This is a genomic window from Blastocatellia bacterium (genome assembly GCA_035275065.1).
Lineage (GTDB): Bacteria > Acidobacteriota > Blastocatellia > UBA7656 > UBA7656 > DATENM01.
Map to the genome: position 1 here is coordinate 1 of DATENM010000039.1, position 115343 is coordinate 115343.

Below are 115343 nucleotides of genomic sequence, written 5' to 3' on the forward strand. Positions count from 1 at the left end.
CATGTCGCGGCGGCGTTTTTCAACAGCGCTTTTTTAGCCATTTCAAGTGACCTCCAGAATCCGTTTTCTTATAGAATACTGTTCTGGATGTGCTTGCACTTACCTGTTTCGGATGTGCTTGCACTTGTCCGATTGCGCTACTTTTCCCGTAGCATTTTTCTACTTTCTACACCCAACAGTTTAAGGCCGCCCAAGAGCGTCCTGGTTTTTTAATCACTCTTATTGCTCACTCTTTCAAGCTCACCTGCGCCTGGTTTTATCTTCAATCTGTCGGCTGCTGTCACGCCTTTGCTCATCCCGCTTGGTCGCCATAAAAGTACTTCTTGATCTTCTCTCCGGGAGCTTTCTCCAATTGGTAGCCGGCCGACGAGGCTTGTAAGCGGCAGCCTTCGCTATAAGCTGATTCGGGCTATGCCCTGGCGGCGGGCTGCTGCGGCTGCCAGGCCGCCAACCGTGCCGCGAGTTGCCGCGCGTCGGGCCTCTCCTGCGGATCTTTCCTGAGGGTTTCGAGCACCAGCGCCTCGATCTCTGGCGGAACCTCCGGGTTCGAATCGCGCAGGCCGGGCGGCTCCTTCATCACGTGCATCAGCATCAGCGCCATTGCGCCCCCTTCACTCGCTTTAAAAGGCGCATGCCCCGCCAACATCTGGAACATAATGACGCCGAGGCTGTAGACGTCGGCTCGCCCGTCGTAACTGTCGCTCGTCATGCGCTCTGGTGCCATGTAAGCCGGCGTACAGACAATCCCTCCGGCGACGGTGTTCGAGGTGGCGGTATTCGCATCGTCGCCAAATATCTTCGCCAGACCGAAATCGACCACCTTCACGACTTCGCCATCTTTCGTGCGGTGCAGGAAGATGTTGTCTGGCTTGATATCTCGGTGGACAATGCCTTGCTCGTGGACCTCTGCGAGCACGCGACACACCGGCAATATAATCTCGATGACTCGCGCCGGCGGTAGCACACCCTGCTGCTTTAACTCATCGCTCAGGCTGTGCCCTTCGAGCAGTTCCATCACCAGATAAGCGATGCCCGAATCTGAAATACCGCAATCGAGAACCGCGACGGCGTTCGGATGATTGATGCGGCTCGCCGAGATGCCTTCGAGGCGAAAGCGCTCGAGCCCTTCAGGCGAATCGTTGCCGGGCATCGGGCGCAAGACCTTCACCGCGACGGCGCGATCCAGGCCGAGATGCGTGGCCCGGAAGACCGCACCGAAGCCACCGGAGCCAATCTTTTCCTCAATATGATATTTCCGATCAAGCACCGCGCCGGGGAGCACATCGGATAGCGCCGAAAAGGCGATGTCCGTGCGTTTTTGCTCAAGCTCGAGTTGAGTGTTCTTGCGCCGCAACTGCTGATTTTGCTCTTCCAATTGTCGTTGCAGTCGTCTGATCTTCAGTTGATTGTCGACGCGCGCCAGCACCTCTTCAGCCTGAAAGGGCTTGGTAATGTAATCGACCGCCCCGGACTGAAAGGCTTTGATCTTTTCGGAGAGATCATCAAAGGCACTGATAAAAATCACCGGCAGCCCGGCGAGCGCCGGATTGGCGGTCACCTGTTGTAGCACCTCGTAGCCGTCCATTTCCGGCATGAGGATATCGAGCAGCAGCAGATCGACCGATTGTGCCGCGACCGTTGCCAGCGCCTCGCGCCCGCTGCTCGCCATTGATACGCGGTGGCCGCGCCGCATGAGGATGCGCGACAGGATGTCGCGATTCATCTCGTTGTCATCAACGACCAGCACGGACCCTTGCTCGTGGGCCGCTCTGGCGCCAGCTTGACCGGGACGGTCGAACGAGGCGACGGTCGCCTCCGCCGCCAGGCTGCTGAATTGCGCATCGGGCCGGACGATTTCCTGAAGATACTGTTGCAGCCGTTTGCCGGCGACGTGAATCTTTTGCAGGTCGGAGGCCGAGTCGGCTTGACCACTGGCTGCCGTGTCGCGCGCCAGCCATTCGCTCGAATCAATAATCACACTCAGGGGGATGGCCAGCCGGTCGCGAATCTCGTGGGCAAGCGCCATCAGGTTTTCAGCCTGACGATTGGCGACGATCTTGGCCGGGTCAAGCACATCATTGGCGATTGCCAGCAGGTGCTTGCCCATCGCATGAACCTTTTGCAGGCGCCCGGTGAATTCACTCAAACCGGAGCTTTCGGGGTCTTCAAGCAGCATTTCGCTATAGCCAATGATGGCATTGAGCGGCGTGTTGACTTCATGGCGCAAGTGCGACAGCGAATCTAACTTCATGACTCAGCCTCCGTTTTGAGCAGGGCTTCGACCTTGGAAAGCAAGCGCGGAAACTCAATCGGTTTGGTGTCGTAATCATCGCACCCGGCCGCGATTGCCTGCTCGCGGTCGCCCGACATGGCGTGCGCCGTGAGCGCAATGATTGGTATCCCGGCGGTCTCCGAAGCGGCTTTGAGTCGCCGGGTCGCCTCCCACCCGTCGATCACCGGCAGACTCATGTCCATCAGGATCAAATCGGGCCGTTCGCTCTGCGCCATAGCGATGCCTTCCTCGCCCGTCTGCGCGATGGCCACCTGAAAGCCTCGCCGCTCAAGCCGGCGCGACAGCATATCGCGGTTCATCTCGTTGTCTTCAACCAGAAGAATCTTCGCCAAAGATTACTCACCCCTTTCCGCCCACCAGAGCGGCCCAGGCCATGTGGCCGGATTAAGATTCTGCCGCCGCGCCATTGCGCACACAAGTGGCCACCAGGTCGCGCACCTCGCGCATCAATTGCTCGCGGCTGTAGCTGCCCTTTTCGAGAATCTTCTCGACGTAGCCGTTCAATCGCAAGCGATCTTCCGCCGTGATGTCTTTTGCGGTAATGACAATGACCGGCGGGCGTTTAAGCCCTTCATGCGCCTGCATCCCGCGAATGAATTCGAAACCGTCCATCTCCGGCATGATCAGGTCCAGGAGGATGGCGGCAGGGCGGCGGCTGGCCAGGCGGTCAAGCGCGACACGGCCATTTTCAGCTTCGGTTACTGCCCACCCTTCGCCTTCAAGCAGCCGCCGTATCGCCGCGCGGGCCGCGTCATCATCATCAACCACGAGTACATGCTGGCCGTCGCCCTGGCGGTACTTGCCTAATACTTTAAGGAGCCGCTCGCGGTCCAGCGGCTTGCTGACGTATTCCGTGGCGCCAAGCGTGTAGCCCCTGTTCTGGTCATCGAGAATCGTCAGCATAATGACCGGGATGTCCGCCGTCGCCGGGCTGGCTTTCAAGGCCGCGAGGACCGCCCAGCCATCCATCCCCGGCATGATGACATCGAGCGTGATGGCATCGGGGCACAAGCGTTGGGCCTTTTCCAAGCCCTCCTCGCCATTCGCGGCGCAGATCACCTGAAAGCCTTCCTTTGCCAGGAACCGTTCGAGCAGGTCGCGTACGGTCGGATCGTCATCGATGACTAAGACCGTGCTGGCAGTGGCCGAGGCCGCTTCCGCCCGACTTTTTTTAGGTAATTCTCCTGGCGTCGCCATCTCCTGCAAGTCTGCGGGCAAATCGATGGTGAAGGCGCTGCCACGGCCTGCTTCACTGGTGACGTTAATCTCGCCGCCCATCATCTGGCAGAACTTGCGCGTGATCGTCAGGCCCAGGCCGGTGCCGCCAAATTGGCGTGTGGTCGAGGCGTCGGCCTGGGTGAACGGCTGAAAGAGCTTGGCCATCTGCGCCTCGGTCATGCCGATGCCTGTGTCGCTGACGCGAAAGCGGAGCCAGGCTGGGCCACCCGTCGAGCGGCTTGCCACACGCTCGACATCAAGCTTGATCGTGCCGTTGCGGGTGAATTTGCTGGCGTTGCTTAATAAATTGAACAGGGTCTGCCGGACTTTGAGCAGGTCGGAGCGCATGCTACCAGCCTGCGCATCCAGATTGACTTCGAGGCGGTTATCATTCTTTTCGACTAGCGGTCGGACGGTTGCCGCGACCTCGGCAATCAGGCTGCTGACCGCGAATGTTTCGACGTAAAGCTCGGTCTTGCCGGCCTCAATCTTTGACAGATCGAGAATCTCGTTGATCAACTGGAGCAGGTGCTTGCCGGCGGTGCTGATCTTCTTCAAGTCGGGAATGAAATCGTTTTGGCCGACATCTGCCGCCTCTTCTTCGAGCATCTCGCTGTAACCGATGATGGCGTTGAGCGGCGTGCGTAACTCATGGCTCATATTGGCGAGGAAAGCGCTCTTGGCCTGATTGGCGGCTTCGGCGGCTTCTTTGGCGCGCTGCAACTGGCTCTGCGTCTCATTCAACTCGGCGAGCGTCTCGGTTAATTCTCCGTTGGTCCGTTCAAGGTCTGCGAGCAATTGCGCCTGCCGTTGCTTGGCCAGCAAGCCCTCGGTAATGTCCGTGAAAAACACCGTCGTGCGCCGGCGAAACGGGAAGATGCGCGCTTCAAAAAAGCGCGACGCTTCACTCCGCAATTGCAAGTCTTGAACATCGCCGGGCCGGCCATCTTTGATTGATTCGGCAATGGCATTGGTCAGCGGCGTGACATTGCCCTCAGGGAAAACCGCCGCGACGCTGTGGCCGAGCGCCTCATGGCGCGGACGGTCGGTGATGCGCTCGGCGGCGCCATTCCATAATTCGATGGTCTGTTCGGGGCCGACGACCAGCATGCCCTCATTGATCGATTCGATGATCTCCTGCAAACGCGCTTCCGATTTTTGCAGCGCCTGAACCATCTTGCCCTTCTGCACGGCGCGCACCACGAATGGCGCGAGTATCTGCATGCCAATGAGGATCGCGATCAGTTGCCGGAACGAGCGATTGTACGAGCTCTCGACCTCTTCGAGGCGGCGGCCCGCGTCGCCCATGTAGAGCTGCTTGATCTCTGCGAGGTCGTTGCGAACGCGGTTGAAATGCGGGATGCCTTCTCGCAGGTCGAGGCCGGCGGCCTCCTGGAGATCGCCTTCGAGAATCAAGCCAATCAACTCGTTGCGGATGCGCAGGTAATCCGACCAGTCCTGTTCGAACTGCTTGCTTGAGTCAATGAGCGCCGGCGAGGTGGCGAGCGCCAGTTGCTTTTCGAGCATCACCGCCACCCGCGCGTCGGCGGCGCGCGAATCGCCGACATACTGTAGTTGCAGGTTGCTGTCGCGCGTCGTCAGCGCATATTGCATGCTGCGGCGGGCTTCCTGAGTCTGGTATTGCACATCGCCAATCAGATCGAGGCCGCTGACCGATTCGCCATACATCTGCTGTACTTGTTGATTGGCGCGGCGCAAATCTCTGACCACGAACACGCCGACGGCGATCACCGCGCCGCCGATCAAGACAAAGGCCAGCGTCGTGTTATAGCGGCGGAAAAGCCTGGCCAACAGGGCCCGCGTCCCACGATTTGCGCGCATCGCGACCATTCCTCTCTATGAGCGACAGGGGATGCCGTCAATCCTAAAATTTAATCCTGTATCCTGGCTCGCCGGGGGCGCGGCCATCAATACGCAGGACTTTCACCGAGCCGTCCAGGCTGCTGGCACGGACATAGCCGATGGCTCCCGGCGCGTTGAAGACGAAGCGCACCATATTCGTCGGTGACGCCAGCAGCTTGGGTTCTTCGGTGGTTTCGCCGGCGAAGCGGGCGCGCAGAAAGCTGCGGTTGAAGTCGGCCTCGCGCATGCGGTAGATCGTCCGCAGCACCGCATCGCGCTCCGGATTGCCGATGTCGAGCATGGTGATCGTCACCTTGCGGCCATTCGGCCAGCGGCTGCGCTCGGCCAGAAAGACGTCGCGCAACTCGGCCAGCGTCATCGCTTCGACGGGGTTCGCCTTATTGACAATGATGGCGAGGTCTTCTTGAAAGGCTGGCGACCAGGCCGCCGGGTAGCGGACGCTGTCGTGCGGCGCAGTCCGCACAGGCGGCGCCATCAGCGCCAACGTCAAGACGAGGGCAAGAAGCGGAAGCGAATAGCGCATAAGTAATCTCCGCCTCAAAAGGTGAATGCCAGTTGCAGCAAAAGCTCGTCCAGCGACTTCTGCCGGCGCCGTTGCGTGTGATTGTATTGCACCTTGAACGCCGCGAATTCCGTCAGGTCGTAACGCAGCCCGGCCAGCGGCCCGTTACGGCGTCCGATGATCGGGTAAATCGGATCATCATCGGGAACGTTCAGATACTCATAGCGAAAATATGGCCATGCATCGCCAAAGCGCCGCGCAAATTGCGTGTAGAAAGCCGGCGAGTTGTAGGTGCGCGGGCTGCCTGACGGCGCATGGTGCAGCAGCAGCACCTCGTTCAGCCATTCATAGTTCGAGTTACGAAAGATGACATGCGCCGCACTAATCGTCTGATCGACAGCGGCTCGGCCTGCGGGCGTCAAACGGTCCCGGTAAACCGAAACCCCGGCCTGCAAGCCCCGCGCCCAATCGGGCCGCATCAGCAAGCCGAAGTTGACGGCTTTGCCCTGGTTTTCATCATTGGTGGTTTGCACACTCCGGTCGGCAGGCGAATTGACCGAGCGGCCATTGCCCATCTCTGCGAGGTAGCGCAGTCCGAGCGACCCGGAAGGGATGCGGCCGCTTACCGAGACGCCGACATTGTGCAGCGGCAGGATGCCCCCCTGTCCCTCGAACGCATAAATGAAGGGCCGGGTGGCGGCGGTCTGAAACCATTGGCCATGATGGTAAGCGCTGTTGTAATAGCCGATGCCCGTGTGGTAGCGCCCGACGCTGAGGTTGAAATAATCGTTCGGGTAGTATTGCAGCAGCAGACGGTGTATCTCGAAGCTGAAGGCGTTATCATGGCCGGCCTGGATGATCAGTTCGCTGAGCACGTTGAACTTATCAGATAGGCGCGATGTGATGAACAGATCGAGCTGGCCAAGAGCAAAGGCGTTGTTCACGCCGTGTTCGTTAGTGGACCGGTAATCGATGTCGGCAAACCCTTGCAGTTGCAATGAGGGTTTGCCGCCCGGCCGGTCATGATTGCTGTGCGCGTCAAGGTTATCGTGGCTTTCCGATTGCGGCGGGTTGGTGGCCGCCGCGACGTCTTCCGTCGCTGGCGCGGCTGATGGGATCGCTGCTGCGGGCACTTTCGCTTCGAGCTCGCGGACCCGCGCTTCGAGTTCCTCGACATGGCGCAGGAGCCGGTTCACGGTCGCGCGATCCTCGGCGTTATTGTCGCTGCCTGGTCTCTGCTCGGCAGCCGCGCCGGCGGGTGTGGGGACCACCGGGGCCGCCGTTGGGGATTTCTCCGCGTTCGTCCTTACGGCCGCCGTCACAGGCTTAGTCGCAGCCGCCGCCGCCCCTGGGTTGGCGGCAGATGGCGCGGGGTTGAAATGGCCGACGCTGATGAGTAGATGATCGCCTTCAATGTCTATGCGATAGGGCATCTGAGCCGGCGTGTCGAGGACCACGCGCACGAGATTCGCGTCGGGCTGACCAATGCGGATGCGCTCGACGACGGCGCTGGTGACCGGGATCGTCGAGCTGCCGACGGCACTGCGAACCCCTGTGATGTCAACCACAATTCTCCAGGGGGCGGACAGCGTGAACGGCTTGAATAGCATGGCCCCGTCGGCTTTGATCACCAGCCGCACGCCATGATTTGCGGGTTCGGCCCACACCGCGAGCACGCGCTTTGCGAGCGGCAATCCGCCGGGCTGGCCAGCGCCATTGCCGGCGGTCGCGGGGCGCGGGGCGCGACTATGATTCAGGCTCGGGTCAGAGGCGACGGCGGGCGCGGGATGCCCCGTCAGCAGCATCAGAAGGATCAATCCTATCAGCCATCGCGCCCTTATCGGCAAGAGAGGGTGAGGATAGCCAGAGGCTCGCGGGTGAGCGGGGCAGTGCATAGATAGCGTCCTTTGTTACGACAGAATGAATGACCTGCCGCCAAAAGTGGCTCAACCATTCTGCCGAATCCGGCGGCAATCTCAATCACTATCCGAACAACCCCGTCCCGTCCTCACTCGTCGGCGAGAGTCAGCAGAGCCGATTCCAGAGGCGATGAGCCGTGTCCGCGGCGAAGCCGTATGGATTGTATCTTATAGGAACGAACGAGCGAACCTTGAACATTGCGAGTCTACACGAATACGGACGATTTCACCAGCACCCTCCTTGCTGTATCACGTCGCGGCAAGGCAAGAAAAGCGAGGCCGCCCCGGACGTCTTTCGCGGCGGCGTTTGCGTGAGCCGCTTCGATGCTAGACGGTATGTTCTTCTGGCTCGATCTTCGTTCGATAGTAAGGAGATGAATCAATAACCAGGAACAGATAAACCATCAGCGCGACAATTAAATCAAGCAGGACGGTGAACAGCATCACGCGCGGCCCGAGGGGCTCAAACATCTGCCCAATCAGTAAAGGAACAACCATCCCGCCGGAGCTTCCGCCGACTACCAGGAACCCGGTCACTTGTCCCGTGATCTTCATCCGTCGTTCGGCAAATGTCAGCGCCGTCGGATAGATCGAAGCCATGGAAAGCCCTATGCAGACCGACGCGACGGTGATCGCCGCCAGCGACGTTGACCATAAGAGGGCGATCCCTATGCTGATGAAACAGCCCATCAAATCTGCCAGCAAGATTGTGCGCGGTCTAAGTCGCGCCGCGATGGGGACACCAATGAGCCGACCGGCAGTGAGCGATCCCCAGAAGATCGATGTCAGATAGGCCCCCATGTGTTCATCGCCCAGATTCATCTTAAGCACGTAGCTATAAATCCAGCTGCCATAGCTCACCTCGGCGCCGATGTACAGGCAGAGTAACAGGGCAATCAACACGACGAGCTTATAGTTGATGCCACTGGCGGTCGAAGACTCAGCCGAAGCTTGTTGATTCCGCGGGCTCGGCAAGCGCAGCAGCAACGCCGCGGCGGGCAGGATGAGAAACGCCAGCACGACGTAAGGCGCTGCTGTCGTATTCTGAATAGAAAAAGTTCGCGCGATGATCAGCGGAGAGATGAAGCCACCCACCCCATAGAAGAAATGCAGGGCATTCATGAAGGGCGCGACGCGACTCTGATGAACCCAGACGAGCAGGGCATTGCCGCCGACGCCGACCGCGCCTTCTGCCGTGCCCAAAACCAACATGACAACCAACAAAACACCGAGCGTCGTGATAACCGGCATCAGCGCCATAGTCGCCGACATGACGATGATCATTGCCGCCATGACGTGGTGCCCGCGCATGCGATCAAAGAGCCTGCCGCCGAAGAGGGAGCCGAGCAGAAAGCCAAACGAGCGGACGGTGAAGAGGTAGCTGATTCCGCCGACACTGGCCCGCGTCTGTCCGGCCAGCGCGGGAAGCGTCGGGCCTAGCGAAGCCATCGCCAGGCCGAGAGCGACGAAGGCAATAAAGTAGGAAACGGTTTGCGCAGTTTTAATATTTTTCAGGATGCTGAAATCCTTCCCGGCATTGAGCAGTGCGACGTTCCGATGAAGCGGCAATCGTGTCAGAGCAGTTTGCAATCGGGTGTAGCGCAAGCTAACCGCCTTGCGCTACACGGCAAGCGCAATCGAAAACCGCTCTAGCGCGAAGTCTCTAGTTGTACGAGACCCGTGACCGGCAGCGGCTTGCCTTCTTTTTCCAATCGCCAGAAACAATCGCTGACGCCAAGCGGTCCCGGCTGACTGCCGTCGTAATCGCGGCACATCTGCGGGCGGGTTTCGTAGACGCCGCAGGTGTAGCGCATCAACCCGTCATCGCCGCGTGTCTCTTGCAACGCATTGCAGCGTTGCGGGATGGTGAAATAGTAATCCGTCGCGTCGTCTGTCTTGACGTAATCGATCTTGAAGCCGTGCAGCCCCATCCAGTGAATCTCGTCGCGCGATTCGTCATCCACCTCGCCGCCGTAAAACGTCATCGCCATGCAGCACTTGCCGCAGAGGACGCAGAGCTCGGACTTGCGCTTCGCCGTCAGTCGCTTTCGTTTCATTGCTTCAACCTTCTGCCTGATGGTGTGACCGAGGGAGTATACCTGAAGCTGGCCGTTCAGCGCATGAACTTACGGCGGATGGCCAGGGCGAGCAGCGCCGCCTGCAACGGGCCGAGGATGGTTTCGAGTGTGATGAGGGTTTGCGCCGTGCCGGTGAGCGCCTTCGGCTCAGGCCGCTGCAAGCTCATCACGCCGAGGTGTAGTACCAGACTTCTCCGCAGGGCAATTCATGGCGCGAGTGGCGCTTCTGACCCGAACCTTTTTACGTTCCTACGGATGATTCGTCACGTGATCTTCCACGACGCGGATCAAGGCGTTGATGTGTTCTCGCTGATCCCGCAAGCCTTCCCGGAGTTCTTTAATCGCTTCAGAGTTTTCTCTGATCTGCTGGCTGTTGCGGTCAATCTGCTCGTCGTGCATGCGCGCCACCTGAATGAGACCAGCGATGGCCTCTTGCATTGCCGCCATCTTCTCATCGAAGCGCGCCTGGTTTTCCTCAAAGCGCGCCTGGTTTTCTTCAAAGCGCGCCTGGTTTTCGGCGATGGTAGCCAGCGCATTGTTAATGCGGCGTATCACATCAGAATCTTCATTCATTACTGCACCACCTTAATAAGATTTGATCGAGATTATCTGCCCTGTCATGCGGCGTGTCAATAAAACGGGTGACCAGGAAAGGTATAGCAAATTCTTCCCTCACAAGAGAGCGGGCCATTATACCAATTTGCTCTGGGCATCCCTAACGCTTGCCAGATGAGTAATCGTTTCACAGAAGGTGGTTGAAAAAAACAGGATTCTTTCAGACAGTTGTTTTTCGCCAGAAATCCAACGCGAAAGAATCCTGTTATGCTGCGCTACATTATTCCCACTCTCGAACAACACCCGCAAGTCGAGCGGGCTTGCCCTTTTTGTCAGCAGCCCGCCGCCGTCATCCATCAACAGCGTCGGCTTGCCGTCACCGATACCCGCCTCGCAGAAGTCCGCAAACTGCGCATGCGCTGCCGCCGCTGTCAGCGCACCTTCACGCTTCAACCTGGTGGTCTCACGCCCCACTTCCAGCGCTCGCAACGCGTCCGCGCCTTGAATCTGCTGCTGTATGCCCTGGGCTTGAGCTACCAAGCCACTGCCCAACTGATGACCGCGTTGGGTGCCAAAGAATCCGACACCTCTGTCTACCGCGATGTCGTCTCGGCCTTCGCCTCGGTCAAGCGCCTGCACCAGCGCGGCCATCGCCGAGTGCGCCTGGCCGGCATTGACGCCACCTACCAGCGCCTAGCCGAGCCGCACGGCGCGCGCCACGAGAGTGTCGTGATGGTGGTTGACTTCGCAGACGGCACGCTGCTGGAAGTCGAATTGCTCGACGAACGGGATGAAGCGGCGATGGCGGCTCTGGTCAAGGATTTACAGGCGACCTACGGGATTGAGGACTGGGTCAGCGATGAGCACCTCACCTACGATGCGGTCATCGCCCAACCGCATCATTACCTCTGCACGACGCATTTCAAGAAGAACAAGCTGCGGCGGGTGCGTGAACTGCAAAGGCAAACCCAGTCGGCGCGCTTGCAGCGCGACTTGCAGGAGTTGGAAGCCTTGTTGCGCGAGGTGCCCGCCGATGGGCAACAACGGGCTAAGCAGCTTTATCAACGGCAGCGGCGGGTCAAGCGCCCGCAGAAAGGCCGGCGCGCGAGTCCGGCGGCGCGCTTCAAGCAGTTGGCGCGGGAAGTCTATGAGAAGTGGGCGAGGGTCTGGCCCTACACCAACAACCCGACGGAGCGGGTGATCGGCTTGAGTTTGAAGATCCGTGCGAAACTGATGCGGGGCTTCAAGGTGAAGGAACACATCAGCGGGTTCGCGCGGCTGAAGGGCTGGATGATGCGACAAGGCGAGCGCGTCGAACTGAGCCGCTTGCTATGAACCAAGGGCAAGTCGTCGCCGCTCATCTGTCCGCCTCGCCATCCTTGATTCGCTCGTTATCATCCACCCTCTTTGAAACGGTTACCCAGATGAAGGGCAGAACAGCCAGTCGAATCGTCAGTAAGAAATGGGTTGATTCGGTTAAAACAAGTTCTAGGAATAAATCGCAAGGTAATGATATATTTCGCCTGTTCTCGGGTGGCATTCGTTACCTTCTTTTATTTGTAGGCAGAGAATTCGAGCACAATTGAGTCTGGGAAAGTTGGGGTGAGCAATGGATATTCCAAGAACATTGGATGAACGCCTTCGTGAAGGTAAAGTCATTCCCTTTGTTGGAGCGGGCGTTTCTATGGCCGTGAAGGATAAGAATGGCGAGCGTCTTTTCCCCAGTTGGAAGAATTTGTTAGAGGCAGCGGCCAACCGGCTTGATGAAGAAAAGAAATCGCCCTACGCAAATACAGTGCGGGGATTACTGGAGATTGAACCTTCTGATTACCTCGATGCAGCAAGGCGGGCGCGGCAAGGATTAGGCCCGGTTTGGTTTCAGTTCATTAAGGAGCACATAGATCGCAGAAACGCGGACGCTGATGATGATAGTCTCAATCTAGCAAGAGCGGTTTGGCAATTAGGGAGCAAGCTTGTTATTACAACCAATTATGATCGGGTGCTGCACTGGGCCTGTCCTCAGCCTAACGATCTGGTTTTTTGGGACGTTGAAGCACAGGCCGAGCAGAGTGGGCTATTGCGCGGAGAGATCAAGCATCCAACCGTGTGGCATCTTCACGGCCACATTAATAACGCCACGAATTTGATTCTTACTCCCGACGGCTACAGCCGGCTTTATCCTGAAGCGGGAGAAGCTGAACATCGCTATCGAGCGGCTCTGGCAACGCTGCATCAATTGATGACCTCGCACACCCTGTTGTTTATCGGGTTCAGCCTGGATGACGCCTATTTCGGAATGCAATTGCGTGGAATTAGCGACATCTTTAATGGCACGACTGGACCGCATTACGTTCTCACTCGCGCCGCCGAGCGCGAGAACCTACAAAGACTGAACCTGCCGGTAGAGATCATTACAGTTGAGGATCATGGCGCCCCCTTGCTTGAGGGGATGCACGAATTGGCAAAGATTGCTGCTGAAACACATTCAGCCCCAATAAAACCCGATTCGCAGCCAAACGAACTGCCTCGCCCACAGATGATTGCGTCTTACGATCCACGCAATCGGGTGTTCTACGTTCCGTTCCGACCCAAGGGCGATCAGGTCATCGGGCGTGAAGAAACAATGCAGGCCGTGCGTGAGCAACTCACAAGCGGACGCCGCACAGCTATTGGCCAAACCGCTGCATTTGGAGGTCTGGGCGGACTAGGCAAGACACAGCTTGCCGTTGAGTATGCTTACCGCTTTCAGGACGATTATCCAAACGGCGTCGTATGGCTGAATGCAGACCAGGACATTGATTCACAATTGATCCATATTGCTGAGAAAGCGCGATGGGTCGCGCCGGAATCCGAGCACAAGTACAAGCTTGAAATTGCTCAACAGCGCATACGGACGTACTCAGATTGTCTGCTCATCTTCGATAACGTTGAATCCATCAGCGCAATTGAGCCCTTTTTGCCTGAGCCGCAAGCCAATCCGCATATTCTGATCACAAGCCGCTTTGAGCACCCCGAATTCAAGCGTGTCCCACTTGAGCTATTGAATCAAGAACTCTCACTCAAATTGCTGTTGCAAGAAGCAGGGCGGCACCAGTCGCCTACCGGAGAAGATAAAGAGCGAGCTGCAAGAGAAATTGCTGAGACTTTAGACGGCTTGCCTCTGGCGATTGAATTAGCTGGGGCTTATATCCGCCATCGGCAATTGCCTTGGCAGCAGTATCTTGAACTTCTACAACAGAACCTCAGAGCAGCCTTGCCGGGCAGATTTCTGAGCGGCAGTTTCACGAAGCATGAGAAAGATATTTACTCCACGCTAAAAATCAACGAGGGAATCTTTCAGGATGAGCCGCTACTGCGCGATATTCTGAATTTATTGACATGGAGCGGCTCCGCACCGATGGGATTATCTTTGATGTGCGCACTACTTGATATTTCGAATCAGGCTGAATTGACCGGAGCATTGAGTCTCGGCATAGCCCTCCGCTTATTGCAAAAGCCCCCTGCCGCAGAAAGCTATGCCATTCACCGGCTCGTGCGCGAAGTTCGGCGTGAAGATGTTCCACTAACGGGTCGAGAGGGTTGGAGCGATATCATCTGTCAGCGAATGGCGAAATGGTTTGAAGATAAGAGAGAAGAATTCAATCAATTGCCGCTTTTTGAGAGCGAGATCGATCACCTGCAAGCATGGGAGCAACATGCTTCAGCATATGCGCCAAAGTATGCGAGTCAACTGATCTGGCTACAAGCATATCCATCATATCATCACGGGCGGTATCATGATGTTCGTGCGCAGCTCGAAAAAGCATGGGCAGCCTTCGAGCAGAGTAACTCCGGCGATTTAGCTCTGAAAGCACATATCCTAAATGATCTAGGATTTAGTTATTTCCAATTGGGAGATTACAAGCGAGCATTGGAACTCTATCAGAAGGCACTGGAGATTCGACAGGAGTTGTTCGGCAACAAGCACCCCGACACAGCTACCTCGTTCAACAACGTCGGCATCACCTATGACAACCTCGGCGACTACAAACGGGCGCTGGAATTCGAGCAGAAGGCGCTGGAGATCCGACAGGAGCTGTCCAGCGATAAGCACCCTGACACAGCCACCTCATTCGATAACGTCGGCAGCATCTATGGCTACCTTGGCGACCCTAAGCGGGCGCTAGAGCTTAAACAGAAGGCGCTGGAGATCCGACAGGAGTTGTTCGGCGACAAGCACCCTGACACAGCTACCTCGTTCAACAATATCGGCAGCACCTATGACAGCCTCGGCGACTACAAACGGGCGCTGGAATTCGAGCAGAAGGCGCTGGAGATCCAGAAGGAGTTGTTCAGCGATAAGCACCCTGACACAGCCACCTCATTCAACAATATTGGCAGCACCTATGCCAACCTCAGCGATCATAAGCGAGCACTAGAGTTTAAACAGAAGGCGCTGGAAATTCGCAGGGATTTATTAGGAGAGCATCATCCTAATACTATTTCCTCAGCAGTAGGTGTGGCGTACTCTCTTTTTAAATTAAGTCGTCGCCTTGAAGCGAGGGACTTCATTGAGGACTATTTCCGGGGCCTTCCCCATGACCATCCCAGCTATGAGATGGTAAAAGAGCAGAGGCGGCAGCTCCTTGCGCAGATGACGGGCTTTCGAGTCCCTCCTGCCAGTAAACAAAGAAAAAGCAAGCATAAGAAGAAAAAGCGGTGAGCTAATAAGCGAATGCCCATAGACCCACCGCTGTCAGATTTAATATTCTTAAACGCTGCTCACGCGGTGCGCGAGACGCTCTTTTCGCTGCCGAGCGCCGCCTGCGCCGCCGCCAGTCGCGCAATCGGCACGCGATAAGGCGAGCAGCTCACATAAGACAAACCGACACGGTGGCAGAAGCCGACCGATGACGGCTCGCCGCCGTGCTCGCCGCAGATGCCGACCTTCAAATCCTTTCGCGTCTGCCGTCCGCGCTCCGTGCCCATCTCGACGAGCTGGCCGACGCCTTCCTGATCGAGCACCTGGAACGGGTCGTACTCAAGGATGCGGTGATCAACATAGTAAGGCAGGAACTTGCCCGAATCGTCGCGCGAGATGCCGAAGGCCGTCTGCGTCAGGTCGTTCGTGCCGAACGAGAAAAACTCTGCCACCTCGGCGATCTTATCGGCCACGAGCGCCGCGCGCGGCAGCTCGATCATCGTGCCGACCAGATACTCGATCTGCTGCCCCGTCGCCTGCATCACTTCACCGGCGACGCGGCGCACGACCTCGGCTTGCAGCTTCAATTCATTGACGTGGCTGACCAGCGGAATCATGATCTCCGGCAAGACCTTCACACCCTTCTTCTGCACACGTGCCGCCGCTTCAAAGATGGCCCGCGCCTGCATCTCGGTGATCTCCGGGTAGACGACGCCGAGGCGGCAGCCGCGGTGTCCGAGCATCGGGTTGGCTTCGTGGAGCGACTGCACGCGCGCCCACAGATGCTGCCACTTCACCTTGAGCTTGCGCGCCAGCTTCCTGGTGCCTTCTTCGTCGTGCGGCAGGAATTCGTGCAGCGGCGGATCGAGCGTGCGGATGGTCACCGGCAGCCCATCCATCGCCTTGAAGATGCCTTCAAAGTCGGCGCGCTGTAACTTGAGCAGCTCTTTCAGGCCGCCGAGGTACAGGCGCTTCGGCTCTTCGATCTCCTGCTTCAAGCGGCGACGCACGCGGGCGATCTCTTCGCGCTTCTTCGGACTGGTCGTGCCGACGCTCTCGCCTTCAATGGTTTTCAGCTCGGAGTCGAGGCGCTTGAAATCGAGCGAGCCGAGAATCATCTGCCGCACATAATCGATGCGCTCGCCCTCGAAGAACATATGCTCTGTGCGGCAGAGCCCGATGCCTTCGGCGCCAAAGCTGCGGCCCATCGCTGCGTCATCGGGCGTGTCGGCATTGGCGCGCACCTTGAGGCGGCGGAACTGGTCTGCCCACTTCATGAGCTGATAGAAATCTTCGCCGAGCTGCGGATCAACCAGCGGCGCCTGGCCCTCGATGACATGGCCTGTGGTGCCATCCACGGTCACCCAGTCGCCTTGCTTGATGCGCGTGCCGTTGACCGCAAATTCATTCTTCCCATAGTTGATGTTGAGCTCGCCGGCGCCGACCACACACGGCTTGCCCCAGCCGCGCGCCACCACCGCCGCATGCGAAGTCGGGCCGCCGGTCGAAGTCAAAATCGCCTGCGCCGCTTTCATGCCGCGCACGTCTTCGGGCGAAGTCTCGCGGCGCACCAGGATCACCGGGTCGCCCTTGGCGGCCCAGGCTTCGGCCTCGTGCGGCGTGAAGACGACGCGGCCCGCCGCCGCGCCGGGGCTAGCGTCTATGCCTTGCGTCAGCACGTGGACTTTCGCCTTCGGGTCAACCATCTTGTGCAGGAGCTGATCGATGTCGCCTGCCGGCACTCTCAGCACGGCGGTGCGCTCGTCAATCAAGCCTTCGCGCGCCATCTCAACCGCGACTTTGACCGCCGCCGGGCCGGTGCGCTTGCCGTTGCGCGTCTGTAACATCCATAACTTTCCGCGCTCGATGGTGAATTCGAGGTCCTGCATGTCTTTATAGTGGCGCTCCAGGCGGTCGGCGACCTGGACGAACTCGTCATAGACCTCGGGCATGTCTTCTCGGAGCTGGTCGATGTGCTTCGGCGTGCGGATGCCTGCCACCACGTCTTCGCCCTGAGCGTTGGTCAGGTAATCGCCGAACAGCTCTTTGGCGCCGGTCTTCGGGTTGCGCGTGAAGGCGACGCCGGTGCCGCTGTCGTTGCCCATGTTGCCGAAGACCATGGTCACGATGTTGACCGCTGTGCCAAGGTCGTCGGGGATCTTTTCGATCTGGCGATAGGCGATGGCGCGCTCGCCGTTCCACGAGCGGAAGACGGCGCGCACCGCTTCTTCGAGCTGTTTGTAAGGATCAGTGGGAAAATCCTTGCCGGTCTGCTTGCGGACGATCTTCTTGAACTCTTTGGCAATCTCTTTGAGGTCTTTGGTCGAAAGATCGGTGTCGAGCTTAGCCTTGGCCTTCTTCTTCGCCGCGTCAAAGGCGTCGTCGAACAGCTCGGCATCGATGCCGAGAACGATCTTGCCGAACATCTGAATGAAGCGGCGGTAGGCGTCGTAAGCGAAGCGCTCGTTGGCGGTGAGCTTGCCTAGCCCAAGCAGCGTCTCTTCATTGAGGCCGAGGTTCAGCACCGTGTCCATCATGCCGGGCATCGAAAACTTCGAGCCCGAGCGCACGCTGACGAGCAGCGGGTTTTTCGGATCGCCGAAGCCTTTGCCGGTGGCGCGCTCGACCGCTTTCATCGCCGCGAGCGCCTGCTCCCACATCTGATCCGGGAAGCGCTGGCCGGCGTCATAATACATATTGCAAGCCTGCGTGGTGATCGTAAATCCGGGGGGCACCGGCAGCCCGGCATTGGTCATTTCGGCAAGCCCCGCGCCTTTACCGCCTAACAAGTCTTTCATCTGGCCATGGCCATCGGCTTTGCCGTTTGCGAAGAGGTAGACGTACTTGGTCGCCATCTGACAGTCTCCTATGAGTTCTGATAGGTTGGTGATGCGCATCGGGCGGAAATTATCGCCCTTAGCCAAACAATTAGCATCGTGTACCCGGCGCGGCTTGTCAAGCGTGGGTCAGGCGTTCAATGACGAGTGGATTCACGTAGGCTTGCGGCGGTCTCAAAGACGGGCGGGGTGAATTGAAGATCGGGCGATTCGGCTGGCGAGCGCCGGCGCTCGCCAGCCGCTCGACGATTAATGCCTGCGGTCGAACTGAATGCCGCGCTCGACCTGACTCATCGCTTGATTGACCAGGCCGATGGCCTTGCGGCGGTGGCCGCCTTTGTCATCGGTCGCCTGTTCAAGCTCGCGCTTGGCGACCCTGAGCGCGTCGAGCGCCGCCTGCATATGCGGCTGGTCGGCGGCTTTGGCGCGCGCCGGAAACGCGAAGCTGACAAGCGCCGCCGGCACAATCGTGTTCAACACCGAGCGACGACTGATTCGGGTCTTCATTAAATGTTCCTCCTGATTCAACTCGACATTCGGAGAGTTCACGCAAGCTTTACTGAGGATAGCTTACTTCGCCGGCGGCGCAAGCTCAAGCGCGGTTAGCACGAACGCCAACCCATTGACCTCGCCGCGCACAGGCACGCCGAGCCGCGGGTGCAACCACAGGTGGCTCGTTTCCTTTTCGCCTTTGCGGATGACGTGACGCGCCTGAAAATCGCCCGCCGGCACGCGCACCGCTTCGTCGCCCTTGCCCTCAACACGCATCTCGGCCAGCGACCCCATCGCGCCGTCGAACTCTGCCGGCGACAGGTAGCAAGCCGCTTTGTATGCTTCACCACTTTTCAGGTTGGCGAGCCGCAGGCCATCAGCGGCGACCGCCGGCAGGCGGAGGCTGAAGGCGTCAGGCACTTCGAGCGTCTGTTGAATGATGCCGCTGATGCTGCTGCGCATGCGGGCGGTCAGCGTGTGGCTGTCAATGTTGATGCGCGTGCGCGCGCGCGCCTCATTGCGCTGGCGGGTGATCTCGACGTAAGTCGGCACGTGCTGCGCGTTGGTGCGCTCGAAGACTTCCGTGACGACATCGCCCATCGCCACGCGGCTGTGCAAGAGCAAGCCGCCGTCCGCGGTATTGAACATCTCCCAATCTTCCGAGCCGCGCAGTTTGCCGCCCGCGTCCTTGTACTGATAAACCCCCGAAGCGATCTTCGCGCCGCGCTCCAATCGCCCCTTGTGCGGATTTACCTTGCCGCTCAAGAGGTCTGCGAGGTCTTGCTCGATCAGCTCGACGGCAGGCGTCTCGACGATGCGCCCGGCCTCGCGCCCATCGCGCTCGACGATGATGGTCGGCACGTTGGTTAACTGGCGCGGCTGCACTGTGGCGACCGGCTCATGAAACTGATTGTCTACGCCGATGAGCTTGACTTGCAGATGGCTGTTGCCGGCCTCTTTCAACGCCCGCAGCAGGCGCGGCACATAATACTTGCTGTCGCCACACCATGTGCCGAAGATCAATGTGAGCTGTGTCTCTTTATCGATTGCTTTGAGCGCCGCGACCGCCCCGGCGTCGGGCGTGTAAGCGTCCATCTCGGCACGCCACACGGGGACAGTTTCCCAGAGCTTGTCTAAAGTCAGCTCGCCGACTGCGCCCGGATGCGCGCGGATCAACACCGGCAGGCCGCCGATGGCGAACGAATAAACCGGCCCGTCGATGCGCGTGAACTTGCCCGCGGGCTTTAGCTCGACACCGGCGTCGGATTTCGCCGAGACGCGATCAGCAGCAAAATGAAAAGCGTCCTTCGGCATCGCGCTCATGGTCTTCTCTGTGATGTCGAGCACGATGGCGGCGTCGAGCTTTGCCGTCACCAGCGCCAGGCGCGTCGGGTTATCGGCGGTCAAGACCTGCGCGCCGCGATCCAGCTCGTTGTTGACGAAGACATCACGGGTGACATCGTGCCAGTCTGTGGCCTCTGTCTTCTTTGCCTGCGCCGCCGCTGGCGCAGCCAGGGCGAGCAGAAACACAAACGTCACAAGTTTATGTTTCATCGGATTTCTCTTTCGGGTTAGATTCCTGGCCGCGCAACCACCGGGCGGCAGCCACAGGTTCAGAGGTGGAGAGCAGGGAACTGCCCCACACCGATGAAGCTATTCGCTTTTCGCGGCGGCGTCAAACAGAAGGTCGAGCGCAGACATCTTTTTACATCTCACGCGCTTGCCTGATCCAGTTTCTCTATCGCCGCCCGATCCAATTTTAGATGCGCGGCGGCAATCAGGTCGTCCAGTTGTTCAAGACTGGTGGCGCTGGCAATAGGCGCAGTGATGCTCGGACGGGCAATCAGCCAGGCAAGCGCCACCTGCGCCGGCGTCGAATGATAAGCGCCGGCAACTTCGTCGAGCGCTTGCAGAATTCGGAAGCCGCGCTCGTTCAGATAAGCCTGGACGCCTTTGCCGCGCGGGCTTTTCGCCAGGTCCGCTTCTGAGCGGTACTTGCCCGTGAGAAAGCCGCTGGCCAGCGAATAGTAACTGATCACGCCGACGCTGTGCTCAAGGCAGACCGGCTCCATGTCGGTTTCGTACTCCGCGCGGTCGTAGAGGTTATAGTTCGGTTGCAGGCTCTCGTAACGTGGATAGCCATGCTTGCGGCTGACATCAATGGCCTCGGCTAATCGCTTGCCCGAATAGTTCGACGCGCCGATGGCGCGCACCTTACCCTGTTCAACCAACTGCGCGAAGGCTCCCAGTGTCTCTTCCAGCGGCGTGTCCGCGTCGTCCGTGTGTGATTGGTAGAGATCGATGTAGTCTGTCTGCAACCGCGCCAGCGAATCTTCGGCGGCGCGCTGGATGTAAGACGCCGACAGCCCCTTCTTGCCGCCGCCCATGTCCATGCCGACTTTTGTGGCGATGATCACACGGTCGCGGTTGCCGCGCTGCCGCAGCCACTTGCCGATGATGGTTTCAGATTCGCCGCCCTGATTGCCCGGCTTCCACCGGGAGTAGAGGTCTGCCGTGTCGATGAGATTGAAGCCGGCGGCGACAAACGCGTCCAGCAGTCGAAACGAGGTCGGCTCGTCTGCCGTCCAGCCAAAGACGTTGCCGCCGAATGCGAGCGGGGCAACCTGCAATTCGGATTTGCCGAGTTGACGCTTTTCCATCTTATTCTCTCCTGCCAGAGTTTCGCAGCGCACAAAGGCTGCTCGATCATTGCGCCTACGCTGCATACTATAACGACAGAAAAAGTCGGGCGCTATGACGGCGAGCGCCTGACGGGCGGCGCGTCGCTTGCCCTCGCCCAAGGTTCTGTCAGACAATCACGATTAGCTGCCTTAAACATCATCAGACTCAGGTGGACGATGAGCAACGATCCTACTTCCCATAACACCGATAATACCGAAGTCGAGGGCCGGCGAAAGGTTGGCTTTCAAGAAGCACTGGCCAAACTTCCCGAAGAGGGCGGTCAGCGTTTTGTGACTTTATTCACGCACGGCAGCCTGCAACTCGAAGTCTACGCGCCGCGCGGCTTCGACCCGCAGAAGCCGCACAGCCGCGACGAGGTTTACATTGTCGTCAGTGGTCACGGCGAGTATGTCTGCGAGGGGGCGCGGCAGAAGTTCGAGGCGGGCGATTTCCTGTTTGCCGCCGCCGGCGAGGCCCACTGGTTCGAGCGCTTCAGCGACGACTTCGCCGTGTGGGTGCTGTTTTACGGCCCCGAAGGCGGAGAAAAATAATGATGAGCGATGCGTGATGAATTGCGCAAAGCCGGGCGTCGGCATGCCTGGCGTCATCGCTTCAGTTCATCACGCATCGCTCCGCTTGATCATTTCCCGCGTTTCAATTCGGTAAGCCTGGCGCGCTGCTCGGGCGTCAGGTTGTTGCGAATCTGGATGACCAGCGACAGTTGCGTCCGCTTGATCTCGCGCTCGGCGTTGAGCACCTTGTCGAGTTGCGTCAGCACCGCCTGCTCATCCACCGCTTCCTGTTTGACGAGTGCCACCAGCTTTTCCGATTCGTCGCTCAGTTGCCACTGCAACTCTGTGAAGCGCATCTGCGCCTTGCGCAGCTCGGTCTTGAAGAAAGACTTCTGCTGATCGGTCAGGCCGATGGTCTGTTGATGCTGCATCACCAGCTCAGGCGAAAAGAACGCCTCGCCGAGTTGATCGGGCGCGGGCTGCTGGGCGCGCGCGGTGGCAACGGCCAAAAGTAAGAAGGCGATTAAGGTGAGAATTCTTCGGCTCATAAGTCCTCGCATAAATCCTCCGTTTCAATTTTGCTCATCAGGGCGAAAAACGTTGAAGCGCACCACCGAGTCGCTGACGCGCGGCACAGTTTTCAGCAAGTCAGCGCCCGGCGTGCGTAACAAGAAGTCGGTTGGCGATTGCCACTTGAAGCTCAAGAGCGCGGACGGCTCAATCTCCGGTCGTGGCCGGGCGGCGCGTGGCCGACGCGGCGTGACCCGCGAAGGTACGGCGCGGGCTATGACTACTGGCGCGGGCCCGGTGAAAGTAATTTCCGGCGTAGGGGTGGCCGGTGGCAACCCTGGCGTCTCCCCTCGTTGGGCGGTCTGCTGATTGGGCTGCGACGTTGACCGCTTGAAGAAGATCAGCGCGGCAACGCCGATAGCCACCAGCACGACTGCGACCAAGGCAAAGCGCCAGGCGAGCGACCACCGCGCGGCAGGTAGCGTTTTCGCTCGCGCCGCCGTGACCGTCTCTGCGAACGAGGGCGCGAGCGCGGCGTCCGCCTGTCGTGCTTCATGGAACCATTGCTTGATTTTCTGCTCTTCCGAGTGGCGATTCATCATTAACTCCTGACTCGGCCATCAGCCGGCGCAGTTGCCGCTTGCCGCGCTCATAATGTGTGCGCGCCGAACCGACGGTAATGCCCATCACTTCGGCCGCTTCCGCCACGCTGAGGTCGTGATAAAAGACCAGTTGCAAGGCTTCCTGCTGGCGGCGCGGCAAAGCGCGTAGCGCCCGCTGAAAGAGCGACTGCACTTGCGAGCGATAAACGTCGTCGTCGAAATGGCGGGCGGCAGGTGGCGGCGCGCTCTCGGCGTGGCGGGTCAGCCGCAGCCGGTTGAGCCATTCGCGGCGGCGATAATCGCTCGCCGTGTTGCGCACCACGGCAAACAGCCAGGTGCGAAATGACGAGGCGCCGCCAAAGCGCGCTTTGCCTTCGAGGATCTTCAGGTAAGCCGTCTGCAAAACGCTTTCGGCGTCCGCCGGGTGGCGCGCACAGCAGGCCAGCGCCCAGCCCCAGGCGTCACGGTGGTGCGCTTCGAGCGCTTCTCTCAGTTGCGCGCCGTCCATCACATCTGCCAGCCCTTCGCCCATCGCTTAGTCCAAGTAATTAGTCGCTAGCGATGGGCGAAGTATATGACAGCCGGGTGCGCGGCGCACGCCAAGGCAAAAGTAAAAAGTAAAAAGGCAAAAGTTGGGAACGTATCCCTCCCCATCACTTTTGCCTTTTTACTTTTTACTTTTTACTTCACGCGAAGCGTGCGCGGCGGGCGTGGCGGCGGATGAATTCGATGATCTCTTCCATGCGTGTGCCGGGGGTAAAGACGGCGGAGACGCCTTGCTCTTTCAGCTTCGGAATGTCTTCGTCGGGGATGATGCCGCCGCCGAAGACGATCACGTCATCGAGCCCGGCTTCGCGCGCCAGCTCGACGACGCGCGGGAAGAGGGTCATATGCGCGCCGGACAAGATGGACAGGCCGATGGCGTCTACGTCTTCCTGCACGGCAGCGCCGACGACCATTTCGGGCGTCTGTCTAAGGCCGGTGTAGATCACCTCCATGCCGGCGTCGCGCAGGGCGCGGGCGATGACTTTGACGCCGCGGTCATGGCCGTCGAGACCGGGCTTGGCTAACAACACTCTGATTCGTTGGTCAGTCATAGCTCGTTATTTGATGGCGTCCTCTTCCTCGTCATCAGGCAATTCTTCTACTAACCGATCCCATTCGTCCATCGCCGGCTGAACATGATTATTCAAATGCGACAGTGAAGCGTAAAGATTCGCTTCGATGTAGCCCCGCAGCTCTTCATCAGCCGGCTCCGGTGACACTGACATCGTACGCAAAGCCTCTATCATCGCGACGAATCGAGCGCACTCTTCTGTCAGCTCTTGCATGTGCATATCGAGCATATTTGAAGATATGCTCATGAGCGGCCGGCTCTCACTTTGTGTAACAGCCATAATTACTTCCTCTTTTGTGGCAAGCGCCTTTGTAAACGACCAATCTCATTTTGCCAGCCGCGTATTTCTTTTGACCAATGCTGAATGAGGCCGGCATCTGGTTCCGCCTTCTGTAGCTCAAAGGCGATCTTTTGCTCATGCAAGTTGATCTTCGCTTGCAAACCGGTGACGCGCTTCCGGTAGTGCTTGTTTTGGCCCATCGTGCTAAAACGCCGGCTCTTGATAGATGCCGTAGATCGGCTTGAGCGCTTCGCACATCTCGCCGAGCGTCGCATAGGCGCGGGCGCAATCGAGCAGCAAGTACATGGTGTTCTCGCCGGCGCGCGCGCCATCGGCCAGCGCTTTCAAGCTCTTCTCGACGCGCGCCTGGTCGCGCTCGTTGCGCAGTTGCGCCAGGCGTTCGCGTTGCAGCTCGGCCACCGATTCGTCAATCTGCAAGAGGTTCACGTCGCCCGGCGTTTCTTGCATCACGTAGTCGTTGACGCCGACGATGATCTTGTCTTTGGTCTCGACCGCCATCTGGTAATCGTAGGCCGAATCCTGAATCTCGCGCTGCGGGAAGCCCGCGTCTATTGCCTCGACCATGCCGCCGAAGCCGTCAATCTTGCGGAAGTAATCGAACGCGCCTTCCTCCATCTCGCGCGTTAGCTTCTCGACGAAGTACGAGCCGCCGAGCGGGTCAATCGTATTCGTCACGCCCGATTCGTGCGCGATGATCTGCTGTGTGCGCAACGCGATCAGCGCCGCTTCGTCCGAAGGCAGGGCGAGCGCTTCGTCATAAGCATCGGTGTGCAGCGATTGGGTGCCGCCGATGACGCCGGCCAGCGCCTGAATCGCCACGCGCACGATGTTGTTCAAAGGCTGCTGCGCCGTGAGCGAGACGCCGGCGGTCTGTGTGTGGAAGCGCAACGTCCAGGCGCGCGGGTTGGTCGCATTGAAGCGATCACGCATCACCTTGTACCAGATGCGGCGCGCGGCGCGGTACTTGGCAATCTCTTCAAAGAAGTCGTTGTGCGCGTTAAAGAAGAAGCTCAGGCGCGGCGCGAATTCGTTGACGTCCATGCCGGCGTTGATCGCGTACTGCACATATTCGATGCCGTCGCGCAGCGTGAAAGCCAGCTCTTGCAAAGCCGTCGAGCCGGCTTCGCGGATGTGATAACCGCTGATCGAGATGGGATTGAAGCGCGGCACTTCGCGGGTGCAGAACTCGACGGTGTCGGTGATCAGCTTCATCGAAGGACGCGGCGGATAGATCCACTCTTTCTGCGCGATGTACTCTTTGAGGATGTCGTTTTGCAGCGTGCCGCCGACCTGCTTCCAGTCCGCGCCCTGGCGCTCGGCGACCGCCAGGAACATGGCAAAGATCATCGAAGCCGGCGCGTTGATCGTCATCGAGGTCGTCACTTGATCGAGCGGGATGCCGTCGAACAGCACCTCCATGTCGGCGAGGCTGGAGATGGCCACGCCGCACTTGCCGACTTCGCCTTCACTGAACGGGTGATCCGAATCGTAGCCCATCAAGGTCGGAAGGTCGAAGGCGACCGAGAGACCCGTCTGCCCATGTTCGAGCAGATACTTGAACCGCTGATTGGTGTCGAAGGCCGAGCCGAAGCCGGCGAACTGGCGCATGGTCCACAACCGCCCGCGATAGCCGGTCGCGTGAATGCCGCGCGTGTAGGGCGGCTGGCCGGGAAAGCCGAGCTCGGTTTCGTAATCGAAATCCGGCAGGCTGTTCGGCGTGTAGAGCCGCTCGACCGCGGCGAGCGACGTGGTCGTGAACTGTGACTTGCTTTCAGGCCGCTGGCGGAGCGTCGGCTTCAACGTGCGCTCTTCCCATTCCTGCTCGGCTTCCTGCAAGCGGTTCGTTATCTCGACGGTGCTCATTCGCTTCTCCTTGGCTAAAGGTCAAAGGCATTCGCAGACGAGTCAAATGCATTAATCCCGATGATAGTTGAGCGTTAGAGGCAGTGTCAATTTACCGATGTTCATTGGCGGGCGATTGCCCCAGCCCATCCATGAGAATGAGCGACAGCCGCGACAGCATCAGCAGGCCGGCATTATCTTCTGTCCAATCAGCCTCCGGCATGTCATCACAGGTAATCGCCATCGCGATGCGGCCACGCTTGCTGTAGATGATGCCGACGTTGCTGCGCAGTTGATCGAGCGCGCCCGACTTGGTCGCCATCTCGACGCCGTTCAAGGTGCGCCCGATACCTGCATGAACCTGCTCGCGTTTCATCAGCGCCAGCATTTCTTTGGAGGCTTCGCGGCTGACGACCTCGCCGCGCTCCAGCTTTTCAAGCAGTGTGACCATCTCATGCGGCGTCGTCACGCCCAGCCCGTAAGGCTTGAGGGCCGGGTCTTCGCCCGCGCGACTTATGCCGCCGCCAAAGACCTTGCGCAACACGCGCGTCTGGTGCAGGCCGAGCGACTCCATGCGCGCGTTAACCGCATCGGTGGTCAAGGCGTCCAGCACCAGGTTGGTGGCCGTGTTGTCGCTGAGGGTCATCATCAAGGTGACGGCGTCGCGCAGGTTGAGGCGCAGGCCGTCAGACAGTTCTTGCAGAATGCCTGAGCCGCCAACTTTCTTGGCGGTTGTCAGCACGACTTCATCGCTCCATTTCGCTTTGCCTTCGGCGACACGGGCAAAGGCTTCGACCATCACCGCGACTTTGATGGTGCTGGCGGTGCGGACGCGCTGGTCTTCGCCGATGCCAAAGGTCGCGCCGCTGTCGAGATTCTTGGCGAATAAAATAACCTTGCCTTTGAACTCAACCAGCTCTTTGCGCACACGCTCGCCCACTGGCATGGTCGCCGGGTTCAGCGGGCGTGGCCCGGCGGTCTGCGCCATTGAGCAGAGGGTGAGCGATAGCAGCAACGATGCGGTGAAAGTGCCCGGTCGAGTGATTCTCATCATATGACCCATTCGCAATTTTCAAGATAGCTCATGCTTGCGCGGCAATGTCTTGGCGATAGTGCATGCGCTCGAACTGAATCTTGCTGATGGCTTCGTAAGCCCGCGCCCGCGCCGCTTCAAGCGTCGCCGCCCGCGCCGTGACGCCCAGCACGCGCCCGCCCGTGGTCACAAGTCCGCCGCCCGTATCGCGCGCCGTGCCGGCGTGAAAGACGACGACGCCTTCGACCGTGCCCGCTTCATCAAGACCGCTGATGGCCTTGCCCTTCTCAAAGTCGCCGGGATAACCGCCCGACGCCGCGACGACACAGACGGTCGCGACATCGCTCCAGCGCACTTCGGTTGCGCCGATGCGTTCATCAATGATGGCTTCGCAGATGTCAACCAGATCGCTATCGAGGCGCATGAGGATGGGCTGAGTTTCCGGGTCGCCCAGGCGCGCGTTGAACTCGATGACCTTCGGGCCGTCAGCAGTCAACATCAGACCGGCGTAGAGGAAGCCCCTGAACGGATAGCCTTCAGCGCGCAATCCGGCGAGCGCCGGCTCGATCACCTCGCCACGGATGCGGGCCATCGTCGCTTCGTCAATCAGCCCCGGCATTGAAAACGACCCCATGCCGCCGGTGTTCGGCCCTTCGTCACGATCATTGACGCGCTTATAGTCCCGCGCCGGGGCGATCACTTTATAATCCTTGCCATCTGTAAAGAGCATCACAGAAGCCTCGTGCCCGACGAGACATTCTTCCAAGACGATGCGCGTCCCGGCTTCGCCGAAGAGGCGGTCAATCATTAAGTCTTGAATCGCGGCGTCGAACTCGCCTTCATTTTGGGCGATGCGCACGCCCTTGCCGGCAGCCAGGCCGTCGGCCTTGATGACGACGGGGAAGCGGAATTCAAGCTCACGCGCGGCGCGCGCCGATTCGGGCGAATGACAGGCAGTGAACTGCGCCGTGGGAATCTGGTGACGCGCCATGAACTGCTTGGCGAAAATCTTGCTGCCTTCCAACCGCGCCGCCTCGGCAGATGGGCCGACCAGTCTGAGGCCGCGCGCATGAAACGCTTCACTGATGCCCGCGACCAGCGGCGCTTCAGGGCCAACGACGGTGAGGTCGGCTTTGATGGCTTCGGCGAGGTTGGCCAGGCTGCCCGCATCATTCACATCGGCGGGCAAGCAGTCGGCGAGGGCGGCGATGCCGGCGTTGCCGGGGGCGCAGAAGAGCGCCGCGGTGCGCGGCGATTGTTTGAGCTTCCAGCAGAGCGCATGCTCGCGCCCGCCAGAGCCGATGACCAGTATGTTCATAGCACCGCGATTGTACTTCGCGGCGCTACGAAAAAACAAAGCCACAAAGCCACGAAGCCACAAAGAGTCACGATATACATTGTGTCCTCTTTGTGGCTTCGTGGCTTTGTGGCCAGGCGATCTATATCACACGATAGACCTTGCCTTTGTAGACGACCGTGACTTTCTTGCCGAGCGCAAAGTACTCGGCGAGCTTCGGCTCTTTGGCGATCAAGCTGAAGAACTCGTCGCTGCCGAATTGCAGGTTGACCTGCGGCAGCGCCGCGGTGTCTTTGAACTCGGTGTCCACCCACTCGTCGCCTTTGAGCTTAAAGGTCTTGTCCGCGACAGTGCGAACGCTCATCAGGTACGAGTCGGGGCTATCGAGTTTGTCCGACTCCTTTAACGCCTTTTCGGCCTGACTGTAGACGACCGCCGATTCGCCGCTCGACTGGCGCAATCTCGTGTCCGCAACGCCAGAACCACTGGCGGGCGCGGCGTTGGCCATTGCATCCAACGAGCGCCGTGGCATTGGCGGCAGCGGCTCGCCGGGACGCCCGCGCCTGCCGATGTCTTTCATGTCTTCGGTCACCAGGAAAGAGGTGTACGGCGTGACGATGCCATAGCGCGTGCCGAGCTGAATGATCTCGTCTTTGACTTCCGTGTTCTCGCCGTTCAGGCGAATCTGTTCGAGCAGGTAGCCGACGCGGCGCGTCGCCCACAGCCGCCCGAGAAAAGCGTTGTCGCTGCGCTCGGCGGGGAAGTGCTGACCCGCGAAGGTAAACGTCTCTTCGCGGTTGCCGACCTTGCCGGTCAGGCGGATGGTGGCGGCGCTCGCGCTGTTCTTATAGCGCCCGACGATCACCAGTTGCGAGTTCTTGAACAGGTCGCCGAGCGTGCGCGGGTAGAGCAGGTCGGCTTCGACGCCGCCGAAGTCGAGCTTCAGATCCGACAACACTGGATAGTTGACCCGAGCAAAGAAGTTCGAGACTTTGATTTCGAGGTCTTCCTGCGGCTCGATGTAATCGCTGACGCCGCGATTGTCCGCCGCCAGCTTGTCGAGCAGGTTGGTATTCACGTCATAGCCGACGCCGAAGGTGAACAGGCGCACGTTTGCGCGGTTGGCGCCGGCGGCATTGCGGACGATGTCTCTGATGTCTGTGGGGCCGACCGTCGGCAGGCCGTCTGTAAGGAAGACCACCATCGCCGGACGCTCGGCGGATTGAAACTGTTTGAGCGCGGCGATCAGCGCGTCGTTGATGTTGGTGCCGCCTTCGGCGCGCAGGTTATCGATAAACTTCACGCCCGCCTGCTTGCCGGCCCGGTCGGCCTGGATCAAGGCGGCTTTCATCAGATGTTCTTCGCCGGAAAACGAGATGACGTTGAAGCGGTCGCGCTCGCCTAAGGATTCGACGCCGAACTTTAAGGCCGCCCGCGCCTTGTCAATTTTCTCGCCGCTCATCGAGCCCGAGGTATCAAGCACAAAGACGATGTCTTTCGCCAGGCGCTCCTGATCGGCGATGTTCGACTTCGGCGAAACCAGCATCAGGAAGTAACCGTCTTTGCCCGGCTCGCGGTGGGTCAACAGCGACAGCCCGAAATCTTTTTCCGATAGCGAGTAATAGAGCAGGAAATCTTTTTGCGTGTCAGCGCCGACGCCCTCAAAGCTCAAACGCGCGCGCCGCTCGCCGTCGCGCGTGATCGAGATTTTGTGCGATGGCGAGAAGATGTTCTTGAGATCAATCGGCGAGTTGATCTCGACCGAGGCGGCAATCTCTTTGATCGGCGCTGGCTGAATGCGGCGGCCTGAGCCCAGCTCATAACGGTAGCTGACGGTGCCGCCTTCGCTCTTGAGCACCTGCGAATAGGTCAGCTCGATCTTCCTGGTCGAGCGCGGCTCGATGGGGAAGACGCTCGCCTGAAAGAGGTCTTTGCCGACGTATTCGAGCAGGCCGGGATCGATCTGCCGGCGAACAATCTCGTTATAGATTTGTCGCGCCTTTGCCTTCTCGACAATCTCCGCGGCCATGCGTTTGTCGCCGTCATAGATGGCGAAATCCGAGATCGAAGCACTCTCAGGGATGGGGAAAAAGTAAGCGCCTTCGAGCCGGTAAGGCGAGGGGTTCTCGAAGACCTGTTCGACTTTCGTCGTCGCCACCTGCGAATCGATCTTTGTGGTGATCTTTACCGATTTGACGTTGAGGACGCGCGGCAGCGGTTGCGGCAGCGGGCGGGGCAGCGGCGGGCAGCGGTGGCATTCGTCGGGAATGATAACCCCCTGGCCGAAGGCGCCGCCGCCCATACAAAGAACGAACGCGAGCACAACAAGCAATCTGAATCTCATTGGCTTCTCTCCTGAACTCAATCGCGCTGATGAGTCATCAGCCGCATCGTTATTTTAATCTTAAGGGCATCTGTTCTGCGACAATCGCCCCGTCACGATCTCAGTGAAAGACAATGCCGAGTGAGAGGCGGACGTGGTTTTGTCTGCCGCTCTCCTGGGGATCGGCATCGCCCAGCCGTGTCGGCAGGTAATCGATCAGGCTGCGAACGCTGATTCGATTGCTGGCGCGAATATCAAAGCCGCCGCCGAATGCCATTGCCAGTCCCGTGCGAGTGTGCGAGTCGGCGAAACTGAGGCTCGGACTGGCCGTATGGAACGCCGAGCGCGAGTGCGCCATGCCGAATAAAGAGTGCGCGAAAGGCGTTAGCCGTGTTTGATTACGCACTTTGAATTCGGGGCCACCCATCAAATAGAGCGCCCTGGAATCGACATTGAAAGCCTGCCCGGTCACGCAATTGCTCTCAACACAGAGCGTGCCTGTCTGTCCTCGGCTCTGATTGAAATACATTGAAAAGTCGCCCTTGATGCCGAGGTATTTGCGCAGGTTTCTGGTGAGCGAAGTCTGAAAGCCTGTCGGTCCCCCGGCCTGGTCGCTGAAGAAAGCTGAGATGTTTTGAACTGCCGTGTGGTCCGACGATTCTCGCGTCGAATAACCATTGGCTGAATAGCCGACGAAGCCTTCGACCTTCGGGTACAATTCATTACTGGTCGCTTGCGCGCCGGCGACGGTGTGGAAGCAAGCCACCAACAAGGCGGCTAGAAGCAGTTGTCGCATGGGGTACCTTCTATTCTGAAAATTGGGCTGGCAGTCTACGAACGTTCGGTTTTTTATTCACTGGTTTGAACGCCGAAGCTTTTCTTTCTTGCAAACTGTGTAGCGGATTAAGCGACCGGCGGGAATGAAGTCTCGGTTGCCGGCTCGGCCTCAATGGCCGTTGGTGTGCGCTCGCCGAGGCCGGTTTCGAATTTATCGAGCCATCGCTGTAACACCAGCCACGTCAGTCCCGGTATCAGGAAGGCCGCGCCCAGCCAGGCGGCCATCTGTCGGGCGCTCAGGCCGGCGTGGTCTAAGCCCCAGCCGGTCACGTAGGTTGACAGCGACATCGCCAGCGTCAGAAAGCCCATCTCTAGCGCGAAGACGCGACCGAGGAAACGATTCGGCACCGCCAGTTGCAACAGCGTCGTCGAAAAGACCCACTGGATGCTGCCGCCCGCATGCGCGCCGATGACGAACAGCAGCGCCAGCACGAGCGACGGCGAGCCCGAGAATAACAGGTAGAAGATGGCCGAGACAAAAAAGGCGATGCTGATCGTGCGGCGCATGGGACGCGGCGAATCGTCTGTGATCCATGTGGCGATCATCGGCCCGAGCAGCGCTCCCGTGCCGCGCGCCGCATAGAGCAAGCCAATCGAGGCGCTGCCGTCATGCCCCAGCGGAAAGATCTCGCGGCCAAAGATGGCCAGCAACAGCAGCACGCCGCCGCCCAGCCCCCAGCCGCTCTTGACCAGCAATAGAGCGATGACGTGCGGGTTAGTCTTCAAATACCGCACGCCTTCGATCATGTCGGCCATGCCGGTCATCTCAAGCCACGACATGCGCTGGGCGCTGTCACGCTCGCGCTTCGGCAGCTTTGGGATGCGCGTCGCCCAGATGAAAGCGGCAGAGATGAAGAACGAAATGGCGTCAATGACGAACGCGGTGTTTCTGCCGAAGAGGTCGGTCACCGCGCCGCCCAGCGCCGCGCCGAAGGCCAGCGTCAGCGACCACGTCGCGCCGCCCAGGGCGTTTGCGGCGATCAACTCTTCGCGTCGGACGATCATCGGCACGGCGGCAGATTCGGCAGGCTCGAAGAAAGATGAGAGGATGATTTCGAGCCCCGCGAGCAGGTAGACGATCCACACCTGTTCGGGCCGATTGACGAAGAGAAAGCCGAAGACCAGCACTCCGCGCAGCACGTCGGCCCAGATCATGATGGCTTTGCGGTTGAAGCGGTCGGCGACGACGCCGGCCAGCGGCCCGACCAGAAATTGCGGCAGCAGCTTGATGATGAGGACGAGGCCGATGGCTTCGCCCGACCCGGTGAGGTTCAAGAGCAGGGTAAAGAGGGCGACGCTGTTGAACCAGTCGCCGGTCTGCGAGATCAGCCGGCCAATCGTCAACCGGCGAAAGTGGCGATTGCCGCGCAACAACTCGACGTATCCAACCTTCCGGCCCGGCCTGCTCTCTTGCATTCATGCATTCTAGCAAAGCCGGAGAAGAAGCACCCACAGATGAACGGGCGGCTACGCCGCAAGGCAAAAGGCAAAAGGTAAAAGGCAAAAATGTGGCAGGGGAATGAATAGATTGTTTGAGGCTATTGATTAATCCGGCTCCGACCTTTTGCCTTTTACCTTTTGCCTTTTGCCTTCCGACCAACGGTCGGTGGTTCATCTGTGGTTCCAAAAAAAAATATGCTATAAGTATGAATGAAAGGTAGGCATGGCCCTCATAAGGTGACGTTATGCATATCGAATCGCTCAAAGTGTTTTGCGACTTGATTGACACGCGCAGTTTCTCGAAAGCGGCGGTCAAGAATTTCATCTCGCAGTCGGCGGTCAGCCAGCAGGTGCGCGCCTTCGAGGACCGCTTCGGCAAGCGCCTGGTCGAGCGCAGTCGCGGCGGCGGACTGGTGCCGACGCCCGCCGGCCTGACCTTCTATCAAGGCTGCCGCGAGATCATCGAGCGCTTCACTTCGCTCAACGACGAGATGCAGGGGCTGGGCGACACGATCAGCGGCCAGGTGCGCGTCGCGACGATCTACACGGTCGGCCTGCACGAGCTGGCGCCGGTCGTCAAACAGTTCATCAAAGAATTCCCGCACGCCAACATCCATATCGAATACAGCCGCGCCAACAAAGTCTACGAAGATGTGATTAACCACACGATAGACCTCGGCATCGTTGCTTACCCGGTGCCGCGCCCGCAGATCGACATCATCCCTTTCCGCAGCGACCGCCTGGTTTTTGTCTGTAGCCCGGAACACGAACTGGCGCGGCACAAACGGCTGGCGGTCGCAGACCTTAGCGGTCAGCGCTTCGTCGGCTTCGAGCGCGACATGTCTTCGCGCAAGGCGGTGGATAAAATCCTCCGCGACAACGACGCCACGGTGCAGTACGTCATGGAATTCGACAACATCGAGACCATCAAGCGCTCGGTCGAAGCCGGCCTCGGCGTGACGATCATCCCGCGCGCCGCCGTCGAAAACGAGCTGCGCTCGGGGGCGCTGCGGGCCATCGAGTTTAACGACACCTTCCTGCGCCCCATCGGCATCATTCACCGCAAAGGGAAGATCTTCAGCGCCGCGGCGCGCAAGTTCATGGAGATGCTCACGGACGGCGCGGCAGCCGCGGCCTCCTAAGTGGCGTGGCTTGCGGCGCATAATGATCGCGTTGCATTCGACAGTGTTTTCGCTTACCCTTACTCCGCACCAGCAGACAACTGACATGATGACAGCCGGCGCAACGCTTCGGTTACGAAGGTTACGCCTGACCGTCGCCTTCCCTGTATCCAGATCGTGGACGATGCGGGGGCTGACCGTCCGGCGCGCTGGGGAGAACTAATGGGATATTTACCGGGATTTCAGCACGACATTTTTATCAGCTATGCGCACGTTGACAACGCCGCAGTTGATGAAGCCGATGGCTGGGTGACGCAGTTCCGCGAACACCTCGACCTGCAAATGTCGAAGCGCGTCGGGCGCATGGGCGCGGTCAAAATCTGGCAAGACCCGACGCTCGAAGGCAGCCAGCTTTTCGACAAGACCATCGAAGACGCCATCATCAGTTCAGCGATCTTCATCGCCCTCACGTCGTCCGGCTATCTGGCCTCGGATTACTGCAAACAGGAGGTGCGCTTGTTCGAGGCCAAGGCCGGCAAAGAGCCTTTAGGGCTGGCGGTCGGCGACCGGCTGCGCATCTTCAACGTACTGCTCAATAACATCCCGTTCGGCGAATGGCCCACCGAGTTCGGGCGCACGAGCGGCTTCCCGTTTCACGATGCGGAATCGCCGGACGAGTTCGGCTACCCGGTAGACCCGCAGGAGAAACCTTTTCAATTGCAGATGCGCAAGCTCGTCGAAGCGGTTTATCGCACGCTCTGCGCAATGAAAGAGTGCTTACCCGCCGCAGCGCCGGCGGGCGCGTCTGCGCCGGTTACGGCGGCGCCCGCCGCTGGCGCGAGCGCCGCGGCGACGACGCCTGCACCGGACGCCTTCACGGTCTTTCTGGCCGACACCGCCGATTCGCTGCGCACGTTGCGCAGACGCGTCACCGCCGAGCTTCAGAGCAAAGGCATACGGGTCATCGCCGACGTGCCGCCGCCTTACGAAGCCGCGGCGCACGAAGAGCGCGCCATTGCCGCCATTGGCGGCGCGCACCTGGCCGTGCATCTGCTCGACACTTATCCGGGCCGCGAGATCGAAGACGCCGAAGAGAAATCCTACGCCCAGCGCCAGGTCGAGCTGAGCATCGAGCATGCGCGCTCGCAATTCATCTGGGTGCCGAAGGCGCTCGATCTGGCGACGCTTGAAGACGGCACCTATAAAGAGTTCCTCGACCGCCTGGAGAACGGCGAGCGCAGCGAGGCGACCTACAAATTCCTGCGCGGCCTGCCCGCCGAGTTGCCGCGCGAAATCCTCGACGAGATCGAAGCCGCGCAGCGCCGCCCGCCCGCCGATGCCGCGCCGCTGGCGGCGCTGGTTGATACGCACTTCAAAGATCAACTCTACGCCCTCGACCTGATCCGCTTTCTGTCGGACAAGAACGTGCATCCCTATATCAACCCTGAAGAAGATGACCCGCGCAAAAACATTCGCATCCTTGAAGAGCGCTTGAAGCAGGTCACCAAGCTGATCATCGTCTTCGGCTCGGTGACTTCGGAATGGGTGCGGGCGCGGCTCGGCGCGGCCGTCGAGATCGCCATCACCGAGGGCTGCCCGCTGAAAGCCTGCGGCGTCTTTTATGCGGGCGCGCGGCGCAAGAGCGTCGACAGCGATTTCCGCCTCGGCCTGTTCCCGGTTTATACCTTTGATGCGGCTGACCTCGGCAACCCGCAGGCGCTCAAGCCGCTGCTCGAAGCGGTTTGAGTCGTTGGACGATTATGAGACCGGAGCGTACGACGAGATCTTTAACACAGACGCCGGCGCTGCTCGCGGGCAGCGATGCCGGCACCGAGGCGCTGAACCCGTTCGTCGGGCTGCGCCCGTTCGAGAGCGAGGAGAGCTTGCTCTTTTTCGGGCGGCGCGAGCAAGCCATCGAGCTGCTGCAAAGGCTGCACGCCACCCGCTTTCTCGCGGTCGTCGGCAGCTCGGGCTGCGGCAAATCGTCGCTGGTCCGCGCCGGGTTGATCCCCAAGCTCAAGGCCGGCTTCCTGGTCGAAGAACGCGACCTCTGGCACGTCGCCACCATGAAGCCGGGCGACGCGCCGCTTGAAAACATGGCCGTCGCGCTGCTCGAATCCGCCTCGGTCGAAGCCAGCAAGGCGAACATCAACGGCCTCGTCGAAGCGGTGCGCGGCGAAGGCGCGCAGGCCGTCATCACTCGCCTGCAAGAGGCGCTTGGCGACGAAGCGTCTAACCTGCTGCTGCTGGTTGACCAGTTCGAAGAGCTGTTCCGCTTCGCCTTGCGCGATGACGATCCGGTGAAGCGCAACGAAGCCGAAGAGTTCGTGGCGCTGCTCTTAGAGCTGGCGGCGCAGCGCGAGCTGGCGATCTTCGTCGTCCTCACCATGCGCTCGGATTTCATCGGCGACTGTGACAACTTCTTCGGGCTGCCGGAGGCCATGAACCAGAGTCAATACCTGGTGCCGCGCCTGACGCGCCGCCAGCGGCAGGACGCCATCGAAGGGCCGATCCGCTTGTTTGGCGCCAGTATCACCCAGCGCCTGCTCGACCGCGTGCTGAACGACGCCGGCGATAAGTCCGACCAGTTGCCGGTCATGCAACATGCCTTGATGCGCACCTGGGAGGACTGGCAGCGCACGCGCGAAGGCGCGATTGATCTGACACATTACGAGAACATCGGCACCATCAAGGAGGCCCTGTCGAAGGACGCCGAAGCGGCCCTCGCCGGCATGAGCGACGACGAGGTAAAGATTACCAAGCGCATGTTCCAGACGCTGACCGACACGGACGCGCGGGGCCGCCGCATCCGCCGCCCGGCGCGTCTGAGCGAGATCGAAGCCATCACCGGGGCGTCGCGCGAACGAGTGCTTGCCATCGTCGAGCGCTTTCGCTGTAACCGGCGCAACTTCGTCAACCTCTACGAAGACAAGTTGACCGGCGACGTGACCATAGACATCTCGCATGAGAGCTTGATCCGCCAGTGGACGCGGCTCGGCGACTGGGTCAACCTCGAAGCCGAATCGCGCAAGATTTACCTGCGCATCGTTGACGCGGCGCTGCTCTACCGCGAGGGGCGCTCGAAGCCCTGGCGCAATCCGCAGCTCGGCTACGCGCTCGAATGGCAGGCGCAGAAGCAGCCGACGGCGGCGTGGGCGGCGCGTTACAACGAAGACTTTGACGCGGCGATGCGCTTTCTCGACATCAGCCGCCGCCGCCATCGCAACCTGGTGCTGACCTTTTATTTCCTCGTGCCGTTGCTGTTGATCGGCTCAGCGGGCGCTTATACGCTGGTCAAAAACTACAACCTGGCGCGCGAGGCCGAGCATAAAGACCATCTCCTGCACGTCGTCGAAGAACAGCGCGACAAGGTCGTTGAAGAGCGCCTGCGGCAAGAAGAATCGCTGGGCCGTCAGAACGAGAAACTGCTCGACATTGCCGACGAGTATTTCCGCGGCGACGAAGTCACCTATCCCCACCCGATTGTCGGCGACATCAAATTGCGCCGCCTCGCCGATGGCCGCATGGAGTTTTACGACAATTGGATTGAACGTAACCTCATCGAGGTGAATGTGCCGGAGCTGCGCGAAATCGATCAGCCGGTCAACGGCACGATCAAGTTCAATCGCATCGCGGCGGCGCAGTTGCAGCGGGCGTTCCGGGCGATCAAAGAGCGCGGCTTGCTGGACCGCGTCCTGACCTTGGATTACGCCTTTGTCCGGCCTGACGATCCGCTGATCCTCAACTTCAAGCGTGGCCAGGGCGGCGGCCCTTCGACGCACGCGCTCGGCATCGGCTTCGATCTCAATCGCCAATACAACCAGCCGGGCCAGCCCGCCATGCCGCTCGGCCAGCGCGGCTCCGTCCTTGAGCTGGTGCCGGTTCTCCGCGAGTTCGATTTCAGTTGGGGCGGCGACGGCGACGCTACGCATTTTCAATACAGCCGCCCGAATATCTTTATGACAGATGCCTCGGCCAGAGAGTGAGCGCCGCGCCGGCAGGCGACGAATCGCGCAAAAAGCCTTATCCTTAATTGCCCCGAAGTCGCGGGCCACGCGCCACTGCCGCGGGCAATTCTTGATTGATGAGACGAACCGATGGGCTATCTGTTTGAAGACAAGCTGCGCGAGCGCGCCAGGGCGTTCATCGCCGCGCTCGACCGCGCCGGCATCAGCGGCACGATCCTCGATGACTCTTTCCGCGACTACACGGTTAAGCTCGCCGTGTCGGTTGGTGGTCGAGATTACGGAAGGGTCAACCTCTATTTCAGCCCGAAACAGAACGCCTTTTCGCTGAAGACGCATGAGCTGAAAGACAAATCGTTGGTCGCCCGCCTCGAAGATTGCTGGCACGACGAGCCGCGCCCGGCGCAACCAACGGCGCGCGGCTGGCAGATGTACGTTGACGGCTCGTACATCAACCATGCGACCGGCTATGGCGTGGTGATCTTGCGCGACGGCGCGGTCGTCGCCGAGCTGTGCGGCCCGGTCGCATCAACCGAGGTCAACGGCACGCGTCAGGTCGCGGGCGAGCTGCGCGCCGTCGAAGCAGGCTTAGGCTGGTGCCGCCAACACGAAGTCGGTGAAGTCGAGATTTTTTACGACTACTATGGCGTCGAGAAATGGGCGACCGGCGCGTGGAAGGCCAATCAGTCAATGACTCAGGCGTATGGCCAAAGCGTGCGCCAGTCGGGCATCCGCATTCGCTGGCGCAAGGTCGCCGCGCACACCGGCAATCGCTGGAACGAGCGCGCCGACCAGCTTGCCAAACAGGGCGCGCTCGCCGAGAGCGCCGGGCGCGATGAAGCAGGCGAAAGCGACGCCGCGCCGACCGACCCACTGGTCATCGCCTTGCTCGACCGCAAAGAGCGTTTCATCGAGTTCCTGATGGTGCAGGGAATTGACGCGGCCTTTGAAGGCCTCTACAACAACCAGTTTGCGCGATTGCTGATCCGCGACGAAGACGAAAAGACGCTCGGCTACTTCGACCTCTACCACACCCGCCGCAAGCCCTTCTCGCCTTACCTGCACGGCTTCAAGGATGACGAGCTGAAAGCGCGCCTGACGGCGCTGTGGCGCGAGTTCGCGGCGATTGCGGGCCTTTTGGGTTGAGTTAAACCTGGCGTAAAATGAAGCAGGGGGAAATATGAGCGCATCTGAAACCATCGAAATCAGTGGGCTGCCACCTGGCACAAGAGAAATCCTACATGAGCTAGGGAAGCCATACGGCCAGAGCGCAGAGGATTACCTGCGAAGGTTGATTGAAACGGAGGTTCTTTCTCAAAAATCTTTCGGCGAAATTCTCGCCCCGGTTCGTAAAGATTTCCGCGACAGCGGAATGACAGAGGAGGGACTTGACGATTTAATTGAGCAGGAGCGGCACGTCATGTGGGAAGAGAAGAAAGCGAAAGATGAATGAGCAAAAGCCGCCCCGGCGTCGTCCTGGACGCGATGGTATTTCTACAAGCACTGGTGAATGAGGCAGGCCCGGCAGCGCGCTTGCTCGATCTGGTGGAAGATAAGAAAATCACCCTCTTTGTCAGTCAGGACACATTGAATGAGGCGCGTGACCTGCTGAGCCGCTCGGAGCTGAGGAGACGCTTCCCGAATCTCACTGACGTGCGCGTTGAAGCGCTTTTTAGACGCCTCAGCAGGATGGCCTCGCTGATCCATCCGGTGCCAAGAATCTTCGAATATCCACGCGATCCCCAAGACGAGCCTTATATCAATCTTGCGGTAGAAGCCAGGGCCGATTACCTCGCCAGCCGTGATAGAGACCTGCTCGATTTAATGATCGGGCACAGCAACGATTGCAAAGAATTTCGGCGCCGATTCAGACCGCTAAAGGTTGTTGATCCGGCAGCCTTGCTACAACTCCTGGCTAAGAAAAATCTCTGAGATGGCTATGTCGATGATTACTGCCTGCTTGCCCGCGGCGGTGGCTTACGCCATAGTTAACTATGGTCCTGAGAACCTGTGTTGATGACCGACACGGAGGTGTCGCAGGGCAGATGACGGAGACGGCGAATGAATCGCCAGATTTGCATTCACGGACATTTCTACCAGCCGCCGCGCGAGAATCCCTGGCTCGAAGAAGTCGAGCTACAGGATTCGGCCTACCCATTTCACGACTGGAACGAGCGCGTCACCTCGGAATGCTACGCCCCGAACGCCGCCTCGCGCATCCTGGCGGCGGATAAGAGCATCACGGAAATCGTCAACAACTATTCGCGCATCAGCTTCAACTTCGGACCGACGCTGATGAGCTGGATGGCGCGTCACGCCCCTGACGTTCACGCCGCCATCGTCGAAGCCGATCACGAAAGCCGCCGGCGTTTCAACGGCCACGGCGCGGCCCTCGCACAGGTCTACAACCACATGATCATGCCGCTGGCGAGCGCGCGCGATCAGCGCACGCAGGTCATCTGGGGCATCGAAGATTTTGTGCATCGCTTCGGTCGCCGGCCCGAAGGCATGTGGCTGGCCGAGACCGCCGTTGATCTGGCGACGCTTGAAGCGCTCGCCGAACAGGAAATCCTCTTCACGATTCTTGCGCCGCGTCAGGCCGGGCGCGTCCGCAAGCGCAACCTGCGGCGCTGGCGCGACGCTTCGGGCGGGCGCATCGATCCGCGCATGGCCTACCGCTGCCGCCTGCCGTCGGGCCGCTCGATCAACCTGTTCTTTTATGATGGGCCGATTGCTCAAGAGGTCGCTTTCGGCGGGCTGCTGGCGAGCGGCGTCGAATTCGCCAACCGTTTGCTCGGTGGGTTTGAGGCCCGGCGCACCGACGCGCAACTGGTCAACGTCGCCACCGACGGCGAAACCTACGGCCACCATCACCACTTCGGCGACATGGCGCTGGCCTATTGCCTGCACCACATCGAAGCGAACCATCTGGCGCGGCTGGCGGTCTATGGCGAGTTCCTCGAACAGCACCCGCCGACCCACGAAGTCGAGATCATCGAGAACACCTCGTGGAGTTGCGCGCACGGCGTCGAGCGCTGGCGCAGCAACTGCGGCTGCAACATGGGCCGCAAGGACTGGTCACAGGCATGGCGGCGGCCCTTGCGCGCAGCCCTGGATTGGCTGCGCGATGAGCTGGCCGGGCTTTACGAAAAGGCGATGGCCGAATATGTCCGCGACCCGTGGCGGGCGCGCGACGATTACATCGGCGTCATCCTCGACCGCGGCGATGAAAACGTCGCGCGCTTTTTCGCGGCCCACGCCGTGCGCGAGTGGTCGCGGGCCGACGAGGTGCGCGCTTTCCGGCTGCTCGAAATGCAGCGCCATGCCATGCTGATGTATACCAGTTGCGGCTGGTTCTTCGATGAAATCTCCGGCATCGAAACGACTCAGGTGATGGCCTACGCGGCGCGCGCCATTCAACTGGCTCACAAAATCACCGGCATTGATCTTGAGCCGCCATTCATCAAGCTGCTCGCCGACGCGCCGTCGAATCTCGCCGAGCATCCGACGGGCGCGGACGTCTACCGCAGCTTCGTCAAGCCAATGCAGGTCGACCTGCTGCGCGTCGGCGCGCATTACGCGGTGTCGTCGCTGTTTGAAGAGTACGGTGACGAGGTGACGATCTACGCTTACAAAGCGAAGCGCGGCAGTTACGAGCGCCGTGAAGCGGGCCGCCAAAAACTGGCCCTCGGCTCGGCGCACCTGCGCTCGAACGTCACCGCCGCCGAGAGCCGGATCAGCTTCGCGGTCTTGCACCTGGGCGACCATAACCTGCTCGGCGGCGTGCGCGAGCTTGAGGACGAAGCGAGCTTCGCCCAGATGCGCCGCGACATCAAAGAGGCGTTTGACCGCAGCGATCTCGCGGAGATCATTCGCCTGATGGACAAGCATTTCGAGACGCACAACTATTCGTTGTGGCACCTGTTCCGCGACGAGCAGCGCCGGGTGTGGGATCGCATCCTGAAGACGACGCTGGACGAAGTGGCCGGCTCGTTCCGCAGCATCTACGGCCACCACTACCCGATCATGCGGGCGATGCGCGAGCAGCGGGCGCCGATCCCGAAAGCCCTGCTGGTGACGGCAGAGATGACGATCAACAGCGACTTGCGCCGGGCGATTGAACAGACGGAGTTCGACGCCGCGCAGGTGGCCGGCTTGATTGAAGAGGTCAACCGCTGGCGTTTCGAGGTTGACCGCACGACGCTTGGCTTTGTCGCCAGCCGCCGCGCGCAATCGCTGATCGAACAATTCCGCTGCGCCCCGCAGGCGAGCGCGCCGCTCGAACAGTTGCACGCGATGCTCACGGCGCTTGAAGGGCTAGAGCTGGGGCTCGATCTGTTCAAGGTGCGCAATCAACTCTTCGTGACCAGCAAACAGATGCTCGGCGAGATGATCGAGCGCAACACCAACGGCGACCGGAACGCGACCTCGTGGATCGAGCGTTTCATTCGCCTGAGCGATTATTTGCGCCTCAAGAGCGCGTAGGAGAGTGACAAGTGACAAGTGACGAGTGACAAGACGTTGTGACGCTGTATCCTGGCCATATCTGGACGGCGCGGTTCTTCTTGTCACTTGTCACTCGTCACTTGTCACTCTTCCTGGGAGTAGAGCATGAGCAAGTGGGTGGCGACTTACCGGTTGCAGTTCACGCCGGAGTTCGGTTTCGCCGATGCAGAGCGGATCATTGATTACCTGGCGGGGCTCGGTGTTTCGACCGTCTACGCCTCGCCCATCTTCAAGGCGCGGCCCGGCAGCACGCATGGCTATGACGTCACCGACCCGAACCGTTTGAACCCGGAGCTTGGCACCGAGGAAGCGTTCGACGCCTTGATTGCCACGGTTCAGCGACAGGCGATGACGTGGTTGCAGGACTTCGTGCCGAACCACATGGCGTACGACAGCCGCAACCGCATGCTGATGGATGTCTTCGAGAAAGGCCCCGGCTCGCCGTACTTCGGCTTCTTCGACATTCTCTGGAATCACCTGCGCGAAAACCTGCGCGGCAAAGTCATCGCGCCATTCCTCGGCAAGCCTTACGGCGAAACACTCGAAAGCGGCGAGCTTGCCCTGCAATACGGCGACGGCAATTTCGCGGTGAAGTACTATGATTCGGTCTACCCGCTGCGCATCGAATCTTACGCGACAGTCATCAGCCATCAACTGGGCGAGCTGCAAGAGCGGTTGGGCGCTGAAGATCACGACTTCATCAAGATGCTCGGCATCGTCGTCGTGCTGACCAACCTCGCCGACAATGCCAAGGCCGACCCGCTGTCGCGCACGGCACAGATGCTTTTGGCGCGTGATGCGCTCTGGGCGATGTACCGCGACAACCCGGCGGTGCGCGAATTTGTTGACCGCCGCGTCGTCGAGTTCAACGGCGAAGTCAACCTGCTCGACGCCATGCTGGCGCAGCAGTGGTTTCAATTCACCTACTGGCGCGTCGCCTCGAAAGAGATCAACTATCAGCGCTTCTTCAACATCAACGAGCTAATCTCGCTGCGCATGGAAGACGAGCGGGTCTTTGATGTCGTGCATCGCCTGGCGCTCGGCCTGCTCGGCGACGGCAAGATTGACGGCCTGCGCATCGATCACGTGGACGGACTGTACAACCCGACCGAATACGTCGAGCGCTTGCGCCGCCGCGCCCCCGACGCCTTCATCGTTGTCGAAAAGATTCTTGAGCTGAGCGAGCAACTGCCGGAGGGCTGGCCGGTTCAAGGGACAACCGGCTACGACTTCCTAAACTTCGTCAATGAGCTGTTCGTCGATCAGAATCATGAGGCGCGCTTTCAGGAGATTTACTTGGCCTTCAGCGGCGAGACGCTGGCCTACGACGATCTGCTATACGAGAAGAAGAAGTTGATCATCGAGCGCCACCTCACGGGCGACCTCGACAATTTGACTTCGCTGCTGAAGACCATCTCGACGACGGCGCGCGATGCCATTGACCTGGCGTGGGAAGCCTTGATGCAGGCGATCACGGAAGCCGCCGCCGTCTTTCCGGTCTATCGAACCTACATCGCCGGCGGCGAGATCAGCCGTCAAGAGCGCCGCCAGGTCAAAGAGGCCATCGAAAAAGCGAAGCTGAAGAATCCCTCGCTTGAGCGCGCCCTCGATTTTCTGGGCGAACTGTTGCTGCTCGATTACCCCGAATACCTCGCCGAAGACCACCGGGCGCAGTGGCTCGATTTCGTGATGCGCTTCCAGCAGTTCACGTCGCCGCTGATGGCCAAGGGGCTGGAAGACACGGCGTTTTACGTCTTCAACCGGCTGGTGTCGCTCAACGAAGTCGGCGGCAATCCCGGGCGCTTTGGCTTCTCGGTTGACGATTTTCATCAAGCCATCGAAAGGCGGGCGCGCGCGTTCCCGCGCACCATGAACGCCACGGCGACGCACGACACCAAGCGCGGCGAAGATATGCGCGCCCGCATCAATGTGCTGTCAGAGATGCCCGACGAATGGCAGCGCCACATCGAGCTATGGCATGAGCTGAACCAAAGACTGAAGCGCGCGGTCGAGGACGAAGAAGTGCCGAGCCGCAATCGCGAATACTTTCTCTACCAAACGCTGGTCGGCGCATGGCCGCTTGCCGGGGGCGCGGGCAATGGCTTTGTCGAGCGAATGAAGCAGTACATGCTCAAGGCCGCGCGCGAGGCCAAGACGCACACCTTCTGGTTAGACAACAACGCCGAGTATGAAGCGGCGCTGCTCGATTTTACAGAGAAGCTGTTGACCGCGTCGCCGGAGTTTCTTGCGAGCTTCACATCGTTTCAAAAGCGCGTGGCGCATTACGGCATCTTCAATTCGCTGGCGCAGACGACGATCAAGCTCACGGTGCCGGGCGTGCCTGATCTCTATCAGGGAACCGAGCTGTGGGACTTCAGCCTGGTAGACCCGGACAATCGCCGCCCGGTGGATTACGAGCAGCGGCGGCAACTGCTCGACGAGCTGCGCCGGGCTGCCGAGTCGAATATCGCGGGGCTCGCCGACGAATTGCTGACGACACGCGAAGACGGGCGCATCAAGCTGTTTGTGACGCACCGCGCCTTGCAGGCACGGCGCGACCATCACGAGCTGTTCGAGCAGGGCGAGTACCTGCCGCTTGCGGTGAGCGGCGAGCGCGCGGCGCACATCATCGCCTTTGCGCGGCGGCACGGCGATCAACTGGCCGTCGTCATCGCGCCGCGTTTGCTGGTGTCGCTGATTGACGCGCCGACGTTGCCGATTGGCGATCTGTGGGGCGACACTGCGGTCGCGCTGCCGAAGCATGTGCCGCGCGTATGGCGTCACGCGTTCACGGACGAATCGTTGCCTTCGATCAAACAGATCGTTGTCGCCGATGCGCTGCGCCGCTTCCCTGTGGCGCTGCTCACTTAGAACGGTTGTCGATTGGCCTGGGAGCGCGGGCGTCTCGCCCGCAATCTTTCACATACGCAAGACTGGCGGGCAAGCTGCCCGCGCTCCTAGGCTGCAAGCTGCCCGTGCAAAAACTATTGACCAGCAATTGGCCCGCACTATAATGCAACTCGCCAGGTAAGCGATAGCCCTTCAGCAACGCCTCGCGGCTCAGGCTTCTCTCGTTACTGCCCTTTGCAACGCTCCCCGTTTCGAGCTTCGTCGTTACAGCGACAGCATTCGCCTGCACCTGCGCTATGGGCGTGAAGGGTAGGGAACCATGATGATGCACGAAAAAATTCTCGGCTATCTTGCGCCGGTGATCGGAGAAGCGACCGCCAAGAACTTGCTGAAACATTACTGCATACAGATGCACATGCCCTTTGACGACATCGCGCCGAGCCGCGTGCCTGAGCTGGCCAGCGCCATGCGCCCGATGATGGCCGTCTGGTTAGGGACGGCGGGCGCGCTGCGGGCCTCTGAAGAAATCGCCAGACTGGGCAAAGGAGTCTAAGCAAATGAGCGCAAAATCTCTGGTCAAGCCGTTCGTCTTCTCACTCGTGATTTTTCCGGCAATCTTTGCCGCGGCCATGAGCCTCAAAGGCGCCGCCGCCGGGACCGCCGTGACCTTGACGCTGTTTGCCGCGACCGTGCTGGTCGAAGTCTTCGCCCTGGCGCAGTTCGTCCGCGCCCGCCGCGCGTTTGCGGCGGGCGATCCGGGCTACGTGACTTGGACGCTGATCGTCGTCTTTATGACCGTCCGCCTGGTGGCCGAAGCCCGACTGTTGACGCTCTCATTCAATCTGCTGCCTGAGTATCACGAGGGCGCTTCGGCGGCGCTGTTCTTTTACATCGTCGTGCTGCGCTACCTCTACACCGCCAGCGACGTGCTATTTGTCGGCGCGCTGCTGACCACGATCCGCTCGTACAAGTCAACGGGGCTGCCGTTCAAGCTGCTGCCCATAGATTACTTCTACATCGTGGCGCTGTGCGCGCTGCCGGTGGTGACGTTCATCTTCCGCGGCAATCTGATTCGAGCCGCCATCGCCAACCCGGACGGTTACATGATGGTCTACCGGCTGGTGGCGGTTTCGGTGGGCGCGGTGATTGCGTCGCTGTGCATCGTCGTGCGCCGCTACGCCTCGCAGATGGGCGGCGGCGCGGTGGCGCGCGTCTGGAACATGGTCGTCATAGCGGGCGTGGCGCGCGACGGCTCGTTTTTGGCGCTGGCGCTGCTGTCGGGGTGGTCGAAGCCCGCGGCCACGTTCGTCGAGCAGCACCTGCTGTGGACGTTCGCATGCTGCTGGCTGATGGCGGCGCTCTATCAAGTCGCCATCTTCGCGCGCGCCGCCGAACCCACGGAAGCCGCCCTGGCCAAAAGCGCTGCGTGACGCTGCGTTTGTCGTGTTGTTAATTGACGCGCGCCGTTGCCACGCATCATAATCCCAGCAGAAGCCCTTTCGCTTTGGGAGTGATGCAATATGAGCGACGACCCGACAAAACAGCAGCCCGGCGACCCGAACAAATACGACACGTCCCCTGGCGTCACTGCGATACTTGAACGAATCACCCAAGTCGAAGAAAGACTCTCTCGCCAGATCACCGAACAGATTGCCGAACTGCGCGCTGAGATGCAAAAAGGTTTTCGCGCCATTGACCGCCAGATGGACACCCTGTCGGGCAACATGACCCGCCTACAGGCAGACCAGCGCGACCTGGAAGAGCGCGTTGATAAGCTTGAGCGCAAGCCTTCGTAAACCACAGCCGCCCGCGCAAAACCCTTGGCCCAGCAACCCTCCCCATTGCCGTTTGCGCCGGCCTGCCGGTATGATGGTGGCGTTTGCACACCATCACACTGGAGGCGATTATGCTTTACGGCGCCGGCATGTTTTCAACGGATTACGCAATGCGCCCGGATGATCTGGCGCGCGAGCTTGAAGCGCGCGGCTTTGAATCGCTCTGGGTTCCCGAACACACGCACATCCCCGCGAGCCGCCGCACGCCTTACCCTGGCGGCACCGATTTGCCGAAAGAGTACTGGCACACCTATGACCCGTTCGTCGCGCTGACGGCGGCGGCAAGCGTCACCACGAAGCTCAAGGTGGCGACCGGCATCTGTTTAATCATCGAGCGCGATCCCATCACGACGGCCAAAGAGGTCGCCAGTCTCGACCGGCTGTCGAACGGGCGCTTCATCTTCGGCATCGGCGCTGGCTGGAATGCCGAAGAGATGGAAAATCACGGCACCGCCTACAAGACGCGCTTCAGCCTGCTGCGCGAGCGCGTGCTGGCGATGAAAGAGATTTGGACGAAAGAGGAAGCCGAGTTCCACGGGCGCTTCGTCAACTTCGATCCCGTCTGGTCATACCCGAAGCCTGTGCAGAAGCCTCACCCACCAATCCTGATGGGCGGGTTTGCGTCCAAGACGTTTGATTACGTGGCCGAGTTCTGCGACGGCTGGATGCCTATCGGTTATCGCCTGGAAGGGTTGGCGGAAAAGATCGCTGAGCTGCGCCGCCGCGCTGAAGGCTTGGGACGTGACCCGCAGGCAATTTCAATCACCATCTTTGGCGCGAAGCCCGAGCGCGAAGCCCTCGATCAACTCGAAGCCATCGGCGTCGAGCGCGCCATCCTGATGCTGCCGCCCGCCGACCGCGACACCGTCATGCCGCTCGTAGACCAGTACGCCGGGCTGGTTCGGTAGCGCGACCTGGTGTGAAGGTTGATTACCGCAGAGGACGCAGAGGGCGCAGAGATTAACTTTAATCTCTGCGCCCTCTGCGTCCTCTGCGGTAAAAAGGAAGCCTCTGCTAATCGTCTATCGCTTGATGGCCGTGCCGCTGCCTTCGATGTAAGACTGGCCGTCGCGAATCACCGGCTGGCCGGCGACGATGACGTGATCGATGCCTTCGGGGTATTGCCGCGAATCGCCAAACGTCGCGGTGTCAATGACGCGCTCGGCGTCAAAGACGACCAGGTTCGCCCGCCGGCCCTCGGCGATCAGGCCGTGACGTTTCAACTGAAAGGTCTCTGCCGCAAGGCCGGTCATCTTGCGCACCGCCTCCGTGAGTGAAATCTGCTTCTGCTCGCGCACGTAGCGACCGAGGATGCGCGGATACGTCCCGTAAGCGCGCGGGTGCGGCTTGCCGCCGAGCAAGCCGTCAGTGCAGACGTTGACGTAAGGCTGCGTGATGATCTTGCGCACAACCTCTTCCGACTGGCTGAAGCTGATCATGCCGACGCCCAGGCGCTCCGCGGCCAGCAAGTCAAACGCAAACTCCATCGCCGTCTCTTCGCTGACCTGCCCGGCCTGTTGCGCCAGGGCGGCGGCTTCGGCGAGGTTCTTGCCCACGTACTCCGGGTGATTGCCCGAAGGGATGTCAGAGACGATGATGCCTTCGGGGCCTGACCACTTCCAGAAATTGTCCCAGTGCGCCGGGCTGCGGTCGAACATCTCGCGCCGCATGCGCTGGCGCTCATCCGGACTGGCCAGCCGCGCCAGCGTCGCTTCGACGCCGCCGGCATGCGCCCACGGCGGCAGCATAGCGCCGAGCATGGTCGAGCCGGCGATGTAGGGGTACTGGTCGGCGGTCAATCGCAGGCCCGCCACCTGCGCCGCGTGAATCATCTCGAGCACCGTATCGATGCGCGGCCAGTTCTCGCGCCCGGCGATCTTGAAATGCGAGATGTGAGCGCGCACCTCGGCAGACTGGCCGATCTCGATCATCTCGGCCACAGAGTCTTCGATGTAATCGCTCTCGCTGCGCATGTGGGCGACGAAGACGCCGTCGAATTCGGCGACGGCGCGCGCCAGCGCGATCAATTCAGCGGTGTCCGCGTAACAACAGGGCGGATAGATCAGGCCGGTTGACAATCCCAGCGCGCCCTCGCGCATCGCTTCGCGGATGAGCCGCTGCATGGCGGCGATTTCTTCGCCGGTTGCCCGGCGGTCTTCCATGCCCATCACGTAGAGCCGCACCTGGCCGTGCGGAATCAAGTAAGCGCAGTCGAGCGAAGGCCGCGCCCGCTCGATGGCCTCAAGGTATTCGGCGACCGTCTGCCACTCCCACTCGTGATCGAGGCTGCCGTCAAGGCCGGCGAGCTGCTCGGCCACCTGCCGCCGATCCTTGCGGCGAATGGGCGCGACCGACAGGCCGTCCTGGCCGAAGACTTCGAGCGTGATGCCCTGGCGGACTTTCATCGGCAACTGCGGCTCGGTCAGCACGCGGATGTCCGAGTGGCTGTGCGTATCGATGAAGCCGGGCGCGACACTCAAGCCCTGGCAATCGATCTCTTCCACGCCGTGCAGCGCGCCTTCGGCGTCAATCGCCTGAATGGCGTCACCAAAGATGGCGACGTCGCCGATCACAGGCTGACGGCCCGTGCCGTCATAGATCATCCCGCGTTTCAAAACCAGGTCTGGAGTCTTCATAACATTCATCCATGTAGCAAGATTCCGCGGGCTCAAGTCTAGCAGAGCCGCCGCGTGGCTGCACGAGAACGCGGCCGCCGCCCGGCGCTAATCAACCTTGCCGGCAGCGCCCCGCTAAGCTATTGTCGTCGGTCAGAAAAGGAGAAAAGATGAGTCATCGTGTGGCGCTCTACCTGCAAGACAAACACCCGCTCGGTGAAGCCATCGAGTATGTGCGTTATGCCGAGGCGCGCGGCTTTGAAGCCGTGTGGCAGGCCGAATCCCGACTGGTGCGCGATGCCATTGTGCCGATGGCGGCGTTTGCCGCGACGACCAATCGCATACAGGTCGGCTCCGGCGTCATCAATAATTGGACGCGCAATGCGGCGCTCATCGCTCAGACCTTCTCGACGCTTGATGATTTAGCGCCGGGACGAATTCTCTGCGGGCTGGGCGTCTGGTGGGAGCCGCTGGCAACTAAAGTCGGCGTCCAGCGCCGCAAGCCGCTGCTGGCCATGCGCGAAACCGTCGAGGTGGTGCGGCGACTGCTGGCGATGGAGAAAGTCAGCTTCAAAGGCGAGTTCGTCAACGTCGAAGAGATCGAGATAGACATCGTGCATGGCGACCGCTCGCCCAAGCGCGTGCCGATCTACATCGGCGCGACCGGCATGAAGATGATGGAGCTGTCGGGCGAGATTGCTGACGGCGTGCTGCTCAATTACCTGGTGTCGCCGGCTTACAACCGCGAAGCGATGCAGCATCTCGAAGCCGGCGCGGCGCGCGCCGGCCGCACAGTGGCCCAGATTGACCGCCCGCAACTGGTCGTCTGCTCGCTTGACGAAGACCGCAGCCGTGCGCTCGATAACGCCCGCAAGCTGGTGACGCAGTACCTCGGCCAGCAGCCGCACATCATGAAAGCCAGCGGCGTAAGTTCCGAGTTGCTCGACGAGATCAGCCGCGTCTTGACCTGGCCCGCCGAAGAGCATCAGATACGCGAAGCCATGAAGCTCGTCCCCGACGAGGTCGTGCAGCTCATCACCGCTTCGGGAACGCCCGACGAGTGCCGCGCCAAAGTTGCCGAGTACATCGAAGCCGGCTGCACCTGCCCTGTGCTATACCCGCTCGGCGACGACGTGCGCGCCATGATTGATGCCTTCGCCGTGTCGTAAGCATGGACCGTGCAGGCGGCCCGCCGATCACATCAGCTTGATCATTGTCCACAGCAACAGCGCGTGCAGCGTCCAGAGGGTCAGCGCGAACGGCAGTTGGAATTTAATCACGCCATACTGGTCGCGCATGTTCAGCAGCACCGCCGGGACGATGTTGAAGTTCGCGGCCATCGGCGTCATCAGCGTGCCGCTTGAGCCGGCGGTGAGCGTGATGATGGCGGCCATCGCCGGGTCAACGCCGAACGGTTGGACGATCAACGGCACCAGCACGCCCGACGCAATCACCGGGAAGGCCGCAAACGAATTGCCCATGACGATGGTGAAAAGCGCCATGCCGAGACAGTTGGCCAGCACCAGCAGAAACAGGTTGTGATCGGGAACGATGGTCTTGATGCCGCCGGCGATCAAGTCGCCGATCTTGGCGGCGGTGAAGATGACGCCGAGCGAGGCGAGCAGTTGCGGCAGGATGTTGACCGCGCCCATGGCGTCGTTGAGGCGACGGCCTTCGTTCATCATTCGGCGCACGCCGCCGCCCGTCAGCCTCAAGCCCACCGCCATCGCCACGATGCCGCCGAAGCCCAGCCCGATCAGCGCGCCACGGTTGGCATCACCGCCAAGCAGCCGGAATACAATGGCAAAGCCGAAGGTCACGAGCGGGATCATCAGCACCGGCAGGAAGAGACGGTCGCGCAAGCGGTCGGCGTGCCCCTCTTGCTCGGCCTTCGTCGCTTCGTCATAGTCGCCGCGCCGCACGCCGCCGACGCCGTCTATGGCCACCATCAGCAGCACCATCAAGCCGATCAGCCAGTGCGGCAATAAACTGCCCGCGACGAAGATGACGCCGAGCGTCAGCCAGAAAGTGCCGGTGGCGACGCGGCGCGGATTGCCGCGGTCGCGGAAGGTCATCGCGGCAAAGATGAACAGCACCACCCCGGCCAGCACATAGACCGTGTCGAGACTGAAGACGGCGTTGGCGATTGCCGACCACGAGAGCGCGATTGCGCCGGTCATACAGACACCGCCTTTCCTTCGAGCGCCGCTTCGCCGTCTGAAGTTGGCGGCGCGGCTGCCGCCTCTTTTCGATAGCGCCGGTCGAGCCAGTGGAATTGCAGGGCGGCGAGAATAATTGATAACGCAACAATCGGTGTCGTGAACAACACCAGCCGCCAGACGCTGACTTGATAACCGAGGCCCGCCATCACGCCGAAGACCAGCAGGATGCCGGGCTGCACCGGCGAGAGGTTCTGCCCATAAAAGTTGCCATAGTTTTCAGCGGCGGCGGTCGCCGCTTTAATCTCTTCGACCTTTGCTTCGGGCAGCTCGTCGGCGCTTTGCCGACCCGCTTGCGATTGGGCAGCGCCTAGAGCCATGGGGAAGACCAGCGGGCGGACGAACGGCGGATGGCCGTTGAGCCGCACGCCCATGATGCCGTGCAGGACGCGGAACAACTGATAGACCAGGCTCAAGCGCCCGACGGTGGCGGCGCGAATGCGCTGAATCCATCGCGCCGATTGCTCTTGCAAGCCGTAGCGCTCGGCAAGGCCGATGGCCGGCAGCGTCAGCATAAATAGCGTCATCAGCCGGTTGTCAACAAAAGCGCGGCCCAGCATGTTGATGATGCCTTCTTTGCCCGGCTGCGTCAGGTAAGGCAGGCCCTCGAAGAAGCCGGCGCTCGAAAAGAGCGGGATGCCGGCGAGCAATCCCGTAACCAGCGCCGCGACGACGACGACCAGTGTCGTGCGCAGCTTGAGCGCCAGGCCGATGACAACAATCGCAATGCCCAGTAGCTTGAACCATTCCGGCATAACGGATTCCTCCTCGCCCGCCGTGGCGGCTGCTCATTGATGAGCGGCAGGTCGGGGGCTCGGATTATCATTCACATTCTTCCAGCCTTTGGCAAGAATGATCCCGGTCGGGCCGGCGGGCTAGGGTTTGCTCTTTAGGTGTTGAGCAGGCGCTTGATCTGTTGCTTGTCCGCCGCGACGCGCAGTGGGCGATTGGCGAAGTTGCCGGTGATCGCTTGCGGCTCGCCTTCACGATCAACCGCCAGCTTGCCTGTGTGATAGGCGACGGTGTAGCCCGGGTCTTTCAACAAGTTGCCGGTCAACACCGCCGTCACCTCGTCAGTGGTTTTGATTACTCCCGCCGCGACCAGCTTCTTGATGCCGGCGAGCGTCGCCGCCGAAGCCGGCTCGCAGCCGATGCCGTCGCGCCCGATCATCGCTTTGGCATCGGCAATCTCCTGCTCGCTGACGCGCTCGACGACGCCACCGGTGCGCTCGATGGCGCGCAGCGCTTTCTTCCACGACACCGGGTTGCCGATGCGAATGGCCGTCGCCAGGGTCGCGGGCTGCGATTGCGGGCGGAAGGTTGCGTGGTCGGATGAGGCGAGCAGCTCATAGAATGGCGAAGCGCCTTCGGCCTGAATGATGGCCAGCCGCGGCAGCCGCTCGATGAAGCCGAGCGCCGCCAGCTCATCAATCGCTTTGCCGAACGCCGACGAATTACCGAGGTTGCCGCCGGGCAGAACGATCCAATCAGGCGATTGCCAGTCGCATTGCTCGAACAATTCAATGGCGATGGCCTTCTGGCCTTCGAGCCGAAACGGGTTGATCGAGTTGAGCAGATAGATGTCTGTCTCTTCGGCAATCTCGCGGACGATGCGCATGGCGTCATCAAAATTGCCTTCGATCTCGACGACCGTCGCATTATATTCGAGCGCCTGCGAGAGCTTGCCGTAAGCGACCTGACCGGCGGGGATGAAGACCAGCGCCTTGAGGCCGGCGCGCGCCGCGTAAGCCGCCATCGAAGCCGAAGTGTTGCCGGTCGAAGCGCAGGCCACCGCCGTCGCCCCAAGGCGCACGGCCTGCGTAACGCCGGCCGTCATGCCGTTATCTTTGAACGACCCGGTCGGATTCATGCCTTGATGCTTCAATCGCAGGCTTTGTAATCCTGCATACTGAGCCGAGCGCGGTGCCGTATAAAGCGGTGTGTTGCCTTCAGCCAGTGTGACGATGTGCGCCGGGTCGTCAACGAAGGGCAATAGCTCGCGGAAGCGCCAGACGCCGCTGCGCTCGACGGCGTCATTCGCCATGCGACGCTCGCGGAAGCGCGCTCGCATTTCGGCAACGCCGGCAGGCAAACGGAAGTCATAAGCAACATCGAGCAGGCCGCCACAATTTTTGCAGGTGTAGAGTCGCTCGGTGGCTTTGTAGGTTGCCGCGCAATGCGCTTCGATGCAGCGCAAGCGAGCCGTTGAATGTGTATCGCTCATCGCAGGAAGAGTAGCAAGGAGTAGTTACCAGTTGCCAGTTGCCAGTGATCCGTTATTCTGCGCTCGCTTTCACCAATCGCTTATGGCGAGTATTCAAGTAATGGCACGTTGTCGGCAACTGGCAACTGACAACTGGCAACTGACAACTGGTAACTGGCAATTATTCCTCAGGAGCGTGGTCGTCCCACAACTGTTGCCAGCCCTCGCTTGGCTCGACGAGCTTGAGTCCGATGGTGTGCTCGCCGCCATCGCGCCAGACGGCTTCAACGATGGCCGCGACGTCGAAATCGTAGGACGGCACGCTGACTTTCAGTACCGTGCCCGGCTCGACATCGCGCCCGGTGTGCAGGCGCAGGCCCGAGGGACTGATCTCTTCGATAGTCATCTCTTCAGCAAAGGGCGCAAGGTGCGTGGTGTTGCCCTCGACGCGCGCTTTGATGGCGACCTTGGCGCGCAGTTCCGAGCGGCGGTCTTCGTCGGCGTCTTCGACTTCACTGGCTTCGGCCAGCAGGTCGTCGTAGCAGGCGGCACAGACCTGACGGTAGCCAAGCTGCGCAAGGGCGGCGAGTTCCTGCACGCGCGTGATGTTTACGAGATGGCTGGTTTTTTCATTGCATCGGTCGCATAGGCCCGACATACGACAAGCGCTCCTTGTGCTTGGCCAGAGTGGCGAGGTGTGGTGCGATGGTTCGGCATCGAATCCCTTCTCAACCTGAAAAAAGATGCGCCCAGTATATGCAGAATCTCGCCGGGACTCAACAGGAAAATTGCAGGCCGAGAAATTCGTGACCTCTGCCGCACTCCTTTGTTATGCCGGATTGCAATACATCAGAAGGCAAGTTTAGAGACAGTCGATAACCGCCGCTCAAATCTGCTCTTTGATCGCGCCTAAGTTTTCGTGTCAGCGGCGAACTGTCTCAAGGCCGCCGGCGACCTGGAGGCGGCCCACCCGGAGGCGGCCCGCCCGGCGGCGGCGGGAAAGGCGGCGGCGGATGCATGCGATCCATCGGCGGTCCTTGATCCTGCGGTTGCGGCATAGGCCGCTCCTGGCGCACCGGCTCGCGCCGCGGCTCTTCTTCCGCGGGGCGCGGCAACGGCTTTGTCCCTTCAGGCTCTTGCATGCTCGGAACCTGTCCCTGCGCTCGCACAGGCTCTGACGGCCTGGCTTCAGGCGAGCCGCCCGCTTCTGCTTTCGGCGTTTCCTTCGCTGCGGTTTCTTCAGACTGCGGACGTTGTTCGGCACTCGCCGCCGGCTTGCTCGCGGCGGCCGGTTGAGCGCCGGCATTCGACCCCGCACGATCTTCGACCGCGCCCGCCGCTCGCTCGCTTGATGGCGCAGGAGCGGTTGTCGCTTCGCTCTTCGGTAGGGTGACCGGCGCGGCGTTCGCCTCATCATGTTTTGCGCCGCGGGTAAAAACAAAGACGACGAGCGTCACCGCGACCACCAGAATGGCACCCGCGGCGATGACTTTCGACATGCTGACGTCGCGGTTTGATAGCGCGACGGTCGCCGAACGCCGCTGCGCCGATGTCGCCGGCAGAACGCGGTTGACGCGGCTTTCATTCATTCGCGCCGGCACCGCGCTTTTCGAAGTGGGCGCCGAAGCGCGCATCGGCAGCGCGCCGGGCTTCTCTGCCGCCGGCGCAGAAGTCGCAGGCACGGAAGCGAAGACATTCGTCGAAGCGCCGCGCAAGGCCGCGGGGCCGCCCGATGTGTTGATCTCTGTGCGGAGCACGGGCGACGGCGTTCTGGCCGCCTCCGGCTGGCTTGGGCGCGCCGCCTCGCGCAACATTTCGCGCATCTCGGCGGCGCTTGCCAGGCGCTGGTTCTTGTTCAAAGCCATGCCCTGCGCGATGACGTCGCTGACGCGAGCCGTTACCTTCGCGTTCAGCTCAGCGGCAGGAGCGAGCGGGTCGGGCTGTCCATCCAAGACCGCCGCGGCGCGGGTCAACGCGTCAACCGGCTTCTGAGCGGTCAGCAGGTGGTAAAGCGTCGCGGCCAGCGCATAGATGTCGCTGCGCACGTCCGTGCCCGATCCTTGAATCTGTTCGAGCGGCGCGTAGCTCGGCGTGTAACCAAAGATGCTGGAGTTCGAATCGCTACAGGTCATCTCGACGGTCTTGCCTTTAGCCAGGCCGAAGTCGAGCAGGACGATCTGCTTCCTCGCCGTCATCTTCAAATTCTGCGGCTTGATGTCGCGGTGAATGATCGGCGGGTTCTGCGCGTGCAAGTAATCGAGCGCGTCGAGCAACTGGTCGGCCCATTGCAACACGTCGGCCACCGGCGGCGGGTCTATGCTGGCATCGAGCATGTCGTGCAGGTCGTCGCCGGGGATGTACTCCATGACGAGAAACTGGCCGTTGTCGGCGAAGTGGTCAATCACCTTCGGCAATGCCGTGTGGCGCAACCCGGCAAGCAGGCGGGCCTCGCGCTCGAACGCCGCCAGCAAGGTCGTGTCCGAGAAGAAAGTTTCTTTCAAGGCGACGGTGTTGCCGAGCCGCTGATCGCGCGCCAGATAAACGGCGCCCATGCCGCCCTCGCCAATGGGCTTGAGAATCTCATAGCGGCCTTGCAGTACACTTCCGGTTTCAAGCATCTTCAGCACCTTCCAATCTGAGCGGGGTCAGAGGCGAGTGTAATTCAACACCCCTGTAGAGTGAATACAAATCTTCCACCCCTGGCAGAGCCGATGAGGCCGGCAAATTATGATGAAAATGTTGCGATTATTGACAGCGTCCAGGGCCTATGGGACAATCCCGGTTGCCTCAGTTCCGATAGAACAACAAGAACGAGCCAGCAGGTTGTCCCGGTAAGTCGGTTGATTGGTCACTAATCCCTCACATTCGGCCTTTCGCGTTGATTCACTCGCGCATTGAATCGTCGGCCTGCAATTCGTCCGTCCCCATTACGAACCATTATGCACGTGCGGCGCGTGTCGCGCGCCGGAAACTTCGTAGAGGAGATTCGCTTGATGAAACGTTCGATCTTAAAGCCTGCGCTCCAGGTTTTCGCACTCCTACTGGCTCTGTTGTTTGCTGCCAACGTCGGCACGGCGACGACGGCGGTGATGCTCACGGACGAAGAGTTGATTGCTTCGTCGCGCGTCATCCTGATCGGCGATGTGCAGTCGGTCAAAGCCCAATGGGACGCCGATCACCAGACGATCAACACCTATGTCAAAGTCAATGTCAGCCGTTTGCTCAAGGGCCAGTTGCAGAATCAGACCATCGTCTTCAAACAGCTTGGCGGGCGCGTCGGCGACGAAGCGACGGTGATCTTTGGCGCGCCCGAATACCGCGCCGGGCAGCAATTGCTGCTCTTTTTGGACACGCGGCAGGATGGTACCTTGCGCGTCGCTCACCTGTTTCAAGGCAAGTACGATGTTGTTGACGCCGCCGGCCAGTTGCGCGTCAAGCGCCAGGTCAGCCCCGATGATGTCAACATTCTCGGCGTCACCGAGGCCCCGAACATCACCAACGACGCGCCGCTCGCGCGCTTCACGAAAAAGGTCAAGCGCGTGCTGCGCGATTACGCCGATGCGGTTGCGGCCTACGAGGCTCAGCGCGCCGTCACGCCGATTGTCGAAGTGCCTGCTGAATACGTTGACGACGCCGATCAGGCCGCCGGCGACGTGTCGGCGCAATACACCTTCTTAGGCAGCTATCGCTGGTTCGAGCCGGATTCGCAGCAGCCGGTCACCTTCCGCGTCAACTCGTTGGGCGCGCCGACGGCTTCGGGCGGCGTCACCGAGATCAATCAAGCATTCGCCGCGTGGACGGCGGTACAGACGACGGCGTTGACTTTGCAAAACATCGGCTCGACGACTGTCGTTGGCTTTCAGCAGGATGGCGTCTCGGCTTTGTCATTCAATGATCCGCTCGATCAGATGAGCGACCCCGTTAATTGCAGCGGCACGCTGGCCATCGGCGGCGTCACCAGCGCCGGCGGCGGGACACGCGTCATCGGCGGCCAGACGTTCTCGCACATCTTTGAAGGCGATGTCGTCTTCAACCGCAACTTCTCATGCTTCCTCGGCATTTCGGCGAACCTTGCCGAAGTCGTCACGCACGAGATCGGTCACGCCATCGGCTTCGGTCACAGTGCCGACAGCAATGCGATTATGTATGCCACGGCGCATGGCAGCGGGCGTGGCGCAACGCTCGGCACAGACGACATCGCCGCCGTGACCTTCCTGTACCCCGGCTCGAAGTCGCCGGCGCCGACGGCCACGAACGACGCCGCCTACCAGTGGGCGAATCTGACCTGGTCAATGAACACCGGGCAACAGGCGACGATGCAGTTGTCCTTCCGCAACACCGGAACCACGACGTGGACGCCAGGGACCTACTACCTGGGCTCGCAGAACCCGCAGGACAACACGACCTGGGGCACGAACCGCGTCAACCTTCCGCAGTCGGTGGCGCCCGGCGCTAGCGTCGTCTTCACCTTCAACGTCACCGCGCCAGCGACGCCGGGCTGGTACAACTTCCAGTGGCGACTGCTGCAAAATGGCGTCGGTTATTTCGGCGCTGCCTCGACGAATGCCTTGCTCCTCGTAAGCAGCCTGACGGGCACGAACGACGCCGCTTATCAGTGGGCGAATCTGACCTGGTCAATGACGGCCAGGCAACAGGCGACGATGCAGTTGTCCTTCCGCAACACGGGAACCACGACGTGGACGCCGGGAACCTACTACCTGGGCTCGCAGAACTCGCAGGACAACACGACCTGGGGCACGAACCGCGTCAACCTTCCGCAGTCAGTAGCACCAGGTGCGAGCGTCGTCTTCACTTTCACGGTCACCGCGCCGGCGACGCCGGGCTGGTACAACTTCCAGTGGCGATTATTACAAAACGGCGCTGGCTATTTCGGCACCGCCTCGACGAATGCCTTGCTTCTCGTGAAATGAAGGCCGACGTAACCAGCCGTTGTTGACGATAAAAAATCGCCGAGCCGGGAGTGAGGGTTACTCCCGGCTCGGCGATTTTCGTTTCTGTAATTTGGCCTACGCCTGGGCGATCAACTGCCGCAGGACGTAATGCAGGATGCCGCCGTGGCGGTAGTAGTCCACCTCAATCGGCGTATCGATGCGCACCGTGAGCGGCACTTCTTCTGACTCGCCGTTCTGACGATGAATCACCAGCCGCACGTCCTGGCGCGGCTTGATCCCTTCACCGAAGCCGACCAGATCGAAAGTCTCGCTCCCGTCGAGCCGCAAGCTCTGCGCGCTCGTGCCTTCCTTGAACTGGCAAGGCAGCACGCCCATGCCGACGAGGTTGCTGCGGTGGATGCGCTCGAAGCTCTGCGCCGCGACGGCGCGCACGCCGAGCAAGCGCGTTCCCTTAGCCGCCCAATCGCGTGAGCTGCCGGTGCCGTACTCCTGGCCGGCGAAGACCATGAGCGGCGTGCCTTCCTGCTGATACTTCATCGCCGCGTCATAAATACTCTGGCGCTCGCCGTCGGGCTGATGCACGGTGAGGCCGCCTTCCGTCCCCGGCACCATCAGGTTCTTGATCCGCACGTTGGCAAAGGTGCCGCGCGTCATCACCCGGTCGTTGCCGCGCCGCGCCCCGTAGCTATTGAAATCGGCAATCGTGACGCCTTCCCCTTGCAGGTAGAGACCGGCGGGGCTGGTCGGCTTGATCGCCCCCGCCGGGCTGATGTGATCTGTCGTCACCGAATCGCCGAAGATGGCCAGCGCCCGCGCGCCGCTGATCTCGCTGATGGCGCCCGGCTGCATCTCGAAGCCCTCGAAGTAGGGCGGCTCTTGAATGTAAGTCGATTCGGTGTCCCATTCATAGACGGCGCCGACGGTCACCGGAATCTCGTCCCACATCGGGTTCTGCTCACTGAAGTTGCTGTAAAGCTGGCGGTAGGTTTCGGGGTCGAACGCCAGCCGCATCATCTCACGCACTTCTTCCATCGTCGGCCAGAGGTGGCGCAGGTAGACTTTCTCGCCGTCCTCGCCCGTTCCCAAAGGGTCTTCGGTGAGGTTGAGATTGACGCGCCCGGCCAGCGCGAAAGCGACGACCAGCGGCGGGCTCATCAGGAAGTTCGCCTTGACGCTCTGATGCACACGCGCTTCAAAGTTGCGGTTGCCGCTCAACACCGACGCGGCGACGATGTCGTTGTCGTTGATCGCCTCTTCGAGCGCCGGGTCGAGCGGCCCGGAATTGCCGATGCAATTATGGACGCAGAGCGTGCCGGCGACAAAGGCGTGCAGGTCGTTGACGGCCAGGTCGAAGACCGCGCGCTCGCCCGCCGCGCGCCGTTCCAGCACGCCGAGCGACAACGTCGGCAGCGTCATCGCGTGCTTATCAACACAGTAGCGTTTGGCATAGCTCGTCTCGTCATGCGCGCGCAATGGGGCGAACCAGTCTCGCACACCGAGTTGCTTGAACATCTCGACCGGCGATGGGAAGTTGCAACTCTCGCGGTGCAGAGGTCGGAACTGGCGATCTGCCGGCTGTGGCAATCGCGAGAAGCGATCCGCCCCCGCAAGTAAAGAGTAGTGCGGGAAGACCGGCGTCTCGCGTGGCTGCATCTCCGCCGCAGCGACACGGCGCGCCCGGCTGAACGACCACTCGGGGCGCTCCTGGTGCAGTTCCCCCAGACGCTCCGACATCCATAAGCGCTGCTGATTGATCTTGCTCACCGTGCGCCAGTAGACCGCCGCCGCACTGGCCCGCATCGTCTTATCGACGCAGTAGCGGAACCCCACTCGCTCCACGAACGACAGCCCGTCCGGCAACTTCAACCGAACCTCGACGCGGGGAGCGCCATCACCGGCGGCGGCATACGAAGAAGCCGCATGGCGCACCGGGAACTGCAAAACGTGCGCGCCTTCGGTCTTCACCCCACAACGCGCCAGGAGGTCGATCAAGTGACCCATTACCGCCTTCAGTTGTTCGACGTGCTCCGGCTTGGCGGTCTGGGCGTAGGCCGGCGCTTCGAGAACTGCATTCTCCTCGCGGTCACTCAAGCGGTGTAGCACAGGTGCCCAGCCATCAGCGCCGAACATGCCACCTAAGAACTCGCGCACCAGCGCCACCGGGCAGCGCTCATCCAAAATGAAAGTCGGCAGCGTCGCCGACTGCTGGATGCGCCGGCCCGTGCGAACACCGGATAGGGCGCTAATCGCTTTGGTCAATTCCGCCGGCAGCACGATTGTCCATTTGCGCTCGTCATACTGCGTTGCCGCCGGGCGCTTGCCTGTGAGCAATTCCAGATCATTCAGCACCACCTCGCGGTCTATGGCCTGACCGACGGTCATTCGCCCCTGGCCTGCGGCACTGATCGAGCCATCGCTGAGCAGATGGCCGAGCAAGCGTGCGAAGGCCAGCGCCCGCAGACGTTCATGCGTCGAATTCAGGGTGAATGTCAAATTCCCTGCCAGCAGCGCGTAGTCGGCTTCGTCGTCGCCGGGCTCGTCCAGCGGCGCTTCCAGGCCGACGACAACGCGATCTTGCCCAGGCACCAGGCAGTCAGCGCGCACCCACCTACCATCGGCGCAAAGAATCTGGTGATCGGGGGTACAGACCAGCTCGCGCCCATCCTGCAAGACGAGAGTCACGCAATCACGCACTCCCTGGGTCATCGTCTCGGCCTGCACCGCCATACCCAATGCGCCATCCGCCGTCGGGCCGAAAATAACTGCGCCGCCGGCGCTCGGCATGTGCTCAATGCGACGGGCAGTGCCATTGGCCAGCAGCACCGGGGTGCCTGCGGCAATGCAGGTCGTGCAGCCATAGCCCACCAGGTTGAAGCCGAGCTGATTCAAATACGGTTGCAGGCCGGTCTTTTCCAGGTAATCGGTGACGGCGCGCGAGCCGGGCGCGAGCGAGGTCTTTACCGTCGGTCGCACGCGCAGGCCGCGCTCAACCGCCTTCTTTGCCAGCAGCCCCGCGGCGAGCATGACGCTCGGGTTCGAGGTGTTCGTGCAAGACGTGATGGCGGCAATCACCACGTCGCCGTGACGCAGTTCGGCGCGGCCTATGGGAAACTCTTCTTCGAGCACCGCGTCAACGCGGTCAGGCGTCGGGCGGTTGTTCATCATCTCGGTCTCGGTCCAGGTCGCGGTGTTCTTTTCGCTGACCAGTCCGGGGCCGAGCGGCGCGGTATCCGATTTCTGCTCGCCGCCGCCGCTGATGGGCTCGATCAGCGCCGAGCTATGCACGCCGGTCTGCGTGAAGACGCACTTGTCAATCGCTTCGGGCGGCAGGTTGTAACCCCGCTCGCTTACGGGCTGAGTGAGCAAGTCTCGGAAGGTCTCTTTCAGATGGGTCAGCGCAATACGATCCTGCGGGCGCTTCGGCCCGGCGACGCTCGGCTCGACTGAGGCCAGGTCAAGCTCAAGCACGGTGCTATATTCGATCTCGCCTTTGCGCGGTATGCCGAACATGCCCTGCGCCGTGAAGTAGTCGCGGATCAAGGCGACCTGCTCGTCGCTGCGGCCCGTCACCTTGTAGTATTCAAGCGTCTCTTCATCGACCGGGAAGAAGCCCATCGTCGCGCCGTACTCCGGCGACATATTGGCAATCGTCGCGCGGTCGGTGGCTGTCAGCCGCGCCGCGCCGTCGCCGTGATACTCGACGAACTTGCCGACGACCTTAGCGCGGCGCAGCATCTCTGTCAGCGTCAGCACCAGGTCGGTCGCCGTCACCCCTTCGCTCAACTGGCCGCTCAGATGGACGCCGACGACATCCGGCGTCAGGAAGTAGACCGGCTGGCCGAGCATGCCGGCTTCGGCTTCGATGCCGCCGACGCCCCAGCCGACGACGCCGAGGCCGTTAATCATCGTCGTGTGCGAGTCTGTGCCGACCAGCGTGTCAGGGAAGCAGACGCCGTCGCGCTCGACCACGCCCTGAGCCAGGTATTCGAGATTGACCTGATGGCAGATGCCGATGCCGGGCGGCACGACGCTGAAGTTGTTGAACGCCTGCATGCCCCACTTCAAGAACTGATAGCGGGCGCGGTTGCGCTTGAACTCGGTCTCCATGTTCTTGATGAAGGCATCGGCGCGACTGGCGAAATCGACCTGCACTGAATGATCGATGACCAGGTCTACGGGCACCAGCGGCTCGATGATCCGCGGGTCTTTCGACAGGCGGGCGACTGCCGAGCGCATGGCCGCCAGATCAACCAGCAGCGGCACGCCCGTGAAGTCTTGCAGCAGGATGCGGGCGACGACAAAGGGAATCTCTTCGGTGCGCTCGGCGGTCGGCGTCCAGTTGGCCAGGGCGCGCACGTTATCTTCGGTGATGCGCTTGCCGTCATAATTGCGCAGCACCGATTCAAGCACGATGCGGATGCTGACGGGCAGTTTCGAGATCGGCCCGATGCCGGCTTTTTCCAGTTGCGGCAGCGAATAAAACTCCCCTGAGCGATGGTTTGCGGTGGTAAACGTCTGATGCGAGTCGAAGAGGTTATGCGTCATAGTCATTCAATCATCCGTCGGGTTGGCGCGTCTGCGGGCGCGGTCTGGTTATCGGTTGAACGGCTGTTGTCTCTGTGAATTTCAGTTTAGAGTTCGTCGGCGGGATCGTCAAGGAATGGCGCGGTGAGCTAACGATCTGCCGCCGCTCAGGGGCAATCAGTTCTCGACATTCATAAAGATGGATTAAACACAGAGGCACGGAGGCACGGAGGAGACACAGAGACGTTCTCCGTGCCTCCGTGCCTCTGTGTCTCTGTGTTTTTCTTTCATCCCTTTTGGCAGAACTGAATGACCCTGGCCGCTGCTTGTGGAATTTAGTGGCGGCAGGCAATTTCATATCATTAAGCCTTCGCGCGTGGACGGCTGGCGAAGGAGGAGGACGCGCATAACGTCGAAAGGATTTGCTGGAGCAATGAGTAGCGCACAGGCGATAGGACGGTCGCGGTATCAGATGGAGATCACGACCGACGAGGCCGGGTTGGCGCGGCTCGCCCGCGAATGGGACGCGCTGCTCGACGAGAGCGCCCAGCGCGTTTACTTCTTGCGCGCCGGCTGGAATCAGCTCTGGTGGCAGACCTTTCGCCCTCAGGGCGCGCAGTTGTTCATCATCACGGCGCGCGACCTGAATGGGCGATTGGCAGGACTGGCGCCGCTTTACCTGCGCGAGCGTCGTACCGCGGGCATCCCGCATGTGCGCGAGCTAGGATTCATCGGCACCGGCGTTTATGTGCAGACCGGCGAATGCCTCGACCTGATCGCACGTCGGGGCGAAGAGCGTCAGGTCGCCGAAGCTGTCATCGATTTTCTCCTACAATCAAACGCCTGGGATCGGCTCTGCCTTAACGAGATTCCCGCGACTTCGCTGATGCTGCCGCACCTGCGCGCCGCGCTGGGGCCGAGCGCCGTCATCCAGCAAGCCAGCCGCTCGCACTTCATCCGCACCACGGGTGATTGGGAGAGCGTGCTAGAGAATCTGAGCCGCTCGACGCGCAAGAACCTGCTCTACGAAACGCGCCGCTTGTTCAAGACCCACGCGGGCCGACTGCGCCGCGTCGCCACCGCCGACGAGCTTGAAGGCGCGATGGACGCGCTGGTGCGCTTGCACCAGGCGCGCTGGAACGCCCGCGGCGAGCCGGGCTCGTTTGCGCTTCCCGGCTTTGAGCCCTTCCTGCGCGAGGCGGCGCGCCTGAGCTTGCGCGACGACCGCCTGCGCATGTGGACGTTCGATGTGGAAGGCGAAACGGCGGGGGCGCTCATCGGCTTTTATGACAACGGCGTGGTGCATTACTTTCAAGCGGGCTTCGACCCGGAGCTATCGCGCCTGAGCGTCGGGCGCGTGATGCTCGGCCTCTGCCTCCGCGAATGCGTCGCCGACCCCGTCGTGCGCGAATTCGATTTCATGGGCGGCGACAACGCTTACAAAGATCGCTGGACGCCGGAGGGCCGCGAAACAGTCAAGCTCACCTGTTTGCGCGCGGGCGTGCGGGCGCTGGCTTACACGGGCATTCATCGGATGACGCGGTTGAGCAAGTCGCTGCTCAAGGCGACGCTGCCAACCGCAGTGCGGCAGGCCGGACACAGGCTATTGCAGCGCCGGCATTTCATCCGCTGAGCCAACAGACACCGCGCCCACGGGCGCGTCAAGTGGTAGGACTATGAGTGAATTTGTTATTCGTCAGGCGACCGCGGACGACCGCGGCCACATCATTCGCTTAATGGCGAACGTCTATTCCGGCGACGTGGCGGCGCGCTACGATTGGCTCTATCGCGATAACCCGCACGGCAGCGCGCTCACCTGGCTGGCGATTGAAAGCGACAGCGGCGAAGCGGTCGGCTGCACCTCGATCTTTCCGCGCCGCGTTCGCGTAGCGGAGCGCGAGCGGTTGGGGAGCATCGGCGGCGACTGCTACATCGAGCCGCGCGTGCGTCGCCGTGGCCTGGCGACGCAACTGCACGTCGCCAGCTTCTCAGGCATGCGCGAAGCCGGCATCGAGTTCATGTATGGCCCGCCGACGCCGAACAATCTCGGCGCGCTCGTCAAAGCCGGCTCGCATCTGGTGACCAGCTATCGCCGCTGGGTGCGCCCGCTGACCAGTCACGGCGTTTATCAGGCGGCCTTCTCGCGTGTGCCGACCAAGCTCGGGGCGCGGCTCGCCGGCCTGCCGATTCTGATGCTCGATCATCTGACGAAAGGTGACGCGCACGGCTTCACGTTGAGCGAAATCTTCGAGTTCGGCGACGAGTTCGACGCGCTGTTTGCAACGGCGGCGGCGACTCACCCGGTGGCCTGCGTGCGCGACCGCGCTTACCTGGCATGGCGCTATCGCAGCGGCAGGCAGACGGCGCTGGCCGTGCGCCGCGACGGCGCGCTGGTGGGTTTCTTCACGATTGAAAAGTCCGGCAACGAAGCGGCCATCATGGACATTTTCAGTCCGAACGATCCGCGCTTGATTGACGCGCTGCTGCGGCTGGTGATCGAGTACGCGACCCAATGGAGCTGCGCGCGCCTGGAGTTATGCATGACTGAAGGCTGCGCCGTAGCGCGGCGACTGTTGCGGCATGGCTTCATCGCCCGCGACGAGCGCGGCTTTCAAGTCGCGGTTGCCGATACGGACGCGCAGGCCGCCTTGCTGCGAGCCCCCAGCTCGTGGCACCTGACGGAAGCCGATCAAGACCTCGAAACTGTTTTCGTGCAAGCCGTCGCTGGATAATCTGAAAGATAAACCCAGAGACACCGCAGACACGGAGGTAGCACGGAGAAGCCTCTGTGCCTCTGTGCCTCTGTGTTTACCCCACCTTTGAACGTCAAGCACTAACCCGTGAATTGACAGCCGCGGCGGCGGTGAGCTAGCTTTGCAGCGGTCATCATATCGCTAACGGTGAATGCAAGCTGCGGAGTAACGGCCAGTGAATCGGCGCACGAGAATCCATATTAAAGGCCGCGATACGTTCTGGAGCCAGGCGTTTCATGTCGAATGGCAGGATCAGTTTGCCGACCGGAAATTGATCGAAGACGGCGCGGGCTATTATCTCGCCGACGAAGCGTGGCTCGCCGACCTGGAGCGTGTTGGCCGCCAGACCTTCTGCGAGATTCGCCGCGCCCCAGACAATCCGCAGCGCCGCGACTGGCTCAGCTCAATTCTGCCGCGGCGGAAATAACGGAGAAAACCGATGCCAACAAATTTGCGATTATTCGGCACTTTTTTAATCTTTTTGATGCTTGCCATGCCATTGGCGGCGCGGCAGGGCGAAGGCAAGCGCGGCATCACGCCGGAAGATTATTACGCTTTCGAATTCGCCAGCGACCCGCGCCTGTCGCCGGACGGCAAGCTCGTCGCTTACGTCGTCACGACCGTAGATCAGAAACAGAATCGCCGCCACTCGTCCGTCTGGATGGCCTCAGCGGATGGCCGCCGCGCCCCCTGGCAGTTTACGACCAGCGCGCAGAGCAGCAGCGCGCCGCGCTGGAGCCCCGATGGTCAGTGGCTCGCTTTTATTTCAACGCGCCCGGCGGCGGACTCGACATCGCGCACCGCCAGCGAAGGCGCGGCCAGCAACGACGCTCGCGCTCAGGTCTACGTGCTGGCCATGAGCGGCGGCGAAGCGCGTCGCGTCACGAACTTTAAGAACGGCGTCAGCAGTTTTCAGTGGTCGCCCGACGGGACGCGGCTCGCCTGCGTCAGCCGCTCGGGGCCGAGCGACAGCCGCGCCGCGAACAAAGAGCACAGCGACGTGCGGCACTATAAGACCATCTCGTACAAGTTCAACGACACCGGCTGGTTCGACGACCGCCGCAGTCACATCTGGGTGGTTGACGTTAAGAGCGGTGAGGCGCGCGGCATCACATCCGGCGACGACTGGAACGACAACGACCCGCAATGGTCGCCCGACGGCACGAAGATCGCCTTTGTCTCGAACCGCACCGGCAAAGAGTTTGAAGACAATCACGACACAGACGTCTGGGTGGTGGCGGCGACCGGCGGCACGCCTTTGAAGATTTCCGATCACCCCGAGAGTGACAACAGCCCGCGCTGGTCGCCCGACGGCAAGACCATCGCTTTCGTAGGCCGCGTGCGCGAAGAGCAGCACCCGAAAATCTGGCTCGCGCCGGCGACCGGCGGCACGGCTTCGCGGCTGGCCGCCGAAGGGCTCGACATGATTCCGTCCGACCTTGACTGGGCCGAACAGGGGCGCGCGCTTTATTTCACCGCGGGCGTCAAAGGCGAGACTCACCTGTTCCGCGCCGACCTCGCTTCGCGGCAAGTCGGCCAGGTCACCAGAGGCGCGCGCGCCGTGCGCGGCGTTGACCTCAACGATCAAGCGCAGAAGATGGTCTACACCGCAAACGACTTTAAGCATCTGGATGATGTGTACGTCGCCAATTTGTCGGGACAGGGCGAGCAACAATTGACGCACTTGAACGAGGCGCTGTGGCGCGGGCTGGCACTGATGGATGTCGAGCGCGTGCCCTACAAGGCCGCCGATGGCTGGCAGATAGATGGCTTCTTCGTTAAGCCCATCGGCTGGCAAGAAGGCAAGCAGTACCCGATGATTCTCAGCATTCACGGCGGCCCGGCGGGGATGTACGGCGTTGACTGGTTCCACGAATTTCAAGTCTATGCGGCGCGCGGCTGGGCGGTCTTCTTCGTCAACCCGAGAGGCTCGACCGGCTACGGCGAGAAGTTCGAAAACGGCATCATCGGCGAATGGGGCGGCAAAGATTACACGGACATCATGAGCGGCGTTGACATGATCCTGGCTCGCTATCCGTGGATAGACCGCGACCGGCTGGGCGTCACCGGCGGCAGCTACGGCGGTTACATGACGAACTGGATCGTCTCTCACACCGACCGCTTCAAAGCCGCGGTGACGTTGCGCAGCGTCGTCAACTTCATCAGCGACGAAGGCACGCGCGACGGCGCTTACGGCCATAAGCGCGACTTCAGCGGCTTCATGTTCGACAAGTTCGAGACCTACTGGGACCGCTCGCCGCTCAAGTATGCGAAGAACGTCAAGACGCCGACGCTCATCTTGCATTCGGACAATGATTATCGCGTGCCGCTCGAACAAGGCGAGCAGTGGTTCCGCGCCTTGAAGCATTACGGCGTGACCACCGAGCTGGTGATCTTCCCGCGCGAGAATCACAACCTGACGCGCACAGGCGAGCCAAAGCATCTGGTCGAAAGCTTGAACTGGCAGCTCTACTGGTTCGACCGCTTCATCAACGGCAACCGCGCCGCTGTGCCGCCCGACGCGCGGTAACCATCAGCGTTGTTGACGCTAGCCGAACAGATATCGAATGATGAAAAGAAAATCTCTCTGGATTGTCCCGGCCGCAATCATCCTGCTGTCAGCGACATCGGCGTTTGCTCAAGACCTGAAGTTGATCCCTGAGCCGAAGCAGGTCGAGCGCCGCGCCGGCGCTTTCGCCATCACCTCGAAGACACGCATCGTCGTCAACTCGGCACATACGGAGGAAGACCGCGCCGCCGCCGAAACGCTCGGCGAAGAGATCGAGCGCGCCACCGGGCGAAAAGTAGCCATCACCACATCGCGCTCGCTGCCCAAAGCAAACGCCATCTATCTGGCGCGTGTCGGCGATGACGCACGGCTGAGTGCCGCGCTCGCGGCGGACAAGCTGGCGATTGACGACAAGCTCGACGAAGAAGGCTACGTGATTGACGCGAGCGCCGAGCGCATCGTCGTCGCGGCGCGAACCGGCGCGGGCGTCTTCTACGGCGCGCAGACCTTGCGCCAGTTATTGGGGCAGGGAAGCGGCGCGCAGGCCGGCGAAACTCGTCAGCTTTCCTGCCCGGCAGTCGCTATAAAAGATTGGCCCCAGATGCGCTGGCGCGGCGTCCACGACGACATCAGTCGCGGCCCCGTGCCGACGCTCGAATACATGAAGCGGCAGGTGCGAACCTGCGCGGCCTTCAAGCTCAATCTCTTCTCGCTCTATCTGGAACACGTCTTCGACTATCAGAGCCAGCCGCTGATCGCGCCGAAAGAAGGCGCGATCACTGCCGCGGACGTCAAAGAGCTGGTCGAGTATGCGCGGCGCTATTACGTCACCATCCTGCCCGAGCAGCAGGCGTTCGGCCATCTGCATCACGTCCTGAAGTACGAAACCTTCAGCGACATGGCCGAAACCCCGCACGGCCATGTGCTGGCACCGGTCAACGATAAAACTTACGCCTTCATCAAAGACCTTTATGCCGAGCTGGTGCCGCTGTTTCCCGGCCCGCTCTTTCACATCGGCGCTGACGAAACCTTTGAGCTGGGGCGCGGGCAGACGAAAGCCCACGCCGATCAGGTCGGGCTGGGCCGCGTCTACCTTGAGCATCTGAAGCGCGTCGCCGAGATCATGAAGCCTTACAATAAGCGGCTGATGTTCTGGGGCGACATCGCGATGAAGTATCCTGAGCTGCTGGGCATCCTGCCGAAAGACGTGATTGCCGTGGCGTGGGGGTATTCGCCGCAGCCCGCCTTCGATAACCTGTTGAAGCCTTACAAAGACGCGCATCTTGATCTGTTCGTCGCGCCGGGCGCGAGCAACTGGAATCGCATCTTCCCGAACCTCGACGCCGCCTTTTTGAACATTCGCAACTTCGTGCGCGACGGGCAGAAGTATGGCGCGCTCGGCATGTTGAACACGACCTGGGACGATGACGGCGAGGCGCTGTTTCAGATGACCTGGCCGGCGGTCGCCTTCGGCGCGGCCTGCGCCTGGCAATCGGGTGAATCAAGCATCGAGCGTTTCAAGGCCAATTACGATTGGGCGTTCTATCGTAACGAAGATCACGTTTTCCGGGATGCGCTGCAATCACTGTCGCGCGCCCATTCGATACTCCGCGATGCCAAGCTCGGCGACGCCAACGACGAGCCGTTCTGGTCCGACCCGTTCACAGAGACCGGCGCTGCATACGTCGAAAAAGCCGAGGCGGCGGCGCACGACCTGCGCATTGAAGCCGAGCGCGCACTGGCCTCGCTCTATCGGCACCGTGAGCAAGCGCGCAACAACGACGACACGATTGATAGCTTGATCTTTGCCGGGTTGCGCCTGGACGCGCTCGGCATGAAGGCCCAGCTTGTCGGCGAGATCAGCCGCTATTACTGGGAAGCTTATTTGAATATGAGCAACCGCCAACTGGTGCAGCGCAACCTGAGCCAGATTGCCGGGGCCAACGGGCGGCTCGAAGACTTGCGTGACGCGACGACGCGATTGCGCGAGATGTACGCGAAGCTGTGGATGGCAGAGAACCGCGCCTACTGGCTGGCCAACGTCACGGTGCGCTATGACAATCTGGCGCGGCTGTTTGTGGCGAAAGCGCAGACCGTTCGCCAGGCCATGCAGCAGTACCGCGAGCAAGGCACTCTGCCGACGCCGCAGCAGATGGGATTCTTTATTCGAGTGACAAGTGACAAGTGACAAGTGACAAGACGGTCACTCAAAGTTGTGCTGAGCTCTGGCATGCGTAAGCTATCTTGTCACTTGTCACTTGTCACCGGAGGTAAAGATGGAAGCGCCGACGTTTCAAGACGTATTGCTGGCACAGCGGCAGATCAAACCTTACTTGCAGCGCACGCCGATGCGTTCCTACCCGGCGGTCAATGGACTGGTCGGCGCGACGGTCTTCATCAAGCATGAGAATGTCCAGCCGACGTGCGCTTTCAAAGTGCGCGGCGGCATCAACCTGGTTTCGCAGATGAGCGATGAGGAGCGCGGGCGCGGCGTGATTGCCGCTTCGACCGGCAACCACGGCCAATCGGTCGCCTACGGGGCGCGCCTATTCAACGTGGCGGCGCGCATCGTGGTTCCCGCCGGCGCTAACCCCGGCAAGGTCGAGGCGATGCGCGGCCTGAACGCGGAAGTCATCTTTCACGGCGCGCGCTTCGACGACGCGCGCGGGCATTGTGAAGCGCTGGCGCGCCAGCATGGCTACCGCTACGTCCATTCGGGTGACGAGCCGCTGTTGATCGCCGGCGTCGCGACCGAAGCGCTGGAGATGCTCGAAGACGAGCCGCGGTTGAGTTGCATCTTCGTCCCCGTCGGCGGCGGCAGCGGCGCGGCGGGAGCCTGCATCGCGGCCAAAGCCATCAACCCGCGGATTCGCGTTATCGGCGTGCAATCCGAAGCCGCGCCCGCGGCCTACGAGTCGTGGCGGCAGCGGCAACTTGTGGCAGCACCCGACCGCACCTTTGCCGAGGGCCTGGCGACCGGCACCGCCTTTGCGCTGCCACAGCAGATTCTCTGGCAAATGCTCGACGACTTCATGCTGGTGAGCGACGAAGAGATCAAGCAGGCGATGGTGTGGATGATCGAGTGCGCTCACACGCTCGCGGAAGCCGCCGGCGCTGCGCCGCTGGCCGCGCTCTACCGCCGCCGCGCCGAGTTCGCCGGTCAGAAAGTCGGCCTCGTCTGTTCCGGCGGCAACGCCTCGCTGGCGCAGTTGAAAGAGGTGCTGGCGCGTGTGTGAGCCGGCGCGACCGGGGGCGCTTCTGTAAGCCCAAAAACTTTTTTTGTTACCGGAAAGAATTCCGCATGTTTCCCGCCTGATTTGCGTCTTTCCTTAGTAGAGGGAAAACTCCCCACCTGCCGCAGGCGGGTCGGCCCTGGCTCCCTCCGCCCTGAATCGTTCTCGGTTATTTCTCACGGCCCACTAATCAATAGGCCAATGTCTACAGGGCAGAGGAACTATTTTGCTCCTATGCACATTCCATGACGGCGAGGTGGTCAGCCGAACAGTCCTACCGCAGACGGCTAGCTATCCCGCCGAAAGGAGACAACCGATATGCGAAGAATCATAAGCTTCAGGTCGCAAGTGCAGCGCCGGCCGCTCGTCTGGTCTGCGGCAGCGGCGGGCTTCGTCTATGCGCTGTCGCTACTGATGGGCTGGCCCGGCGCACAGGCGCAAAGCCTGCAAAAGATGGCGCTACGCTATGTCGTCGAGACCAAAGAGACGGCGACGTTTTATCTCGGCAAAGAGGGCAAGATTAATCTCGCCCTGCTGGATCAGAACGGCTACCGGGTGAAAGCCCCGCGCGCCTTCAGGACGACGATCACCGCGACCACGTTTGACGGTCTCGATCAGGCTAAGAGTCTGCTTGCCTCCAGATCAATCAAGCAGCAAGCTCAGTTGAACAAGCAAGCTGCGAACAACAACACGATCTCAGCGACGCGCCGACTCGTGCTGGGGCAGGGGCAGCAAGCCGCGCAAATCGTCATCAACCATGGACAGGGCGAAGACGATAAAAACGCCTACATCGTGTCGTATCAGCCCGGAAGGGTGCAGGTCTTCGTCGAAAGCGATGGCGTCGCCACCGGCCAGGCGGTGATCATCGTGCTCGACCCACGGCGGGCGCTGTCGAAGCCTGCGCAGCAAGCCAGGCCGGCGCCGCCCGACGCGGGGCTGATGCCGATTTTCTGGCAAAACCCGCACTCGGCGCAGTTCCGTTTAGAGCTGACCCCCTCGAAGCTGCTCGCGCAGATCGAAAAAGGCGAGCAGGTCGGTAAACTCCAGGTGGCGTTGAGATCGGCGGTCGGCGACGATTATCCGCCGGCGCCCGAAGACCTCCAGATCATCCTGAAAGTCGAAGACGGTAACGCCCGCTTCGAGCCGAATGTCATCAAGATACCGCGCAATCAGGCCATCTCGCCGGAAGCGGCGGTCTTGAGGACGCGCCCCGGTGGGCGCATCAGCGTCAGCGCCTACGCCCTGAGCGCCAATAACTATCTCCCGGCGCGCCAGGATTACAACTTCGTTCCTGGTGTCCGCACCACAGATTTAACCGTCCGCCAACAACGCAACAGCGCCTTTGCCAACGGCCTGGATGAGATCGAGCTGCGCGTCGAGGCCTTACAGGATGGCCGCGTCATCGCTCCCGAAGACGAAGGCATGGACGAACGCCTGATCACCTTCACCCTGTCGGGCGACACGCGGGGGATACGGTTTGAAAACGGCAAGAGCGAATTGCACATCCCCAAGGGGCAGACGTCAGGAACCATCAAGCTGTTCAGCAGCCGCCCCATCGGCGATTTCAAAGTTGTTGGCTCAACCTTGAACGGCTTGCGCGAAACGATTGTCTCTGAAGAGATGGCAGCGCCGCTGAGCTTCTCGTTCCCCTGGCTGCAACTGTTCTTTGCGATTGCCGGCGGCAGCGTCATGCCGCTGTTGCGCAGACAGAGTCGCCTCAAGATCATGCAGGGGCTGGTTCTCGGAGCGGTCTTTTTCGGGCTGGCGCTGTTCGGCGCCATCGTTTCAAACCCGCAAACCGTCGGCGCCGTCTCCATCGTCGTGACCAAGCTGCCTACGGAAAACTTCTTCGCCTCTTTCATTCTCGGCTTCCTGGGCAGCCTGCTGCTTGGAATCAACTTCACCAGAAGGCGTAGAGCCGGCGCCAAGCGCAAAGCGGCGGCGGCGTAGGCCAAAGACCGAGCGACAAGAAATCGACCGGCGACGCCGTTTCGTGGTTTAATGAACGGCGCAATGGCTAATCATATTCTCGGCATCGATCTGGGCGGCACCAAAGTGATGGCGGCGGTCTTTGACGCGAGCGGCAACATCGTCAGCCGCGCGCGCGCCAAGACCCGTGCATGGCGCGACAACGAGCTGGTCTTTCAAACCGTCGCGCGCACCGCCGAGCAGGCGATTGAGCGCGCCGGCATCACCCGTGACGACCTGCGGGCTCTGGGCATCGGCGCGCCCGGCCCGCTCGATCCCGACACCGGCATCATCGTCGAATCGGCCAACATGACGCTCCGCAATTTTCCGCTCGGCCCGCGCCTCGCCGAAGCCTTCCACTGTCCGGCCATTGTCGAAAACGACGTGAACGCCGGCACCTATGGCGAATACCGCAAAGGTGCCGCACGCGGCGCGCGTCATGTCCTCGGCGTCTTCGTCGGCACAGGCATCGGCGGCGGCATCATTGCTGACGGGGCGCTCTATCATGGCTTCAGCAAGAACGCCGGCGAGATCGGCCACATCATCATCAAAGCCGGCGGGCCGCGCTGCGGCTGCGGCAATCGCGGTTGCTGGGAGGCGCTGGCGAGCCGCACGGCCATGACGCGCGACATCCGCAAAGCCATCCGGCGCGGCGACAAGACGCTGCTGAACGCCAAGCTCAAACAGGATACCGATCTGATTTCGGGCGGCGACCTGGGCAAGGCTTACCGCGCCGGCGATAAGCTGGTGGTGAAGATTATGAACCGCGCCGCGCGTTTGATCGGCGCAGGCATCGGCAGCCTGGTCAACGTGCTGTCGCCGGAGGTCGTCGTCTTAGGCGGCGGCGTCGTCGAGGCGATGGGAGATGATTTCGCCGGACGCATTGACGAAGCGGCGCGCGACACCGCATTCGATTTTATGACGAGAGATTTAAGGATTGTGCGCGCGGCGCTCGGCGACGACGCCGGAGTTACGGGCGCGGCGCTGCTCGCCCAGGAGTTCGTCGAGCGACAGTGAAACCATGAGCAGCGCACAGAACCCCCTCATCGAAGTGATTGCCTTTGACGCAGACGACACGCTCTGGCACAACGAGAGCCTGTTTACGGTCACGCAATCGAAGTTCAAGCAACTGCTCGCCGGCTATCACAGCGACGAATGGATCGAAGCCAAGCTGAACGAGACCGAGCACCGCAACATCCAGCATTTCGGCTACGGCATCAAAGGCTTCACGTTATCGATGATCGAAACCGCCATCGAGCTGACCGAAGGCCGCATCAGCGGCGCGGAGATTCAACAGATCATCGATTACGCGAAGATCATGTTGCATGCGCCGGTCGAGCTGCTTGACGGCGTGGCCGAAACGATCAGCGCCCTTGCCGAGCAGTACCGGCTGATGTTGATCACCAAAGGCGACCTCTTCGATCAGGAGTCGAAGATCGCGCGCTCCGGCCTGGGCGACCATTTCAGCCACCTCGAAATCGTTTCGGAGAAAAACACGGATGTCTATCGCGCCGTCATGGCGCGGCACCAGCTTGATCCGCAGCGCTTTCTGATGGTCGGCAACTCGATCAAGTCAGACATTCTGCCGGTGATTGAAGCCGGCGGGCGGGCGGTTCACATCCCTTATCACATCACCTGGGTACACGAGCAGGTGAGCGATTATGACGCGGCGAGCTTTTATGAGATTGGCGACATTCGCCAGTTGCCCGGCCTCTTGGAAGAGATGAGGGAGAGAGGCTAGCGCCTAGCCTCTCTCGACGGCCAGTATGTGTTTCGGCGGCACGCGCAGGTCCCAGACCAGCCGCAGCCACGACAGCATGCGCAGCGCGTAGTAGCTGAAGTCAACCTCCCACCAGAAGAAGCCCTGCTTCACCGAAGCCATGTAGTGGTGGTGATTGTTGTGCCAGCCTTCGCCGCCCGTCCAGATCGCGATGAGAAAATTGTTGCGGCTCTGGTCGGTGGTCTGGTAACGGCGGCTGCCCCAGACGTGTGATAGGGAGTTGACCGTAAAGGTGCCGTGATAGAGCAGCACGGTGCTGACGACAAATCCCCACACCAGCCACGACCAGCCGCTGGCGCCGAACAACATGCCGCCGAAGAAGCAGGCCACCGCCACGGCGACGCCCGGCACCCAGTGGTTGCTGTTCAGCCAGCGCAGCTCGGGGAAGCGCGCGAAATCTTTGATGGCGTTCCAATCGGTCGCTTCGTACTTGCGGCTGATGACCCAGCCGACGTGCGACCACCAGAAGCCCTCTGTGACCGGCGAGTGAATATCGCCCGGCTGATCCGAATACTTGTGATGGCGGCGGTGATGCGCGGCCCACCACAGCGGCCCCTTCTGCAACGCCGAGGTGCCGAGCCAGGCCATCAGGAACTGCACAGGGCGGCTCGTCTTGTACGAGCGGTGCGAGAAGTAGCGGTGAAACCCTGCGGTCAATCCGAACATGCGGACGGCGTACAAAGCGACGCAGAGCAGCACGGCGGTCAGGCTGAAATCTACGAAGAAAACGGCGACGCACGCCAGGTGCATCAGCGCGAAGGGAATCGTTTTGAACGATAGCCGGTCGCCCTCTTCGACGTAAGCCGGCTCGACTGACTTGGCCTTGTCAGGTGCGGGCTTGACGGTCTTTTTGAGGGTGGATGGTGGAATCGTTGAGGTCGCGGGAGGTGTTGTGGTTCTAATCTCTTGCATCGCTTCTCCTGAATTGCATATCCTACCAGACCGGCTCGCTTTGCCCAAAGCAAAAATCATCGGCGGCGTAAATTTAAGTCGCCATGAGCGCATGAAATGTCGTTGCCGCGCGCCGGCTGGGGGGCTAGAATCAGGGTGCGTGACAGCCTGACCAGAGGGAGAGAGACTGCGATGTCAGCCATAACCGAAGAAGTCATCCTCGACCCCGAAAAAGAATACGAAATCGTTGACGGCCAGCCGGAGGAAAAAATTATGGGCGGTGCGAGACACGGCGGCGTGGGCGTGCGTTTCGCCGCAGAATTATGGATGTATGTGAGAGCCAACCGGCTCGGCGGCGTCTACGGCCCGGACACGCTGTTTCGCATCGGCAAAAACAACCGCATGCCCGATGTGGCTTTCGTCAGTGCCGCGCGCATTCCTGAAGAAGGTGAGCCGGAAGGGATATGGGAACTCGCGCCCGACCTCGCCGTCGAGATCGTTTCGCCCAGCGACCTCTGGGAAAAAGTCATCAGCAAGATCGAAGAGTATTTCGCCGCCGGCGTCCGCCAGGTGTGGCTGATCTCGCCGACCTATCGCACGCTGACCGTCTATCATTCGCCAACACAGGTGACGATTCTTTCTGATAACGACGAGCTGGCGAGCGACGACATCGTACCCGGCTTCCGCCTGAAAATCGCCGAGCTGTTTCAAACCCCGGCGCGCGCATAACCTGGCTCCGCCCACGCGTATCATCATGTCGAAGCATTACGTCATCAAGCGCGATGTGCCGCGCCGCTTTCTGGTCAACTACAAAGGCGACCTGAACACCGAGCAGTATGCGGTGGTGACTGCCGGCGGCGGCCCGCTGCTGGTGATCGCCGGCGCAGGCTCCGGCAAGACGCGCACGGTCACTTACCGCGTCGCGCGGCTCATCGAGATGGGCGTGCCGCCGGCCCGCGTCCTGCTGGTCACCTTCACCAACAAGGCGGCGCGCGAGATGCTCCACCGCGTCGAGACGCTGTTGCAGACCGACTCGCGCAAAGTCTGGGGCGGCACCTTTCACTCCATCGCCAACCGCATCCTGCGCCGCCACGCCGAGTCCGCGGGCTACCAGCAGAACTTCACCATCCTCGACGCCGAAGACGCCAAAGACTTGATCGAATCCTCGATTCAAGAGGCCGGCATCGATGCGAAAGCGCGGCGCTTTCCGAAGCCTGAAGTCGTTGCCGACATCATCAGCTTCGCCAACAACCGCGATCTGCCGATTCGTGATTGCATCGTCGCCAACTATCCGCACTTCGAGCCGCTGGCGACGCAGATTGAGCGCGTTGACCGCATCTTTCAAGCGCGCAAGGTCGAGCGCAACACGATGGATTATGACGACCTGCTGATGAACTGGAAGCGTTTGCTTACGGAAAAGCCGGAGATCGGCGATTACTGGGCGAATAATTTCGAATACATTCTGGTTGACGAGTATCAAGACACCAACAAGATTCAAGCCGAGATCGTTGATCTGCTCGCCGTAAAACATCGCAACATCATGGTGGTCGGCGACGACGCGCAATCGATCTTCGGGTGGCGCGGCGCACACTTCGCCAACATCTACACCTTCAAAGAGCGCTACCCGGACGCGCAGGAATTTCACCTGGAAATGAATTACCGCTCGCGCCCGGAAATCGTCTTGCTCGCCAACGCGGCGATTCGCAACAACCGCCGCCAGTTCCCCAAGAACCTCCACGCCGTGCGCGAATCCGCGGGCCAATCGCCGGCGCTGGTGCCGACTTCGGACGGCGACCAGCAGGCGGCGTTTGTCGCCGGGCGCATCCTTGAGCTGCGCGACGAAGGCGTGCCGCTCGACGAGATCGCCGTGCTCTATCGCAGCCACTGGCACGCCCTCGAATTGCAGTTGGAGCTGGTGCGGCGCGACATCCCTTACGTGGTGCGCTCAGGCGTGCGTTTCTTCGAGCAGGCGCACATCAAAGATGTCATCTCTTATCTGCGCATCGTCGTCAACCCGCACGACGAGCTGGCCTGGAAGCGCGTTTTGAAATTGATCCCGAAGGTCGGCAACGCCACCGCCAACCGCATCTGGGAGCGCATCGCTTACACGCAGGAGCCGCTGGCGCTGATCCGCCGCTCGGACTTCGACGCGCAGCCGCGCTCGGCAGCCGGCTGGCAGGCTTTCGTCAAGCTGATCGGCCAGCTCGTCAGTCCCGAATACCTGAACCGTCCGGCGGAGCAGATCGCACTGATTCTTCAGAGCGGTTATGAAGAGCATCTCGAAAATACCTACGAGAACAGCGACCTGCGCGCCGAAGATTTGCGGCAGATGTCGAACTACGCGGCGCGCTTCAGCTCGACCGAAGAGTTTCTGTCCGAGCTGGCGCTGGTCAATACCGAGCGCTTCGGCACGCCGCAAGGGACGACCGGCGAAGACGTCGTCGCGGGCGGCGACGAAGACGAGAAGCTCGTCCTCAGCTCGATTCATCAGGCGAAGGGGCTGGAGTGGCGCGTCGTCTTTCTGATCTGGGCAGCGGACGGCAAGTTCCCTTCGGCGCGCTCGTTGCGCGATCCCGAGAGCGAAGAAGAGGAGCGCCGCCTGTTCTACGTCGCCGTGACGCGGGCGCGCGACGAGCTGTACGTCTGCTATCCGCTCGTCGTCACCGATTATTCGCGGCAGACGGTGATTCAAAAGCCTTCACGCTTCATCACCGAAGTGCCGCGCGAGCTGTTTGAAGTCTGGTCAGTCGAAGAACAGTCGCTCGACGCCGGCCCCGATGAGACGCCGAAATTGATCAATTAAAGTTCACTTCTTATCCGCCAGGCGGGCTCAAGTCGCATTCAAGAATTAATCAAGCGCCATGCGTTAAAAGAAAAGTCGCGGGCGGGCGCTTGATTGTGGAACCGAGACCGGGGCGCGACGTTTGCTGTATCAGATGCGCTGCCGATGTCTCTATTCAAACAGCGCAGATCGAATGAAGAAGGGGGTGGACGGCAGCGTCCAATAGATTGAAATGGCAGTGATATTCGAACAAGCAAAGGGCGGCACGTGCCGCAAGTGGGAATGCAAGCAATGCCACCAGCTGGTTGCCGAGAGTGCCACGGTGGCTTATCACCTGGTTGACGGCATCCTTTATGGCTGGTGCGAAGACTGTTTCGGCGAGCGCCGCAAGGTCGCCGTCGAGCTGGTTGCCTAAACCGTTCCCATCGTCGCAGCGCCATGCAGCGCTTCTTGACGCACACGCCCGCAGGCTGTACCTTCAAAGCTCAGGGAGTGGAGGATAGCGGCTAGAGAGCCGCTCTTGCTCTAATCTCTAGTCCCTAATTCCTGAAGGGGGCAGCGTGGAGACGGCGAAAGGCAAAGCGCAGGAAGATAACCTCGGCACCCGCATAGACACCTTCGAGAAATACACCTACCCGCACGCGCGTTTGCTAGCCGAGCTGGCGACGCGATTGGCGCGGCGCTTCGGACTGACGCCGCAAGACACCCATGCCATTACGGAAGCGGCGCTGCTGCACGACATCGGCTTGCTGGCGATGACGCCGTCTTACCATGCGCGACCGGGCCTGCTCAACTACGAAGAGCGCATGGATTTGTGGCGGCACGCGGTCATCGGCGAGCAGCAGATGGCCAAGCGCGAGGCCACACGCCATGCGCAATTGCTGGTGCGCTGGCATCACGAATGGTGGTGCGGGCTCGGCTATCCAGACATGCTCGCCTTCGAGGACATCCCCATCGGCGCACGCCTGCTGCGCGCCGTCGAGCTTTACTGCGCGCTGATCGGCGACCGCCCTTACCGCGCGGCGATGAGCGCCGAACAGGCGATGGAAACGCTGAAAGCGTCTGCCGGCATCGAATGCGACCCCTATGTCGTCAAGGCGCTGGCGGCGCTGCTCGACGATCTACAGGCGCAGGCCGAATTATCCACAGCCTCCGCCTCGCCGCCAGCGCCGGATCAGCCTTCGGAAATTTCCGGGCCGCCCGCGCCGCCCGTTGAAGCGGCGCCTGTGTCACCGACGCCGCCCGTCGAAGCCGCTCACGGCGAGTCGCTCGCGGATTCGCCCTGGCAAACAGGCGCGAACGTGCCCGACGCCTGGACGCCTTCGCAAGTACCAGCCGACGCCGTGCCCGTCATGCCCGCGGGTGACGATTCAGCGGTGAGCGATGCCGCGCCTGTCGCTGAACCTGTTGCCCCTGCTCCCGAAGCCGCCGGCGAAGCCCCGGCCCTCGCGCCCGAAGCCGCAATTGAAGAAGCCGCGACGCCCATCGCTTCGCATGACGAATTGCCCGCGGCCTCGCCCGCCGTAAGCGAGCCAGCGGTCACCGGACGCTCGCCGGTCGCATGGCTGATGACCGGCGGGCGCTGGCGCGAGATCAAAGACGAGCAGGTGTCGAAATGGGACGGCTGGCGTTCGAGCAGGTATAACCGCAAATCGCTGCTCGGCTTTGAAGCGAGCGTCTTAAGACAGGTCGAGTTCCGCTCGGTCGCCATTCCGTTCTTCGGCTGGACACGGCTCGACCTCTACCTGAAAGCATGGGGCAAGGCGATTCTGGCCAACGACCCGCGCGCCTGGGCGGCGGCAGTAGCGCGCGCCATGCTTGAATCGCGGACGATGCTCGGCGAAGAGCAGATCGCCCGCCTGCTCGAAGACGTCTACGTGCCGGGCGTGCGTTTGGCGAACCCGGAATTGCGCCGCTGGTTCAACGAAACGGACGCATGGTGGATGGACAACCTGCGCCGCAACATCGAATCGCTCGACACCGAAGCATGGCGAGCGCAGGCACTCGCCACGGGATTGATGACCGGCGATTATGCGCTGTCGTTTAATGATGCGACGCGCGAGCTGAGGCGACCGCTGACGACGGTCTTCTGGCGGATGGCGGGCCGGGCGCTCGCCGGGCCGTCGAGCTATGCGGCGAGCCATAGCGCCAATATGCCCGCCGAAGCGTTCATCCGCCAGGCGCGCGCCGATTTGCTCTACCTCAGCCTGCCGGCGGCGCATACCACACAGGCCGGGGCCGAAGCGCGTTCCGAGTGGCGCGAAGCCTGGGTGCGCGCAGAGGCCGCGCCGGAGGCGACCGACCTCGACCGGCTGACGAGCGCGCCGCAATCGAAACACGCTTACCTGGCGATGATTGACCGCCTGTTGCGCGCCGCCTTGCACCTGCGCACCTGGGCCATCAGCTATCAAGAGATCGGGCTGGCCTCCGTAGCCGAGATTACCGAGTTGATTCAAGAGCATCGCCCGGTGCGCGCCACTTACTCAAAAGACCTGACCGAAGTCGCCGGCGGGTTGCGCAACTACATCATCGTGGCCGACCGCGCCGCCAGTTAGCGCGGGCGGCGTAAATCGCCGCCATAAAGCGTTATTTTCTTGGCGCGCGCGGCCGCTTCTGCTAGACTGGAGCTTCCCCCCTCAGTGGTAAAAAATCCTGGCGAATAAGCGACATAGGAGACTGCTCATGTCCAGTAGTCCTTCGATCATTTTGTGCGTTGAAGACGATGTGGATACGCAGGAGATGATGCGTGTCATGATTGGCGGGTGGGGGTATGGGTTTGAAGTGGTGGGGACCTGCACGGATGCCTTGCAGTTGATTCGCGGCAGCAAGCTGGCGGCAGTCTTGCTGGACAACTCGCTGCCCGATTGCACGGGCATTGACTTATGCCGCCAGGTGCGTCAGTTCGACACGCGCCTGCCGATCATTTTCCTATCCGGCTCGGCGCACGACGATGAGCGGCAGCTGGCTTTGGATTCTGGCGCCAACGTCTTTCTCAGCAAGCCCTTCGGCCTTGAAGCGCTGCTGGAAGTCCTCAACACCTACGCGCCGCTGTGATAAGTAAAAAGTAAAAAGTAAAAAGGCAAAAGTTTGGAAAGCCCGGCAATCTGAGCCGCTATCCTGCTCTTTTGCCTTTTTACTTTTTACTTTTGCCTTCCTCAGGGGCGCGGCTTTCGTTCAAGTTCCATTTCAGAAGGCGCACTGCTGCGGCGCACACGGACAAGCGACCAGAGCTTGCCGAAGATGCCGTGCGCGACATAGATGGTCGAAACGATCAGCAGCGTCGGGCGCGAGTAGAACCAGATCAACAATCCGACGAGCGCCAGCGCCAGGATCATCACCCGCGGGTTCGTATTCTGCGTGCCGACGTTCTTGAAGCTCGAATAACGCAGCGTCGAAACCATCAGAAAAGCCAGGCCGATGACCAGCGCCGCAAACAAGGTCGCTAAGAGTTGTGAATTGACCGGCAGGAATTGACTGGTGAACGGCACCTGGACGCTTTTGACTTCAGCCAGGGGCCGCGGCGCGAAGTGAATCAGCGAAGCAATCATTGCCGCGCCGAAAGGAATGGGCAGACCGACGAAGGCTTTCTTGTCTATCTTGGGATTCTTCGGCGGCTGATTCGGCTTCGTCTGCCGCGCCTGCACGTTGAAGCGCGCCAGCCGCAGCGCGCCGCAGATCAAAAAGAGAAACGACGCCGCCCAGCCGACGTTACGCAATTCGGGAACCTGCCCATAACCCCACGCGAAAGCCAGCACCGCCGGCGCCAGCCCGAACGACACCACATCCGCAATCGAATCCAGCTCGATGCCAAACTCCGAGGTCGTGTTCGTCAATCGCGCGACGCGGCCATCGAGCAGGTCGAACAGCGCCGCGAAGCCGATGGTAATCGCCGCGCGGTCGAAATGCTCGGTTGCTACAAGAATCGATGAGCCGACGGTGTCGCCGCCGGCCCACAAATCGCCGGAAAACGCGCCAGGCCCCAGCGCGCTAATGGCGCGGAGCGATTCCATAATAGAGTAGAAACCGCAGAAGATGTTGGCCGTCGTCAACAGGCTGGGAATGACGTAGACGGCTTTGCGCGAGCGGCGCATGGGGCGCGGCGGCGCGGTCGGCGGGGCGACTCTCTCATCGGCCATGGCGGTTCTCCTGTGGCTCGCTCAGTGATTCGCGCGGCGCGGGCGATTAGTCGCCCTGAGGTGCGGCGAGACAGCCCGGCTCAAGAACATACTACTGTGTTTTCGCCGCCGCGGACAAATCGTCGCGCTACTCGCAGCGGACGCGCGCCAGCACCGTGATGCCGCCGCGAACGCGCTCGCCGGGACGCACCAGGACTTCGACTTCGGGCGGCACAATGACATCCATGCGCGAGCTGAACTTCATCAATCCGATGCGCTCGCCGAGCTGCACCTGGTCGCCTTGCTGCTTCCACAGCACGACGCGTCGCGCCAGCAGGCCGGCGATCTGCCGCACGCCAATCGTCACCAGCCGCCCGCGAATCGTCAGGGCATTCTGCTCGTTTTCAACCGAGGCGATGTCGCGCGAGGCGACGTGAAAAGCGCCCGGCTTATACACCGCCTCGACGATCTCGCCGGCAATCGGCGAGCGGTTGATATGCACATCCATCGGCGACAGAAAGATCGAAATCTGCGTCGCCGAATCGGCGCGATTGGGCTCGACCGGCGCGACGACGACGACGCGTCCATCGGCGGGCGAGATAATCAGCCGGTCGTCAACCGGGCAATCGCGCTGCGGGTCGCGGAAGAAGAACGCCATGAACGCGGTCAGAGCCAGACACAGCGCCGCGGCGATCCACCAGCCGAGCCAGGCAAAGATAATCGCCGGCACGATAAACAGAATGATGTAGGGAATCCCTTCTTTAGCCATGACGATTTTAGATTTTAGATTTTAGATTTTGGATTGAGGAAAGAGAAGCTCGTCTTGTCTGAGCGTTCCGGGAATCTAAAATCCAAAATCCAAAATAAAATGGGGTTACTCAACCGCAGCGATCCCGGCACGCAAAGACGCGCGGGAAGCCGCCGCTCTTGAGTAACCCGTAAAAGGTAAAATTAATGCTCGATCTTGAATGATCTTTAGTGACCTGCCGCCTGATGCTGCTCTTTGTAGTGGCGCATGATCGTTTCCATCTCGTCTTTCAACTGCAACTTCTTTCTCTTGAGCATGGCTTCTTCCATCTGCTCCTCGGCGCTCGGGTAATGCAGCTCCTCTAGCTCGATCAACCGCTTGTCGTACTCGCGGTGTGTGTTGACCAGTTCCGCGAAGTGCGTGTCGTTGTCGATGAGGTGCTGCTTGAGCGCCTCGGTCTCCGCATGGCTCATAGGATTTTGCCCTCCTTTAGAATCGAAAGACCAGCTTCTGTATCTGCCGCAATGGTACTCGAAAGGCCGCGGCGATGCAAGAATTCAACGCGCCCGGCTCACCCGCAAGGGTCGAAATCCGCAGCGATCTTTGGCGCGCCCGGCACGCTGCCGGAGCTTGCTAGAATTGATCGAGGAACAGATACCGCTCGCGGTGCTTTTCGACATCAGCCCGCGACTCCACATCCAGGCGCATGACCTGCGCCGGCTTGCCGCGCTCGACCGCCGGCCACGCCGGCAAGCCCGGCCCGTTGGGATCGCCTTTCTTGATGAAGTTGGCGAAGTACGCCTGCATCGTCTTCGACACCCGGTAATCTTCCGGCGTCCAGGCATAGACCTTATTCGTATCGAGGTTGCCGAGCGCGTATTCGATCTCCGCCGAATGGACGGCGCCGCTCGCCGGCGGCGGCGCTGCATTCTGGCCGCGCGTCACGCCGCCGGCAAGGCCGGGCGTGGCGTTGGCAAACGCGGCGCTCATCGCCGGGCGCGGACGGGCGTAGAAGTAGCGATAGACCGGCTTGCCGCCCGTCTGGCTATGAATGTCGCTCCACTTCCACGTGCTGTAGCCGATGAAGCGGTCGCCCGCCAGATCGGTCGCCGCCGCCATCACCTCTTCGCGCGTGGTTGCCGGGTAGAGCTTCAGCGCCTCGTCGGCGCGCAGGCCGAGCTGTTCGCGCACCGCCTTCTGATAATTCTCCGGCGTCGGCTCCTTGCCGCGCAGCAGGGCGGCCCCGGTCATCTCTTCCGAGTTCCAGCCGACCAGCAGCGGCACCTTCGCCTGACGGCCCGCGGCAAAGGTCGCCGCCGGAGCTTCGCTGAAGAAGTAGCCGTCCAGGGTGATCGGGAAACGCCCGACGCTGGCAAAGCCGCCTTGCGTCGCCGCCTCGAAAACCTGCTGCGTGCTCATGGCGCGCAGGGCGGCAAGCGATGTCGCGCCCAGCCCAACGGCGAACTTCTCTCCCGTCTGCTCTGCCTGCGCCAGCGGCACGGGCGGCAGCGTCGCAATGATCGAGCCGCTCTCGCCGATGGCGCCGGCGATCAAATCCTTTGAGAGCGGCGAAACCATCTGCGCGCTCACAGAGGCCGAGCCGGCGGATTCGCCGGCGATGGTCACACGCCGCGGGTCACCGCCGAAGGCCGCGACGTTTTGCCGCACCCAGCGCAGGGCCGCGCTCTGATCCAGCAAGGCGTAATTGCCTGAGGCGTGGTGCGGCGATTCTTTCGTCAGCTCGGGGTGCGCGAGAAAGCCGAAGACGCCGAGCCGGTAATTGACCGTGATGGCGACGATGCCTTTTGCCGCCATGCTCTCGCCGTCATAGCGCGGCTCCGAGCCGTCGCCGGCGACAAAGCCGCCGCCATAAAAATAGACCAGCACAGGCAAACGTTCTTTGCCCGTCGTGGCCGGCGTCCAGACGTTCAGGTAGAGACAGTCTTCGCTCATGCCATTGGAGCGGAAACCCATGTCGCCGAAGATGGGCGCTTGCATGCAGCGCGGCCCGAATTTATCGGCCTGGCGCACGCCCTGCCAGTCCTTGACCGGCTGCGGCTCCTTCCAGCGCAGGTCGCCGACGGGCGGCTGGGCGAACGGGATGCCTCTGAAGATGCGCACGCCGGAGCTTTGCCTGCCGGCTCCGGCGACGATGCCGTTGGCCGTCTTGACGCGGTCGCTGGTTTGCGCGACCGCGGCTAAGGCGGAGGCAAAGATGATGGCGATAATTAAACCGGCGCCGCTCACCGATAGTTTCATGTCAATCGCTCCTTAGAGAATCTGAAATGGTTAATCTGCTGATCCGAGACGAACGAGATGTATCATGCCTCATCCGCTCAGCATCCAACAACATAGTCTATGCGGTGATTCCTCTTTACGCGAGATTGGCAAGCTCTGCTTGCGCGAATCCGCTTGCGTCGTCGCCGTCAGTGCGATAGAAAACGAGTGAGTCGCTCAATTCACCTTGCAGTCCGACGCACGCAGCTCGCGTCTTTTTCCAGGAGCCTATACATGCGAATCAAGCTCTGCTGTCTCCTCATCCTGTGCGCAGTCGGATTGCTTGTCGCCCGGCCAACTGTGTCCGGCCAGGGACGCAGCGCGCCGACTCCGGAGCTAATCGCCCGCCGCAACGCCACCGAGAAAGAGTTGCAGTCGTTGGCCATCGTCGAGCGCAAGCTCATGATAAAGATGCGCGACGGCAAGCGCATGGCGACGGACGTCTATCGCCCGAAAGACACCTCCAAGAAGTACCCGACGGTCTTTGTGCGCACGCCATACAACTTCAACTTCTGGGACGTTCGCGCCGGCGCGCCGCGCGACATGAGCAACGAGCTGGATGCGGTCAAACGCGGTTACGTCTTCGTCGAAATGAACGAGCGCGGCCACTTCTTCTCCGAAGGCAACTATGACATTCTCGGCGCGCCGCTCAGCGACGGCGACGACGCGCTTTCGTGGATCGCCGCGCAGCCGTGGTCGAACGGCAAGGTCGGCACCATCGGCTGTTCTTCGACTGCCGAATGGCAACTGGCGGTCGCGGCCCGTGGCCACCCGGCGTTTGCCGCGATGATTCCGCAGAGCTTTGGCGCCGGCGTGGGCCGCGTCGGCCCTTACTACGAGCAAGGGAACTGGTATCGCGGCGGTGCCGTGCAGATGCTCTTTATCGCATGGCTGTATGGCCAGCAGAATCAGGTGCGGCCCATGTTTGCGCCGGGCACTTCGCAGGAAGATTTGATCCGCGCCTCGCGCCTATTCGACCTCGCGCCGCAGATGCCGCCGGTTGATTGGTCGCAGGCGCTCCGCCACCTTCCCGAAAAAGAGATCATCCAAGCAGTCAATGGCCCGCAAGGCATCTTCGCTGATCCCATGCCGGTTGACACCGGCGGCGCGATGATCGCCCGCGCGCCGAACGACCCGGCGTGGTACAAGGGCGGGCTGTGGCATGACGACATGAAGATCAACGTGCCGGGCTTCTGGTTTATGTCGTGGTACGACGTGTCCGTAGGGCCGAATCTGGCGGCTTATAATCACGTCCGCAAAACGGCGCGGCCAGAGATTGCCAATCAACAATACGCGGTGATCGCGCCAACGCTGCATTGCAGCTATAAGCGAGCCACTGAGAATACCATCGTCGGCGAGCGCAGCGTTGGCGATGCGCGGCTGAATTATGACGAGCTGACGTGGGCGTGGTTCGATCACTTTCTTAAAGGCGAAGACAACCACGTCCTTGAGACCATGCCGAAGGTGCGCTATTACACGATGGGGCTGAACAAGTGGCAATCGTCGGACACATGGCCGCCGCGCGGCGCGCAATCTATGAGCCTGTATCTGGCGAGCGGCGGCAAGGCGAACACGTTGAGCGGCGACGGCGGGCTGACGGATACAGCTCCGGCGGCGGACGCGCCGGATCAATTCGCCTATGACCCGATGAATCCCGTGCCGTCATTTGGCGGCAATGTTTGCTGCACCGGCAACGCCGTGCAGGGCGGCGCTTTCGATCAGCGCAAGATGGAAGAGCGTTCGGACATTCTGGTTTACACGACCGAGTCCTTGAAGCAAGGCGTCGAAGTGAGCGGCCCCATCGAAGTGACGCTCTATGTGTCGTCGGACGCCAGGGACACGGACTTTACCGTCAAGCTGATCGATGTCTACCCGGACGGGCGGGCCTACAACCTCGACGAGACGATCCAGCGCATGCGCTATCGCAACGGCTACGACAGGCCGCTCGCGTGGATGGAATCGGGCAAGGTCTACAAGGTGACGTTACAGCCGATGACGACGAGCAATTACTTTGAGGCGGGCCACCGGATTCGCCTTGAAGTGTCGAGCAGCAACTTCCCGCGCTTCGACCGCAACCTGAACACCGGCGGCAAAAACTATGACGAATCGCAAGGCGTGGTGGCGCACAACGCCGTCCACCATTCAAAGCAGTACCCATCAGAGGTGAAGCTTACCGTGGTGAAGAAATAGCCCGTGGCGCGCGGTAAGGTGGAAGGACGAACGCGATGACGCGGAGGTTGACCATGCAACGGTCGTATGCTCAAATCCCTCGTCGTCCGGTGAATCTTATGGACATCAATGAGGTCTTTCGTTTTGTCGCCCCGCAAGTGCGCGAGGCGGCAGTCAAGACCGCCGGCCAGTTGAATCTTCTTGGCATCCGCTATGCGCTGGCGGGAGGATTGGCCGTTGGGGCTCACGGATACATTCGCGCCACTGTTGATGTGGATTTTCTGGTGGGGGAAGAAGCGTTCGAGCATCAGGGATCGCTGGTCGCTTTCAAAGCCGGCGTCCCCATCGAAGTTGACGGCATTCGCATAGACTACCTGTCGCCGGCTGCGCTCGGCCCGCAATTGGAAGAGGTTCTCGACCGTCCTCCGATGAATGAAGGGTTAGCCATCGTTCCGATTGAAGTGCTCATTTATATGAAGCTTGTGGCAAAGCGGCGCAAAGACATGGTGGATGTCATCGAGCTGGTCAGAGTCGGAGCGGACGTGAACCGGGTGCGCGATTACCTCCGGCAATATGCCGCTGATCTGGTTCCGACATTTGAAGAATTGGTCAACGAGGCTATTGACGAATGAGACATCTTCCTGCTGATCGCGCGCGGCTCCTGCTCCGAGTGATGATGGTATTCGCCTTCCTGCTGATCGGCAATTTCGGTCAGAGCCAGGCGCAGGGGCCGGCGAGGGTAAAGGCATTCGTCGGCGCGCGATTGATTGACGGCAGCAACCGCCCCGCCATTGATCACGCCGTGCTTGTCGTGCGCGATGGCCGGGTGATCGCCTCAGGCCCTGCGAAAAGGGTGCGTGTGCCAGCCGGCGCAGAGATCATCAACCTCGCCGGCAAGTTCATCATCCCCGGCTTGATCTCGACTCACGTTCACGTCTCGGATGTGCAGGGCACGCGCCCGCCGGCTTACACCGAAGAAAACACGCTGCGCCAGCTCGGCGTCTTTGCGCGCTATGGCATCACCGCGGTTCAGAGCCTGGGCGGCGAGCAAGCGCCCGCCTTCAAAGCGCGCGCCGCACAGAACACGCCGGCGCTCGACCGCGCACGCCTCTTTGTGGCCGGCGAAATCATCGTCGGCAAAACCCCTGAAGAAGCCCGGCAGATGGTCGCGCGAGTTGCCGCCGCTCAACCCGACATTATCAAGATTCGCGTTGACGATAATCTCGGCACGGCGGTGAAGATGCCGCCGGCGGTCTATCGCGCCGTCATCGATGAAGCACACCGGCGCGGCCTGCGAGTTGCCGCACATATCTTTTATCTCGAAGACGCCAAAGAGCTGCTGCGCGCCGGCGTCGACTTCATCGCTCACAGCGTCCGCGACCGCGAGATCGATGACGAATTCATCGCCTTGATGAAAGCGCGCCACGTCCCTTACTGCCCGACGCTGACGCGCGAGCTGTCGGCCTTTGTCTATGAAGCGACGCCGGATTTCTTTGCCGACCCGTTCTTCCTGCGCGAAGCCGACCGCGACGTGATGGCGCAGTTGCAGGAGTCACAGCGCCAGGAAGCCGTGCGCCAGTCGGCGACCGCCCGCGGCTATAAAGCCGCTCTGGTCGTGGCGAAGCGCAATCTGAAGAAAGCCGAGGACGCCGGCCTGCTGATCGCGATGGGCACGGACGCCGGCGCATTTGCCAACCGCTTTCAAGGTTACTTCGAGCATGTTGAGATGGCGATGATGGCCGAAGCCGGATTGACGCCGGCGCAAATTCTTCGAGCCGCCACGACGGACGCGGCGCGAGCGATGAAGGTCGAAGGTATCGGCGCGCTCACGCCGGGGGCATGGGCCGATTTCGTTGTCCTCGAAGCCGACCCTTTGACAGACATTCGCAATACGCGGCGCATCGCCGCGGTGTGGATCGCCGGCAATCAGGTGAAGCGCTGAGATCATGAGGGGAATGCAACACAGAGACACCCAGGCAGGGGGAAAGCGCAGAGAAATCTCCGTACCTCTGTGCCTCTGTGCCTCTAGTGTTTGGCTCCCACGCTATCTTTGCAGAGAGGAAAGTCTATGGGTGATATGAGGCGGCGGATGGTTCGATTGATCACAGCGGCGACCGTTGCGGCGCTGCTTGGCGCTTGCGGGGCGGCGTTTGCCCAGCAATATGACCCCGGCAGCTATGCCGGCCTGCGCTGGCGCATGATCGGCCCGTTTCGCGCGGGGCGCGTCAATGGCGTCAGCGGCGTGCCGGGTCGGCCGACCGTATTTTACTTCGGCTCGGTAGGCGGCGGCGTCTGGAAAACAACGAACGCGGGCCGCACCTGGAAGCCGACATTCGATAGCCAGCCCATCGGTTCAATCGGCGCCATTGGCGTTGCGCCGTCGAGCCCGGACACGGTTTACGTCGGCACGGGCGAAGCCGACATGCGCTCGCAGATTTCCTACGGCAACGGCATGTATAAGACGACCGATGCCGGCAAGACATGGAAGCATCTGGGGCTCGACGCCACGCGACAGATTGGCCGCGTGCTGGTAGACCCGAAAAATGCCAACATTGTCTTTGTCGCGGCGCTCGGTCACGTCTATGGCGCGAATGCGGAGCGCGGCGTCTACCGCACCCGCGATGGCGGCGCGACCTGGGAGAAGGTGCTGTTCAAGAATGAGAACGTCGGCGCGATTGACCTCGCCTTCGACCCGCAGGACTCGCGTGTAGTCTACGCCACATTGTGGAACACGCGCCGCCCGCCGTGGAGCATCTATGCGCCGTCTTACGGGCCGGGCGGCGGCGTCTTCAAATCTACGGATAGCGGCACGACCTGGCAGCCGCTCGTAAACGGCTTGCCGACCGAGCGCGTCGGGCGCATCGGGCTGGCCGCGACGCCGACGAATCGCAACCGCATCTACGCCATCGTTGATGCCAAAGCCGGCGGCCTCTACCGCTCGGACGATGCGGGCGCGACCTGGACGCTGATCTCTGAAGACAAGCGCATCTATGGGCGCGGCTGGTATTTCTGCAAAGTCGTTGCCGATCCGAAGAACGCGGATATCGTTTACGTCTCGAACACCTCAGTTTATCGCTCGACGGATGCGGGCAAGAGCTGGACGGCGATCAAAGGCGCGCCGGGCGGCGATGACTATCACCAGCTCTGGATCTACCCGGACGATCCGAGCCGCATGATCCTGGCGAGCGATCAGGGCGCTGTCGTCAGCGAAGACGGCGCGGCGACCTGGAGCAGTTGGTACAACCAGCCGACCGCGCAGCTCTATCACGTCGCCGCGGACAATCGTTTTCCTTACTGGGTGACGGGCGCGCAGCAAGACAGCGGCGCGGTCGGCGTGCGAACCCGCAGCCCATACTCGGAAATCTCGACGCGCGATTGGAGCCCTGTGTGTGCCGGCGGCGAATCTGATTACACGGCGCCCGACCCGCTGCATCCCGAGATTCTTTTCGGCGGCAGGGTGTCGCGCTGCAATGTCATCACCGGCGAGACCAAAAACGTTTCTCCCGAGCGCGGCATGACTGTGCCTGCACGGCACACCTGGACGGTGCCGCTGGTCTTTTCGCAGGCTGACCCGCAATCGCTTTACTTCAGCAATCAGTTCCTCTTCAAGACCACCAGCGGCGGCGAGAGCTGGACACAGATCAGCCCCGACCTGACGCGCGAAGACCCCGGCGTTCCGGCCAACCTCGACGAAGCGACCGCTGCCGATGCGCCCGAAGGCAAACGGCGCGGCGTCATCTATACCATCGCGCCTTCGCCGCTGCGCGCGCCGACCATCTGGGTCGGCACAGACGATGGTCTCATCCATCTGACCAATGATGACGGCAAGAGCTGGCAGAACGTCACGCCGTCGCCGCTTACGCCCTGGAGCAAGGTGGTCATGATGGAAGCGTCGCACTTCGATGTGAACGGGGCCTACGCGGCGGTGGATCGCCACCGCCTCGACGATAACGAGCCTTACATCTACCGCACACGCGACGGCGGCAAGAGCTGGCAGAAGATCACCCGCGGCTTGCCCGCGGGCGTCTACATGCAGACCGTCAAGGAAGACCCTGAGCGACGCGGCTTGCTCTTTGCGGGCACCGAGCTTGGCGTCTTCGTGTCGTTCAACGATGGCGAGCAGTGGCAGCCGCTACAGCTCAACCTGCCGGCGGTATCGATGCGCGACCTGGTGATTCACGGCGATGATTTGATTGTCGCCACTCATGGGCGCGGCTTCTGGGTGCTGGACGACATCACGCCGCTGCGACAGATCACCGATGACGTGTTGAAGGCCGACGCTTACCTGTTCCGCCCTGCCGACGCGGTGAAGGTTCCGCCGCCGAGCGAAAACGGCACGCCGCAACCGCGCGACGAGCCGCTGGCTGAAAACCCGCCCTACGGCGCCATCATCGATTACCATCTGAAGTCTGCCGCGGCGGGGCCGGTGACGCTGGAGATTCTCGACCCCGCCGGAGCGACGATTCGCCGCTACTCAAGCGCCGACCGCGCGACGCCGGTCAACCCCGACACGCTCGACATTCCCGCCTTCTGGCGGCCCACGCCCGAACCGCTGCCGGCGAGCCCAGGCATGCACCGCTGGGTCTGGGACCTGCGCCCGACGCCGACCGGTGAGCCGGCAAGAGGTGGCGGCGGCGGCGGCTTTGCTGGCCGCGCCGCGGGCGTGCTTCCCGGTTCGTATACCGTCAAGCTGACGGTTGGTGGCAAAAGTTACACGCAGCCGCTTCGGGTCCTGATGGACCCGCGACTGAAATGACCGAGGCAACATGAAACGAGGGCTTACCTTAAGTTTACTTCTCGCCTTGTGCGCCACATCCTTGAATGCGAGTGAGCGAAATTCTCTCGTGGCGGCGCAAGCCGCCGCGAACTGGATACGGGCGGCTGCCGTGCCGACGGCGCAAGGGACGGCTTACCTGGCAGACCCGAACGATAAGCAGTCCGTCGCGACCAACCTCTACGCAGGCGTGCCGGGCGTTGTCTTGTTCTTCCTCGAAGCCTACCACTCGACCGGCGACGCGGCCTATTTGAAAGATGCGCGGTCGGGCGCGGATTACTTGATCGCTCATCTGGCGGAAGAAAAAGAGACAGGGCTATACGAAGGCGTCGCCGGCATCGGCTTCGCCTTGATCGAGACATTCAAGGCAACACGCGATGATCGCTACAAGCAGGCCGCCGCTCGCGTCACCCGCATGCTGAAAGAGCAAGCGCGCACGGTCGAGTTGAAGCCCGAGAGCCGCCGCGTGATTTCGGGCGTTGAGTGGAATGACACGACCGACATCATCGCCGGCGCTGCGGGCACAGGGCTCTTCTTGCTCTACGCGGCAAGCGAGCTGAACGACCCTTCTCTGAAGATGCTGGCGGCGCGGGCCGGCAGGCGCTTGATCGCCACAGGCAAACCCGAAGCCGGCGGTCTGAAGTGGGCGATGAACAAAGATTTCCCGCGCCTGATGCCCAACTTCTCGCACGGCACGGCGGGGGTCGCTTACTTTTTGGCGACGCTCTACGGCGCAACTCGTGACCGGGCGTTTCTCGACGCGGCGCTCGGCGGCGCGCATTACTTGCAGGCGGTGGCAAAGACGGATGGCGACATCTGCATGGTTTTTCACAACGAGCCCGATGGCCGCGAGCTGTATTATTTGAGCTGGTGTCACGGCCCCGCGGGCACGGCACGCTTGTTCTATCGTCTGTATGAAGTGACCGGCGACCGCCGCTGGATGGATTGGGTCAAGCGTTCGGCGCGGGCCATTATGCAGAGCGGCATTCCCGAACGCCAGACGCCGGGCTTCTGGAACAATGTCAGCCAGTGCTGTGGCTCTGCGGGCGTCGGCGAATTTTTCCTGAGTCTCTATCAAGTGACTGGTGACAAATCCTACCTCGAATTCACCCGCCGGGTGACGAATAACTTGCTGGCCAGGGCGACCAGAGAGCGCAGCGGTTTGAAATGGGTGCAAGCCGAGCATCGCGTCAAGCCCGACTTGCTGGTGGCGCAGACCGGCTTGATGCAAGGCGCGGCGGGCATCGGACTATTTCTGCTTCATCTGGACGCCTCCGAGCGCGGCAAGAAACCGCTCGTCCGCTTTCCCGACTCGCCTTTCTGAAGCGCCTGCCTGAAGTTGACAGTAGCCATAGTTACGCCCACAATGAGGGGGATCGTACAGGCTCGTCTTAGGTTCAATGACCGTCCGGGTGTCCAAAGCAGTCCCTCGCAAGGAGACTTGTATGCGCAGACTATGCAGCGCCGTCGCCCTGATCGCCCTGATCGCCATCTCTTCAGGCTGCTATCACTACCATCTGAGAGCCAGCGGCAACCGCGCCAACTCTTCCTATTTCAGAAAGACGCTCGACCCGTCGAGCGAAGGCCGCCGCAGCAATTATGTCGTGCCGCCTGCCGCCGACTGTAAAGCGAACGGCCTCTACGAAGTCGGCATCACCTCTCCCTGGAAGTATGCCGCGGGCCGCGTCTTTAGCTTCGGCCTCTGGTCGCGCGTCAAAGTGGAATGGTTATGCGCCAACGAGCCGCCGGTCATCGGCCCCACAGGGTTAGGCCCAGACCCAGCGGCTGCCTCGCCTCCGAAGGTTGCACGACAGCCGAAGCCATCACCAGACGGTTTCACAAAGCGAACCGTGCATGCGTTGCTGTGGGGCGCGCTGCAACAAAACCTCTTGCCGCCGCCCTCCGCGACCACGAAAACGCCGGCCAACTGTCAAAGCATGCGGCAGGTCAAGCTGCCAATGAACTACGGCTATGCGCTGATTACGGTCTTGAGCGCCGGCATCTGGTCGCCGATGCAGGTGGCGTGGAAATGCAACGAAGAACCGACGAGCGCCCCGACTAATCAGGCCCTGACCTCGCCCACGGCGACTCGCCGCTTATCACCTCAACTATTTCCCAGGCTATCTCCTCAATTGGGCAAGGGGCCGGCGACTGCCGCGAAGGAGGAGAAGCATGTCTACCGATAATCGTCGCGGCGCACGGCTTGCCGATGGGCCGCCCAGCCCGTGGATCAACAAGCATCGCAACGTCGAGCAGGCATTCCAACGGCTTTACAGCATCGCCAACCCGCCGAGCCCTGTGACAAACTTCTTCGGCGATTTGCAACTCACCGTCGCGGCGCTGCAAGGGCTGATCGGCGACGCCATCCGCGATCAAACGACGTTGCGGGCAATCGGCGGCGGCTGGTCGCTATCGGATGCGGCGGTGACCGACGGCCGCCTGATCGATACGCTCGCCTTAAACTGGGCTTTCCCGGCAGACGCCACCAGCGTCGCTCCCGGCTATGCGGGCGACCCGGCGTTGTTGATGTATCTGCAATGCGGCGTCAGCGTCCGCGAAGCCAACGACATACTCTCTAATCGTCCGACCCGGCTGGCGCTCAAGACTTCGGGCGCAAGCAACGGGCAGACGATTGTCGGAGCCTTCGCCACCGGCACGCACGGCTCGCGGTTTCGCTTCGGGTCAATGCAAGATTACGTCGTCGGTTTGCACCTGATCACCGCGCCGGATCGCGTCATCTGGCTTGAGCGCGCTTCGTCCCCTGTGCTGTCTGACGGTCTCGTCGCGCGGCTCGGCGCGGAATTGATTCGTGATGACGTCCTCTTCAACGCCGCGCTGGTCAGCTTCGGCAGCTTCGGGATTATTCATGGCGTGATGATCGAAGCCGCGCCGCTCTACCTGTTAGAGGTCACGCGCTGGCGGCGGCCCATTGATGAAACCTTGAGGCGGGCGATGCGGACGCTCGACTTCACGGGGATTGACCTGCCCGATAAGAGCAAAGAGCCTTTTCATTTTGAAGTCGTCGTCAACCCGCATGACGTGAAGGGCGGCGCCTATGTCACGGCGATGTATGATCGCCCATACCGCAGCAACTACACGCCGCCGACGGTTTCGGCCAACGGCCTTGGCCCCGGCGATGATGTGTTGGCGCTGCTCGGCAAGTTCGGCGACATGCTGCATGGCGTGGCCGGCCCGGCGGTCAATCTGGTCATCCCGGCGCAGTACCCGTTGATTAAGAAAGTGCTGGGCACGCCCGGCGAGGTCTTCGATTCAAACACCAATTTCCAGAAGGTGATGAGCGCCGAGATCGGCGTCGCGATGGAAGACGCGGCGCGGGCGCTCGACGTGCTGCTGACGACGCCAGAGGTGAAGGATTACGCCGGCGTCCTCGCCTTCCGCTGGGTGAAAGGCTCGAAGGCGCTGCTGGCGTTTACCAGGTTTGCCACCACCTGCACGATTGAGCTCCCCGGCTCTTATGCGGATCGCACGATGGCTTACTATAACGCCGTCTGGAAGGCGCTCGAAGACGCGGGCATTCCTTACACGCTGCATTGGGGACAGATTAATAATTTCACGCCGGAGCGCGTGCGGAAGATGTATGGCGCTGCGGCTGATGATTGGCTGAAGAGTAGAAATCAGTTATTGAAGCCGCAGGCGCGAGCAGTGTTCAGCAGCCCGTTCCTGCGGCGCTGCGGCCTCGGCTAGAGCGGTTTTCGATAGCGTCTGCCATGTGGCGCAATCTGTTAGATTGCGCGAGCCCTGACGCAATCTAACAGATTGCGCCACATCCGACTGAACATCGCGCGAGGTCAGAACGTGACGCTATCGAGATAGTGCAAAGTTTCGGGAATCGTTTGCCACACGGTCGGGGCTTCGTCCTCGACGATATACCAGCGGACGCCTTCCTGGCGCGCCGCTTTCAACACCTCTGGCCAGTTAATCTTGCCCTTGCCGAGCGGCCTGCCGTCTTCGTCTTTAAAGGTGCCCGAGTTGTTGCCGGCGACGTCGCCGCGAACATCCTTCAAGTGCAAAGAGGTGAAGCGCCCGGGGTACTTTCGCATGAGCTGCGCCGGGTCCTGTCCCGGAAACGCGACGTGCGCGGTGTCGAGTTGCATGCTGACATAGCGCGGGTCCGTTTTCGTCATCAGCAGGTCGAACAAGGTTCCCTGGCCGCCCGGGTCGGGGACGAATTCATAGCCGTGCAGGTGATAGAAAAACTTCAGGCCGTTTGCCGCCAGTTTGCTGCCCGCCTGGTTGAAGACGTTGATGGCGTCCAGACAGTCTTGCCGCGTCAACGGCGACTTGATCCACGGCACCCCGACATAGCCGACGCCGAGAACCTTGGCATCGGCGATGATCGCGTCCGTATGGTCGCGCACCGCGTCATAGCCGACGTGCATGCTGACGGCTTTGAGCCCCGCTTTATCAAGTTCGGCGCGGAACTGTTTCGCGGTCATGCCGTAATAGCCGGCCAGCTCGACGTTCGTGAAGCCAAGCTCGCGCACGCGCTTCAAGGTGCCGGGCACGTCTTTCTTGAAATCGTTGCGAAAGCTCCAGAGCTGTACCGCGAGCGCGCCTTTGAATGACTTGCCGGCGGGCTCGGCCGCTTGCGCCGGCGGCTGGTTGAGCAGCAGGCCGGCCAGAAAGATGAGCGTCAGAACTTGTATTCTCTTCACAGTGATTCCTCTCATTGCACTTCGCCGATGAAGCTGCGGTAGCGCGATTCCAGGTTGTCGGCGTTGGTCTTGCCCGACAGGATCAAGAGGCGATAGCGAAAGGTCGCCGACTGTCGCGGCTCCAGCGTGAAGTTCAACTTCTCTTTGCCGTTGCTGAAGACTTCCTGGCCGAGCGGGTTGGCGGCAAACAGTCCGTAGCCGCGCGCGTGCCAGTAGGTCGGGTAGCCGGGATTGCGCGGGTGATCGAGTATCGCAAGCGTCACGTCTTCCGCACCGATCCGCCCCGCAAGCATCGCCCACTTGCCGCGCGTTCCCCACACCGCATCGCCCGTCTTGCCTTCGCTGCTCTGGTAGCGGCCCGTGACGCCTGTGTTATCCATCTTCGCCACCGCGGTCGCCTTGCCGCTGGCGTCGGTGTAAACCTCCGGCTGATTCGATGGCTGCTCTAATTGACGGGCGACGCGAATGCCCAGCACGCCTTCTTTGTTATCGTGAAAGACGACGCGCTCCGCAAGCGCCGTCAACCGCGTGATGCGATCTATGGCGCGCAGGTTCGGCCCGGCGTGAAAGACAAACGTCGTCTCTTCGCGCAGTAAGGCGCGGCCATCGGGCGTCAGCCACTCGGTCTCGACTTCAAGCTCGCCGCGATCTTTGCCGCTCGCGACGCGCTTGATGCGCAGGTGGCGGATGGTGCCGTACTTTTGGCGCTCGGCGGGCTTGATGGCCTCCGAGTTATTCCAGAAGTCGAGCCCGTTGACATCGCCATAGTTGAACCAGACGCCGACCTGATGCGGGTGGTCAATGCGCTCGCCCGTGCGCGGCTCAAGCGGGTAGCCGCGCGTGACCGTGGCGCCCTGCGCCGTCCGTAGCGGAAACAACACAGGCTTCTTGATCGTCTCCGGCCAGATGTAAGCGGTGAACGGCTTGCCGTCTACGAACACGTCAACGCGCCGCGCCGCTTCGTTTGGGACGACCTGCACGCCCGCTTGAACCGGCGGCGTCCGCGTGCTTGCGCTTACACATCCCATCGCCAGCATCACGAGCAAGCCGAGCGTGCGCCCACAGGCCACGTGCCATCTGAGCATGACTTTAGCCCTCTCCTTCCCTAGTTCGTCACTATCTCTTGCTTCGCTTCATCGAAGGTCACGCGCTTGCCGGTCTGCAAGGCCGCAATCGTCATGCAGAGCGCCACCGAGTGATTGTAAGCCGCATGGATGTCGGCGTTCGGCTGCTTGCGCGAGCGGATGCACTCCATCCAGTTGCGCATGTGCGCGAGCGTCGCCGTATCGACGCCCGTGTTGGCGCCGGTCTCGGCCTTCTCCGTGCTATCCACAAGCGACATCTTCGGCAGTTGATACGCCTCTTTGCCCATCGCCTTGGCATAGCCTTCTTCAAGACCGCCTTCAGGGCCGACCTTGTTGGTGTCGAGGTTCAGGCTGCCGCCGTTCGAGAAGTAAATCTCTTTCGTGCCGCCGGCGCTGTTGGTCTGCCGCGACGAGTAGGTGACCTGAAAGCCTTTGCCGCCACGGGCCGCGTCGCCGTAATCGAAGACCGCCGTCATCGTGTCGAAGTTCTTGCGCCCATCGCGCCACAGGTAGATGCCGCCGTTGGCGACCACGCTGGTCGGGTGATTGTAGCCTGTGAACCAGTGAACCGTGTCAATCTGGTGAACCATCCACTGATCGGGTATCCCTGAGGAGTAAGGCCAGAACAAGCGGAACTCAAGATACTTGCGCGCATCGAACGCCTCGGACGGGCGGTTGATGAGGAAGCGCTTCCAGTCGGTGTCCTGCTCTTTGAGCATCGGCACAAGCTGCGGTCTGCGCCAGCGCCCCGGCTGGTTGACGTTCCAGGTCATCTCGGCCATGACGATATCGCCGAACTTGCCGGAGCGGATGAAGTCGTTGGCGCGCATGTAGCTTGGCGTCGAGCGCCGCTGCGTGCCGACCTGGACGATCTGTTTTGAGCCGGTCACCAGCTTGAGCGCGTTGCGCGCGTCGGTCATGGTGTTGGCGAAAGGCTTTTCGACGTAAACATCTTTGCCGGCGCGCACCGCTTCCATGCAATGGACGGCGTGTTGAAAGTCGGCGGTGGCGATGATGACCGCATCGATGTTCTTCATCGCGTAAAGCTCTTCGGTGTTGCGCGCCTTGGCCAGTTGCTCGCCGCTCATCGGCGCTTTCAACTTATCCGCCCTTTGCGAAACGAAGGCGGCGCCCTCTTCGCGCCGCTTGTTCCAGAGATCGCAGACGGCGACCGGCTCGAAATTCAACTCGCCGGCGAGGCTGAGAAAAGCCGGGATCAGCGCGTCGCGGGCGCGGTCGCCGGGCCCGACAAAGGCGACGCGGATGCGGTCATTGGCTCCGAGAATCCTCGCATAGCTCGCCGCGCGCGAGCCGATGGCCAGCCCCGCCGCGCCCGCCGCCGTGGTCTTGATGAACGTCCTTCGTGAGTGGTCATTCGTTGTCATCGTCTTCCTCCATTCCACGCCGCGTCGCGGCGGTTGAGTTTAGCCAGACGTTTCATCGCCTGGAATCTTCGAGAAGATATTGCCCATGATGATGCCGATCACCATGCCGATCAGCGCGCCGGCGGCCATGTAGATTAATAATGCCTCGCCCTGCTTGAGGTTCTTTAATAGCTCGCGCCCGGGTTGTTGCGCAAGCAGACCGAGGCACCAGCCGGCGAACGAGCCGATGACCAGCCCGACGAATCCGAAGCCGACGAGCGCGCCGACCGACAACCGCCTGGGCGCGGCCAGCTCGGCTTCGTCCATCTGCCGCACTCGCGGGACCAGCAGGTGCATAATGGCCAGCGCCACTAAATAGGCCGGGCCGACGGCAAAGAAGATCAACATATAGTTGCCGCCGGTGCGGTCAAGAATATAGCCGGTCGCTACGGCCATGGTCACGCCGCCCATCGCGCCGGCCATGCCGCCGATGCCGACAACCGAGCCGACGGCGTGGCGCGGGAAGGCGTCCGAAGCCGTCGTGTAGATGTTCGCGGACCACCCTTGATGCGCGGCGGCGGCCAGCCCGAACAGGCCAACCGCCAGCCACAGGTTGTTGACGCCGGGCATCAGCATGATCGGCAAAACGGCCACGGCGCAGATCAGCATCGCGGTCTTGCGCGCCCGGTTGATCGTCCAGCCGCGCTTGATGAACGCCGACGACAGCCAGCCGCCGCCGATGCTGCCGATGTCGGCGATTAAATAAATGGCGATCAGCGGCAGCCCGACCGTTGACAGATCAAGCCCGTGCTTTTGCCTGAGAAAATTCGGTATCCAGTAGAGGTAGAACCACCAGACCGGATCGGTCAGGTACTTGCCGATGGCGAATGCGGCCATTTGCCTGTGCGGAATCAGTTGCGCCCATGAGAGCCGTGCGGTGGGCGGCTCCGGCGGGTCACTGCGTATGTAAGCCAATTCACTTTGCGATAATCGCGGGTGCGCTTCCGGCTTGCGATAGTTCGGCAGCCAGAACAGCAGCCAGAGGAAGCCGAGCGCGCCGGTCAGGACAAAAGCCCACTGCCAGCCCCAGTGAATGGCGATCCACGGCACAGTGAGCGGCGCGATGACCGCGCCGACGTTGGTGCCGGCGTTAAAGATGCCGGTCGTCAAGGCGCGCTCTTTTTTGGGGAACCATTCGGCAACCGTTTTGATGGCCGCCGGAAAGTTTGCCGCTTCGCCGAGGCCGAGTGCCGCGCGGGCGACCCCGAAGCCAAAGGCCGAGCGCGCCAGTGACGTTGCCATGCCGGCCAGGCTCCAGACCGTGATGGCCAGGGCGTAGCCAACCTTGCTGCCGAACTTATCGATCAATCGCCCAGAGGCCAGCAGGCCGAGCGCATACGCCCCATTAAAAGCCGCGACGATGTTGCCGTAATCGATCTCGCTCCAGCCGATGGCGGCTTGCAGGTCTTTGGCGAGGATGCCGATCACCTGACGGTCAACATAATTAATCGTCGTCGCGAAAAACAGCAGCCCGCAGATCATCCAGCGATACTGCCCCGTGCGCGGAGCGACCTCCGCGGCGACGGTTGACGGGGTCGCGGCGACCGCCGTCCGTTCATCGCCGGGTCTTGGAGATGACGACATGAAAATGTCTCCTGTTCATTGGGTCGTCGGCAGCGTTACAACCGAGGGCCGACGATCATCTGTCTCCTGATGCGATTGCCGGTACATTCTACCGGCAGACGCGGTCAGTTCCAATGCCGCGCCGCGTTGTTCAGTTCTGCGAAACAGGGATGAAAGAAAAACACAGAGACACAGAGACACAGAGGAACACAGAGAAGTCTCCGTGCCTCTGTGTCTCTGTGTCTCTGTGTTTAATTTCCCCTTCTCAACCCTGAGAATTGAATGGCCCTGCCGCGCGCCTTGCATTTCTCGCCAGGGACAAGTATCAAGCCATGCTGATGTGACCAGGGCTAGAGATTGACCGAATATGGTTGAACGACCACGCGCTTCGCAAATTCAAGTCGCGGCGACCTCGTTTCTGGCGCTCTTTGCCGTCGTCGGCATCGCGCTCTATGGGCTGCCGCTCTACTACGATTATTGGGAGAAGGAATTCGGCTGGTCGCGCGCCTTCATCACTTCGGCTAACGCGCTCAGCAAAGTCGTGGTCGCGGTCTGCTTCGGTTTCTTCGCCGGCTGGGTGATTGACCGTTTCGGGCCGCGCCGCTTGATGATCGTCGGCGTCTTGATTGCCGGCGGCGCGCTCATTGGCTTGAGCGCGGTCTCTGTGTCGGCGCTGTGGCTTTTTTATGTGGCTTATCTCTTCAACGCCGCGGGCTATGTCAGCGCCGGGCCGCCGCCCAATCAAGTGCTGCTGGCGCGCTGGTTCGACAAAGGGCGTGGCAAGGCGATGGGCTTCGCCTACCTGGGCATTGGCGTCGGCGGCGCGGTCGTGCCGCAGTTGTCGCGCTGGCTGAGCGAAAGCTATGGCTGGCGTGTGTCGCTGCGCCTGCTGGGCGGGCTGATGATCGTGCTGACCTTGCCGATGGTCTGGTTGATTAAAGAAGCGCCGCCGACAACCACGGCGCAACAGCGCGAGCCGCTTGCACCGATGCGCGAGATTTTTCGCCGCCCGGCATTTTACCTGCTCGCCTTCGCCAGTCTTTGCTCGATTGGCGCGGTCGGCGGCACCAATCAACATCTCAAGCTCTATCTCACGCGCGACCTGAATTATTCGCAGAGCGATGCGGCGACCTTCATCTCGCTCGTCTTGACCTTCAGCATCGCCGGGCGCTTGTTGATGGGATGGCTGGCCGATCATCTGCCGAAGAAGGCCGTGATGCTGTTGATCTATCTTTTGGTAGCGGCGGCCATCCCGCTGCTCTTCCTTGCCGCATCGCCCGCGGCCCTGTACGTCTTCGCGGCGGTCTTCGGCTTAGGCTTAGGCGGCGAGTATCTGATCATTCCGTTGATCGCGGCTGAATTATTCAGCGTCAAAATTCTGGGGCGGCTGATGGGCGTTCTGGTGACCGCCGATGGCGTCGCCGAAGCGCTGGTGCCGTTTCTGATCGGCCACCTGCACGACCGCACGGGGAACTATTATGCGGGGTTCGTCACCTTGATCGTTATCGCCTTGCTCGGCGCGCTGGCGGTTGTCTGGCTGCCGCAAAACGGCCGTGTGGCCACCTCTCAAGCGGGAGTCGCGGGATGAGCAAACATCACTTCTTGCACGTCGGCAGCGTCCGCGATGTCCATCGCTTCCGACTTCACTTGCAGGAGCGCGGCATCGATATTCCCTGCGACGAGTCGTTGCTTGCGGCGGGCGAATCGCCGCTGGCGCAACCGCTCGCATTCGATGACGTGAAGATCGGCAACCGCTTCGCCATTCACCCGATGGAAGGGTGGGACGGCACGGCGGACGGCATGCCGAGCGAGCTGACGACGCGCCGCTGGCAGCATTTCGGGCGCAGCGGCGCGAAGCTCATCTGGGGCGGCGAAGCGGTTGCCGTGCGCCACGATGGCCGCGCCAATCCGAATCAACTGCTCATCGGCAAGGCGACGCGCGATGGCCTGGCGCGCCTGCGCGAAGCGCTGGTCACGGCGCACCATCAGGCGACCGGCTCGACCGATGGTCTGCTAGTCGGCTTGCAACTGACGCATTCGGGTCGCTACAGCCGGCCCAACCGTAAAGAGCGAGCCGAGCCGCGCATTCTCTATCACCACCCGCTGCTCGATCAGCGGCTTGGCCTTGACGCCGATTACCCGCTGCTCACCGACAGTGAGGTGCGCGAGATCATCGCGGCCTTTCACGCGGCGGCGCGCATGGCTTACGAGATCGGCTTTGATTTCGTAGATGTCAAGCACTGCCACGGCTACCTGGGGCATGAGTTCTTGAGCGCCCACACGCGCGATGGCGACTATGGCGGCAGCTTTGAAAACCGCACGCGCTTTTTGCGCGAAGTCGTCGCAGGCATTCGCAGTCTTGCGCCGGGCTTGCGCCTCGGCGTGCGGCTCTCGGCCTTTGATTCGATCCCGTATCGTCGGCAAACCGCCGGCTCAAAGGAGGAGCCTGCCGGCGCGGGCGTGCCGGAATCGTTTGAATCGCTGCTGCCTTACCGCTGGGGTTTCGGAGTCAATGTTACAAACCCGGTTGAGCCTGACCTGACAGAAGTCATCGAGTTCCTGACGCTGCTGGATGGTCTTGGAATCCGGCTGATCAACCTCACAGCCGGTTCGCCTTATTACAGCCCGCACCTCCAGCGCCCGGCCCTCTTTCCGCCATCGGATGGCTACCAGCCGCCGGAAGACCCGCTCATCGGCGTCGCCCGGCAGATGGCGATGACACGCCATTTGAAGCAGCGATTCCCGCGCCTGCTGTTCGTCGGAACGGCTTACTCCTACTTGCAAGACTTCCTGCCCAACGTGGCGCAAGCGGCGATGCGCGAAGGCTGGGCCGATGCGGTAGGGCTGGGGCGCATGGTGCTGGCTTATCCCGAACTACCGCTGGACGTGTTGCAGGGTCGCCCGCTCGACCGCAAGCGACTGTGCCGCACCTTCAGCGACTGCACGACTGCGCCGCGCAATGGGCTGCCTTCGGGCTGCTACCCGCTGGATGATTTTTATAAGCAGACCGGGGCCGCCGCGCAGCTCAAACAGATTAAGCGACGCCAGCGCGGCGGCGCGGCGGAGGGTTAAAGCTTGAACGATCACCGGCCAGTTGCTTTTATTACCGGGGCGAGTCGCGGCATCGGGCGCGGCATCGCTCTCGCGCTTGCCGGCTGCGGCTACGACATCGCCGGCGGCTCACGCGTCGTTGATCCGCAGGCGGCGGCAAGCGCCATCTTTGCAGTCAAACAACAGGTCGAATCAGCGGGCGCGCGGTTCTTGCCCGTAGAAGGCGATGTCGCCAATCTCGAAGCTCATGAAGGGATGCTGAGCGCGGTGATCGCTCACTTCGGTCGCATCGATCTGCTGGTCAACAACGCCGGCGTCGCGCCCGAACCACGACTCGACGTGCTAGAGACAACGCCGGCGAGTTTTGATCGCCTGCTGTCTACGAACCTGCGCGGGCCGTTCTTTCTGACGCAGCGTGTCGCCGCGCAGATGATCGCTCAGGTCAAGGCCGCGCCCGCCGTCAAACCGAAGATCGTCTTCATCACGTCGGTGTCGGCTTATATGTCGTCGCCTTCGCGCGCCGAGTACTGCCTGTCCAAGTCGGCGTTGAGCATGGCGGCGGCGATCTTTGCCGACCGGCTCGCGGAGCACGGCATCAACGTCTACGAAGTGCGCCCCGGCATCATCAAGACCGACATGACCGCGCCGGTCGAAAGCAAGTATGACCGCTTGATCGAAGAGGGGCTGATCCCGCAACAGCGATGGGGATTGCCGGAAGACGTAGGCCGCGCCGTCACGGCGCTTGTCACCGGCGGCTTTGAGTATTCGACCGGAACGGTCATCGAGGTGAGCGGCGGCATGAATATCCGCAGGCTTTGAGAACAGCCAATGAAGATTCCCGACCAGATTGACGAACCCCGGTTGCTGGCGCGCATCGAGCGGGCCTTTGATTTTGGCGTTGGCCAGTTGGCAAAGATGCTGCCGAAGTGGCCGGCGAATCAGCCGGCGCCGATCTATACAGTGAATGGTGTATGGACCCGCCCGGCTTACATGTGGACCGACTGGTGTCCGGGTTTTTATGCGGGCATGATGTGGCTGGCCTTTGAAGCGACTGGTGATCAAGTATGGCGACAGGCCGCCGAACGCTATACGCGGGCGCTTGAGCCGCGCAAGCTCGACCGCGACGTTCACGACCTCGGCTTTATTTTCATGTCAACGGCTGACCGCTGGCTCGCGCTGGTTGGCGATGACGACCCTGCGGCGCGTTGGCTCAAAGATGTTCTGATCACCGCGGCCACCGTTCAGTCGTTCCGCTGGAAGGAGAGCGGCGAGGATCATTACATCTATTCGTTTCATGGGCCGCAGTCGCTGTTCATAGACATCATGATGAACATCCGGCTGCTGTTTCGCGCGCACCAGTTGGGCGGCGCGGAAGCGCTCTACGACAAAGCGGTGACGCATGCGAAGACAACGGAAAAGTATCTCGTTCGCAAGCGCGGTGATCGATTAATGGACCGCGAAGGCGCGATCATTCACGAAGCGATATTCAACCCGGTGCGCGGCGAGTTTCGCAATCTCTCGACGCAGCAGGGCTACTCGCCGTTCACCTGCTGGGCGCGCGGGCTGGCCTGGGCGACCTACGGGTTTACGGACACGTTTCTCTTCACCGGCGACCGATTTTTTCTCGACACCGCCGAGCGCTGCGCCGGTTATTACCTTGAGAACACGCCCGACCCTGGGGTGCCTTTCTGGGATTATGGCGCGCCCGACATCCCCAATGAGCCGCTCGATAGCTCGGCGGCGGCGATTATGGCCGGCGCTTTCTTGAAGCTGAAAGAGATTGAAGCGACGCGGCGTGGCGCGCATGTCTACGGACGGGCGGCGCTGGCGATTTTGGATGCGCTGACCGGCGACGAATTCCTCGGCGCGCACGACCCGGCTTATGAAGGCATCCTGCGGCATGGCGTCTATCACCGCCCGATGAATTGGGGCGTGGACGAATCGGTGATGTGGGGCGATTACTTTTTCATGGAAGCGCTGCACACGGTTAGGGGAGGATCAAAAAGATGAGGCGACGTGATTTCCTGGCTCAGAGTTCGGCGGTGACGGCGATGATGGCGACGCACCGCCTGGCGCCGGAGGTGTTCATGGAAGATGCGGAGCAGAGCGGCGGCGTTCAGTCTCGGTATCGCGGCCCGCTCGCCGATGCGGATTTGCAGGGCCGACAACTGGACAGCTTGCAGTTTTGCCTGTCTTCATACGAGCGCGTCACGCCTTCGATGAGCTTCGCCGCAAAGGATGGGCCCGCGGCGCGGCGCTGGCAAAAGCAGACGCGCAAGAAGCTCGTGGAATTGCTCGGCGGCTTTCCGGCGGAGCGCGTGGCGCTGCGACCGAGCATTCTGGAAAGGAAAGAATTCGCCGGCTACACGCGCGAAAAGATCATCTTTCAGAGCCGCGATAACCTGGCGGTCTTCGGCTACCTGTTGCTGCCCAAAGATCGCCCGAAGCAGTTGCCCGCGATTATCTGTTTGCCGGGGCACGGGCGCGGCTGCGACGACATCGTCGGCATTGCGGAAGATGGCCGCGAGCGCGAAACCAAGAGCGGCTATCAGCATGACTTTGCCTTGCAGGCGGTCGAGCATGGCTATGCCGCCTTTGCTATCGAGCAACTCGCTTTCGGCTGCCGGCGAGATGCAGCGGCGCGGCAGCATGGCGCGGGACAATCTTCATGCCAGCCGGCAGCCGGCGCGGCGTTGCTGCTGGGGCAGACGATGGTTGGCTGGCGATCCTGGGATGTGATGCGGGCGATAGATTACCTGGGGACGCGCCCCGAAGTGGACGCCTCACGAATCGCGACGATGGGCATATCGGGCGGCGGTACGATCTCGCTCTTTTCAGCGGCTCTGGATCAGCGCATCAAGGTGGCGGTCGTCAGCGGTTACTTCAACACCTTCCGCGACAGCATCGTCAGCCTGTCGCATTGCATAGACAATTACGTGCCCGGACTGCTGAACTACGTCGAGATGTATGATCTGGCGGGGCTGGTCGCGCCGCGCGGGCTATTTGTCGAATCAGGCACGCGCGACCCTATCTTTCCCATCGCCGCCAGCCGCGCGGCATTCAAAAAGGCGCAGGCCATCTACGCGGTATTTGGCGCGCCTGAAATGACCGGGCAAGAGGTCTTCGAAGGCGAGCACTTGTTTTATGGCAAAGGCGCGTTTGAATTCCTGAAGCGGCAGCTCTGAAGATCGAGTGTGGCGCAAGCTGTTAGCTTGCGCATGGACTCGCGCAATCTAACAGATTGCGCTACACAGCGAATCTAGGCCGTTTCTCGCGCTTCCCTGACGGCTTCGATAAATTGCCGCGCCCGTTCGGTGATTAAGCCAGCATGTCCTTCGCGCAACGCCTTGACGTCCACGAGGTCAGAGCCGACACCCAGAGCGCTCGCCCCGGCTTTGATGAAGTCGGCGGCGGTCTTGAGCGATACGCCGCCGGTCGGCACCACTTCGACTTGCGGCAGCGGCGCTTTCAACGACTTGATGTAGCGCGCGCCGCCGAGGCTATCGCAGGGAAAGACTTTGACCATATCCGCCCCCGCCGTCCACGCCTGTAACACTTCAGTCGGCGTCAGCGCGCCCGGAATAACCGCGATGCTATAGCGGCGGCACATGGCGATGGTTTCGAGGTTGAGCGCCGGGCTGACGATGAACTGCGCGCCCGCCAGCATGCAAGCGCGGGCGGTCTCGGCATCAAGCACGGTGCCCGCCCCGACCAGCACGTCAGCGCCGTAACGCGCCGCGACTTCTTCGATGACCCGCGCCGCGCCCGGAACGGTCATGGTAATCTCAACCACAGACAGGCCGCCGGCTTTGATCGCCTCAATGGCGCGCATTGCTTCGTCCGCCGAAGCGGCGCGCACCACAGGGATCACTCCCGCCGCTTTGATCCATTGAATCACGTCCGTCTTGTTCATCGCCTTTCCAAACGCCGCGCGACTATCGAGCAACGCGCGCCGTGCCGCCTTTCATCACGCGCTCGACTTCAGCAAGCGTCGCCATCGTCGTATCGCCCGGCGTCGTCATCGCCAGCGCCCCGTGCGCCGCGCCGCACTCGACTGCCCATTGCGGGCCGCGCTCGGTCAGCAAGCCGTAAATCAATCCCGAAGCGAACGAGTCGCCGCCGCCGACACGGTCAAAGATTTCGAGGCCCTCGCGCAGCGGCGCTTGATAGAATTCGCCGTCCGCATCGCAGACCGCGCCCCAGTCGTTGACCGTCGCCGTCCGCGCATGGCGCAGCGTCGTCGCCACGACTTTGAAGTTCGGGTAAGCTTCGCGCGCCCGCTCGATCATCCTGCGGAAGCTCGTCACGTCGAGCTTTGAATGTTGCTCGTCCAATCCTTCGACCTCGAAGCCGAGCGCCGCCGTGAACTCCTCTTCGTTGCCGATCATCACATCAACCAGCGGCGCGAGCTGGCGGTTGACCGCTTGCGCGCGGCCTTTGCCGCCAATCGATTTCCAGAGCGATTCGCGATAGTTCAGGTCATAAGAGATCACCGTGCCGTGACGGCGAGCCGCTTCCATGGCTTCGCGCGCCACCAGCGGCGTGGTCTCTGACAGGGCGCAGAAGATGCCGCCGGTGTGGAACCAGCGCGCCCCTTCGCGCCCGAAGATCGCCTCCCAATCCACGTCGCCCGGCTTGAGCTGCGAAACCGCCGTGTGCCCGCGGTCAGAACACCCGAGCGCCGCGCGCAATCCGAAGCCGCGCTCGGTGAAGTTCAGGCCATTGCGCGCCTCGCGCCCGACGCCGTCATATTTCACCCAGCGAACGTGCGATTGATCGACGCCGCCTTGATAGATCAGGTCTTCGACCAATCGCCCGATGGGATTGTCGGCAAGCGCCGTGACGATGGCCGTCGTCAAACCGAAGCAGCGCTTCAGGCCGCGAGCGACGTTGTATTCGCCGCCGCCTTCCCACACCTGGAAGGCGCGCGTCGTCGAGATGCGCCCTGCGCCGGGATCGAGCCGCAGCATGACTTCGCCCAGGCTCACCATGTCCCAGCGACACGCGGACGACGGTTTCAGGTTTAACATGGCCATTCCTTGAACGGCGAGCCTCTATTGATTGACGCCGCTGGCGAGGATGCCGCCGTCAACGACGAGGACTTCGCCGGCGACAAAGCTGGCGGCGTCTGAGGCGAGAAAGATCGCCGCCCCGGCCAGCTCTTCGACGCGGCCAAACCGTTTCATCGGCGTGCGCCATAAGAATTCGCGCCCGCGCTCGGTCTCGTCGAGCAGCGTTTCATTGAGCGGCGTGCGAAAGACGCCCGGCGCGATGGCGTTCACCGTCACGCCGCGCGGCGCCCATTCGAGGGCGAGCGATTTCGTCAGCGACGCGACCGCCGCTTTGCTGGCCGAATAAGCGGCGACTTCGTAAAGCGCGACGAATGACGACAGCGACGCGATGTTGATGATGCGGCCATAACCGCGCTCGATCATGTGGCGTCCGAAGACCTGGCAAGCTCTGAGCGTGCCGGTCAGGTTGGTGTTGATGATGTCATCCCAATCCTGCTCAGGGAAATCGAGCGTCGGGGCGCGCCGCGTGCGGCCCGCCGAGTTGACCAGGATGTCTACTTTGCCGAAAGCCGCGACGCTCTCTTCAAGCAGGCGCTCTAAAGAGGCGCGGTCGGCGACGTCGGAAGTGATGCGGGCCGTCCGGCGACCGCGCTGCTCGATTGCGGCGGCGGTCGCTTCGACCTGTTCCAGGCGGCGCGAAGTCGCGACCACGTCGGCGCCCGCCTCGGCCATCCCATAAGCGATGGCGCGACCGATGCCTGAAGTGCCGCCAATGACCACCGCCGCCTTACCGTTTAGCTCCAAAGCCGTGTAGCCCATGAACGATTCGCTTTCCTGTTCTCGCAAGCGGGATTATCGATCCGGTCGAAAGAAGGACTCTCTATCACCGCGCAACAATCGATGTCAAGGTGGCGGCCTTTTTCAGTACCGAACAGCGGCATTTAGCAGCATTTCAAGGGTCGGGATGAGCGCACGAGTTCAATCAAGGTGAATGGTCGGCGCACGTGCCTCCTGCAATCTGACCGAATCAGGTTATTTGCCCGCTACTTTGGCGCTATTGAACGACTGGCTGGCGGCCTCCTGAGCGATTGCCCTCCCAGCCCCTAACTTCTTACGGTATCAATGTTTATCTATGTTCGAGCGGGGGCCGTGTCAGACACTAACCGAAATGGGTGCTTTGCTTGTCGGGTGGCACACGGCTTGATGCTTACGGCACGACGAGCAGTGCATTCGTCACCCGATTTTCTCAAGCCGCCACCGAGCAACTGAACTAGAATCGCGAGCGTCCAGGGCGCATGTCGAGAAATCCGGGTTACCAGGGAATCCGCCGCAAGCGCGAGCCTCAAGTGTTTTGGCTTCCGGCCTTGCGTGGCCTTTTTGAGAAGAGTGCATGGAGAGCAAACCGCCCAACGAGCAACAAGGATACCTGAAGCCGTACATGATTGCGGTCGTGTTGGTCGGTGCCGTCGCTTTGCTCCACACGCTTTCGGCCCTGCCCAGAGAGGCGCTCAATCAGCGCTATCTGCTGCTCGTCGCGGTGACGCTGATTGTCGGCTCGCGCATCACGGTTCACTTCTTCCGCTTTGATTCCTGCATCTCGCTATCCGACATCTTCATCTTTCTGTCGTTAATGATGTTCGACGGCGAGGCGGCCATCCTGTTGGCGGGGCTCGAAGGCTTTGTCTCCTCGCTGCGCATCACGAAAAAGAAACTCACCATGGCGTTCAACGCCGCCGGCATGCTGATTGCCACCTTCATCACCGTCAGGGCACTGCGGATATCCTTCGGCTCGATCACGGGGGTGATGCAGGAGGACTTCTCGTCGCGGCTCATCATGGTGACCTGTGTGATGGCGATTGTGCAGTACATCAGTAACTCCGGAGTGGTGGCCGTCGCCGGCGCTTTGCTGATCCGCCGGCCCTTCTGGGAGACCTACAAGAAACATTACGTCTGGACATCGATCACCCATCTGGCGGGCGCTTCGGCGGCCGTCATCACCATCAAGCTGATCCAGGCGATTGGCTTTTACGCGTTTATGGCGACGCTGCCGATTCTCTTCATCGTCTACTTCACCTACACGACTTACCTGAAGAGCGTCGAATCCTCAGCCGTGCAGGCCGAACAGGCCGAGCGCCACCTGAAAGAGATGCAGGCCAGTGAAGAGCGCTTTCGCAGCGCCTTCGACCTGGCGCCCATCGGCATGGCGCTGGTCGCGCCCGATGGCCGCTGGATGCAGGTCAACCAGTCGCTGTCAGAGATCGTCGGCTATAGCGAAGACGAGTTCAAGTGCATGAACTTCCAGACGATCACGCACGCTTCAGACTTGCAGGCGTTTATGCAGAACGTCACAGAGGTGCTCGAAGGCCGCACCCTGACCTGCCAGATGGAGAAGCGCTACTATCACAAGCAGGGTCATGAAGTCTGGGTGCTGGTCGGCGTTTCGCTGATCCGCGACTCGCAGAATCAGCAGTCGCATCTGATCTTTCAGATCCAGGACATCACCGACCGCAAGCGCGCCGAGCAACAACTGGTGCACGACGCCTTTCACGACGCGCTCACAGGGCTGCCGAACCGCGCCTGGTTTATGGAGCAGTTGCAGATGTCGCTCGACCGGGCGAAGAAGAAGCCCGAGCGGCTGTTCGCCATGCTGTTCCTGGACCTCGACCGCTTCAAGCTGATCAATGACAGCATCGGCCATCTGGTCGGCGATCAGTTGTTGATCGGCATTGCGCAGCGCCTGCGCCAGTGCGTGCGCCCGACAGACAAAGTCGCCCGCCTGGGCGGCGACGAGTTCACCATTCTGCTCGACGGCTTGCGCGACGAGCAAGAGGCCATTGATATCGCCGAGCGCATTCAGCGGCAAGTGTCGCAGCCGTTCGCCCTGAATGGCTACGAAACCTTTACGACCGCCAGCATCGGCATCTCGTTCTCGAACATCGGCTACGAGCGCGCCGAAGATTTCTTGCGCGACGCCGACACCGCCATGTATCAGGCGAAGTTCCTCGGCAAGGCGCGCCACGTCATCTTTGACAAAGGCATGCACGCGCACGCCGTCAACATGCTGCAACTGGAAACCGACCTGCGCCGCGCCATTGATCGTCACGAGTTCTTCATCCAGTACCAGCCCATCGTCTCGCTTGAGACCGGCAGGCTCTCCGGCTTCGAGGCGTTGATTCGCTGGCAGCACCCCGAGCGCGGCTTGATCCCGCCCGACAAGTTCATCGCCGTGGCCGAAGAGACCGGCTGCATCGTCTCAATCGGGCGCTGGGTGCTTTATGAAGCCTGCCGCCAGATGCAGCAATGGCACGAGGTTTATCAGTTGCGCGAGCCGCTGTTTGTCAGCGTCAACCTTTCGACCAAGCAGTTCTCGCAGGTCAATCTTTATGACGAGATCGTGCAGACGCTCTCGGCGACGCGGCTCGACCCGCGCGCCCTGAAACTGGAGATCACCGAGAGCATCGTCATGGAGAACATCGAGACCGTCAACGGCACGCTCGAACAGATTCGCGCCCTCGGCGTCGAAGTCAGCATGGACGATTTCGGCACCGGCTACTCGTCGCTTTCCTACCTGCACCGCCTGCCGATTGACACCTTGAAGATTGACCGCTCGTTCGTCACGCGCATGATCGAGAACAACGAAAACAAAGAGATCGTCCGCACGATCATCCTGCTGGCCCAGAATCTCGGAAAGCACGTCATCGCCGAAGGCGTCGAGACCAAGGAGCAGGTCGAAGTGCTGCGCGAGCTACGCTGTCACAGCGGCCAGGGCTACCTCTTCTCGCCGCCGCTTGGGGCGGATAAAGCCGACAAGATGATCGAGAGCATGACGAACTGGCAAGCGCGCGTGCCGGGCCTGTCCGAACTTTTCGACGAGAACAACTTCGGCCCCATCATCAGCAACTACTCGATGTAAGCGATTCGAGGCTGACAGCGCCGGCTGAATCGGTCGCAAGCAGTCGCTTCATAACGGCAGAAATTGAATCGTATCAATCCATTCTTCCGCTTCAGAGGCCTCCCACACTAAGAGCAATTCCTCAATCGCTTGGTTTGTCGGTAGGGACTGCGACAGGATGAAGACGCCAGGGCTGTGCTGAGTCGCTGAGAAGGTAACAAAATAAGGAAACATCGTCCGATGGTCGTGAGTCACGAGAATGCGGCCTTCGCGGGCCGCGACAGCTAGGACTTCTAAATCATCGAGGCCGCGCAACCCTGCATCATCAGCAGTCTGAAAGTCAATCTTCGGCTGTCGTCGCCGCAATGCCCGAACTATATTTTGATTGAAGTCGGCATCCGCTTGGAATCGAATTCTCATCGCTACGTCAAAGCAGGCTATGAAGAAGGGACGGTCTTTTGCTGTTTGTGCGCTATGAGCTTTTGATAGAGCAGCGGTTTCGTTTCACGCAACCTCTGACTCATCTGTTGGCGCAGTGCTTCAAATTCGGCGTCGCCTTGCCGAAGATACTCATCGATCTCTTCTTGATGCGCAAGGTAGAAGGCCAGCGCGCCATGCACTTGCTCCAGGGTCAGCAGCGGATAGCTGTCAACGACGCTTTCCGGCGAGAGGCCATTGAGCCAGGCATAGACGACTGAATCAAGCGACACGCGAGTGCCACTGATGCGGTACGCGCCTTCGACTTGTGTGACGTAATCTCTGCTCATATCTTAATCGTCCGCGTAAGTTGACTGCCTGACGCCATCGGCCTCTGGATGTCCGGCTTACCGTCATTGTATAGCGCGAATGCAAGGCTGCCAAGATAGATTGTTTCGCATCTTTCACACGCCATCTGGCTGCTTGCTTGACACCCGGAAAATGCGCTCCGTAGTATG

Annotated in this window: 90 protein-coding genes and 1 pseudogene; 44 read left to right on the top strand and 47 right to left on the bottom strand. The window is 61.2% G+C overall.

What is annotated here, in order from left to right; translation table 11 throughout:
- Positions 1-409: 409 nt before the first annotated feature.
- The 10 genes from VJ464_08180 to VJ464_08225 all read right to left on the bottom strand — a co-directional run bounded on the left by VJ464_08180 (position 410) and on the right by VJ464_08225 (position 10938).
- The gene (locus VJ464_08180) at positions 410-2251 is read right to left on the bottom strand and encodes a protein kinase (protein ID HKQ05092.1); all 1842 of its coding nucleotides are present in this window, start codon (positions 2249-2251) and stop codon (positions 410-412) included.
- A complete protein-coding gene (locus VJ464_08185; protein ID HKQ05093.1) occupies positions 2248-2625 on the bottom strand; it encodes a response regulator in 378 nt (125 codons plus the stop codon). The genes VJ464_08180 and VJ464_08185 overlap by 4 nt, the downstream gene beginning before the upstream one ends.
- 52 nt (positions 2626-2677) lie before the next feature.
- Complete coding sequence (locus VJ464_08190) at positions 2678-5353, bottom strand: response regulator (protein ID HKQ05094.1); 2676 nt, start codon at positions 5351-5353, stop codon at positions 2678-2680.
- Positions 5354-5396: 43 nt separating this feature from the next.
- A complete protein-coding gene (locus VJ464_08195; GenBank protein HKQ05095.1) occupies positions 5397-5918 on the bottom strand; it encodes a hypothetical protein in 522 nt (173 codons plus the stop codon).
- 14 nt (positions 5919-5932) lie between these two features.
- Positions 5933-7702, bottom strand: a complete 1770-nt coding sequence (locus tag VJ464_08200; GenBank protein HKQ05096.1) for an AMIN domain-containing protein — start codon at positions 7700-7702, stop codon at positions 5933-5935.
- Positions 7703-8143: 441 nt separating this feature from the next.
- Entirely contained in the window at positions 8144-9421 is a 1278-nt protein-coding gene (locus VJ464_08205; protein HKQ05097.1) for an MFS transporter, read from the bottom strand.
- Between the two features lie 44 nt (positions 9422-9465).
- Positions 9466-9873, bottom strand: coding sequence for a YkgJ family cysteine cluster protein (locus VJ464_08210; protein HKQ05098.1), 408 nt, complete (start codon positions 9871-9873; stop codon positions 9466-9468).
- 56 nt (positions 9874-9929) lie between these two features.
- Positions 9930-10061 (bottom strand): hypothetical protein, encoded by a 132-nt coding sequence (locus VJ464_08215; protein HKQ05099.1) that lies wholly within the window; start codon positions 10059-10061, stop codon positions 9930-9932.
- A gap of 82 nt (positions 10062-10143) precedes the next feature.
- Entirely contained in the window at positions 10144-10467 is a 324-nt protein-coding gene (locus VJ464_08220; protein ID HKQ05100.1) for a hypothetical protein, read from the bottom strand.
- A gap of 117 nt (positions 10468-10584) precedes the next feature.
- Complete coding sequence (locus VJ464_08225) at positions 10585-10938, bottom strand: hypothetical protein (protein ID HKQ05101.1); 354 nt, start codon at positions 10936-10938, stop codon at positions 10585-10587.
- 12 nt (positions 10939-10950) lie between these two features.
- On the opposite strand from VJ464_08225, the gene VJ464_08230 reads away from it, so the two are divergent.
- Together VJ464_08230 and fxsT are read left to right on the top strand one after the other, a co-directional pair.
- Complete coding sequence (locus VJ464_08230) at positions 10951-11784, top strand: hypothetical protein (protein ID HKQ05102.1); 834 nt, start codon at positions 10951-10953, stop codon at positions 11782-11784.
- Positions 11785-12058: 274 nt separating this feature from the next.
- Positions 12059-15151: an FxSxx-COOH system tetratricopeptide repeat protein gene (gene fxsT, locus VJ464_08235; protein HKQ05103.1), complete on the top strand. Its 3093-nt coding sequence runs from the start codon at positions 12059-12061 to the stop codon at positions 15149-15151.
- Positions 15152-15210: 59 nt separating this feature from the next.
- Here the strand turns inward: fxsT and ppdK are convergent, their stop codons facing one another.
- The 4 genes from ppdK to VJ464_08255 all read right to left on the bottom strand — a co-directional run bounded on the left by ppdK (position 15211) and on the right by VJ464_08255 (position 21119).
- Entirely contained in the window at positions 15211-17985 is a 2775-nt protein-coding gene (gene ppdK / locus VJ464_08240) for a pyruvate, phosphate dikinase (protein ID HKQ05104.1), read from the bottom strand.
- A gap of 231 nt (positions 17986-18216) precedes the next feature.
- Entirely contained in the window at positions 18217-18474 is a 258-nt protein-coding gene (locus tag VJ464_08245) for a hypothetical protein (protein HKQ05105.1), read from the bottom strand.
- Between the two features lie 63 nt (positions 18475-18537).
- Positions 18538-20013, bottom strand: a complete 1476-nt coding sequence (locus tag VJ464_08250) for a thioredoxin family protein (protein ID HKQ05106.1) — start codon at positions 20011-20013, stop codon at positions 18538-18540.
- 158 nt (positions 20014-20171) lie between these two features.
- On the bottom strand, positions 20172-21119 hold the full coding sequence (locus VJ464_08255) for an aldo/keto reductase (protein HKQ05107.1): 948 nt from the start codon (positions 21117-21119) through the stop codon (positions 20172-20174).
- A gap of 198 nt (positions 21120-21317) precedes the next feature.
- On the opposite strand from VJ464_08255, the gene VJ464_08260 reads away from it, so the two are divergent.
- On the top strand, positions 21318-21692 hold the full coding sequence (locus VJ464_08260) for a cupin domain-containing protein (protein HKQ05108.1): 375 nt from the start codon (positions 21318-21320) through the stop codon (positions 21690-21692).
- 89 nt (positions 21693-21781) lie between these two features.
- Here VJ464_08260 and VJ464_08265 read toward each other — a convergent pair whose 3' ends face one another.
- From VJ464_08265 to VJ464_08320, 12 genes are all read right to left on the bottom strand, one after another.
- Complete coding sequence (locus VJ464_08265; GenBank protein ID HKQ05109.1) at positions 21782-22201, bottom strand: periplasmic heavy metal sensor; 420 nt, start codon at positions 22199-22201, stop codon at positions 21782-21784.
- A 24-nt stretch (positions 22202-22225) separates the two neighbouring features.
- Positions 22226-22765 carry a hypothetical protein gene (locus tag VJ464_08270; GenBank protein ID HKQ05110.1) on the bottom strand — a complete coding sequence of 180 codons (540 nt, stop codon included), beginning with the start codon at positions 22763-22765 and terminating at the stop codon, positions 22226-22228.
- Positions 22716-23297, bottom strand: coding sequence for a sigma-70 family RNA polymerase sigma factor (locus VJ464_08275; GenBank protein ID HKQ05111.1), 582 nt, complete (start codon positions 23295-23297; stop codon positions 22716-22718). Before VJ464_08275 ends, VJ464_08270 begins: the two co-directional genes overlap by 50 nt.
- Before the next feature lie 154 nt (positions 23298-23451).
- Positions 23452-23862, bottom strand: coding sequence for a cobalamin B12-binding domain-containing protein (locus VJ464_08280; GenBank protein ID HKQ05112.1), 411 nt, complete (start codon positions 23860-23862; stop codon positions 23452-23454).
- A 6-nt stretch (positions 23863-23868) separates the two neighbouring features.
- Positions 23869-24162, bottom strand: a complete 294-nt coding sequence (locus tag VJ464_08285) for a hypothetical protein (GenBank protein HKQ05113.1) — start codon at positions 24160-24162, stop codon at positions 23869-23871.
- 2 nt (positions 24163-24164) lie between these two features.
- Complete coding sequence (locus VJ464_08290; protein ID HKQ05114.1) at positions 24165-24362, bottom strand: hypothetical protein; 198 nt, start codon at positions 24360-24362, stop codon at positions 24165-24167.
- Positions 24363-24366: 4 nt separating this feature from the next.
- The gene (locus tag VJ464_08295) at positions 24367-26046 is read right to left on the bottom strand and encodes a methylmalonyl-CoA mutase family protein (GenBank protein HKQ05115.1); all 1680 of its coding nucleotides are present in this window, start codon (positions 26044-26046) and stop codon (positions 24367-24369) included.
- Positions 26047-26137: 91 nt separating this feature from the next.
- Positions 26138-27079 carry a serine hydrolase gene (locus VJ464_08300; GenBank protein HKQ05116.1) on the bottom strand — a complete coding sequence of 314 codons (942 nt, stop codon included), beginning with the start codon at positions 27077-27079 and terminating at the stop codon, positions 26138-26140.
- Positions 27080-27107: 28 nt separating this feature from the next.
- Complete coding sequence (gene purD, locus VJ464_08305) at positions 27108-28376, bottom strand: phosphoribosylamine--glycine ligase (GenBank protein HKQ05117.1); 1269 nt, start codon at positions 28374-28376, stop codon at positions 27108-27110.
- A gap of 121 nt (positions 28377-28497) precedes the next feature.
- A complete protein-coding gene (locus VJ464_08310; protein HKQ05118.1) occupies positions 28498-30699 on the bottom strand; it encodes a VIT domain-containing protein in 2202 nt (733 codons plus the stop codon).
- Positions 30700-30799: 100 nt separating this feature from the next.
- Positions 30800-31474, bottom strand: coding sequence for an outer membrane beta-barrel protein (locus tag VJ464_08315; GenBank protein HKQ05119.1), 675 nt, complete (start codon positions 31472-31474; stop codon positions 30800-30802).
- A 107-nt stretch (positions 31475-31581) separates the two neighbouring features.
- Complete coding sequence (locus VJ464_08320; protein ID HKQ05120.1) at positions 31582-32931, bottom strand: MFS transporter; 1350 nt, start codon at positions 32929-32931, stop codon at positions 31582-31584.
- A gap of 269 nt (positions 32932-33200) precedes the next feature.
- Between VJ464_08320 and VJ464_08325 the strand changes: the two genes are divergently transcribed.
- The 12 genes from VJ464_08325 to VJ464_08380 all read left to right on the top strand — a co-directional run bounded on the left by VJ464_08325 (position 33201) and on the right by VJ464_08380 (position 48140).
- The gene (locus tag VJ464_08325) at positions 33201-34097 is read left to right on the top strand and encodes a LysR family transcriptional regulator (protein HKQ05121.1); all 897 of its coding nucleotides are present in this window, start codon (positions 33201-33203) and stop codon (positions 34095-34097) included.
- 201 nt (positions 34098-34298) lie between these two features.
- Positions 34299-35822 (top strand): toll/interleukin-1 receptor domain-containing protein, encoded by a 1524-nt coding sequence (locus tag VJ464_08330; GenBank protein ID HKQ05122.1) that lies wholly within the window; start codon positions 34299-34301, stop codon positions 35820-35822.
- Positions 35823-35836: 14 nt separating this feature from the next.
- Entirely contained in the window at positions 35837-38062 is a 2226-nt protein-coding gene (locus VJ464_08335) for a hypothetical protein (GenBank protein ID HKQ05123.1), read from the top strand.
- Between the two features lie 111 nt (positions 38063-38173).
- On the top strand, positions 38174-39187 hold the full coding sequence (locus VJ464_08340) for an RNase H family protein (protein HKQ05124.1): 1014 nt from the start codon (positions 38174-38176) through the stop codon (positions 39185-39187).
- A 34-nt stretch (positions 39188-39221) separates the two neighbouring features.
- A complete protein-coding gene (locus tag VJ464_08345; protein HKQ05125.1) occupies positions 39222-39494 on the top strand; it encodes a hypothetical protein in 273 nt (90 codons plus the stop codon).
- Positions 39491-39973, top strand: coding sequence for a putative toxin-antitoxin system toxin component, PIN family (locus tag VJ464_08350; protein HKQ05126.1), 483 nt, complete (start codon positions 39491-39493; stop codon positions 39971-39973). Before VJ464_08345 ends, VJ464_08350 begins: the two co-directional genes overlap by 4 nt.
- Before the next feature lie 129 nt (positions 39974-40102).
- Positions 40103-42526 (top strand): DUF3536 domain-containing protein, encoded by a 2424-nt coding sequence (locus tag VJ464_08355; protein HKQ05127.1) that lies wholly within the window; start codon positions 40103-40105, stop codon positions 42524-42526.
- A gap of 126 nt (positions 42527-42652) precedes the next feature.
- Positions 42653-45418 (top strand): malto-oligosyltrehalose synthase, encoded by a 2766-nt coding sequence (gene treY, locus VJ464_08360; protein ID HKQ05128.1) that lies wholly within the window; start codon positions 42653-42655, stop codon positions 45416-45418.
- 298 nt (positions 45419-45716) lie between these two features.
- Complete coding sequence (locus tag VJ464_08365) at positions 45717-45950, top strand: hypothetical protein (GenBank protein ID HKQ05129.1); 234 nt, start codon at positions 45717-45719, stop codon at positions 45948-45950.
- Positions 45951-45954: 4 nt separating this feature from the next.
- Positions 45955-46827: a hypothetical protein gene (locus VJ464_08370; protein ID HKQ05130.1), complete on the top strand. Its 873-nt coding sequence runs from the start codon at positions 45955-45957 to the stop codon at positions 46825-46827.
- Positions 46828-46917: 90 nt separating this feature from the next.
- The gene (locus VJ464_08375; GenBank protein HKQ05131.1) at positions 46918-47193 is read left to right on the top strand and encodes a hypothetical protein; all 276 of its coding nucleotides are present in this window, start codon (positions 46918-46920) and stop codon (positions 47191-47193) included.
- Between the two features lie 83 nt (positions 47194-47276).
- Positions 47277-48140, top strand: coding sequence for an LLM class F420-dependent oxidoreductase (locus VJ464_08380; protein ID HKQ05132.1), 864 nt, complete (start codon positions 47277-47279; stop codon positions 48138-48140).
- Between the two features lie 114 nt (positions 48141-48254).
- Here the strand turns inward: VJ464_08380 and VJ464_08385 are convergent, their stop codons facing one another.
- Positions 48255-49868 (bottom strand): D-aminoacylase, encoded by a 1614-nt coding sequence (locus VJ464_08385; GenBank protein HKQ05133.1) that lies wholly within the window; start codon positions 49866-49868, stop codon positions 48255-48257.
- A 149-nt stretch (positions 49869-50017) separates the two neighbouring features.
- Here VJ464_08385 and VJ464_08390 point away from each other — a divergent pair, with 149 nt between their 5' ends.
- Complete coding sequence (locus VJ464_08390) at positions 50018-51016, top strand: LLM class flavin-dependent oxidoreductase (GenBank protein ID HKQ05134.1); 999 nt, start codon at positions 50018-50020, stop codon at positions 51014-51016.
- Positions 51017-51043: 27 nt separating this feature from the next.
- Here VJ464_08390 and VJ464_08395 read toward each other — a convergent pair whose 3' ends face one another.
- From VJ464_08395 to VJ464_08415, 5 genes are all read right to left on the bottom strand, one after another.
- Entirely contained in the window at positions 51044-52027 is a 984-nt protein-coding gene (locus VJ464_08395) for a DUF979 domain-containing protein (GenBank protein ID HKQ05135.1), read from the bottom strand.
- On the bottom strand, positions 52024-52821 hold the full coding sequence (locus tag VJ464_08400) for a DUF969 family protein (GenBank protein HKQ05136.1): 798 nt from the start codon (positions 52819-52821) through the stop codon (positions 52024-52026). The genes VJ464_08395 and VJ464_08400 overlap by 4 nt, the downstream gene beginning before the upstream one ends.
- Positions 52822-52955: 134 nt before the next feature.
- Positions 52956-54290, bottom strand: coding sequence for a threonine synthase (gene thrC, locus VJ464_08405; protein HKQ05137.1), 1335 nt, complete (start codon positions 54288-54290; stop codon positions 52956-52958).
- A 160-nt stretch (positions 54291-54450) separates the two neighbouring features.
- Entirely contained in the window at positions 54451-54927 is a 477-nt protein-coding gene (locus tag VJ464_08410; protein ID HKQ05138.1) for a PilZ domain-containing protein, read from the bottom strand.
- A 280-nt stretch (positions 54928-55207) separates the two neighbouring features.
- Positions 55208-56887 carry a protein kinase gene (locus VJ464_08415; protein ID HKQ05139.1) on the bottom strand — a complete coding sequence of 560 codons (1680 nt, stop codon included), beginning with the start codon at positions 56885-56887 and terminating at the stop codon, positions 55208-55210.
- 375 nt (positions 56888-57262) lie between these two features.
- Here VJ464_08415 and VJ464_08420 point away from each other — a divergent pair, with 375 nt between their 5' ends.
- Entirely contained in the window at positions 57263-59200 is a 1938-nt protein-coding gene (locus VJ464_08420; protein HKQ05140.1) for an NBR1-Ig-like domain-containing protein, read from the top strand.
- Positions 59201-59296: 96 nt separating this feature from the next.
- On the opposite strand, the gene acnA is transcribed toward VJ464_08420, so the two are convergent.
- A complete protein-coding gene (acnA, locus tag VJ464_08425) occupies positions 59297-63727 on the bottom strand; it encodes an aconitate hydratase AcnA (GenBank protein ID HKQ05141.1) in 4431 nt (1476 codons plus the stop codon).
- A gap of 412 nt (positions 63728-64139) precedes the next feature.
- Here acnA and VJ464_08430 point away from each other — a divergent pair, with 412 nt between their 5' ends.
- From VJ464_08430 to VJ464_08470, 9 genes are all read left to right on the top strand, one after another.
- Positions 64140-65339, top strand: a complete 1200-nt coding sequence (locus VJ464_08430) for a GNAT family N-acetyltransferase (GenBank protein HKQ05142.1) — start codon at positions 64140-64142, stop codon at positions 65337-65339.
- Positions 65340-65382: 43 nt separating this feature from the next.
- Complete coding sequence (locus VJ464_08435) at positions 65383-66438, top strand: GNAT family N-acetyltransferase (GenBank protein HKQ05143.1); 1056 nt, start codon at positions 65383-65385, stop codon at positions 66436-66438.
- A gap of 196 nt (positions 66439-66634) precedes the next feature.
- Positions 66635-66886, top strand: coding sequence for a hypothetical protein (locus VJ464_08440; protein HKQ05144.1), 252 nt, complete (start codon positions 66635-66637; stop codon positions 66884-66886).
- Between the two features lie 12 nt (positions 66887-66898).
- Entirely contained in the window at positions 66899-68989 is a 2091-nt protein-coding gene (locus tag VJ464_08445; GenBank protein HKQ05145.1) for a S9 family peptidase, read from the top strand.
- A gap of 37 nt (positions 68990-69026) precedes the next feature.
- Positions 69027-71156 (top strand): glycoside hydrolase family 20 zincin-like fold domain-containing protein, encoded by a 2130-nt coding sequence (locus tag VJ464_08450; protein HKQ05146.1) that lies wholly within the window; start codon positions 69027-69029, stop codon positions 71154-71156.
- Between the two features lie 88 nt (positions 71157-71244).
- Complete coding sequence (locus VJ464_08455) at positions 71245-72204, top strand: pyridoxal-phosphate dependent enzyme (protein HKQ05147.1); 960 nt, start codon at positions 71245-71247, stop codon at positions 72202-72204.
- Positions 72205-72519: 315 nt separating this feature from the next.
- On the top strand, positions 72520-74151 hold the full coding sequence (locus VJ464_08460) for a hypothetical protein (GenBank protein ID HKQ05148.1): 1632 nt from the start codon (positions 72520-72522) through the stop codon (positions 74149-74151).
- Positions 74152-74214: 63 nt separating this feature from the next.
- Entirely contained in the window at positions 74215-75186 is a 972-nt protein-coding gene (locus tag VJ464_08465; GenBank protein ID HKQ05149.1) for an ROK family protein, read from the top strand.
- 4 nt (positions 75187-75190) lie between these two features.
- Entirely contained in the window at positions 75191-75910 is a 720-nt protein-coding gene (locus VJ464_08470) for an HAD family hydrolase (protein ID HKQ05150.1), read from the top strand.
- 3 nt (positions 75911-75913) lie between these two features.
- Here the strand turns inward: VJ464_08470 and VJ464_08475 are convergent, their stop codons facing one another.
- Positions 75914-76861, bottom strand: coding sequence for an acyl-CoA desaturase (locus tag VJ464_08475; protein ID HKQ05151.1), 948 nt, complete (start codon positions 76859-76861; stop codon positions 75914-75916).
- A 171-nt stretch (positions 76862-77032) separates the two neighbouring features.
- On the opposite strand from VJ464_08475, the gene VJ464_08480 reads away from it, so the two are divergent.
- From VJ464_08480 to VJ464_08500, 5 genes are all read left to right on the top strand, one after another.
- Complete coding sequence (locus VJ464_08480; protein HKQ05152.1) at positions 77033-77569, top strand: Uma2 family endonuclease; 537 nt, start codon at positions 77033-77035, stop codon at positions 77567-77569.
- A gap of 25 nt (positions 77570-77594) precedes the next feature.
- Complete coding sequence (locus VJ464_08485; protein HKQ05153.1) at positions 77595-79643, top strand: ATP-dependent helicase; 2049 nt, start codon at positions 77595-77597, stop codon at positions 79641-79643.
- Between the two features lie 211 nt (positions 79644-79854).
- Positions 79855-80037 (top strand): hypothetical protein, encoded by a 183-nt coding sequence (locus VJ464_08490; GenBank protein HKQ05154.1) that lies wholly within the window; start codon positions 79855-79857, stop codon positions 80035-80037.
- Positions 80038-80182: 145 nt separating this feature from the next.
- The gene (locus VJ464_08495) at positions 80183-82177 is read left to right on the top strand and encodes an HD domain-containing phosphohydrolase (GenBank protein ID HKQ05155.1); all 1995 of its coding nucleotides are present in this window, start codon (positions 80183-80185) and stop codon (positions 82175-82177) included.
- A 127-nt stretch (positions 82178-82304) separates the two neighbouring features.
- A complete protein-coding gene (locus tag VJ464_08500; protein HKQ05156.1) occupies positions 82305-82676 on the top strand; it encodes a response regulator in 372 nt (123 codons plus the stop codon).
- Positions 82677-82777: 101 nt separating this feature from the next.
- Here the strand turns inward: VJ464_08500 and pssA are convergent, their stop codons facing one another.
- From pssA to VJ464_08520, 4 genes are all read right to left on the bottom strand, one after another.
- Complete coding sequence (gene pssA / locus VJ464_08505; GenBank protein ID HKQ05157.1) at positions 82778-83758, bottom strand: CDP-diacylglycerol--serine O-phosphatidyltransferase; 981 nt, start codon at positions 83756-83758, stop codon at positions 82778-82780.
- A 127-nt stretch (positions 83759-83885) separates the two neighbouring features.
- On the bottom strand, positions 83886-84512 hold the full coding sequence (locus tag VJ464_08510; protein ID HKQ05158.1) for a phosphatidylserine decarboxylase family protein: 627 nt from the start codon (positions 84510-84512) through the stop codon (positions 83886-83888).
- Positions 84513-84712: 200 nt separating this feature from the next.
- Positions 84713-84958: a YdcH family protein gene (locus tag VJ464_08515; protein ID HKQ05159.1), complete on the bottom strand. Its 246-nt coding sequence runs from the start codon at positions 84956-84958 to the stop codon at positions 84713-84715.
- 160 nt (positions 84959-85118) lie between these two features.
- A complete protein-coding gene (locus tag VJ464_08520; protein HKQ05160.1) occupies positions 85119-86744 on the bottom strand; it encodes a carboxylesterase family protein in 1626 nt (541 codons plus the stop codon).
- Between the two features lie 252 nt (positions 86745-86996).
- Here VJ464_08520 and VJ464_08525 point away from each other — a divergent pair, with 252 nt between their 5' ends.
- The 7 genes from VJ464_08525 (at position 86997) to VJ464_08555 (ending at position 97410) form a co-directional block, all read left to right on the top strand.
- A complete protein-coding gene (locus VJ464_08525) occupies positions 86997-88952 on the top strand; it encodes a CocE/NonD family hydrolase (protein HKQ05161.1) in 1956 nt (651 codons plus the stop codon).
- 98 nt (positions 88953-89050) lie between these two features.
- Entirely contained in the window at positions 89051-89563 is a 513-nt protein-coding gene (locus tag VJ464_08530; protein HKQ05162.1) for a hypothetical protein, read from the top strand.
- Positions 89560-90873, top strand: a complete 1314-nt coding sequence (locus VJ464_08535) for an amidohydrolase family protein (protein HKQ05163.1) — start codon at positions 89560-89562, stop codon at positions 90871-90873. The genes VJ464_08530 and VJ464_08535 overlap by 4 nt, the downstream gene beginning before the upstream one ends.
- 147 nt (positions 90874-91020) lie before the next feature.
- Entirely contained in the window at positions 91021-93687 is a 2667-nt protein-coding gene (locus VJ464_08540; protein HKQ05164.1) for a glycoside hydrolase, read from the top strand.
- Between the two features lie 88 nt (positions 93688-93775).
- Positions 93776-95029 (top strand): lanthionine synthetase LanC family protein, encoded by a 1254-nt coding sequence (locus VJ464_08545; GenBank protein HKQ05165.1) that lies wholly within the window; start codon positions 93776-93778, stop codon positions 95027-95029.
- 121 nt (positions 95030-95150) lie between these two features.
- Positions 95151-95891: a hypothetical protein gene (locus VJ464_08550; protein ID HKQ05166.1), complete on the top strand. Its 741-nt coding sequence runs from the start codon at positions 95151-95153 to the stop codon at positions 95889-95891.
- Positions 95878-97410, top strand: coding sequence for an FAD-binding protein (locus VJ464_08555; protein HKQ05167.1), 1533 nt, complete (start codon positions 95878-95880; stop codon positions 97408-97410). The genes VJ464_08550 and VJ464_08555 overlap by 14 nt, the downstream gene beginning before the upstream one ends.
- A 104-nt stretch (positions 97411-97514) precedes the next feature.
- On the opposite strand, the gene VJ464_08560 is transcribed toward VJ464_08555, so the two are convergent.
- The 4 genes and pseudogenes from VJ464_08560 to VJ464_08575 form a co-directional block, all read right to left on the bottom strand.
- The gene (locus tag VJ464_08560; GenBank protein HKQ05168.1) at positions 97515-98381 is read right to left on the bottom strand and encodes a sugar phosphate isomerase/epimerase; all 867 of its coding nucleotides are present in this window, start codon (positions 98379-98381) and stop codon (positions 97515-97517) included.
- An 11-nt stretch (positions 98382-98392) separates the two neighbouring features.
- A complete protein-coding gene (locus tag VJ464_08565; protein ID HKQ05169.1) occupies positions 98393-99466 on the bottom strand; it encodes a PmoA family protein in 1074 nt (357 codons plus the stop codon).
- A 20-nt stretch (positions 99467-99486) separates the two neighbouring features.
- On the bottom strand, positions 99487-100851 hold the full coding sequence (locus VJ464_08570; GenBank protein HKQ05170.1) for a Gfo/Idh/MocA family oxidoreductase: 1365 nt from the start codon (positions 100849-100851) through the stop codon (positions 99487-99489).
- A gap of 39 nt (positions 100852-100890) precedes the next feature.
- Positions 100891-102393 (bottom strand): annotated as a pseudogene (locus tag VJ464_08575) (MFS transporter).
- A gap of 427 nt (positions 102394-102820) precedes the next feature.
- On the opposite strand from VJ464_08575, the gene VJ464_08580 reads away from it, so the two are divergent.
- From VJ464_08580 to VJ464_08600, 5 genes are read left to right on the top strand one after another with little or no spacing between them, the layout of a single operon-like run.
- Positions 102821-104041, top strand: a complete 1221-nt coding sequence (locus VJ464_08580) for an MFS transporter (GenBank protein ID HKQ05171.1) — start codon at positions 102821-102823, stop codon at positions 104039-104041.
- Entirely contained in the window at positions 104038-105525 is a 1488-nt protein-coding gene (locus VJ464_08585) for an NADH:flavin oxidoreductase (GenBank protein ID HKQ05172.1), read from the top strand. The genes VJ464_08580 and VJ464_08585 overlap by 4 nt, the downstream gene beginning before the upstream one ends.
- Positions 105526-105528: 3 nt before the next feature.
- Positions 105529-106323: a 3-ketoacyl-ACP reductase gene (locus VJ464_08590; GenBank protein HKQ05173.1), complete on the top strand. Its 795-nt coding sequence runs from the start codon at positions 105529-105531 to the stop codon at positions 106321-106323.
- Between the two features lie 9 nt (positions 106324-106332).
- Entirely contained in the window at positions 106333-107514 is a 1182-nt protein-coding gene (locus tag VJ464_08595; GenBank protein ID HKQ05174.1) for a glycoside hydrolase family 88 protein, read from the top strand.
- Positions 107511-108689 carry an alpha/beta hydrolase family protein gene (locus tag VJ464_08600; GenBank protein ID HKQ05175.1) on the top strand — a complete coding sequence of 393 codons (1179 nt, stop codon included), beginning with the start codon at positions 107511-107513 and terminating at the stop codon, positions 108687-108689. Before VJ464_08595 ends, VJ464_08600 begins: the two co-directional genes overlap by 4 nt.
- Before the next feature lie 74 nt (positions 108690-108763).
- Here the strand turns inward: VJ464_08600 and VJ464_08605 are convergent, their stop codons facing one another.
- From VJ464_08605 to VJ464_08615, 3 genes are read right to left on the bottom strand one after another with little or no spacing between them, the layout of a single operon-like run.
- Positions 108764-109417 (bottom strand): bifunctional 2-keto-4-hydroxyglutarate aldolase/2-keto-3-deoxy-6-phosphogluconate aldolase, encoded by a 654-nt coding sequence (locus VJ464_08605; protein HKQ05176.1) that lies wholly within the window; start codon positions 109415-109417, stop codon positions 108764-108766.
- 22 nt (positions 109418-109439) lie between these two features.
- Positions 109440-110540 (bottom strand): sugar kinase, encoded by a 1101-nt coding sequence (locus VJ464_08610; protein ID HKQ05177.1) that lies wholly within the window; start codon positions 110538-110540, stop codon positions 109440-109442.
- Positions 110541-110558: 18 nt separating this feature from the next.
- Positions 110559-111335 (bottom strand): glucose 1-dehydrogenase, encoded by a 777-nt coding sequence (locus tag VJ464_08615; GenBank protein ID HKQ05178.1) that lies wholly within the window; start codon positions 111333-111335, stop codon positions 110559-110561.
- Between the two features lie 571 nt (positions 111336-111906).
- Between VJ464_08615 and VJ464_08620 the strand changes: the two genes are divergently transcribed.
- Positions 111907-114429 (top strand): EAL domain-containing protein, encoded by a 2523-nt coding sequence (locus VJ464_08620; protein HKQ05179.1) that lies wholly within the window; start codon positions 111907-111909, stop codon positions 114427-114429.
- A gap of 48 nt (positions 114430-114477) precedes the next feature.
- Here the strand turns inward: VJ464_08620 and VJ464_08625 are convergent, their stop codons facing one another.
- Entirely contained in the window at positions 114478-114828 is a 351-nt protein-coding gene (locus VJ464_08625) for a DUF5615 family PIN-like protein (protein ID HKQ05180.1), read from the bottom strand.
- 17 nt (positions 114829-114845) lie between these two features.
- The gene (locus VJ464_08630) at positions 114846-115175 is read right to left on the bottom strand and encodes a DUF433 domain-containing protein (GenBank protein HKQ05181.1); all 330 of its coding nucleotides are present in this window, start codon (positions 115173-115175) and stop codon (positions 114846-114848) included.
- Positions 115176-115343 lie beyond the last annotated feature (168 nt).

What these genes read in the sequence shown, in the direction of transcription:
- VJ464_08180 (HKQ05092.1), bottom strand. Translation starts at nt 2,251, where the DNA reads ATGAAGTTAGATTCGCTGTCGCACTTGCGCCATGAAGTCAACACGCCG.
- VJ464_08190 (HKQ05094.1), bottom strand. Translation starts at nt 5,353, where the DNA reads ATGCGCGCAAATCGTGGGACGCGGGCCCTGTTGGCCAGGCTTTTCCGC.
- VJ464_08195 (HKQ05095.1), bottom strand. Translation starts at nt 5,918, where the DNA reads ATGCGCTATTCGCTTCCGCTTCTTGCCCTCGTCTTGACGTTGGCGCTG.
- VJ464_08200 (HKQ05096.1), bottom strand. Translation starts at nt 7,702, where the DNA reads ATGCTGCTGACGGGGCATCCCGCGCCCGCCGTCGCCTCTGACCCGAGC.
- VJ464_08210 (HKQ05098.1), bottom strand. Translation starts at nt 9,873, where the DNA reads ATGAAACGAAAGCGACTGACGGCGAAGCGCAAGTCCGAGCTCTGCGTC.
- VJ464_08215 (HKQ05099.1), bottom strand. Translation starts at nt 10,061, where the DNA reads ATGAGCTTGCAGCGGCCTGAGCCGAAGGCGCTCACCGGCACGGCGCAA.
- VJ464_08220 (HKQ05100.1), bottom strand. Translation starts at nt 10,467, where the DNA reads ATGAATGAAGATTCTGATGTGATACGCCGCATTAACAATGCGCTGGCT.
- fxsT (HKQ05103.1), top strand. Translation starts at nt 12,059, where the DNA reads ATGGATATTCCAAGAACATTGGATGAACGCCTTCGTGAAGGTAAAGTC.
- ppdK (HKQ05104.1), bottom strand. Translation starts at nt 17,985, where the DNA reads ATGGCGACCAAGTACGTCTACCTCTTCGCAAACGGCAAAGCCGATGGC.
- VJ464_08245 (HKQ05105.1), bottom strand. Translation starts at nt 18,474, where the DNA reads ATGAAGACCCGAATCAGTCGTCGCTCGGTGTTGAACACGATTGTGCCG.
- VJ464_08250 (HKQ05106.1), bottom strand. Translation starts at nt 20,013, where the DNA reads ATGAAACATAAACTTGTGACGTTTGTGTTTCTGCTCGCCCTGGCTGCG.
- VJ464_08255 (HKQ05107.1), bottom strand. Translation starts at nt 21,119, where the DNA reads ATGGAAAAGCGTCAACTCGGCAAATCCGAATTGCAGGTTGCCCCGCTC.
- VJ464_08260 (HKQ05108.1), top strand. Translation starts at nt 21,318, where the DNA reads ATGAGCAACGATCCTACTTCCCATAACACCGATAATACCGAAGTCGAG.
- VJ464_08265 (HKQ05109.1), bottom strand. Translation starts at nt 22,201, where the DNA reads ATGAGCCGAAGAATTCTCACCTTAATCGCCTTCTTACTTTTGGCCGTT.
- VJ464_08270 (HKQ05110.1), bottom strand. Translation starts at nt 22,765, where the DNA reads ATGATGAATCGCCACTCGGAAGAGCAGAAAATCAAGCAATGGTTCCAT.
- VJ464_08275 (HKQ05111.1), bottom strand. Translation starts at nt 23,297, where the DNA reads ATGGGCGAAGGGCTGGCAGATGTGATGGACGGCGCGCAACTGAGAGAA.
- VJ464_08280 (HKQ05112.1), bottom strand. Translation starts at nt 23,862, where the DNA reads ATGACTGACCAACGAATCAGAGTGTTGTTAGCCAAGCCCGGTCTCGAC.
- VJ464_08285 (HKQ05113.1), bottom strand. Translation starts at nt 24,162, where the DNA reads ATGGCTGTTACACAAAGTGAGAGCCGGCCGCTCATGAGCATATCTTCA.
- VJ464_08290 (HKQ05114.1), bottom strand. Translation starts at nt 24,362, where the DNA reads ATGGGCCAAAACAAGCACTACCGGAAGCGCGTCACCGGTTTGCAAGCG.
- VJ464_08295 (HKQ05115.1), bottom strand. Translation starts at nt 26,046, where the DNA reads ATGAGCACCGTCGAGATAACGAACCGCTTGCAGGAAGCCGAGCAGGAA.
- VJ464_08300 (HKQ05116.1), bottom strand. Translation starts at nt 27,079, where the DNA reads ATGATGAGAATCACTCGACCGGGCACTTTCACCGCATCGTTGCTGCTA.
- purD (HKQ05117.1), bottom strand. Translation starts at nt 28,376, where the DNA reads ATGAACATACTGGTCATCGGCTCTGGCGGGCGCGAGCATGCGCTCTGC.
- VJ464_08310 (HKQ05118.1), bottom strand. Translation starts at nt 30,699, where the DNA reads ATGAGATTCAGATTGCTTGTTGTGCTCGCGTTCGTTCTTTGTATGGGC.
- VJ464_08315 (HKQ05119.1), bottom strand. Translation starts at nt 31,474, where the DNA reads ATGCGACAACTGCTTCTAGCCGCCTTGTTGGTGGCTTGCTTCCACACC.
- VJ464_08320 (HKQ05120.1), bottom strand. Translation starts at nt 32,931, where the DNA reads ATGCAAGAGAGCAGGCCGGGCCGGAAGGTTGGATACGTCGAGTTGTTG.
- VJ464_08325 (HKQ05121.1), top strand. Translation starts at nt 33,201, where the DNA reads ATGCATATCGAATCGCTCAAAGTGTTTTGCGACTTGATTGACACGCGC.
- VJ464_08330 (HKQ05122.1), top strand. Translation starts at nt 34,299, where the DNA reads ATGGGATATTTACCGGGATTTCAGCACGACATTTTTATCAGCTATGCG.
- VJ464_08335 (HKQ05123.1), top strand. Translation starts at nt 35,837, where the DNA reads ATGAGACCGGAGCGTACGACGAGATCTTTAACACAGACGCCGGCGCTG.
- VJ464_08340 (HKQ05124.1), top strand. Translation starts at nt 38,174, where the DNA reads ATGGGCTATCTGTTTGAAGACAAGCTGCGCGAGCGCGCCAGGGCGTTC.
- VJ464_08345 (HKQ05125.1), top strand. Translation starts at nt 39,222, where the DNA reads ATGAGCGCATCTGAAACCATCGAAATCAGTGGGCTGCCACCTGGCACA.
- VJ464_08350 (HKQ05126.1), top strand. Translation starts at nt 39,491, where the DNA reads ATGAGCAAAAGCCGCCCCGGCGTCGTCCTGGACGCGATGGTATTTCTA.
- VJ464_08355 (HKQ05127.1), top strand. Translation starts at nt 40,103, where the DNA reads ATGAATCGCCAGATTTGCATTCACGGACATTTCTACCAGCCGCCGCGC.
- treY (HKQ05128.1), top strand. Translation starts at nt 42,653, where the DNA reads ATGAGCAAGTGGGTGGCGACTTACCGGTTGCAGTTCACGCCGGAGTTC.
- VJ464_08365 (HKQ05129.1), top strand. Translation starts at nt 45,717, where the DNA reads ATGATGATGCACGAAAAAATTCTCGGCTATCTTGCGCCGGTGATCGGA.
- VJ464_08370 (HKQ05130.1), top strand. Translation starts at nt 45,955, where the DNA reads ATGAGCGCAAAATCTCTGGTCAAGCCGTTCGTCTTCTCACTCGTGATT.
- VJ464_08375 (HKQ05131.1), top strand. Translation starts at nt 46,918, where the DNA reads ATGAGCGACGACCCGACAAAACAGCAGCCCGGCGACCCGAACAAATAC.
- VJ464_08385 (HKQ05133.1), bottom strand. Translation starts at nt 49,868, where the DNA reads ATGAAGACTCCAGACCTGGTTTTGAAACGCGGGATGATCTATGACGGC.
- VJ464_08390 (HKQ05134.1), top strand. Translation starts at nt 50,018, where the DNA reads ATGAGTCATCGTGTGGCGCTCTACCTGCAAGACAAACACCCGCTCGGT.
- VJ464_08395 (HKQ05135.1), bottom strand. Translation starts at nt 52,027, where the DNA reads ATGACCGGCGCAATCGCGCTCTCGTGGTCGGCAATCGCCAACGCCGTC.
- VJ464_08400 (HKQ05136.1), bottom strand. Translation starts at nt 52,821, where the DNA reads ATGCCGGAATGGTTCAAGCTACTGGGCATTGCGATTGTTGTCATCGGC.
- thrC (HKQ05137.1), bottom strand. Translation starts at nt 54,290, where the DNA reads ATGAGCGATACACATTCAACGGCTCGCTTGCGCTGCATCGAAGCGCAT.
- VJ464_08410 (HKQ05138.1), bottom strand. Translation starts at nt 54,927, where the DNA reads ATGTCGGGCCTATGCGACCGATGCAATGAAAAAACCAGCCATCTCGTA.
- VJ464_08415 (HKQ05139.1), bottom strand. Translation starts at nt 56,887, where the DNA reads ATGCTTGAAACCGGAAGTGTACTGCAAGGCCGCTATGAGATTCTCAAG.
- VJ464_08420 (HKQ05140.1), top strand. Translation starts at nt 57,263, where the DNA reads ATGAAACGTTCGATCTTAAAGCCTGCGCTCCAGGTTTTCGCACTCCTA.
- acnA (HKQ05141.1), bottom strand. Translation starts at nt 63,727, where the DNA reads ATGACGCATAACCTCTTCGACTCGCATCAGACGTTTACCACCGCAAAC.
- VJ464_08430 (HKQ05142.1), top strand. Translation starts at nt 64,140, where the DNA reads ATGAGTAGCGCACAGGCGATAGGACGGTCGCGGTATCAGATGGAGATC.
- VJ464_08435 (HKQ05143.1), top strand. Translation starts at nt 65,383, where the DNA reads ATGAGTGAATTTGTTATTCGTCAGGCGACCGCGGACGACCGCGGCCAC.
- VJ464_08445 (HKQ05145.1), top strand. Translation starts at nt 66,899, where the DNA reads ATGCCAACAAATTTGCGATTATTCGGCACTTTTTTAATCTTTTTGATG.
- VJ464_08450 (HKQ05146.1), top strand. Translation starts at nt 69,027, where the DNA reads ATGATGAAAAGAAAATCTCTCTGGATTGTCCCGGCCGCAATCATCCTG.
- VJ464_08455 (HKQ05147.1), top strand. Translation starts at nt 71,245, where the DNA reads ATGGAAGCGCCGACGTTTCAAGACGTATTGCTGGCACAGCGGCAGATC.
- VJ464_08460 (HKQ05148.1), top strand. Translation starts at nt 72,520, where the DNA reads ATGCGAAGAATCATAAGCTTCAGGTCGCAAGTGCAGCGCCGGCCGCTC.
- VJ464_08465 (HKQ05149.1), top strand. Translation starts at nt 74,215, where the DNA reads ATGGCTAATCATATTCTCGGCATCGATCTGGGCGGCACCAAAGTGATG.
- VJ464_08470 (HKQ05150.1), top strand. Translation starts at nt 75,191, where the DNA reads ATGAGCAGCGCACAGAACCCCCTCATCGAAGTGATTGCCTTTGACGCA.
- VJ464_08475 (HKQ05151.1), bottom strand. Translation starts at nt 76,861, where the DNA reads ATGCAAGAGATTAGAACCACAACACCTCCCGCGACCTCAACGATTCCA.
- VJ464_08480 (HKQ05152.1), top strand. Translation starts at nt 77,033, where the DNA reads ATGTCAGCCATAACCGAAGAAGTCATCCTCGACCCCGAAAAAGAATAC.
- VJ464_08485 (HKQ05153.1), top strand. Translation starts at nt 77,595, where the DNA reads ATGTCGAAGCATTACGTCATCAAGCGCGATGTGCCGCGCCGCTTTCTG.
- VJ464_08490 (HKQ05154.1), top strand. Translation starts at nt 79,855, where the DNA reads ATGGCAGTGATATTCGAACAAGCAAAGGGCGGCACGTGCCGCAAGTGG.
- VJ464_08500 (HKQ05156.1), top strand. Translation starts at nt 82,305, where the DNA reads ATGTCCAGTAGTCCTTCGATCATTTTGTGCGTTGAAGACGATGTGGAT.
- pssA (HKQ05157.1), bottom strand. Translation starts at nt 83,758, where the DNA reads ATGGCCGATGAGAGAGTCGCCCCGCCGACCGCGCCGCCGCGCCCCATG.
- VJ464_08515 (HKQ05159.1), bottom strand. Translation starts at nt 84,958, where the DNA reads ATGAGCCATGCGGAGACCGAGGCGCTCAAGCAGCACCTCATCGACAAC.
- VJ464_08520 (HKQ05160.1), bottom strand. Translation starts at nt 86,744, where the DNA reads ATGAAACTATCGGTGAGCGGCGCCGGTTTAATTATCGCCATCATCTTT.
- VJ464_08525 (HKQ05161.1), top strand. Translation starts at nt 86,997, where the DNA reads ATGCGAATCAAGCTCTGCTGTCTCCTCATCCTGTGCGCAGTCGGATTG.
- VJ464_08530 (HKQ05162.1), top strand. Translation starts at nt 89,051, where the DNA reads ATGGACATCAATGAGGTCTTTCGTTTTGTCGCCCCGCAAGTGCGCGAG.
- VJ464_08535 (HKQ05163.1), top strand. Translation starts at nt 89,560, where the DNA reads ATGAGACATCTTCCTGCTGATCGCGCGCGGCTCCTGCTCCGAGTGATG.
- VJ464_08540 (HKQ05164.1), top strand. Translation starts at nt 91,021, where the DNA reads ATGGTTCGATTGATCACAGCGGCGACCGTTGCGGCGCTGCTTGGCGCT.
- VJ464_08550 (HKQ05166.1), top strand. Translation starts at nt 95,151, where the DNA reads ATGCGCAGACTATGCAGCGCCGTCGCCCTGATCGCCCTGATCGCCATC.
- VJ464_08555 (HKQ05167.1), top strand. Translation starts at nt 95,878, where the DNA reads ATGTCTACCGATAATCGTCGCGGCGCACGGCTTGCCGATGGGCCGCCC.
- VJ464_08565 (HKQ05169.1), bottom strand. Translation starts at nt 99,466, where the DNA reads ATGCTCAGATGGCACGTGGCCTGTGGGCGCACGCTCGGCTTGCTCGTG.
- VJ464_08570 (HKQ05170.1), bottom strand. Translation starts at nt 100,851, where the DNA reads ATGACAACGAATGACCACTCACGAAGGACGTTCATCAAGACCACGGCG.
- VJ464_08580 (HKQ05171.1), top strand. Translation starts at nt 102,821, where the DNA reads ATGGTTGAACGACCACGCGCTTCGCAAATTCAAGTCGCGGCGACCTCG.
- VJ464_08585 (HKQ05172.1), top strand. Translation starts at nt 104,038, where the DNA reads ATGAGCAAACATCACTTCTTGCACGTCGGCAGCGTCCGCGATGTCCAT.
- VJ464_08595 (HKQ05174.1), top strand. Translation starts at nt 106,333, where the DNA reads ATGAAGATTCCCGACCAGATTGACGAACCCCGGTTGCTGGCGCGCATC.
- VJ464_08600 (HKQ05175.1), top strand. Translation starts at nt 107,511, where the DNA reads ATGAGGCGACGTGATTTCCTGGCTCAGAGTTCGGCGGTGACGGCGATG.
- VJ464_08605 (HKQ05176.1), bottom strand. Translation starts at nt 109,417, where the DNA reads ATGAACAAGACGGACGTGATTCAATGGATCAAAGCGGCGGGAGTGATC.
- VJ464_08610 (HKQ05177.1), bottom strand. Translation starts at nt 110,540, where the DNA reads ATGGCCATGTTAAACCTGAAACCGTCGTCCGCGTGTCGCTGGGACATG.
- VJ464_08615 (HKQ05178.1), bottom strand. Translation starts at nt 111,335, where the DNA reads ATGGGCTACACGGCTTTGGAGCTAAACGGTAAGGCGGCGGTGGTCATT.
- VJ464_08620 (HKQ05179.1), top strand. Translation starts at nt 111,907, where the DNA reads ATGGAGAGCAAACCGCCCAACGAGCAACAAGGATACCTGAAGCCGTAC.
- VJ464_08625 (HKQ05180.1), bottom strand. Translation starts at nt 114,828, where the DNA reads ATGAGAATTCGATTCCAAGCGGATGCCGACTTCAATCAAAATATAGTT.
- VJ464_08630 (HKQ05181.1), bottom strand. Translation starts at nt 115,175, where the DNA reads ATGAGCAGAGATTACGTCACACAAGTCGAAGGCGCGTACCGCATCAGT.